102 protein-coding genes, 3 rRNA genes and 1 pseudogene (2 of these 106 only partly in view) are annotated in these 112,940 nt (G+C 65.7%); 51 read left to right on the top strand and 55 right to left on the bottom strand.

The window, feature by feature from the left end:
* The 4 genes from AC6JAC_RS16690 to AC6JAC_RS16675 all read left to right on the top strand — a co-directional run.
* On the top strand, positions 1 to 841 hold the 3' portion of the coding sequence (locus AC6JAC_RS16690) for an aldo/keto reductase (RefSeq protein ID WP_497965555.1). 149 nt of this gene lie to the left of the window's left edge; only the last 841 of its 990 coding nucleotides appear in the window; its start codon lies beyond the left edge, outside the window; its stop codon occupies positions 839 to 841.
* A gap of 78 nt (positions 842 to 919) precedes the next feature.
* Entirely contained in the window at positions 920 to 1,711 is a 792-nt protein-coding gene (locus tag AC6JAC_RS16685; RefSeq protein ID WP_497965553.1) for an HpcH/HpaI aldolase family protein, read from the top strand.
* Positions 1,712 to 1,715: 4 nt separating this feature from the next.
* Positions 1,716 to 2,960 (top strand): sialidase family protein, encoded by a 1,245-nt coding sequence (locus tag AC6JAC_RS16680; protein WP_497965551.1) that lies wholly within the window; start codon positions 1,716 to 1,718, stop codon positions 2,958 to 2,960.
* On the top strand, positions 2,957 to 3,631 hold the full coding sequence (locus AC6JAC_RS16675) for an SDR family NAD(P)-dependent oxidoreductase (RefSeq protein WP_497965549.1): 675 nt from the start codon (positions 2,957 to 2,959) through the stop codon (positions 3,629 to 3,631). Before AC6JAC_RS16680 ends, AC6JAC_RS16675 begins: the two co-directional genes overlap by 4 nt.
* Before the next feature lie 499 nt (positions 3,632 to 4,130).
* Here AC6JAC_RS16675 and AC6JAC_RS16670 read toward each other — a convergent pair whose 3' ends face one another.
* The gene (locus AC6JAC_RS16670; RefSeq protein WP_497965547.1) at positions 4,131 to 5,459 is read right to left on the bottom strand and encodes a DUF4241 domain-containing protein; all 1,329 of its coding nucleotides are present in this window, start codon (positions 5,457 to 5,459) and stop codon (positions 4,131 to 4,133) included.
* Between the two features lie 113 nt (positions 5,460 to 5,572).
* Positions 5,573 to 7,159 carry an alkaline phosphatase D family protein gene (locus AC6JAC_RS16665; protein ID WP_497965545.1) on the bottom strand — a complete coding sequence of 529 codons (1,587 nt, stop codon included), beginning with the start codon at positions 7,157 to 7,159 and terminating at the stop codon, positions 5,573 to 5,575.
* A gap of 289 nt (positions 7,160 to 7,448) precedes the next feature.
* Between AC6JAC_RS16665 and AC6JAC_RS16660 the strand changes: the two genes are divergently transcribed.
* The 4 genes from AC6JAC_RS16660 (at position 7,449) to AC6JAC_RS16645 (ending at position 11,824) form a co-directional block, all read left to right on the top strand.
* Positions 7,449 to 8,186, top strand: a complete 738-nt coding sequence (locus AC6JAC_RS16660) for a hypothetical protein (RefSeq protein ID WP_497965543.1) — start codon at positions 7,449 to 7,451, stop codon at positions 8,184 to 8,186.
* 121 nt (positions 8,187 to 8,307) lie between these two features.
* Positions 8,308 to 9,213, top strand: coding sequence for an alpha/beta fold hydrolase (locus tag AC6JAC_RS16655; RefSeq protein ID WP_497965541.1), 906 nt, complete (start codon positions 8,308 to 8,310; stop codon positions 9,211 to 9,213).
* Positions 9,214 to 9,512: 299 nt separating this feature from the next.
* Positions 9,513 to 10,361 (top strand): esterase/lipase family protein, encoded by an 849-nt coding sequence (locus AC6JAC_RS16650; protein ID WP_497965539.1) that lies wholly within the window; start codon positions 9,513 to 9,515, stop codon positions 10,359 to 10,361.
* Positions 10,362 to 10,552: 191 nt separating this feature from the next.
* Positions 10,553 to 11,824 carry a S8 family serine peptidase gene (locus AC6JAC_RS16645; RefSeq protein ID WP_497965537.1) on the top strand — a complete coding sequence of 424 codons (1,272 nt, stop codon included), beginning with the start codon at positions 10,553 to 10,555 and terminating at the stop codon, positions 11,822 to 11,824.
* Between the two features lie 24 nt (positions 11,825 to 11,848).
* On the opposite strand, the gene AC6JAC_RS16640 is transcribed toward AC6JAC_RS16645, so the two are convergent.
* The gene (locus tag AC6JAC_RS16640) at positions 11,849 to 12,577 is read right to left on the bottom strand and encodes a hypothetical protein (RefSeq protein WP_497965535.1); all 729 of its coding nucleotides are present in this window, start codon (positions 12,575 to 12,577) and stop codon (positions 11,849 to 11,851) included.
* A gap of 225 nt (positions 12,578 to 12,802) precedes the next feature.
* On the opposite strand from AC6JAC_RS16640, the gene AC6JAC_RS16635 reads away from it, so the two are divergent.
* Positions 12,803 to 14,044: an FHA domain-containing protein gene (locus tag AC6JAC_RS16635; protein ID WP_497965533.1), complete on the top strand. Its 1,242-nt coding sequence runs from the start codon at positions 12,803 to 12,805 to the stop codon at positions 14,042 to 14,044.
* Between the two features lie 163 nt (positions 14,045 to 14,207).
* Positions 14,208 to 14,411 carry a cold-shock protein gene (locus AC6JAC_RS16630; protein WP_003806113.1) on the top strand — a complete coding sequence of 68 codons (204 nt, stop codon included), beginning with the start codon at positions 14,208 to 14,210 and terminating at the stop codon, positions 14,409 to 14,411.
* A gap of 108 nt (positions 14,412 to 14,519) precedes the next feature.
* Here the strand turns inward: AC6JAC_RS16630 and AC6JAC_RS16625 are convergent, their stop codons facing one another.
* The 3 genes from AC6JAC_RS16625 to AC6JAC_RS16615 all read right to left on the bottom strand — a co-directional run bounded on the left by AC6JAC_RS16625 (position 14,520) and on the right by AC6JAC_RS16615 (position 17,405).
* Positions 14,520 to 15,452, bottom strand: coding sequence for a patatin-like phospholipase family protein (locus tag AC6JAC_RS16625; RefSeq protein WP_497965530.1), 933 nt, complete (start codon positions 15,450 to 15,452; stop codon positions 14,520 to 14,522).
* A 193-nt stretch (positions 15,453 to 15,645) separates the two neighbouring features.
* A complete protein-coding gene (locus AC6JAC_RS16620; RefSeq protein ID WP_497965529.1) occupies positions 15,646 to 16,302 on the bottom strand; it encodes a tetratricopeptide repeat protein in 657 nt (218 codons plus the stop codon).
* Positions 16,299 to 17,405: an AfsR/SARP family transcriptional regulator gene (locus AC6JAC_RS16615; RefSeq protein WP_497965527.1), complete on the bottom strand. Its 1,107-nt coding sequence runs from the start codon at positions 17,403 to 17,405 to the stop codon at positions 16,299 to 16,301. Before AC6JAC_RS16615 ends, AC6JAC_RS16620 begins: the two co-directional genes overlap by 4 nt.
* A gap of 118 nt (positions 17,406 to 17,523) precedes the next feature.
* Between AC6JAC_RS16615 and AC6JAC_RS16610 the strand changes: the two genes are divergently transcribed.
* Complete coding sequence (locus tag AC6JAC_RS16610; RefSeq protein ID WP_454697883.1) at positions 17,524 to 17,685, top strand: hypothetical protein; 162 nt, start codon at positions 17,524 to 17,526, stop codon at positions 17,683 to 17,685.
* 104 nt (positions 17,686 to 17,789) lie between these two features.
* Here AC6JAC_RS16610 and AC6JAC_RS16605 read toward each other — a convergent pair whose 3' ends face one another.
* Positions 17,790 to 18,137: a hypothetical protein gene (locus tag AC6JAC_RS16605; RefSeq protein WP_497965525.1), complete on the bottom strand. Its 348-nt coding sequence runs from the start codon at positions 18,135 to 18,137 to the stop codon at positions 17,790 to 17,792.
* A 196-nt stretch (positions 18,138 to 18,333) separates the two neighbouring features.
* Between AC6JAC_RS16605 and AC6JAC_RS16600 the strand changes: the two genes are divergently transcribed.
* Positions 18,334 to 18,972: a DUF6318 family protein gene (locus AC6JAC_RS16600; protein WP_497965523.1), complete on the top strand. Its 639-nt coding sequence runs from the start codon at positions 18,334 to 18,336 to the stop codon at positions 18,970 to 18,972.
* A 13-nt stretch (positions 18,973 to 18,985) separates the two neighbouring features.
* Here the strand turns inward: AC6JAC_RS16600 and AC6JAC_RS16595 are convergent, their stop codons facing one another.
* Positions 18,986 to 19,291: a DUF1905 domain-containing protein gene (locus tag AC6JAC_RS16595; RefSeq protein WP_497965521.1), complete on the bottom strand. Its 306-nt coding sequence runs from the start codon at positions 19,289 to 19,291 to the stop codon at positions 18,986 to 18,988.
* A 97-nt stretch (positions 19,292 to 19,388) separates the two neighbouring features.
* Between AC6JAC_RS16595 and AC6JAC_RS16590 the strand changes: the two genes are divergently transcribed.
* Positions 19,389 to 21,020 (top strand): alkaline phosphatase D family protein, encoded by a 1,632-nt coding sequence (locus AC6JAC_RS16590; RefSeq protein ID WP_497965519.1) that lies wholly within the window; start codon positions 19,389 to 19,391, stop codon positions 21,018 to 21,020.
* Positions 21,021 to 21,035: 15 nt separating this feature from the next.
* Here the strand turns inward: AC6JAC_RS16590 and AC6JAC_RS16585 are convergent, their stop codons facing one another.
* On the bottom strand, positions 21,036 to 22,064 hold the full coding sequence (locus AC6JAC_RS16585; RefSeq protein WP_497965517.1) for a Gfo/Idh/MocA family oxidoreductase: 1,029 nt from the start codon (positions 22,062 to 22,064) through the stop codon (positions 21,036 to 21,038).
* A gap of 291 nt (positions 22,065 to 22,355) precedes the next feature.
* On the opposite strand from AC6JAC_RS16585, the gene AC6JAC_RS16580 reads away from it, so the two are divergent.
* From AC6JAC_RS16580 to AC6JAC_RS16570, 3 genes are all read left to right on the top strand, one after another.
* Positions 22,356 to 22,850: a hypothetical protein gene (locus AC6JAC_RS16580; protein ID WP_028272189.1), complete on the top strand. Its 495-nt coding sequence runs from the start codon at positions 22,356 to 22,358 to the stop codon at positions 22,848 to 22,850.
* Between the two features lie 188 nt (positions 22,851 to 23,038).
* Positions 23,039 to 23,305 (top strand): hypothetical protein, encoded by a 267-nt coding sequence (locus AC6JAC_RS16575; protein ID WP_497965515.1) that lies wholly within the window; start codon positions 23,039 to 23,041, stop codon positions 23,303 to 23,305.
* 39 nt (positions 23,306 to 23,344) lie between these two features.
* Positions 23,345 to 24,133 (top strand): hypothetical protein, encoded by a 789-nt coding sequence (locus AC6JAC_RS16570; protein ID WP_497965513.1) that lies wholly within the window; start codon positions 23,345 to 23,347, stop codon positions 24,131 to 24,133.
* An 18-nt stretch (positions 24,134 to 24,151) separates the two neighbouring features.
* On the opposite strand, the gene AC6JAC_RS16565 is transcribed toward AC6JAC_RS16570, so the two are convergent.
* The gene (locus AC6JAC_RS16565; protein WP_497965511.1) at positions 24,152 to 25,396 is read right to left on the bottom strand and encodes a flavin-containing monooxygenase; all 1,245 of its coding nucleotides are present in this window, start codon (positions 25,394 to 25,396) and stop codon (positions 24,152 to 24,154) included.
* Positions 25,397 to 26,490: 1,094 nt separating this feature from the next.
* Here AC6JAC_RS16565 and AC6JAC_RS16560 point away from each other — a divergent pair.
* From AC6JAC_RS16560 to rrf, 3 genes are all read left to right on the top strand, one after another.
* Positions 26,491 to 28,016, top strand: a 16S ribosomal RNA gene (locus AC6JAC_RS16560).
* A 540-nt stretch (positions 28,017 to 28,556) separates the two neighbouring features.
* Positions 28,557 to 31,682, top strand: a 23S ribosomal RNA gene (locus tag AC6JAC_RS16555).
* A 230-nt stretch (positions 31,683 to 31,912) separates the two neighbouring features.
* Positions 31,913 to 32,029 (top strand): 5S ribosomal RNA (gene rrf, locus AC6JAC_RS16550).
* Together the 16S, 23S and 5S rRNA genes form the textbook arrangement of a ribosomal RNA operon.
* A gap of 86 nt (positions 32,030 to 32,115) precedes the next feature.
* On the opposite strand, the gene AC6JAC_RS16545 is transcribed toward rrf, so the two are convergent.
* Complete coding sequence (locus AC6JAC_RS16545) at positions 32,116 to 32,457, bottom strand: YciI family protein (RefSeq protein ID WP_497965509.1); 342 nt, start codon at positions 32,455 to 32,457, stop codon at positions 32,116 to 32,118.
* 241 nt (positions 32,458 to 32,698) lie between these two features.
* On the opposite strand from AC6JAC_RS16545, the gene AC6JAC_RS16540 reads away from it, so the two are divergent.
* A complete protein-coding gene (locus AC6JAC_RS16540; RefSeq protein ID WP_497965507.1) occupies positions 32,699 to 33,538 on the top strand; it encodes an SDR family NAD(P)-dependent oxidoreductase in 840 nt (279 codons plus the stop codon).
* 4 nt (positions 33,539 to 33,542) lie between these two features.
* Here the strand turns inward: AC6JAC_RS16540 and AC6JAC_RS16535 are convergent, their stop codons facing one another.
* The 6 genes and pseudogenes from AC6JAC_RS16535 to AC6JAC_RS16510 form a co-directional block, all read right to left on the bottom strand.
* Complete coding sequence (locus AC6JAC_RS16535) at positions 33,543 to 35,687, bottom strand: putative bifunctional diguanylate cyclase/phosphodiesterase (RefSeq protein ID WP_497965505.1); 2,145 nt, start codon at positions 35,685 to 35,687, stop codon at positions 33,543 to 33,545.
* Positions 35,688 to 35,796: 109 nt separating this feature from the next.
* Positions 35,797 to 36,114, bottom strand: a complete 318-nt coding sequence (locus tag AC6JAC_RS16530; RefSeq protein WP_497965503.1) for a hypothetical protein — start codon at positions 36,112 to 36,114, stop codon at positions 35,797 to 35,799.
* A gap of 190 nt (positions 36,115 to 36,304) precedes the next feature.
* A pseudogene (locus tag AC6JAC_RS16525) lies at positions 36,305 to 37,700 on the bottom strand (UDP-glucose dehydrogenase family protein).
* Complete coding sequence (locus AC6JAC_RS16520) at positions 37,697 to 38,914, bottom strand: glycosyltransferase family 4 protein (RefSeq protein WP_497965501.1); 1,218 nt, start codon at positions 38,912 to 38,914, stop codon at positions 37,697 to 37,699. The pseudogene AC6JAC_RS16525 and the gene AC6JAC_RS16520 overlap by 4 nt, the downstream one beginning before the upstream one ends.
* Before the next feature lie 160 nt (positions 38,915 to 39,074).
* Entirely contained in the window at positions 39,075 to 39,458 is a 384-nt protein-coding gene (locus tag AC6JAC_RS16515) for a hypothetical protein (RefSeq protein WP_497965499.1), read from the bottom strand.
* A gap of 90 nt (positions 39,459 to 39,548) precedes the next feature.
* Positions 39,549 to 40,562, bottom strand: a complete 1,014-nt coding sequence (locus AC6JAC_RS16510; protein ID WP_497965497.1) for a hypothetical protein — start codon at positions 40,560 to 40,562, stop codon at positions 39,549 to 39,551.
* Positions 40,563 to 40,721: 159 nt separating this feature from the next.
* On the opposite strand from AC6JAC_RS16510, the gene AC6JAC_RS16505 reads away from it, so the two are divergent.
* Positions 40,722 to 40,901, top strand: a complete 180-nt coding sequence (locus tag AC6JAC_RS16505) for a hypothetical protein (protein ID WP_347899698.1) — start codon at positions 40,722 to 40,724, stop codon at positions 40,899 to 40,901.
* A gap of 25 nt (positions 40,902 to 40,926) precedes the next feature.
* On the opposite strand, the gene AC6JAC_RS16500 is transcribed toward AC6JAC_RS16505, so the two are convergent.
* Together AC6JAC_RS16500 and AC6JAC_RS16495 are read right to left on the bottom strand one after the other, a co-directional pair.
* Positions 40,927 to 41,175, bottom strand: coding sequence for an NfeD C-terminal domain-containing protein (locus AC6JAC_RS16500; RefSeq protein WP_043438172.1), 249 nt, complete (start codon positions 41,173 to 41,175; stop codon positions 40,927 to 40,929).
* Positions 41,168 to 42,601, bottom strand: coding sequence for a flotillin family protein (locus AC6JAC_RS16495; protein ID WP_028270546.1), 1,434 nt, complete (start codon positions 42,599 to 42,601; stop codon positions 41,168 to 41,170). The genes AC6JAC_RS16500 and AC6JAC_RS16495 overlap by 8 nt, the downstream gene beginning before the upstream one ends.
* A gap of 251 nt (positions 42,602 to 42,852) precedes the next feature.
* Between AC6JAC_RS16495 and AC6JAC_RS16490 the strand changes: the two genes are divergently transcribed.
* Positions 42,853 to 44,238, top strand: a complete 1,386-nt coding sequence (locus AC6JAC_RS16490; RefSeq protein WP_497965494.1) for a phenylacetate--CoA ligase family protein — start codon at positions 42,853 to 42,855, stop codon at positions 44,236 to 44,238.
* An 81-nt stretch (positions 44,239 to 44,319) separates the two neighbouring features.
* On the opposite strand, the gene fdxA is transcribed toward AC6JAC_RS16490, so the two are convergent.
* The 10 genes from fdxA to AC6JAC_RS16440 form a co-directional block, all read right to left on the bottom strand.
* Positions 44,320 to 44,646, bottom strand: a complete 327-nt coding sequence (gene fdxA, locus AC6JAC_RS16485; RefSeq protein WP_497965492.1) for a ferredoxin — start codon at positions 44,644 to 44,646, stop codon at positions 44,320 to 44,322.
* A 6-nt stretch (positions 44,647 to 44,652) separates the two neighbouring features.
* Positions 44,653 to 46,167 (bottom strand): aldehyde dehydrogenase family protein, encoded by a 1,515-nt coding sequence (locus AC6JAC_RS16480; protein ID WP_497965490.1) that lies wholly within the window; start codon positions 46,165 to 46,167, stop codon positions 44,653 to 44,655.
* Between the two features lie 35 nt (positions 46,168 to 46,202).
* On the bottom strand, positions 46,203 to 46,991 hold the full coding sequence (locus AC6JAC_RS16475) for an SDR family oxidoreductase (RefSeq protein ID WP_497965488.1): 789 nt from the start codon (positions 46,989 to 46,991) through the stop codon (positions 46,203 to 46,205).
* Entirely contained in the window at positions 46,991 to 47,980 is a 990-nt protein-coding gene (locus AC6JAC_RS16470) for a dihydrodipicolinate synthase family protein (RefSeq protein ID WP_497965486.1), read from the bottom strand. Before AC6JAC_RS16470 ends, AC6JAC_RS16475 begins: the two co-directional genes overlap by 1 nt.
* 26 nt (positions 47,981 to 48,006) lie before the next feature.
* Positions 48,007 to 48,837 carry an enoyl-CoA hydratase-related protein gene (locus AC6JAC_RS16465; protein WP_497965484.1) on the bottom strand — a complete coding sequence of 277 codons (831 nt, stop codon included), beginning with the start codon at positions 48,835 to 48,837 and terminating at the stop codon, positions 48,007 to 48,009.
* Positions 48,834 to 50,093: a CaiB/BaiF CoA transferase family protein gene (locus AC6JAC_RS16460; RefSeq protein ID WP_497965482.1), complete on the bottom strand. Its 1,260-nt coding sequence runs from the start codon at positions 50,091 to 50,093 to the stop codon at positions 48,834 to 48,836. The genes AC6JAC_RS16465 and AC6JAC_RS16460 overlap by 4 nt, the downstream gene beginning before the upstream one ends.
* Entirely contained in the window at positions 50,090 to 51,472 is a 1,383-nt protein-coding gene (locus AC6JAC_RS16455; protein WP_497965480.1) for an FAD-dependent oxidoreductase, read from the bottom strand. The genes AC6JAC_RS16460 and AC6JAC_RS16455 overlap by 4 nt, the downstream gene beginning before the upstream one ends.
* Positions 51,473 to 51,482: 10 nt before the next feature.
* A complete protein-coding gene (locus AC6JAC_RS16450; protein ID WP_497965478.1) occupies positions 51,483 to 52,829 on the bottom strand; it encodes an MFS transporter in 1,347 nt (448 codons plus the stop codon).
* 163 nt (positions 52,830 to 52,992) lie between these two features.
* The gene (locus AC6JAC_RS16445; protein WP_028270536.1) at positions 52,993 to 53,592 is read right to left on the bottom strand and encodes a helix-turn-helix domain-containing protein; all 600 of its coding nucleotides are present in this window, start codon (positions 53,590 to 53,592) and stop codon (positions 52,993 to 52,995) included.
* A 298-nt stretch (positions 53,593 to 53,890) separates the two neighbouring features.
* Entirely contained in the window at positions 53,891 to 54,286 is a 396-nt protein-coding gene (locus tag AC6JAC_RS16440; RefSeq protein ID WP_454697908.1) for a DUF4383 domain-containing protein, read from the bottom strand.
* Positions 54,287 to 54,477: 191 nt separating this feature from the next.
* On the opposite strand from AC6JAC_RS16440, the gene AC6JAC_RS16435 reads away from it, so the two are divergent.
* Positions 54,478 to 55,083, top strand: coding sequence for a hypothetical protein (locus AC6JAC_RS16435; RefSeq protein WP_497965476.1), 606 nt, complete (start codon positions 54,478 to 54,480; stop codon positions 55,081 to 55,083).
* Between the two features lie 62 nt (positions 55,084 to 55,145).
* Positions 55,146 to 56,462, top strand: coding sequence for a cell division protein PerM (locus AC6JAC_RS16430; protein WP_028270533.1), 1,317 nt, complete (start codon positions 55,146 to 55,148; stop codon positions 56,460 to 56,462).
* A 64-nt stretch (positions 56,463 to 56,526) separates the two neighbouring features.
* On the opposite strand, the gene AC6JAC_RS16425 is transcribed toward AC6JAC_RS16430, so the two are convergent.
* Complete coding sequence (locus tag AC6JAC_RS16425) at positions 56,527 to 56,958, bottom strand: hypothetical protein (RefSeq protein ID WP_454697909.1); 432 nt, start codon at positions 56,956 to 56,958, stop codon at positions 56,527 to 56,529.
* Between the two features lie 39 nt (positions 56,959 to 56,997).
* Between AC6JAC_RS16425 and purN the strand changes: the two genes are divergently transcribed.
* Positions 56,998 to 57,561, top strand: coding sequence for a phosphoribosylglycinamide formyltransferase (gene purN, locus AC6JAC_RS16420; protein WP_497965473.1), 564 nt, complete (start codon positions 56,998 to 57,000; stop codon positions 57,559 to 57,561).
* 467 nt (positions 57,562 to 58,028) lie between these two features.
* Positions 58,029 to 58,640: a putative endonuclease domain-containing protein gene (locus tag AC6JAC_RS16415; protein WP_497965471.1), complete on the top strand. Its 612-nt coding sequence runs from the start codon at positions 58,029 to 58,031 to the stop codon at positions 58,638 to 58,640.
* A gap of 75 nt (positions 58,641 to 58,715) precedes the next feature.
* Here the strand turns inward: AC6JAC_RS16415 and AC6JAC_RS16410 are convergent, their stop codons facing one another.
* Entirely contained in the window at positions 58,716 to 60,068 is a 1,353-nt protein-coding gene (locus AC6JAC_RS16410; protein WP_028270530.1) for an MFS transporter, read from the bottom strand.
* A 153-nt stretch (positions 60,069 to 60,221) separates the two neighbouring features.
* On the opposite strand from AC6JAC_RS16410, the gene purH reads away from it, so the two are divergent.
* Positions 60,222 to 61,892 (top strand): bifunctional phosphoribosylaminoimidazolecarboxamide formyltransferase/IMP cyclohydrolase, encoded by a 1,671-nt coding sequence (purH, locus tag AC6JAC_RS16405; RefSeq protein ID WP_497965469.1) that lies wholly within the window; start codon positions 60,222 to 60,224, stop codon positions 61,890 to 61,892.
* A gap of 113 nt (positions 61,893 to 62,005) precedes the next feature.
* On the opposite strand, the gene AC6JAC_RS16400 is transcribed toward purH, so the two are convergent.
* Together AC6JAC_RS16400 and AC6JAC_RS16395 are read right to left on the bottom strand one after the other, a co-directional pair.
* Complete coding sequence (locus AC6JAC_RS16400; protein ID WP_497965467.1) at positions 62,006 to 62,152, bottom strand: hypothetical protein; 147 nt, start codon at positions 62,150 to 62,152, stop codon at positions 62,006 to 62,008.
* Positions 62,153 to 62,195: 43 nt separating this feature from the next.
* The gene (locus AC6JAC_RS16395) at positions 62,196 to 63,185 is read right to left on the bottom strand and encodes a trypsin-like serine peptidase (RefSeq protein WP_497965465.1); all 990 of its coding nucleotides are present in this window, start codon (positions 63,183 to 63,185) and stop codon (positions 62,196 to 62,198) included.
* 288 nt (positions 63,186 to 63,473) lie between these two features.
* Between AC6JAC_RS16395 and AC6JAC_RS16390 the strand changes: the two genes are divergently transcribed.
* Entirely contained in the window at positions 63,474 to 65,696 is a 2,223-nt protein-coding gene (locus tag AC6JAC_RS16390) for an NADP-dependent isocitrate dehydrogenase (RefSeq protein WP_454697915.1), read from the top strand.
* 75 nt (positions 65,697 to 65,771) lie between these two features.
* Here AC6JAC_RS16390 and AC6JAC_RS16385 read toward each other — a convergent pair whose 3' ends face one another.
* The 12 genes from AC6JAC_RS16385 to AC6JAC_RS16330 form a co-directional block, all read right to left on the bottom strand.
* Positions 65,772 to 66,419 (bottom strand): SRPBCC family protein, encoded by a 648-nt coding sequence (locus tag AC6JAC_RS16385; RefSeq protein WP_497965463.1) that lies wholly within the window; start codon positions 66,417 to 66,419, stop codon positions 65,772 to 65,774.
* Between the two features lie 230 nt (positions 66,420 to 66,649).
* Entirely contained in the window at positions 66,650 to 67,153 is a 504-nt protein-coding gene (locus tag AC6JAC_RS16380) for a hypothetical protein (RefSeq protein WP_051628805.1), read from the bottom strand.
* Complete coding sequence (locus AC6JAC_RS16375; RefSeq protein WP_497966850.1) at positions 67,150 to 68,364, bottom strand: serine/threonine-protein kinase; 1,215 nt, start codon at positions 68,362 to 68,364, stop codon at positions 67,150 to 67,152. Before AC6JAC_RS16375 ends, AC6JAC_RS16380 begins: the two co-directional genes overlap by 4 nt.
* A 230-nt stretch (positions 68,365 to 68,594) precedes the next feature.
* On the bottom strand, positions 68,595 to 70,298 hold the full coding sequence (locus AC6JAC_RS16370; RefSeq protein WP_497965461.1) for a beta strand repeat-containing protein: 1,704 nt from the start codon (positions 70,296 to 70,298) through the stop codon (positions 68,595 to 68,597).
* Positions 70,299 to 70,387: 89 nt separating this feature from the next.
* Positions 70,388 to 71,350: a hypothetical protein gene (locus AC6JAC_RS16365; protein ID WP_497965459.1), complete on the bottom strand. Its 963-nt coding sequence runs from the start codon at positions 71,348 to 71,350 to the stop codon at positions 70,388 to 70,390.
* A gap of 130 nt (positions 71,351 to 71,480) precedes the next feature.
* A complete protein-coding gene (locus tag AC6JAC_RS16360; protein ID WP_497965457.1) occupies positions 71,481 to 72,551 on the bottom strand; it encodes a Gfo/Idh/MocA family protein in 1,071 nt (356 codons plus the stop codon).
* Positions 72,552 to 72,757: 206 nt separating this feature from the next.
* A complete protein-coding gene (locus tag AC6JAC_RS16355; RefSeq protein ID WP_028270520.1) occupies positions 72,758 to 73,465 on the bottom strand; it encodes an ABC transporter ATP-binding protein in 708 nt (235 codons plus the stop codon).
* A 2-nt stretch (positions 73,466 to 73,467) separates the two neighbouring features.
* Complete coding sequence (locus tag AC6JAC_RS16350) at positions 73,468 to 74,949, bottom strand: ABC transporter permease (protein ID WP_497965455.1); 1,482 nt, start codon at positions 74,947 to 74,949, stop codon at positions 73,468 to 73,470.
* A gap of 220 nt (positions 74,950 to 75,169) precedes the next feature.
* On the bottom strand, positions 75,170 to 76,270 hold the full coding sequence (locus tag AC6JAC_RS16345) for a substrate-binding domain-containing protein (protein WP_028270518.1): 1,101 nt from the start codon (positions 76,268 to 76,270) through the stop codon (positions 75,170 to 75,172).
* Between the two features lie 50 nt (positions 76,271 to 76,320).
* Positions 76,321 to 77,592, bottom strand: coding sequence for a multiple monosaccharide ABC transporter permease (gene mmsB / locus AC6JAC_RS16340; RefSeq protein WP_497965453.1), 1,272 nt, complete (start codon positions 77,590 to 77,592; stop codon positions 76,321 to 76,323).
* Between the two features lie 45 nt (positions 77,593 to 77,637).
* Positions 77,638 to 79,197, bottom strand: coding sequence for a multiple monosaccharide ABC transporter ATP-binding protein (gene mmsA, locus AC6JAC_RS16335; protein WP_028270516.1), 1,560 nt, complete (start codon positions 79,195 to 79,197; stop codon positions 77,638 to 77,640).
* A 131-nt stretch (positions 79,198 to 79,328) separates the two neighbouring features.
* The gene (locus AC6JAC_RS16330) at positions 79,329 to 80,519 is read right to left on the bottom strand and encodes an ROK family transcriptional regulator (protein ID WP_028270515.1); all 1,191 of its coding nucleotides are present in this window, start codon (positions 80,517 to 80,519) and stop codon (positions 79,329 to 79,331) included.
* Positions 80,520 to 80,747: 228 nt separating this feature from the next.
* Here AC6JAC_RS16330 and AC6JAC_RS16325 point away from each other — a divergent pair, with 228 nt between their 5' ends.
* Complete coding sequence (locus AC6JAC_RS16325) at positions 80,748 to 81,578, top strand: nitrilase-related carbon-nitrogen hydrolase (protein ID WP_051628816.1); 831 nt, start codon at positions 80,748 to 80,750, stop codon at positions 81,576 to 81,578.
* On the opposite strand, the gene AC6JAC_RS16320 is transcribed toward AC6JAC_RS16325, so the two are convergent.
* Positions 81,521 to 83,209 (bottom strand): PucR family transcriptional regulator, encoded by a 1,689-nt coding sequence (locus AC6JAC_RS16320; protein ID WP_497966848.1) that lies wholly within the window; start codon positions 83,207 to 83,209, stop codon positions 81,521 to 81,523. The genes AC6JAC_RS16325 and AC6JAC_RS16320 overlap by 58 nt on opposite strands.
* Entirely contained in the window at positions 83,199 to 84,407 is a 1,209-nt protein-coding gene (alr, locus tag AC6JAC_RS16315) for an alanine racemase (protein ID WP_497965450.1), read from the bottom strand. The genes AC6JAC_RS16320 and alr overlap by 11 nt, the downstream gene beginning before the upstream one ends.
* A 102-nt stretch (positions 84,408 to 84,509) precedes the next feature.
* On the opposite strand from alr, the gene AC6JAC_RS16310 reads away from it, so the two are divergent.
* Entirely contained in the window at positions 84,510 to 86,045 is a 1,536-nt protein-coding gene (locus AC6JAC_RS16310) for an amino acid permease (RefSeq protein ID WP_497965448.1), read from the top strand.
* On the top strand, positions 86,042 to 87,772 hold the full coding sequence (locus tag AC6JAC_RS16305; RefSeq protein WP_497965446.1) for a flavin monoamine oxidase family protein: 1,731 nt from the start codon (positions 86,042 to 86,044) through the stop codon (positions 87,770 to 87,772). The genes AC6JAC_RS16310 and AC6JAC_RS16305 overlap by 4 nt, the downstream gene beginning before the upstream one ends.
* Before the next feature lie 40 nt (positions 87,773 to 87,812).
* On the opposite strand, the gene AC6JAC_RS16300 is transcribed toward AC6JAC_RS16305, so the two are convergent.
* A complete protein-coding gene (locus tag AC6JAC_RS16300; RefSeq protein ID WP_028270509.1) occupies positions 87,813 to 88,334 on the bottom strand; it encodes a gamma carbonic anhydrase family protein in 522 nt (173 codons plus the stop codon).
* Between the two features lie 104 nt (positions 88,335 to 88,438).
* On the opposite strand from AC6JAC_RS16300, the gene AC6JAC_RS16295 reads away from it, so the two are divergent.
* The gene (locus AC6JAC_RS16295; RefSeq protein WP_497965444.1) at positions 88,439 to 89,026 is read left to right on the top strand and encodes a DUF2231 domain-containing protein; all 588 of its coding nucleotides are present in this window, start codon (positions 88,439 to 88,441) and stop codon (positions 89,024 to 89,026) included.
* Positions 89,027 to 89,097: 71 nt separating this feature from the next.
* Here the strand turns inward: AC6JAC_RS16295 and AC6JAC_RS16290 are convergent, their stop codons facing one another.
* Both AC6JAC_RS16290 and purU read right to left on the bottom strand, forming a co-directional pair.
* Entirely contained in the window at positions 89,098 to 89,787 is a 690-nt protein-coding gene (locus AC6JAC_RS16290; RefSeq protein WP_497965442.1) for a class I SAM-dependent methyltransferase, read from the bottom strand.
* Between the two features lie 14 nt (positions 89,788 to 89,801).
* On the bottom strand, positions 89,802 to 90,662 hold the full coding sequence (gene purU, locus AC6JAC_RS16285) for a formyltetrahydrofolate deformylase (protein WP_497965440.1): 861 nt from the start codon (positions 90,660 to 90,662) through the stop codon (positions 89,802 to 89,804).
* A gap of 344 nt (positions 90,663 to 91,006) precedes the next feature.
* On the opposite strand from purU, the gene glyA reads away from it, so the two are divergent.
* From glyA to AC6JAC_RS16220, 13 genes are all read left to right on the top strand, one after another.
* Complete coding sequence (gene glyA / locus AC6JAC_RS16280; protein WP_028270505.1) at positions 91,007 to 92,314, top strand: serine hydroxymethyltransferase; 1,308 nt, start codon at positions 91,007 to 91,009, stop codon at positions 92,312 to 92,314.
* A gap of 8 nt (positions 92,315 to 92,322) precedes the next feature.
* Complete coding sequence (locus tag AC6JAC_RS16275) at positions 92,323 to 93,231, top strand: bifunctional methylenetetrahydrofolate dehydrogenase/methenyltetrahydrofolate cyclohydrolase (protein ID WP_497965437.1); 909 nt, start codon at positions 92,323 to 92,325, stop codon at positions 93,229 to 93,231.
* A 100-nt stretch (positions 93,232 to 93,331) separates the two neighbouring features.
* Entirely contained in the window at positions 93,332 to 94,498 is a 1,167-nt protein-coding gene (locus tag AC6JAC_RS16270) for a sensor histidine kinase (RefSeq protein ID WP_497965435.1), read from the top strand.
* Positions 94,495 to 95,166, top strand: a complete 672-nt coding sequence (locus AC6JAC_RS16265; RefSeq protein ID WP_497965433.1) for a response regulator — start codon at positions 94,495 to 94,497, stop codon at positions 95,164 to 95,166. Before AC6JAC_RS16270 ends, AC6JAC_RS16265 begins: the two co-directional genes overlap by 4 nt.
* Before the next feature lie 133 nt (positions 95,167 to 95,299).
* A complete protein-coding gene (locus AC6JAC_RS16260; RefSeq protein WP_051628801.1) occupies positions 95,300 to 95,575 on the top strand; it encodes an SHOCT domain-containing protein in 276 nt (91 codons plus the stop codon).
* A 188-nt stretch (positions 95,576 to 95,763) separates the two neighbouring features.
* Positions 95,764 to 96,687, top strand: coding sequence for an ABC transporter ATP-binding protein (locus AC6JAC_RS16255; protein ID WP_028270502.1), 924 nt, complete (start codon positions 95,764 to 95,766; stop codon positions 96,685 to 96,687).
* Positions 96,688 to 96,733: 46 nt separating this feature from the next.
* Positions 96,734 to 97,555 carry an ABC transporter permease gene (locus tag AC6JAC_RS16250; RefSeq protein WP_051628815.1) on the top strand — a complete coding sequence of 274 codons (822 nt, stop codon included), beginning with the start codon at positions 96,734 to 96,736 and terminating at the stop codon, positions 97,553 to 97,555.
* Entirely contained in the window at positions 97,552 to 98,400 is an 849-nt protein-coding gene (locus tag AC6JAC_RS16245; protein WP_454697930.1) for an ABC transporter permease, read from the top strand. Before AC6JAC_RS16250 ends, AC6JAC_RS16245 begins: the two co-directional genes overlap by 4 nt.
* A gap of 58 nt (positions 98,401 to 98,458) precedes the next feature.
* Entirely contained in the window at positions 98,459 to 99,022 is a 564-nt protein-coding gene (locus tag AC6JAC_RS16240) for a hypothetical protein (protein ID WP_454697931.1), read from the top strand.
* Between the two features lie 10 nt (positions 99,023 to 99,032).
* Positions 99,033 to 99,866 (top strand): exodeoxyribonuclease III, encoded by an 834-nt coding sequence (locus AC6JAC_RS16235; protein ID WP_497965430.1) that lies wholly within the window; start codon positions 99,033 to 99,035, stop codon positions 99,864 to 99,866.
* A 20-nt stretch (positions 99,867 to 99,886) separates the two neighbouring features.
* Positions 99,887 to 100,930 carry a tryptophan--tRNA ligase gene (gene trpS / locus AC6JAC_RS16230; protein WP_497965428.1) on the top strand — a complete coding sequence of 348 codons (1,044 nt, stop codon included), beginning with the start codon at positions 99,887 to 99,889 and terminating at the stop codon, positions 100,928 to 100,930.
* Positions 100,931 to 101,072: 142 nt separating this feature from the next.
* Positions 101,073 to 101,645 carry a 2'-5' RNA ligase family protein gene (locus AC6JAC_RS16225; protein WP_156037098.1) on the top strand — a complete coding sequence of 191 codons (573 nt, stop codon included), beginning with the start codon at positions 101,073 to 101,075 and terminating at the stop codon, positions 101,643 to 101,645.
* Positions 101,646 to 101,751: 106 nt separating this feature from the next.
* Entirely contained in the window at positions 101,752 to 102,747 is a 996-nt protein-coding gene (locus AC6JAC_RS16220; protein ID WP_347893836.1) for a YihY/virulence factor BrkB family protein, read from the top strand.
* Here AC6JAC_RS16220 and AC6JAC_RS16215 read toward each other — a convergent pair.
* The 5 genes from AC6JAC_RS16215 to sdhC all read right to left on the bottom strand — a co-directional run bounded on the left by AC6JAC_RS16215 (position 102,704) and on the right by sdhC (position 107,163).
* Positions 102,704 to 103,474: an alpha/beta hydrolase family protein gene (locus AC6JAC_RS16215; RefSeq protein WP_028270494.1), complete on the bottom strand. Its 771-nt coding sequence runs from the start codon at positions 103,472 to 103,474 to the stop codon at positions 102,704 to 102,706. The genes AC6JAC_RS16220 and AC6JAC_RS16215 overlap by 44 nt on opposite strands.
* 107 nt (positions 103,475 to 103,581) lie before the next feature.
* Positions 103,582 to 104,364: a succinate dehydrogenase iron-sulfur subunit gene (locus AC6JAC_RS16210; protein ID WP_028270493.1), complete on the bottom strand. Its 783-nt coding sequence runs from the start codon at positions 104,362 to 104,364 to the stop codon at positions 103,582 to 103,584.
* 1 nt (position 104,365) lies between these two features.
* Positions 104,366 to 106,165, bottom strand: a complete 1,800-nt coding sequence (gene sdhA / locus AC6JAC_RS16205) for a succinate dehydrogenase flavoprotein subunit (protein WP_028270492.1) — start codon at positions 106,163 to 106,165, stop codon at positions 104,366 to 104,368.
* Positions 106,166 to 106,284: 119 nt separating this feature from the next.
* Positions 106,285 to 106,779 (bottom strand): succinate dehydrogenase hydrophobic membrane anchor subunit, encoded by a 495-nt coding sequence (locus tag AC6JAC_RS16200; RefSeq protein WP_028270491.1) that lies wholly within the window; start codon positions 106,777 to 106,779, stop codon positions 106,285 to 106,287.
* A 3-nt stretch (positions 106,780 to 106,782) separates the two neighbouring features.
* A complete protein-coding gene (sdhC, locus tag AC6JAC_RS16195) occupies positions 106,783 to 107,163 on the bottom strand; it encodes a succinate dehydrogenase, cytochrome b556 subunit (RefSeq protein WP_081818859.1) in 381 nt (126 codons plus the stop codon).
* A 257-nt stretch (positions 107,164 to 107,420) separates the two neighbouring features.
* Here sdhC and AC6JAC_RS16190 point away from each other — a divergent pair, with 257 nt between their 5' ends.
* The 6 genes from AC6JAC_RS16190 to AC6JAC_RS16165 all read left to right on the top strand — a co-directional run.
* Positions 107,421 to 108,554 (top strand): mannose-1-phosphate guanylyltransferase, encoded by a 1,134-nt coding sequence (locus tag AC6JAC_RS16190; RefSeq protein WP_028270489.1) that lies wholly within the window; start codon positions 107,421 to 107,423, stop codon positions 108,552 to 108,554.
* Between the two features lie 148 nt (positions 108,555 to 108,702).
* On the top strand, positions 108,703 to 109,902 hold the full coding sequence (locus AC6JAC_RS16185; RefSeq protein WP_028270488.1) for an amidohydrolase: 1,200 nt from the start codon (positions 108,703 to 108,705) through the stop codon (positions 109,900 to 109,902).
* 186 nt (positions 109,903 to 110,088) lie between these two features.
* Positions 110,089 to 110,538: a MarR family winged helix-turn-helix transcriptional regulator gene (locus AC6JAC_RS16180; protein WP_028270487.1), complete on the top strand. Its 450-nt coding sequence runs from the start codon at positions 110,089 to 110,091 to the stop codon at positions 110,536 to 110,538.
* A 28-nt stretch (positions 110,539 to 110,566) separates the two neighbouring features.
* Entirely contained in the window at positions 110,567 to 110,998 is a 432-nt protein-coding gene (locus tag AC6JAC_RS16175) for an organic hydroperoxide resistance protein (protein ID WP_497965423.1), read from the top strand.
* Positions 110,995 to 112,020, top strand: a complete 1,026-nt coding sequence (locus AC6JAC_RS16170) for an NADP-dependent oxidoreductase (protein WP_497965421.1) — start codon at positions 110,995 to 110,997, stop codon at positions 112,018 to 112,020. Before AC6JAC_RS16175 ends, AC6JAC_RS16170 begins: the two co-directional genes overlap by 4 nt.
* A gap of 240 nt (positions 112,021 to 112,260) precedes the next feature.
* Positions 112,261 to 112,940 carry the 5' portion of a BMP family lipoprotein gene (locus AC6JAC_RS16165; protein WP_028270484.1) on the top strand. 430 nt of this gene lie beyond the right edge of the window, so only the first 680 of its 1,110 coding nucleotides appear in the window; the start codon lies at positions 112,261 to 112,263; its stop codon lies beyond the right edge, outside the window.

The raw sequence follows: 112,940 nt of genomic DNA, 5'->3' as shown, positions 1-112,940 counted from the left end.
GATCGACACCGCCAACGCCTACGTCGGGGGAACCACCGAGGAAATGCTCTCCCGGCTCCTCAAGGGACGCCGCGGCGAGATTGTCCTGGCGTCCAAGGCGGGTATGCCGCACCCTGACCACGGCGAGCACTCGCCGCTGTCCCCGGCCGGGTTGCGCAACAGTGTGGAAGGCAGCCTCCGCCGACTCGGCGTGGACAGCATCGACCTGTTCTACCTGCACCAGCCGGACCGCCTCACACCCCTGCAGGACACGCTGGCCACGGTGGCCGAGCTGTTTGCCGAAGGGAAGATCGGCGCCCTGGGCGTGTCCAACTTCGCCGCCTGGCAGATTGCGGACGTCATCCACACCGCCCGTGAAGTGGGGGCGCCGCGGCCGGTCGTCGCGCAGCAGCTGTACAACCTGGTGGCACGCCGGGTGGAGGAGGAATACCTCGAATTCGCCGCCACCCACAACGTCCACACCATGGTCTACAACCCGCTGGGCGGCGGACTGCTCACCGGCAAGCACAGCTTCGACGCCAAGCCCACCGAGGGCCGCTACGGCGACTCCAAGCTGGCCGCCATGTACACCCAGCGCTACTGGGACAAGCAGCTGTTCGACGCCATCGGGGAGCTCTCCCGCATAGCCTCCGATGCCGGGGTTTCCCTGGCCGAGCTGTCGCTGCGCTGGCTCGCCTACCGTGACGGCGTGGGCTCGATGCTGCTGGGCGGCTCCAAGGTGGAACAGCTGCAGTCCAACATCGCCGCCGTGGCCAACGGGCCGCTGCCCGCCGACGTCGTGGAAGCCTGCGACGCCGTGGGCACCTCGCTGCGGGGCCCCATGCCCGCCTACAACCGCTGATTTTCTCACTAACTTCCTGAACCGACTGCTTCCCTGTACCGACTGCCTCTCTGAACCGACAATGACTGAAGGACTCTGATGACCTCCCAACTGGCCCTCGAATTCGCCCGCAAAATCCGCGCCCGTGAGCAGGCGGTGGGCTACTGGGCCGTGCTGGACGCGCCCGTGGCCACCGAACGCATCGGCCGGCTCGGCTACGACTACGTGGCCCTGGACGCGCAGCACGGCCTGCTCGGCTACTCGGGCGTGCTCAACGGGCTGATGGCCATCGACGCCGGGCACACCGCCGTCGGCATGGTCCGTGTGGAAGCCAACGACTTCACCGCGATCGGCAAGGCGCTCGACGCCGGCGCCGTGGGCGTCATCGTCCCGCTGGTCAACAATGCCGAAGATGCCGCCGCCGCCGTGGCCGCCGCCAAGTACCCGCCGCTGGGCGGCCGCTCCTACGGCCCCATGCGCTCGGCCCTGCGGATCGGCCCCAAGCCCGCCGACGCCAACGCCACCACCCTGGTGTTCGCCATGATCGAGACCCCCGAAGGCCTGGCCAACGTCAAGGAAATCTGCGCCACCCCCGGCCTGGACGGCATCTACGTGGGACCGTCGGACCTGGCGATCGCCGTGGGCGGGGCCTTCCCCGGGGATCCCGCCGTCGACGCCGAATTCAACGCCGCGCTCGAGACCATCGGCGAGGCCGCCGCTTCGGCCGGCATCGCAGCCGGCATCCACACCCCGGCGGGGGACGTGGCGGCCCTCCGGCTGAGCCAGGGCTACACCTTCGCCACCATCGCCTCGGACCTGACGCACCTGGAACAGATCGCGAAATCCCATCTCGACGCCGCCCGCTCCGACGCCGGAACCAAGGAGAGCTGACCCCATGACAAACACCACCACCGACGCGTACAGCACCATCACCCCGGACGGGACCGTAAAGCGGGCGGACGGGGCGGACTTCGCCTACCTCCCGGCCCCCACCGTGCAGAGCCACGCCGCCAACCTCCTCACCCTGCCGGACGGCCGGCTGGGCTGCGTCTGGTTCGGCGGCACCCAGGAAGGCGTGCCGGACATCTCCATCTGGTTCTCCACGCTGGAGCCCGGCAGCAGCCAGTGGTCCGAACCGCAGCAGCTCTCCGACGACTCCACCCGGTCCGAACAGAACCCGATCCTGTTCACCGCGCCTGATACTTCCCTCTGGCTGCTGTACACCGCGCAGAAGGCGGGCAACCAGGACACCGCCGAGGTCCGCCGTCGTACGTCAACTGACGGCGGCCGCACCTGGGGCGAGGTGGAAACGCTGTTCCCCGCGAACGAAACGGGCGGCGTGTTCGTCCGGCAGCTCCCGGTGGTGCTGCCGTCCGGCCGCCTGATCGTACCGATCTTCCGCTGCATCACCACGCCGGGGGAGAAGTGGGTGGGCAACAGCGACGACAGCGCCGTGATGATCTCCGACGACGCCGGCGCCACCTGGACCGAGCACGTGCTGCCGGGGAGCCTGGGCTGCGTCCACATGAACATCCAGCCGGTGGCCGACGGCACCCTGCTGGCACTGTTCCGGAGCCGCTGGGCGGACTCGATCTACGAATCCCGCTCCACCGATAGCGGCTCCACCTGGAGCGAGCCGGTCCCCACCGAGCTGCCCAACAACAACTCCTCCATCCAGTTCACGGCGCTCGCCGACGGCCGCCTGGCCCTGGTCTACAACCACAGCCGGGCGGAGGCTTCCACTGAGCGCCGGCTGTCCCTTTACGACGAGATCGACGACGACGGGCTGGCCGAGGAGCAGGGACAGCTCGCCGAGCCGGATGCTGCAGCTTTCTCCGAGGACGACGGTTCGCGGAAGGCCTTCTGGGGCACGCCGCGCTCGCCGATGACTCTGGCGATTTCCGAGGACTCCGGCCGTTCCTGGCCGATCCGCCGCAACCTGGATGTGGGGGACGGGTACTGCCTGTCCAACAACTCCCGCGACGGGCTGAACCGTGAGTATTCCTACCCGTCCATCCACCAGGGCCCGGACGGTTTCCTGAACATCGCGTACACGTACTTCCGGCAGGCCATCAAGTTCGTCCGGGTGGACCCGCAGTGGGCGTACGAGGGCACCACCACGCCCGGCGGGGACGCATGACCAAGCATGCGGTGGTCACCGGGACCAGCTCAGGGATCGGCAAGGCCATTGCGGAACGCCTGCTCGCCGACGGGTGGCGGGTGACCGGGCTGAGCCGGACCGAGTCTTCGCTGGGGGAGGGCTTCCGGTGGCAGCAGGCGGATCTCTCGGAGCCCGAGTCCCTTGCCAGCATTGTGGACGCCATTGGGCCGGCGGATGCGTTGGTCCATGCCGCCGGGTTCCAGCGGACCGCTCCCTTGGGTTCTCTTGACCCCGAAGCGTTGGCGGGAATGTTCACCGTCCACGTGGCCGCCGCCAGTGCGCTGGCTAACGCCGTGGTGCCCTCCATGCCCGACGGCGGGAGGGTGCTGCTGCTGGGCAGCCGCACCTCCACGGGGTCGCCGGGCAAGAGCCAGTATGCGGCCACGAAGGCCGCGTTGATGGGCCTGGGCCGGACGTGGGCTCAGGAGCTCGCGCCGCGGGGGATCACGGTCAACGTGCTCTCGCCGGGCCCGACCGACACCCCGATGCTGAACGACCCCGGCCGGGCAGCCACCCCGGTGCGGATGCCGGCCCTGGGTGCGCTGGTAGACCCGGAGGATGTGGCCGCCCTGGCCGCTTTCCTGCTGGGGCCGCACGGAAAGTCCATCACGGGCCAGAACTACGTCATCTGCGGCGGCGCCTCCCTCTAACCCCCAAACCCCCAACGCCCTCTCACTTTTCGGGCCAAACCGGTGAACCCTCTCTCACTTGGGCTTTAAGCGGCTGTTCCTTGCGAAGAGCGTGGGAGGACAGTTCAAAAAGCAGGATCCGTCCCTCCTCCAACCCGCCCTGGAATCGCACTGGGTCGACGACGCAGAGGTCCTCTACATCGGGAAAGCAGGTGCCGGAACTGTCGGCACTAGGGGACTCCGAAAGCGCCTTCAAGAGTTCGCTGACTTTGGCCGAGGGAAACCCGTAGGGCATTGGGGTGGGCGGCTGCTGTGGCAGCTCGCCGACTCTCAGTCACTGGTTGTTGCCTGGAAAGTATTGGAGGCGGCCGAGGTCGATTCCGCCGAAGCCGAATACCAAGCAGAGTTCATCAGCATTTACGGTCGTCTGCCATTCGCCAACTTGGTCCAGGCTCGGTTCAACGGGGTCCAGTAACTGGGACGATTCTTCGCGGCGTTCGCTGCCACCGATGCGAAGTGCTTAGATGTGCCGGTACCCGAGGTACTCGGTGACCTCGAGGACTGCGCCGGACGGGGGAGGTGCGTCCGGGTTCCAGGTCTTGCTGGACCTGCCTCCCGTGACGAAGGTGCCGAGCTGGTCTCCGTCCATCAGGAGTTCGCCGTCAGGTGCCAGCACCCGGAGGCCCGTGACGCGCTCGGCCTTGCTGCTGATGACGAACGAGCCGTCATCCGTGGCGATCTGAAGTTCTAGGCCGGCGAGTTCCGGGGTGCGGACGGGGCCAGACTGGAAGGGCACGCGGCTGGTGCGAAGGATGTCCTCGGCAAGGACCCTGAAATCGACAATCAGTGAGGCGAGACTTCCGTCTGCGGCCACACCCCAGTAGCACGGGTACATCCCGTCGCCGTACCCGCTTGAGACCACGGCCGCATCCGTCACTTCTCCTGCGAGGCCGAACATTGTGCCCGGTGTTCCCACCAGCAGTGCCGCTTGCTCCTGGAACAGCTCCTCGATGTGCTGGGCCTGGCATCCCACCAGCGACCCGGCGTCGAGGATGGCGACGTTCCCGGCGTCGACCCCCACACCTTCCGTGCCGTCAGTGAACTCGGCGGGGTGCCTGCTGACCGCTGGCGCCTCGGAGAGCCGCAGCCGAACGGCAACGGTCATCTCCGCCACGGTGGCGACGTCGACGGCGTACGTCCCCGGCATGATCCGCCGCGCCAGAGGGGCGAATCGCGCGTCGACAAAACCCAGGTCCAGGACCGCGAGCACGCCGGAGGCGCAGGTGAGTTCGCCAAGATGGACGACTTCGAGCTGCGCCGGGTTGCCGAACGGTACCACCACCCGGCCGGCTGCAAACAACCCCGGAAAGTTGAGTTCCAGATGGGGCGGCAGGTCGGGGAGCGCGGCTTCAGGTGTTGCACCGAGCAGGAGTGCCTCGGCGGCCGCCGGATCGATCAATGGTTTGCCGGGCGGGTCGAGGAAGGCCGAGAGGTGGGAGATCCGCCAGCCGTCATCGCCGCGCAGCAGCCGGTACTTGTAGTAGGAGGTGTTGTTCCCTGCGGCGTGCATGACCGAGCGGGCCGTCGCAGTGTCGCCGTCAACCTCGATGCCGGTGATTTGTTCGGCGTCCGGTTGGTGCGCGGGAGTGGAACTCAGTGCACCTTCCTGGCCGGTGCGCATCCCCGGCGTGCCATGGGTGGCCACCAGGTCCGCCAACTCGTTTGCCCACGCTTCGAACACGCCGGGGTCGAAAGCGAACATCCCCGGCGACGTGCCTGACCGCTGCCAGCTGGCGTGGAAATCGGCCACGAAGGCCTCGATTCTGCCGCGGACCTCTTCCTGAGTCATGCGACACACCCTACCTGCACATTCAGCCACGACAGACGGAAAAACGACGGCGGGGCGCTCAGCAAAATTCCTGGCCACCCCGCCGTCGTCGTACCGGTTTTTCAGTGCAGATCTTACTTGGCGACCAGCCCCGGCACCCCGTCCTGGATCGCGAAGGAGGCCTTCGTGCTCACAGCCGCACCCGGCGTCGTGACGTAGTCCAGCACGCGGAAGTCAGCAGTCAGCGCATCCTTCGTAATGCGGGTGTTCACGTAGCCGCGGTTGTCGTTGTAGAACTTCAGGTGCGGGTTCCAGGCCATGGTCGGGTCCGTCGTGGAGCCCGTCCCGTTGCCGGTGGAGGTAATGGAGGTGCAGACCAGTTCGGAGCCGACCACGGGGGAGGCGGGGTCCTTGTAGTCGACCTTGACGTCGTTGGCCCAGTTGCGGTGCACGTCGCCGGTGAGGACCACCGCGTTGCGAACGTTCGCGTCCACCCAGCCCTGGGTGATGCGGCGGCGGGAGGCGGCGTAGCCGTCCCACCCGTCCATGGAGACGTCGTCGATCTGGGGTGCCTGGGCGCGGTCGCGTTCGGCGAAAAAGACCTGCTGGCCGAGGATGTCCCAGCGCTGCGTGGAGTTCTTGAAGCCGTCCAGAAGCCACTTTTCCTGCTCCGCGCCGGTGATGGTGCGGTCCTCGGCGAGGCGCTCGCTGACGTTCTTGCGCCAGCCGTCGCCGGCGAGCTGGTCGTCACGGTACTGCCGGGTGTCCATCATGTGGAAGTTGGCCAGCTGACCCCACTGCAGCGTCCGGTAGATCTTCATGTCGGCACCCGCCGGCACGGACGAGGCGCGCAGGGGCATGTTCTCGTAGTACGCCTGGAACGCAGCAGACCGGCGCTGCCGGAAACGCTCGGTGGTGTCGTTCAGCTGGTTGGCGTCCTTGTTTTCCGGGACGTCGTCCGCCCAGTTGTTGTCCACCTCGTGGTCGTCCCAGACCACCAGCCACGGTGCGACGGCGTGCGCGGCCTGCAGGTCGGCGTCGGACTTGTACTGGGCGTGCCGCTGCCGGTAGCCCTGCAGGGTGGTGGTTTCGGGCCCTTCGTGGTCGCGCGGGTTGCCGCCGCCGATCACGTAGCTGCCCTTCTTGTACTCGTACAGGTAGTCACCGAGGTGCAGGACGAGGTCCGGGTGGTCCTGCGCCAGCCGGGAGTAGGCGGTGAAGTAACCGTGCTCGAACTGCGCGCAGCTGGCGAACGACATGGCCAGCGCCGCCGGCGTCTCATGCAGTGCAGGGCTGGTGAGGGTGCGTCCCACCGGGCTGATGTGCTTGCCGGCGCGGAACCGGTAGAAGTATTCCCGTCCCGGCCGCAGGCCCTTGAGTTCGACGTGCACCGAGTGGGCGGTTTCGATCCGGGCGTTTTCGACGCCGCGGGCTACTACAGCGCGCATGCCCGCGTCTTCAGCCACTTCCCACGCCACCGCGACGTTGCGGGAGGGCATGCCGCCCAGACCGTCCTCCGCTACGGGGTCAACGGCCAGGCGGGTCCAGATCACGAAGCCATCCGGCCACGGCTCGCCGGAAGCGATGCCGAGCATGAACGGATCGGTGCGGAGACCGGCGTCGTCCGCGGTTGACGTAGCGAGCGCGGCACCCGGCAGGGCGGCCACGAGACCGGCCCCTAGGCTGGCGGAAAGAAGGGATCTGCGAGAAATGTTTTCCATGCAGTCGACCGTAGGGAGGCTGGTTGGACAGGTTCTGAGGGAGATATGAATGGGCGGTTAACTGCGTGACAAACGTTGTCGAGGCGGCTTAGGTCCGGGATTTAGCTGTTGTTATTACCCACTGCCGCGGCCGGGATGCGGTTCCGAAGGGGTATCTTTGGGCAGGGGGGCCGTACCGGTCAAGTCCTACACCGGTGCCTGAGTTTGCCCGCGCCACGGCCGAGCAGCACCACGTCTCCGGTGTCAGCGTCGACAGCGATGTCGTCATCATGACTGAGGAGAGTGACTGGTGAGTAACGCCAGCGAATGGGCTGCCACGCTCAAGGCATTCCACGAGAAACAACTGGACCGTCCCCGCCGGGTTTACCGGCTCGGCCGCACCAAGGTCATCTTTTCGGGTGGCCATGCCGCTTGCACTGTGGGTGCGGCAGTAGCGGCATCAGCGTGGGATTTTCCCAGCTGGGCGTTTTGGATTGCCATCGCCCTCGGCTTTGTCGTGGGAAAGTTCCTCTTCCCGGTCCCTCGCAGCAGCGTAGCGAGCCGATATGGTTCCAAGGAGCTGGCCAGGAAATCTCCCGGCGATCTTGATTACATGACGCCGGCGGAGATCCGGGCCTACCAGTACAACGTCCAGTTCATTCAAAAGGGCGTTACCCCGTTGGCGCTGGGGACCGAAGAGGCTCTTGGCCGCCAGTCTGAGGCGGTCAGGACGGTGTCCCCGGCGGCGGGCGCTGACACGGGGTTGTTGGCTCACCTTTCCCTCGCGGATGTCAAAGAGTACGGGCGTACTGCCGACCGTCACGATCTGCTTGAACGCCGATGGCGCCAATACGAGATGGACCCTCAACTGCAGTTCGATTTTCCGGCCATGACTGATGCTTCCCTCCCCGCAACCTCGGCAATGATCAGGGCTCGGCACGCCGCTGGTCAGGAGAGAAGCACAGGCAACCCGGCCGGCTACAAGCTGGCTGTGGACAGGTTTTCGCAGACCCTGGCAGCAGCAGAACAGGCGGCAGGCGTTCCGTAGCAGGAGCAAAAACCACTGAATTACGACGGCGGCCGGCAGCAAAGCCGCCCGCCCGCCGTGTGGCACGGTTTCCACTAGCAAAGTGGTGACAGGTTCGGCCCGTGAGTAATACCTTGGGTTCATGCAAGGCACGGCCGCCGCCATACCGCAGCTCGACGGTGTGACCCACCGGTGGGTCGACGTGCGTGGGATAACCATCCATATTGCGGAGGCCGGCAGCGGGGAGCCTGTATTCCTGCTCCACGGATTCCCGCAGCACTGGTGGGAGTGGCACGGCGTCATTCCCCACCTGGCCAAGCACTATCGGGTGATTGCCGTAGACCAGCGCGGCTTCGGCTGGACCGACGCGCCCGGGAGCGGCTACAACTCCCGGACCCTCATCGAGGACATCGTCCTGCTCATGGGCGAGCTGGATATCCCGCGGGCGCGGTTTCTCACCCATGACTGGGGTTCCGTCGTTGCCCAACTCCTGGCGATGGAACGGCCCGACGTGGTCCAGGCTCTCGTTGTCACGGGCGCCCCGGACGTGCACATCAGACCGAACGCCCGGCTACTGGCGCTTTTCCCCAAGCTCTGGCATGCCTTCGCGGTCGCGGCTCCGGGAATCGGCCCACGCCTGCAGCGGAACGAAAAATTCATGCGGCACCTTTTCACGGCGTTCGAGCCCGCTGGCGGAGTGCCGGAGGAGGACATCGAGCTGTACCGTGCGGGGCCGTCCCAGCCCGCGAGGGCGCGGGCAGGCTCGGCCCTCTACCGCGGCACGATCCTCCCGGCCTTCATGGCCATCATTTTCGGGGCGTACGCCAAACGCGACTTCACGGTGCCGACCCTAGCCCTCATCGGTGCCAGGGAGCCGTCCGCGGCTCTTCAGGAGATGGGCCACCGGGCCGGACGCGGGGGCAACGTGACCACGGAGATCCTTCCCGGCGAGGGCCACTTCCTCGCGGACCACTGCCCGGAACTGGTTGCCGACAGGGCTCTGCGGTTCTTCGCGCAGGAGCGGGGCCGGAAGGCAGCGGGCGGATAACGGACTGCCGTCTGTGAGCTGAACGCCCGATTTGCACGTTTGTGCAGAGGCGCATGAGAGCTCTCTCAAGCGCAAAGTGCGAGCCAAACAGCTACTGACCAGTAACAACAGTCGGAATCGGGCGTTTTATGGGCGGGGAGAGGGCTCGGACGTGCGAGGCTTTTTTGCCGCACATTCGTGCAGCCCGGCTCAGGAGGAACGGCCCTGCTGCCTAGCATGGAAAACCGGCCGAGGCGTGGTGGCCACTGAGGACCATCACCGCCGGCCGCCCCCGCTGACACGCAAACAAAGAGGTTTCTATGTCACTCCTAGCAAGAACTCTGTCCATCGCCGCAGCCGCCGTCCTTGCCGGATCCCTGGCCGTTGCCCCAGCCCAGGCGGACACCCTGGACGTGGCCCCGCCGGGAGCCAACGACTGGTCCTGCAAACCCAGCGCCGAGCATCCGTATCCGGTCATTCTTGTGCCTGGAACGTTTGAGAGCATGGCGAAGAACTGGTCCACCTTGTCGCCGTACCTCAAGAGCGCCGGATACTGCGTCTTCGCCCTCAACTACGGCGAGACGAACGGCGTGTATGCCACCGCCCCGGTGGCCAACTCCGCACAGGAACTCGCCCCGTTCGTGGATGCGGTACGTGCCTCCACCGGCGCCAAGAAGGTGGATCTCGTGGGCCACAGCCAGGGCGGAATGATGCCCCGCTACTACATGGGCTTCCTCGGCGGTGCCAACAATGTCAATAAGCTCATTGGGATCGCACCCTCCAACCACGGCACCGAAGGCGTCATCGTCCCGCCGCCTGGCTTTGTCGCGGATCCGAATTACACCGGCCTGGGCTGTGCGGCCTGCGCCGACCAGCAGGCGGGCTCGGCGTTCATGCAGAAGCTCAACTCCATCGGCGACACCGTGGCTGGACCGTCGTACACGGTCATCTCGACTGTTCACGACGAAGTGGTTATTCCCCACAATAGCCAGTTCCTTAGCGGCTCGGCACGGCAGGTCACGAACATCACCATCCAGGACAAGTGCCCGGCCGATCTCTTCGAGCATGACCAGACGCCGAACGACCCGGTGGTGCACCAGATCGTGGCCCATGCACTGGGCAAGCCTTCGGGTCCTGCAGACCCGGCCTATCAACCCGCCTGCATCTAGCAGTCGGCTGAACCACTGACGCACGACGGCGGCCGGTACCAAACGCCGGCCGCCGCCGTCGATTCGTGTCGGCCCGCACTGGAGGCGTCGGCGGGGCTTCCTCGCCGAGGGTTTTCAACGGCCGTAACCGGGAAAATGTGAATTGCCTAAAGGCACTATCCAGTGGGTGAATTCTGCCGCAAGATAACTGAATGAAACAGATCCTGGTAGCTAGTTTCGCAGCAGTAGTCATGGGCTTCAGCGGAATTGCCGCAGCGGTCCCAAGCAATGCGGTTCCGAGTAACGCAGCCTCAGAGTCCTCACATATCGCGGGACAAATCATGGTCAAATTCCGCGACAATCGCGCGGCGGCCGGCGTGCTTCGCCAGCATGGGCTCAAGGAGGGCGCCGGCATCGGCAGCACAGGCGCTCAACTCATTAAGGTGCCGGCAGGCAAAGAATTGAACCTCGTCGAAGCCCTAAGCCGGAACCCGGCGGTTGAGTACGCCGAGCCGGACGAGATCGCTACCGCCGATACCGACGACACATTCTTCCCCCGCCAATATGCGCTGCAGAACGACGGCCAATCATTCACTAACACCCTCAACACGCTGACTGTCACCGCGGGCGATAACGACGCTGACGTGGACGCCGTCGAAGCATGGAGCATCACTAAAGGAGAGGACACACGAGTCGCCATTATCGACTCAGGCGTTGCAAATGACCACGAGGATATTTCGCAGAAGGTTGTTGCCCGGATGAACTTCAGTGGCACGGCAACCGGCGAAGACAAATACGGCCACGGCACCCACGTGGCCGGGATCGTTGCCGCGGTCGCGGGCAACGGCAAGGGTGTCGCCGGCGTGTGCCCGGAGTGCAGCATCCTGGACGCCAAAGTCCTCAACGACAACGGATCCGGTTCCAGCTCAACGATCGCCCAGGGCATTGACTGGGCGGTGGCCAATGGTGCCCAGGTGATCAACATGAGCCTTGGAATGCGCGTCTCGTCACGCACGCTCGAGACGGCCGTCAACAACGCCTGGAATCGGGGTGTGGTGCTGGTGGCCGCGGCCGGCAACGCCGGTACTCCGGCCCAGATCTACCCGGGCGCCTACCCCAACGTTATTGCCGTCGCTGCAACAGATAACACCGACAACAAGGCATCGTTCTCCAGCTACGGTGCCAAGTGGGTGGATATCGCGGCGCCGGGTGTCAACGTCTACTCGACCTTCCCGAACCACCCCTTCGTCCTGGGTACGCAGAACGGCCGGTCCATGGGCTATGACATCGCCAGCGGCACCTCAATGGCCTCGCCGATCGTGGCCGCCACTGCAGCACTTGTATGGAGCTCGCAGATCTGCACCACTAACGCTGACGTCCGCGCCAAGGTCCAATCAACCGCCGACAGAAAGCCCGGTACTGAAACCTTCTGGGCGAACGGCCGCGTGAACGCCTTCAAGGCCGTCGCAGGGACCTGCCCTTAGTCGCTGGAACGGCCCTCAGCACCACTACGGCAAGGGACCTACGACGGCGGGCTGGCCGCCGTCGTCCGTCCCTTCCGCCCGTTCCTTGATGCCGCGCAGCATGCCGATTTCCATGTAATGGTGGAACGGGTCAGCGACGAAAAAGTCGATGCCGCGGGCCAGCAGCAGTGCGCCCGGCACACGCTGAAGGACGAACGCGACGGCCTTGGTCAACACCGGAGCGTCGGAAGCGGCCCCCTGAGCCGCGGCACTGATGTATCCCATTTCGCGGTAGCGAACGATCAAGCGGGTGCGGTTCCCCGGGAGAGGCCGCAGCACGAATGCCTCTCCCGCCACGAGGTGCCGGTTAGGCTCAATCTCTGCCACGGTCGCATAGACGCCCCCGCCATATGGCACCTGGTCGCCGACCTTGAGATCCTGCAGCTCAGGGTGAATACGCCTCGCCGAGTGCTTTCCTTCGACGTACCGGGCGCGGAACATCGCCCGTTCCACGCGGTCGTGCGTGTAGAACCCGGCGCGGTAGATCCCCATTTGCAGAATCCAGGGCCACACGCGCTCCGGCGGCACATCAATGGTGATGGCCCGCGTACTCTGAAACGCCGGGCGCGGGACCCGGTCATCACCGGGCAAAGGCTCAACGGCTTCCTCGCCCTGCGTCCCCCATCGCAGCATCGCCGGACGCCACAACAGATAAGCCGCAACCTTGACGGCCACTACTCCGCCCAGAACCAGCAACTTCGTGCGGTTTGCCATCCCTATCACCTGCCTTGTGGTAGCAGCCGCCATACCCACACCCTGCGCGGGATCCCGCGGCCGGGGAAGTGCCGAAAGTCCCCGGCAGCCCGCCGTCGCGAACGGCCTTCCCATTCTTGTCAGCCCCACCCGCCGCGAGGAGACTTACTGTATGCCGTTCGCTAGCGCCGGCGGCGGTTTTTCGCCTCTCGGGGGCCGGCGCCCTCCTGGCTGGTCGGGGAAGTCGTGGATGCATCGGGGTTGCGGGACGAGTTCGTGGTGGTCAACGGGGACGCGGCGGGACGCCGGATCCGCATTCCGCATGGCACCTCCACCATCGGCAGCGGCGAAGGCTCACGGCTGCGCCTGCCGGTGTCCGGAGTCAGCCGCCGCCACGCCGAGCTGACTTCCCTGGACGGCCGGACAATCCTTACCGACCAACAGTCGCGCAACGGCACCTGGGTCAACGGTCACGAGATCACCTCGCCCACAGAGCTCGCCGACGGCGATGAGGTCCAGATCGGACAGGTGCTGCTCCGGTTTGTCGAAGGGACGCACGACGGCGGCGGCTCACCTCCCGAGGCGGCCGGCCGGCCGGAGGGCCGCAGGCCCGCCCCTGCCGCCGCCCGCAAGAAAGGTCTGGGCGCGGCGCTGGTCTTCGCGGCCGCGATCAACGTGGTGGGACTGATCGGCAACAGCCTGACCGCATTCCTGACTGAGCTGACACCGACGTGGACATGGTTCGTGACCCCGGCCATGGGCCTTGTTGTTGCCCTGGGCGGTGAGGCGCTGGATTACCTCAAGGACAAGGCGCAGCCGCCCCCCAGGCGGCCCAAACCCCAGTACCGGCCGTCAATGCGAGTGCAGCCGGCGCGGCCCGCGCGGCCCCTGAGGCCCGGCTACCCGGATGCCCACGCCGGGCCCTATGACAGCGGGGCGGCGTATCCGTCTGCGCCGGCTGAGGCTGCCCCGCGTACGCGTTCCCGTCCACTGATCGCCACGGTGCTGGTGACCTTGCTCCTGCTCGGCGGCGGTGGATGGCTGCTGGCAGCCGGGGCGAGTTACGCCGTCGGATATTTCTCGGGAAACGAAGAGGGGACCCAGCGGCTGGCACGCCAGGTGGTGACGGAAGCGCAAGGCGTCACGGTGACGGTGCTCGGCGTGCAGAGCACCGCCCACTTCACCCGGGTGGAGATCCACGTGCGTAACGGGACCGGCAGCTCCATGTCACTGCCCCTCTTCCACAACGCCATCCTCACCGGCCCGGACGGCACGACGTTCGACGCCGATGCGTTCCGCAGCAGCTGGCAGCCCGAAATACCGCCCGGGGGACAGCGCAAGGGGACCATCAACTTCGAGAGCCAGCTGCCTGACGCGGGCGGCACGGTCTCCCTCAGCTTCGTCACGGTGTTTATGCAGGGCTTCGACGGACCGCAGTCGATCACGGTCCCGGACATCCCGCTGATGCCCGTGGTAAAGCCGCTCTGAAAACCCGTGTACAGTAGAGACCGTTGTTGTGTTTGTATTTGGTAGTTCAGGCAGTACGCGGGGTCGAAAGTCCTCGTTCTTCTGAAGTAGCGGTTTTGAACACCCCACACCGGAGGACCCGAAAGTCGGGACAGTTCCTCCACCTTCACGAAGGACATAAATAATGGCTACTGGTACCGTCAAATGGTTTAACGCTGAAAAGGGCTTCGGCTTCATTTCCCCCGATGACTCCTCACAGGACGTTTTCGCACACTACTCTGCGATCAACTCCTCCGGTTTCCGCTCACTCGAAGAGAACCAGAAGGTCTCCTTCGAAACCGAGCAGGGCCCCAAGGGTCCCCAGGCCGTAAACATCCAGGCTATCTAATTTCTTAGATACCCGGGACCGTTTAGGTTTCATAAAGCAGGACCTGCCGATTGGCAGGTCCTGCTTTTGTTTAACCAGTTCTTGCGGGGACTGATGATTGCGAGAGCATCAACGCCAGAATTCCGTGAGCTGCCCGGCAAGGGCCCTGCCTTGCTCGTAACCCGCCCGGGCGGCGGGCGGGCGCAGCGACAGATCCATCGCATTGGCGCCGAACAGATGCTCGGAGCTGCTATCGGGGAAGATTGTTTCGACGCGGCTTCCGCGTGCGCGTAGTTCGTCGACCTGTGTTGCAAGATGCATGCCCCAGTCCGCCGGTGTCCGTGACCTGCCGCCGAACGGTGACAGCACCAGCACCCGTGCGTAGCCGGCTGCCAGATCGGCATTGTCGGCGTTGGTTCGGTAGCCGCCGTCGATGTACCCGCTGCTGCCGATACTGTAGGCGAAGCCGCTGGCGCAGCTGGCCGCGACGGCGTCCACCAGGTCGACGCCGCTGTGGCGGTCGAACACGACCGGTTCGCCGGTGTGGGCGTCGACCGCGGTGATGAGCACCGTCCGTTCCGGCCAGTGCTGGCTGGGCAGCCGGGCGGCGACGGTATCGCGCCACCGCGTTTGCCCGGAGCCGTCCGACGCCGCAGCCATTTCGAGCGCCGCCGCACCCATTCTGCGGCGCATATCGGCTGCATCCCCGGCGGCGGCGATGATGCGGCTCGTCCTCTCCATATGGTTCACCACCTGCCCAGCACGGGCGCGTCCGCCGTCGGATCCCGCCGGGGCGATCCGTTGCGGGAGAGCAGCGGAAAGGATGTCGGCAAGCAGCTGGGTGGGGCTCGTGCCGGTGATTTGGGCCGCGGCCGTCGATCCGGCCGAGGTGCCGATGATCAGATCAGCCTCGGTCACATCCAGCCCGGCTTCGAAAAGGCCCGCGACGACGCCGATCAGCCAGGCATTGCCTGTGGATCCGCCGCCACCGAGGACCAACGCCCGCCCAACGGAGGCCGTCGTTGACGTGGAGTTCAGGGGTGAAGAAGGTGTGGTGTTCATGGGAGTCGCCCTTCGCGAATTGCCTGTTTGGCGCTCCCGGCGGCGACTACTTCAGCCGCGCGATCGTGGACTGCAGGGGAGCACCCACTGTGGATACTGCGTTCATGGGACTCACCTCCTGCCGAAAGATCACGATCCACGAAAGCTACCATGCCCGCGACGCAGTGCGCCACAGGGATCGTGCCCGTCAGTCTCAACCGCCGTGCCGTTGCTTGAGGAACGCCTCCAGGGCGGGATTCTCGATCTCCTTCGCGAGCCACGGCACGGCCTGCACGGCCACCTCATCACCCAGCACTGCACGGTGGGACTGCGCCCGTACAGTGAACTCCCGCATTCCGCTCCGGCTGGCCAGCTCGGCGAGCTTCTCCACGAACTTTGACGCCCGCGGCGAGCCCATTGCTATGGCCACTTCCGCCGCCGTATCAAGCAGCCGGGCCGAGTACCAGAGGTACCACGGCTTGGGCTCCAACCCCCGGTCTATCCAGTGCTCGGCGGCGGCCAGGTCGCCGTGAGCGAGGAACAGCCGCGCCTCGGCACCGGCCGCCAAGGCCATGTAGCAGTGGTCACCGGCCAGATCCGCCATCACCCAGGACCGGTCGATCATGGCCGCGGCTTCCTCCAGCTTTCCGGCAGCCAGATAGGTCTCGCCCCGGACCCCGTCCACGAACGGCTCGAACGCCGTCCAGTGCTCCTCCGCAATCCAGACGAGGGCCCGGTCCAGGCATGCCGCTGCCTGGTCCAGTTCTCCGCGGAGCAGGTGCACCCTGCCGAGCAGTGCCTCGCTGAACGCCTGCTGCCGGCGGTTCCCGATCGATTTGGCCAGCTCGCCGGATTCGGTCAATGCAGTCACCGCCTCCCCGTACCTCGCCGTATCGGAGGCCAGCATCCCCTGGATCGCCAGGACCCTCGCCTGCTCGTCGGGGAATCCTTCAGAACACCGCGCTGCACGGACAAGTAGCCCAGTTCGCGGTACGCCGCGGCGGCAGTCCGGGAGGCGCCGTCGGGCCCTTCAGCCTGCAGCGCGCGGTGCAGGAAGTCCGCCACCTCCGCGCCGCGCCCGCCCGCCTGGTGGATCAGGGCGCCGGACAGGGTCACCAGGGATTCGGCGATCAGATGGGCGTCGCCGGTGCGCTGGGCGAGGACCACCGCGAGCCGCAGCTGATCGAGCCCCCGGTCCACGGCGCCGGCCCAGAGTGACGCGCCGCCCGCGTCGAGATAGGACCTCACCGTCGCTGCGGTGGCCGGCATCCCCGGGTCCGCCTCCGGAGCCGCATCGGACAGCGCCCGCCGGATTTCCGCGGGCAGCGGCAGCCCCAGCTCCTCGCGGTAGAGGTTCCCGCACTTGGTGACGTGCTCGCGGGCATGGCGGTGCTCGCCGAGGGCCACGAGCGCTTTGACGAGGACGGCGTTGCAGTCCGCGTGGAAGGGATCGCGCTGCAGTGCCAGTGATGCGAGCTCCGCCGCCTGGCCGGGAGCGCCCGACGCGAGGGCCGCCAGCGCTGCCTCGTAAAGAAGGGACTGGACCACGTTGTCCAGACGGTAGCGCTGGTCCGCCAGCCACGAGTCAAAGACCGGGGAATCGGCGAAGGTCAGCCCTTCCAGCAGTTGGCCACCGAAGCGTCGCGGATCAACGCCCGGAACTCCGGCGGAATCGACCACTTCCAGCGCATCGCAGCGCCACGGCGGTTGAAGTGTCAGCCGCAGGGGATCGCCGGCCACCGTTACGCCGTCGAGCGTCCGGCGCAGCTCGGACAGGTTCCAGCGGAGGGCGCCCAGGGGGTCTTCGGCATCCGGGAAGAGCAGCGATGCCGTGCGGGAGCGGCCGGTGCCGTCCGCCTGCAGCGCGAGGTAGGCCAGCACCGCCCAGGCCTTGCGGCCCCTGGGCTGCAGGGGAGTTGCGCCGGGGGACTCGATCCGGGGCGGACCGAGGAGCCGAATCCAGTTCTCGGCCATACGGCTCATGGTACGCCGCAGGCTCTCCGGCGTCTGCGGGGCTCACACGTTTGCTCACACGCCGGCCGGACACACTGAAATCACCCAATCCGCACACACTCAACCGAGGTGCAACACAATGGAACTGATCGGCATCCTGCTTCTTGGACTCTGGGTTCTCAGCGTCACCGTCCGCGCCGTCCTGACCGACGGCCGTGGCCACCTGCCTGACATCCGCTCCACTGCGCCGTGGACGGCAGGCAACCTTCCCAGTGCGCCATACGCATCGCCGCGGATCTAGCCGGGTCCGACAGCTTCACCTCTTAGGAAAAGTACGACGGCGGGAGGCCGGCAACCGATGCCGGTATCCCGCCGTCGTGCGCTGCTTCCGACGTTCGCGGCGTATCAGCCGGCCTTGAAATCAAAAACAAGCGACGCAGGGAGGGGGGCCCGCAGCATCTCAGGGGTGATGCCGTGAATTGCCTGGATCTTCTCCCCGAACCATTGATCGTGCGGATCGCCCGAGTTCGCGGCGGTCTGGAAGGATTTGGCCAGATCCTCGGCTTCGTGGAACAGGCAGGCAAAGTCCCCCTGCGGGGTCTGCATGAGGCTGACGACTTCCCGGGTCAGGCCCATCCGCTCGCGGGAACGCCGGTGGTCCTCCTTGCGGGGGCCCTCAATCTCCTCGATGAGAGACTTCCACTCGTCCAGTTTCCCGGGCAGAATCGGCGCGAACCAGGTGATGCATTCCATGACAGGTCCTTCCACGCAGTTGCTTCAGCCCTGATGCGGCGGGGGAGTCCAACCGCGGCTGTGCACCTGCATGCTAGTCCTGCGGAAAGACGCGGTACAGAGGCTTTGGATGGCTGGCCGGCTGTGGATAACTTCTCCGGGAAATCGTGACTTCCGCTAGCGTGGTCGGAACAGCAGGGCGCGGCCGACCGAGGGGATGAAAATGGCCGAAAGACTTCGCAGAACCCAGGCCACGGCTTGGACGCTGTGTGCCGTGGCGTTGCTGACGTCATGCTCCAATGACGGCCCGCCCCCGCCGCAGCTTCCGACGTCCATATCTGCGACTGCGTCCCCGGCAGCCGATGCCACAGTGCCGCCAACCGCTTCCCCTATTCCCGCGGGGGCCCACGGGCGTGCCCGGAACGTCGCCCAGCCCGTCATGCGGCCCAATGGCGGTGACGAATCAAAGGAAGGCCTGGAAAACTTCACGCGGTACTTCTTCGATCTGCTGAGCTACGGCTTCGAGACTGGTGATGTCGAGGACTGGCTCAAACTGACCGATCCGTCATGCAAATTCTGCTCCAACCTGGCAGGCGGAATTCGCGCCGGCTACGAGGGCGGAAAATGGCTTGGAGGCGCCAGGGTGTTCACCGAAAGCGTTGATGCGATGACGAAAGACGGGGTCCTGACCCGGAACGTCACGCTGCTGGTACGCCAGGAGGAGATCCGGTTTTTCAGCCCAGACGGGACTGAGACCCGCGCCCCCAAGGCACAGATCGAGCAGCCAACTGTGGTCTTCTTGAGCTACAGGGAGGGTGCGTGGTTCGTTGATGACATGGGGCGCCTGGCGGGGTAGCTCGGCAGCACGATCAGCCCTCGAGCACCAGGACCAGCTCCACGTCCACGTCATCTCCGGCGCGGATGCCGGCCGCGGTCCGGATGGCCTTCTTGACCGGGAGGACGTACGACTGGCTCTTGCTCTCCGGGAAGATCGACGTGGCCCAGCTGTTGCCCGCGATCGACGCCGTAACCTTCACCGAGCCGAATCCCTTGCGGAAGGGAGCGGCCTCGTCCTTGATCTCGTCCGCCAGGTCGGGCGGCAGCGTGATGAAGTGCCACCCGGATGCATCGGGGTAGAGCCACAGCTCGCCACGGAACGAGTACGTCGCAGTCACGATTTGAGTATGGCACCAGCAGGGGTTCCGGCAAGCCCCACCGGCGGTTAACACCCCCGCCATGATCGGTTCACCCGCCGCCGCAACGATAAGCAGCATGACTGCTTTCACCCGCCGAAATGTCCTCAAAAGTGCCCTTGCTGCCGCCGGTGCTGCCGCCGTCGTGCCCGCCGCAGCCTCGGCCGCGCACGCCACCAGCCCGGCCGGCGTCGCGCTGGTCCGCAACCGACTCACCCTCCCGTCCGGTATCTCCACCGGCGATGTGACCGCCGATTCCGGCGTCCTGTGGTCCCGCGCGTCAGGCCCCGGACGGCTGGTGGCCAACCTGCTCGCCGTGGACGAAGATGGTGTGCCGCTCCGCGGCGGCAGCGCCTTCCAGCGTGTGCTGCGGGGGAGCGCCGGCAGCGAAGCCACCGACTTCACCTCCCGGATCAACGCCGAGCACCTCCCGGCCGGCACCCGCTTCGCGCTCACCCTGCACTTCGAGGACGCTGACGGCAACGCCGGCGAAACCGCGCAGGGCTCCTTCAGCACCGCGCCCAGTCAGGGATTGCTCAGCAGCGGCCGCGCGTCCCGCAAACAGAGCTTCGTCTGGACCGGCGACACCGCCGGCCAGGGCTGGGGCATCAACGAGGAGATCGGCGGCATGCGCGGCTACGCGGCCATGCACGCCACCAAGCCGGACTTCTTCATCCACTCCGGCGACACCATCTACGCCGACGGCCCCATCGCCGCGCAGGTCACCGAGCCCGACGGGCAGATCTGGCGCAACCTGGTCACCGAGGAAGTTTCCAAGGTGGCCGAAACCCTCAACGAGTTCCGCGGCCGGCACCGCTACAACCTGATGGACCGCAACGTCAGCGCCATGTACGCCGAGGTACCGGTGATCGCCCAGTGGGACGACCACGAAACCCATAACAACTGGTACCCAGGCGAAATCATCACCGACGCCCGCTACACCGAACGCCGCATTGATGTCCTCGCAGCGCGCGGGCGCCAGGCCTGGCAGGAATACCAGCCCGTCTCCGGCCTCAGCACCCGGATTGGCGACGGCAGCACCGGCTTCGAACCCGCCCGCATTTACCGCAAGATCTCCCGTGGTCCCCAGCTGGACGTTTTCTGCCTGGATATGCGCACCTTCAAGGACCCCAACACCGACGGCAAGGAAACGCACCTCACCCACATCCTGGGCCAAGAACAGGCCGACTGGCTCATCCGCGAGGTCAGCAAGTCCAAGGCCACTTGGAAGGTCATCTCCGCCGATCTCCCGCTGGGACTGATCATCCCCGACGGCCCGGTGAACCAGGAATCCCTGGCCAACCGCGACGCCGGCGCACCCTTGGGCAAGGAACTTGAGATCGCAGGGGTGCTCTCCGCATTAAAGCGCAACCGGGTTAAAAACGTGGTGTGGTTGACCGCGGACGTCCACTACTGCGCCGCCCACCACTACTCGCCCGAGCGCGCAGGCTTCGCCGACTTCGATCCGTTCTGGGAATTCGTGGCCGGCCCTATCAACGCGGGCAGCTTTGGCCCGGGCGAGCTCGACGGCACCTTCGGCCCCGAGAGAGTGTTCTACAAGACCGGCGCCTACGCCAACCAGTCACCTCGCACCGGCGAAAACCAGTTCTTCGGCCACGTGGACCTCAACGAGGACGACGTCTTCACCGTCAGCCTCCGCAACGCCAACGGCACGGTTCTCTGGCGCAAGGAGCTTCAGCCGGAGCGGTAGGGGCTTCACCCCCGGTCAGTCCGCGATGTCCACCGACCGCCCTTCCGCGTCGCTGAGCCGGGCGGCGTCGAGGACCTCAAGCGTGTGGACAGCCTCGGCGCCGGGGACAGGTTCGGGCCCCTTGCCGGCAACGGCCAGCGCGAACTGCTCGTAGTAGGCCTGATAGGCGCCCTGCTCAGACGGCACTCGAACCTGGCCGGCCGCCGTCGTCAGCGTTCCCCAGCGGCTCTCGTCTTCGTAACCCCACACGGCGGGATCGTCCGCCGGGCGTTTGCCGGCCATTGCCGCCAGGGCCTGGACGTCGGACTGCTGGGACACGTAGCTTCCCGCGGAACCGAGCAGCCGCAGTTCCCGCGCGACCAGCCGGTTGCTCTTGGTGGCGGATACGTGGGACTTCACTCCGTTCCGGTGCGCGACGGTCACAAAGAAACCCGAGTCGGTGCGCCCGGCGTCCAGGTCCACCCAATCGAGCGTGGCATAGACGCTGGCGGCCGGGCCGAAGAGCCACAGTGCCTGGTCCACCAGGTGGCTGCCCAGGTCGCGCAGCAGTCCGCCCGCGGGGCCGGCTTCGAGGGTGTCCGGCTGGTCGAGGTCGAAGCGGGACTCGAACCGTGCCACCTTGCCCACTGCGCCGGAGTCCACCACGGAGCGAAGAGTCCGGATGTCCGTGTCCCAGCGGCGGTTGTGGAACACGTTGAGGATCACGCCGGCGTCCGCGGCCGCCTTCACCAGTTCGCGTCCCACCTCGGCGTTCGGTGCGAACGGCTTGTCCGCCACCACGTGCACTCCGGCCGCAACCGCCTCGAGCACCAGCTCGCGGCGCGTCTCCGGGGGCGTGGTGATGACTACTGCATCCACGCCGGCGGACAGCAGGTCGGTGAGGGAATCGTAGAGCGGCACGCCCGGGTACTCCTCCGCGGCCTGCGCACGGCGGGCGGGGGAGCGGGTCACGATGCCCGCCAGTTCCACCCCTTCCGCGGCCGTGATGAAAGGAGCGTGGAAGATCCGCCCGCCGAAGCCGAATCCAACGAGTCCAAGTTTCACAAGATCTCCTTCGTCCCCGTGAGGGTGTTTGTTCGCGCGTGGCGCACTTTGTCCTTATGTTAGAACAAAGTGCCTCGAGTGGGGAAGGTCTGGGAGATGAGGGGTCCGGGAATTTCCGTACCGGCGAGTAGAAACCGTGCTAGCACGGAAGTGCGGGAGGGGTGCCCGGATTCACCATGGATACATCGGAACGCGCGGGAAATACCGGCGAAACCGAAGCCTCAATCCAAGCCCGGAATCAACGGGCGGCACGCCTCATCCACTCGCATCTTTCCCCTCAGGAGTACCTTCATGTCCGACGCACCCACCACCAAGAAGTCCCACACCGTCCGCCGCAAGGTGGCCCTGCTGACCGCCATCGGACTCGGGGCGGTGGCGGCACCGTTCGCCCTTGCAGCCCCGGCCCAGGCAGCCGGCACCAACTACGCCTGCACGGTCACCCCGCTCCGGCCCGTGTTCGCCGGCCACAACTCCGCGGGCGTGAAGCTGGTGGACTACCAGATCCAGGTCCGCTGCAGCACGGACCGCTACGTCAACATCACCCAGCAGCGCTGGGAGGAAGACGACTGGCCCAACGGCGACGACCACCTGGGCACCTCCACGTTCAGCCGCCACCTGAACCAGTACAGCGGAACCGTGACCATCCACAACGTCCGCACGCTGGTGGACGGCGAGATCGGCAACGAGGAGATCTACCAGAAGGTCAGCTTCCAGGAAGGCAGCAACGGCGTGTGGTCGCCGTACACCGGCTGGTACACCAGCGGCGTCACTTCAATGTCGAACTGACGCCCTTCCCGGGGGAGCTGCTGCGCCGGCTCCCCGCAACGCCCAAGGCCCGGTTCCCCCAGCCGGGTCTTGGGTTGTTAACCCGGCCGTCCGCGCCGTCGTCGGGCGCTATTTGCTCCGGTGACGCCCCGCCCCGTCCAAAAGTGCGGGACACTGGAAGTCACACCACCACGAAAGCGGACCACACTTTGATGAATCTCCAGCAGGATGCCGACGGCTTTATCAGGATGAGCCGGCACTTCCCGGAAAAAGTCCGGATCGCCGTCACCTTTGCCGACGGCACCACGGAGGAACTCTCCGGCGGCAGGCTCAACAAGGCCTATGACGACGCCTTGGCCGAGTTCCGCGCCCAGAACCACCTGGATGCGAAGGGCTTCTCGCGGTCGCCGAAGAAGAAAACCAGTTCGGGAAACAAGATCGAGTTTGTCCCCGTCCACCCCGGCATGGGCGACTGACCCCGGCCGCACGTTCCCGGATCACGAGGAAGGCAGCCCATGGGACTGAACGGAGAACCGAGTACCGGACTGACGGACGCCGATGGCTCCGGCAGGCTCGACCCGCTGCTCTATCCGTGGGATCCGCCCGAGGCCTCGGGCGTTATGGGCCGTGCCGGCTTCCTGCCCCTGGACCTGGCGGACCTGGATGAAGCACTTGCGGACGCCAACGCGGCACCGCTGGAGTCCCGCTCCCTGGTGGTCTCCATCGGCTCGAATGCCAGCGCCGACGTGATGCGGCGGAAGTTCGCCGCCTACCACCAGCCGGTCAGTCCGGTCCTGCCCCTGGTCCGCGGGCAGCTCGGCAATATCGCGGTGGGCCACTCCGCCCACGTGAGCCGGGCCGGCTACATCGCCGCCGCACCGTACCCCCGGCCGGGGGAGTCCACCACCGTGTGGGTTTCGTGGCTGGACGAACTCCAGCTGCTGGCGTTGGACGAAACGGAGCCCAACTACCGGCGGATACAGCTCGACGGCGACGCCTGCCCGCTCGCGCTTGACCTCGGCGACCGTCCCGAGGACTTTTCGCTGTTCACCTCGCGCTGGGGCGTCCTGACCGATGGCGACGGCGGGACACTTCCTTTCGTGGATCAGCCGGCCCTGTTCGGGCTGCTTGCCGGAAGCGGTACGGGGGAGCAACTGGAAGCGGGGCAGTCCGTGTTCGACGGGCCGCCGGAACTCGTGGCCGAGCAGCTTGCCCTGCCGTCGGTCCAGGCGTGGGCCAAGGAATGGTTCAGCTCGGCCGGGCTGGCCGCGGCGGTGGACTTCGACGGGCTCTGCTCCGGATAGCCCGCGTCTACGGCGGCTTCAGCTGGCCGCGATGTGCTCCGCAATGTACTTGGCGTCGCGACCCACGCCGGCCACGATCGACGAACCATGTCCGGTCAGCCACGGCAGCCCCACGGCGTACAGGCCGGGGTGCTCGGTGACGCCGCGGAGGTGCCGCGGGTAGTTCCATTCGTCCAGCACCGGGATGTCCAGGATGCCGAAGTCCAGCCGGTAGCCGGTGGCCCAGATGACTGACGTGATGTTGGCAGCTTCGACGTTCAGCCGCGCCGGTTCGGACGGCAGCCAGTCGTCCTTGCGGGGCGGGTCAGCTTCCGGCGCCGTCATCCCGGCAGCAGCTATGTAGGCATCGAACATCGGCCGCATGCGCTGGTAGAACGTGCGCTCAACAACGCCCAGGCGCTCCGGAAGGTCGTCGCTGAAGGTGAGTTCGCCGTCGTCGGCTGCTTCCAGATGGCCGTGCAGACGGACGCCCTGGCGGCCGAGGTCGCGCAGGTGGATATCGTGGCCGCCGTCAGCGCCGGAAACCAGCGGGTTGCACATGAAGCGCGCGGCGGGGGAGGGCAGCTGCCCCACGGTGAGGCCGTTAAGCCCGTACTTGGGCCCGTGCTCGGCGAGCTGCATCATCCAGAAGAGAAGGTCCTGGCCGCGGTACCGGCGGGGCGCTTCCGGGCAGGAGGACACCGCCAGATGGATTTCCCGGCCGACGGCGAGCAGTTCCTCCGCGATCTGACCGCCCGACTGTCCTGTCCCCACGATCAGGACAGCCCCGTCCGGCAATTGCTCCGGATTGCGGTAGCTGTCGGTATGCAGCTGCAGGATGCGGCCCGGGAACTGCGCGGACAACGCGGGGATTTTCGGTTTCTGGTAACCGCCGGTGGCCAGCACCACGTGGCGTGCCCGCCAGGCGCCCTGGGACGTCTCCACATTGAAGCCGCCATCCTCCGCCGCTGCGATGCGCGTGACGTCCGTGCCGGTCCGAACCGGCGCGCCGATGGTCTCCGCATAACGCCGGAAGTACTCGATGAGGTCGTTCCGGGGCATAAAGGCCTCCGGTGCGGGGCCTTCGTACGGCATGCCCGGCAGCGTCAGTGAGAAGTTCGGTGTGTTCAGGCAGAACGCGTCCCAGCGGTCCTGCCAGGCACCGCCGAGGGCGGCACGCCGGTCCAGTAACTGATGTTCGACGCCGGTCCGGTCCAGCCAGTAGCTAGTGGCCAGGCCCGCCTGCCCGGCTCCGATAACAAGGGTGTCCAGCATCGGTCCCATGCAAAAACCATACGCCCGGCGGGGCAGGTTTCAAGGGGGTGACGGGTGCGCTCCGGAACGGGCCGGGAAGTGGCTGCCGGGGGGCTTGGATGGCGCCTGGACAGCGGCCTTCATGCCGGCAGCGCGAGCCGGCGTCCCGGCGTCGTACGTAATTTTTCCGCCGGTACAGCGGCTGACATCTGGTTTGCCTCCGCAGTCTGCAACAATGCTGGAGGTGTCCGGACGGCTCAGCGTCCGGCACCATCTGTTTTTGCGGCCGGACCCGTGGGGAAACAACCACCGTCCCGCAGTTTTGCGAGGCTCCCATCTGGTTTGAGACCGGTGTACGGGCGAAGGCGCTCGACGCCGGCCGCTTCGAGCTCGACGCCGTCAATGGGAGGCTCGGACTGCCCAGCCTGACGCTGTGGCCGCGGCCCTGGAATTACATGGTGACGACGATCGGGACTCCCTACCCCTAAGGAGTGGGTGTAGGACATAGACCGTACCTGCAGGTGCAGGCGCTGCCAGGGGACAGATAGCCGGGTGTGACCCACTCCATAAAAGTCCGACGGCGGCCACTTGGCCTTTTGGGGCGGTGAGGAGGGTTGGGTTTCCGTGTGTTTGCGGGGTTTTTGGTGGTGTGGGTGTGGTGTTGGGGGTGGATTTGTGCGGGGTCCTCTGGGCGTGTAAAGTAATTCGAGTCGCCGCCGCTGATGCGGAAAGATAGCGACCGACCCCCTTCTGAATGGCCTGAAAAACGGCGTCTTTACTGGCGTGCGGAAACCGGGTGGGGATCCTTCCTGTGGCGCTTGTGGTTGGCGGAAACGCCGGTTTGCAAAGCTTCCCGGGATCGGGTAAGTTTGGAAAGTTGCTCCGGAGCGATCCGCGACTGAATGGCCTGTTGGTCTGGTTGTGGTGGTGCCGGGTGTGTCTGTTGTTTGAGAACTCAATAGTGTGCCAAGTTTGTTGATACCAATTTTTTGTATTGAATTGGTTGAATTGACTGGATTGTCCACCCCGTGGATGGTCTGGTTTTTACAGCTGGTTTCAAATTTTGTGCATTGTGTGTATCCCGTTTTCCCGGGGGCGCATGGTGTGTCTGTTTTTGTTTTACTTCAACGGAGAGTTTGATCCTGGCTCAGGATGAACGCTGGCGGCGTGCTTAACACATGCAAGTCGAACGATGACCTCCAGCTTGCTGGGGTGATTAGTGGCGAACGGGTGAGTAACACGTGAGTAACCTGCCCTTAACTCTGGGATAAGCCTGGGAAACTGGGTCTAATACCGGATATGACTCCTCATCGCATGGTGGGGGGTGGAAAGCTTTTTGTGGTTTTGGATGGACTCGCGGCCTATCAGCTTGTTGGTGAGGTAATGGCTCACCAAGGCGACGACGGGTAGCCGGCCTGAGAGGGTGACCGGCCACACTGGGACTGAGACACGGCCCAGACTCCTACGGGAGGCAGCAGTGGGGAATATTGCACAATGGGCGAAAGCCTGATGCAGCGACGCCGCGTGAGGGATGACGGCCTTCGGGTTGTAAACCTCTTTCAGTAGGGAAGAAGCGAAAGTGACGGTACCTGCAGAAGAAGCGCCGGCTAACTACGTGCCAGCAGCCGCGGTAATACGTAGGGCGCAAGCGTTATCCGGAATTATTGGGCGTAAAGAGCTCGTAGGCGGTTTGTCGCGTCTGCCGTGAAAGTCCGGGGCTCAACTCCGGATCTGCGGTGGGTACGGGCAGACTAGAGTGATGTAGGGGAGACTGGAATTCCTGGTGTAGCGGTGAAATGCGCAGATATCAGGAGGAACACCGATGGCGAAGGCAGGTCTCTGGGCATTAACTGACGCTGAGGAGCGAAAGCATGGGGAGCGAACAGGATTAGATACCCTGGTAGTCCATGCCGTAAACGTTGGGCACTAGGTGTGGGGGACATTCCACGTTTTCCGCGCCGTAGCTAACGCATTAAGTGCCCCGCCTGGGGAGTACGGCCGCAAGGCTAAAACTCAAAGGAATTGACGGGGGCCCGCACAAGCGGCGGAGCATGCGGATTAATTCGATGCAACGCGAAGAACCTTACCAAGGCTTGACATGGGCCGGACCGGGCTGGAAACAGTCCTTCCCCTTTGGGGCCGGTTCACAGGTGGTGCATGGTTGTCGTCAGCTCGTGTCGTGAGATGTTGGGTTAAGTCCCGCAACGAGCGCAACCCTCGTTCCATGTTGCCAGCGCGTAATGGCGGGGACTCATGGGAGACTGCCGGGGTCAACTCGGAGGAAGGTGGGGACGACGTCAAATCATCATGCCCCTTATGTCTTGGGCTTCACGCATGCTACAATGGCCGGTACAAAGGGTTGCGATACTGTGAGGTGGAGCTAATCCCAAAAAGCCGGTCTCAGTTCGGATTGGGGTCTGCAACTCGACCCCATGAAGTCGGAGTCGCTAGTAATCGCAGATCAGCAACGCTGCGGTGAATACGTTCCCGGGCCTTGTACACACCGCCCGTCAAGTCACGAAAGTTGGTAACACCCGAAGCCGGTGGCCTAACCCCTTGTGGGAGGGAGCTGTCGAAGGTGGGACTGGCGATTGGGACTAAGTCGTAACAAGGTAGCCGTACCGGAAGGTGCGGCTGGATCACCTCCTTTCTAAGGAGCACCTACAAGCACCGTGCCTCATGTATGTGAGTGTGGCGGGTTTGTCAGGAGTAACGCCCGTTGCGCAGACGATTGTTCTGCGGCGGGTGCTCACGGGTGGAATATCAACAAATAGCGGCCGCTGGTTTTTTGCCGGCACCCAGTACGGACCTGTTCTTCGGAGCGTGTCCTGGAACGGTGCGGGTGAGGGGGCGGCGGTTTAGTGTTTGGCACACTGTTGGGTCCTGAGACAACAGGACCGGTTTCCGCGGCTTTGTGCTGTGGTTCCGGTACTTGTTTGTTTCTGGTTTCCTGGCTGCATCGATCGCATGGTTGCCTGGTCCCTTTGGGGCGGGTGTGTGTGGGGTGTGTGGTACGGGGTTGTTGTTTGAGAACTACATAGTGGACGCGAGCATCTTTTATAAGAAGCAATTTCCAAGAATATGAACCTGGATCTGGCTGCGCGTGATGATGGCATTCCTTTGGGGGTGTGGTTGTTGGGTGTGGTTGGTTTTCGTGGTTCTCTCGAAAATTAGTTTTTTGATCTTTTGTGGTCAAGTTTTTAAGAGCACACGGTGGATGCCTTGGCATTAGGAGCCGAAGAAGGACGTAGGAATCTGCGATAAGCCTGGGGGAGTCGATAACCGGACTGTGATCCCAGGGTGTCCGAATGGGGAAACCCCGCCAGGGGCGCGAGCTGCCTGGTGACCCGCATCTGAACACATAGGGTGCGTGGAGGGAACGCGGGGAAGTGAAACATCTCAGTACCCGCAGGAAGAGAAAACAATAGTGATTCCGTTAGTAGTGGCGAGCGAACGCGGATCAGGCTAAACCGTTCCATGTGTGATAGCCGGCGGGCGTTGCATGGTCGGGGTTGCGGGACTTTCCGTGCTGTCTCTGCCGGGACAGCGAGGTGTGATGTGCAGGCATAGGTGAACGGTCTTGAAAGGCCGGCCAGAGAGGGTGTGAGCCCCGTAACCGTAATGTTGTGTACCGCCTGGGAAGTATCCCAAGTAGCACGGGGCCCGAGAAATCCCGTGCGAATCTGTCAGGACCACCTGATAAGCCTAAATACTCCCTAATGACCGATAGCGGACCAGTACCGTGAGGGAAAGGTGAAAAGTACCCCGGGAGGGGAGTGAAACAGTACCTGAAACCGTGTGCTTACAATCCGTCGGAGCCAGTCTGATTCTGGTGACGGCGTGCCTTTTGAAGAATGAGCCTGCGAGTTAGTGTTACGTCGCGAGGTTAACCCGTGTGGGGCAGCCGTAGCGAAAGCGAGTCTGAATAGGGCGTTGCAGTGGCGTGATCTAGACCCGAAGCGAAGTGATCTACCCATGGCCAGGTTGAAGCGACGGTAAGACGTCGTGGAGGACCGAACCCACTTCAGTTGAAAATGGAGGGGATGAGCTGTGGGTAGGGGTGAAAGGCCAATCAAACTTCGTGATAGCTGGTTCTCCCCGAAATGCATTTAGGTGCAGCGTTGCGTGTTTCTTACCGGAGGTAGAGCTACTGGATGGCTAATGGGCCCTACAAGGTTACTGACGTCAGCCAAACTCCGAATGCCGGTAAGTGAGAGCGCAGCAGTGAGACTGTGGGGGATAAGCTTCATAGTCGAGAGGGAAACAGCCCAGACCACCAACTAAGGCCCCTAAGCGTGTGCTAAGTGGGAAAGGATGTGGAGTTGCGAAGACAACCAGGAGGTTGGCTTAGAAGCAGCCATCCTTAAAAGAGTGCGTAATAGCTCACTGGTCAAGTGATTCCGCGCCGACAATGTAGCGGGGCTCAAGTACACCGCCGAAGTTGTGGCATTCACATTTTATCCAAGCCTTTGTGGTTCAGGAGTGTGGATGGGTAGGGGAGCGTCGTGTGGGCAGTGAAGTCGCGGTGTAAACCAGCGGTGGAGCCTACACGAGTGAGAATGCAGGCATGAGTAGCGAAAGACGGGTGAGAAACCCGTCCGCCGAATGATCAAGGGTTCCAGGGTCAAGCTAATCTGCCCTGGGTAAGTCGGGACCTAAGGCGAGGCCGACAGGCGTAGTCGATGGACAACGGGTTGATATTCCCGTACCGGCGAAAAACCGCCCATGCTGAACAGGGGATACTAACTGCCCGAAGCCTGACCAATCACCCTTGTGGTGTGCGGTTTTTGGTGGAGCGCGGGACCTGATCCTGGGAGGTAAGCGTATTAACAGGTGTGACGCAGGAAGGTAGCCGAGCCGGGCGATGGTTGTCCCGGTCCAAGGATGTAGGGCGAACGGTAGGCAAATCCGCCGTTCATGATGCCTGAGACCTGACGGGACCCCCGTATGGGGGGATTCGGTGATCCTATGCTGCCTAGAAAAGCATCGACGCGAGGTTTTAGCCGCCCGTACCCCAAACCGACACAGGTGATCAGGTAGAGAATACTAAGGCGATCGAGAGAATTATGGTTAAGGAACTCGGCAAAATGCCCCCGTAACTTCGGGAGAAGGGGGGCCCCAACCTTGAACACCACACGCTGGTGGGAGGGGATCGGGGCCGCAGAGACCAGGGGGAAGCGACTGTTTACTAAAAACACAGGTCCGTGCGAAGTCGCAAGACGATGTATACGGACTGACTCCTGCCCGGTGCTGGAAGGTTAAGAGGACCGGTTAGCCGCAAGGCGAAGCTGAGAATTTAAGCCCCAGTAAACGGCGGTGGTAACTATAACCATCCTAAGGTAGCGAAATTCCTTGTCGGGTAAGTTCCGACCTGCACGAATGGAGTAACGACTTCCCCGCTGTCTCAACCATAAACTCGGCGAAATTGCAGTACGAGTAAAGATGCTCGTTACGCGCAGCAGGACGGAAAGACCCCGAGACCTTTACTATAGTTTGGTATTGGTGTTCGGAGTGGCTTGTGTAGGATAGGTGGGAGACGTTGAAGCCCGGACGCCAGTTCGGGTGGAGTCATCGTTGAAATACCACTCTGGTCACTTTGGACATCTAACTTCGGCCCGTAATCCGGGTCAGGGACAGTGCCTGATGGGTAGTTTAACTGGGGCGGTTGCCTCCTAAAAAGTAACGGAGGCGCCCAAAGGTTCCCTCAGCCTGGTTGGCAATCAGGTGTCGAGTGTAAGTGCACAAGGGAGCTTGACTGTGAGAGAGACATCTCGAGCAGGGACGAAAGTCGGGACTAGTGATCCGGCGGTACATTGTGGAATGGCCGTCGCTCAACGGATAAAAGGTACCTCGGGGATAACAGGCTGATCTTGCCCAAGAGTCCATATCGACGGCATGGTTTGGCACCTCGATGTCGGCTCGTCGCATCCTGGGGCTGGAGTAGGTCCCAAGGGTTGGGCTGTTCGCCCATTAAAGCGGTACGCGAGCTGGGTTTAGAACGTCGTGAGACAGTTCGGTCCCTATCCGCTGCGCGCGCAGGAAATTTGAGAAGGGCTGTCCTTAGTACGAGAGGACCGGGACGGACGAACCTCTGGTGTGTCAGTTGTACTGCCAAGTGCACCGCTGATTAGCTACGTTCGGATGGGATAACCGCTGAAAGCATCTAAGCGGGAAGCTCGCTTCGAGATGAGATTTCCATACACCTTGTGTGTGAGAGGCCCCCAGCCAGACCACTGGGTTGATAGGCCGGATGTGGAAGCGAGGACTAACGACTCGTGAAGCTGACCGGTACTAATAGGCCGATAACTTACACCACACACCACCCCGCAAACCCGACTTCAAAAGGGGTTTGCACCCAGGGGGTGGTACAAAGAAACAAGACTGCTTGCGTCCACTATGTGGTTCCCAACCAACAAACCCGTTGCGTTGCAGGAACAAAACACAACAAAATAACAACACCACAACTGCCTTAACACCGCAGAAAAGTTGTAACCACCAGATTTCCCACCACCACCCCCACGGGGCCGGCCGGTGCGGAGCAAGGGTTACGGCGGTCATAGCGTGGGGGAAACGCCCGGTCCCATTCCGAACCCGGAAGCTAAGACCCACAGCGCCGATGGTACTGCACCCGGGAGGGTGTGGGAGAGTAGGTCACCGCCGGAACACCATTCAGGTCGAGAGCCCCAACCACACGGTTGGGGCTCTCCCACTTTAACCACCACACACCACGCCGTTGCCGTCAGTCGAGCTCAGCTGGCCGGGTCGTACTGGAACTCCCGGACCTCTTGCGAGCAGCGGCAGGCGACGGCGATTTTCGCGGCCCACTCAAGTGCCGACTCCCGCGAGGGCAGCTCGAGAATGGTGTAGCCGCCGTTGGGCACCTTGTGGCCTGGGTACGTACCTTCGGTGACGCTTCCGTCACCGGCCACGAGAACCGGGTCCACGCCCTCATTGATCCCGCCGCCGAAGACGTAGACACCCGCCGCCTTGGCCTCCTCGATGACTGCATGTGAGGCTTCGACCACCGACTCGAAGTCCCCCTCGGGGATCACCATTGCCTCACCGGGGAACGAGATCAGGTACTTCGTCATTCGAGAACTCCTCTGCTCCGGCGTCGCCAACCGTCGCCTCGTCTCTGCGGCTCCGCCCTGGTGTCCAGACGATTATGGCCCCAGCCCCCGATAGTTGGTCAAGAGAGAGCGTCCGGGAAAAACCCGCAGGAAGTGAGAGAGCGTGCGGGGGCGGAACACCTGGTGCTCCACCTTCGTTGTACCCACGGGGCTTCGGGACGCCGGCCATCGGCACGCTCCATCAACGATTGCGAGACACTTCATGACGGCACGAACCATCGTTATCACCGGAGCGAGCGACGGCATCGGCGCTTCCGCCGCGCGGACGCTGGCCAAGGCAGGGGAGCGGGTGGTCGTCGTCGGGCGTTCCGCGGCGAAGACCGAGGCGGTGGCACGGGAGATCGGCGCTGACTACTTCGTCAGCGATTTCGCTGACCTGTCCCAGGTGCGCACACTGGCGGCACAGCTGAAAGAGAAGTACCCGCGGATCGACGTGCTGGCGAACAACGCCGGCGGGATCATGGGCAAGCGTGAGCTGACCGTGGACGGCCACGAGAAGACGTTCCAAGTGAACCACCTGGCGCCGTTCCTGCTGACCAACGAGCTCATGGACGTGCTGACGGCAAGCACTGCGACAGTCATCAACACGTCGAGCGCCGCCAATGCGTTCGGTCACGTGGACCTTGAGGACCTGGACGCAGCCGGCAAGTACTCCACCAACAAGGCCTACGGCACCGCCAAGCTCGAAAACATCCTCTTCACCACCGAGCTGCATCACCGGTACAACGCCGCCGGAATCGCCACAGCCGCCTTCCACCCGGGCGGCGTCGCCACCAACTTCGCCGCAGAATCGACCAGCTGGTTCCGTTTCGCCTATAAGACATTCATCAAGCGGTTCATGCTCACCCCCGATCAGGGCGCCGACACCCTCGTATGGCTTGCCACCACCACGCCGGGACAGGACTGGGTCTCCGGCGCCTACTATGCCAAGCGGGCGCTGGCCAAAGCCAACAAGCAGGCCTACGACGCCGGGCTGGCCCGGCAACTGTGGGACCGCAGTGAGGCGCTGGTCAGCAGTGACAAGATCGACCAGCGTAGCTAGACACTCAGGCCTCGAGGTGAACGCCCTGCAGCTCGTCAATGGCATCCGCCGAGCGGAGCAGCGAGAGCTCCAACCCTGATTCCGGTTCCGGATGGGAAAACAGATACCCCTGCAAGGAGTCGCAGTTCAGGTTGATCAGGTAACCGGCCTGGGCCCCGGTCTCGATTCCTTCCGCTGTCACGGTCAGGCCCAGGCTGTGGGCCATGTTGATCATTGAGTTCAGGATGGGCAGTTTCTCCGCTCCGGTACGGACCATGGACACGAAGGAACGGTCTATCTTCACCGCGTCCACCGGAAGTTCCTGCAACCGCCCCAGTGAGGAGTAGCCGGTGCCGAAGTCGTCCAGCGCCACACGAACGCCGGCATCGCGGAGCGTGTTGAGTTGCCGGATCACGTGCGCGTCGGGATCAAAGAAGACGCTCTCCGTCACTTCCAGGACCAGCTGCCGCAGATCCGCCGCGCAGGAGGCTGCCAGCTGCAAGACATTCTCGGCGAACTGGCAGTCCTTGAGCTGAACTCCCGAAATGTTGACGGCAACAGAGCGTCCGGGATCTTCAGCCAGCCAGGGCTGCAGCTCAATGAAACTGTGCCGCATGACCTGCATGCCAATGGCCGAGATCAGGCCGCTGCGTTCTGCGGTCGGAATGAACTGTCCGGGCGGAATCATCTCACCGTCGCGTTTCCACCGGGCCAGGGCTTCAAACTGCACCACGGCGCCAATTTTCGGCGAAATCACCGGCTGGTAGTGGACCATGATCTGCCCGGCGTCGACGGCAAGACGGAGGCCGGCCTCCATGTCCGTCCGCTGGACCAGCGCCGTCATCATGGCCGGTTCGAACCTCATGTACCGGTTCTTTCCCGCCGCCTTGGCTGCGTACATGGCGACGTCGGCCTGTCGGAGCAGTTCGGAAGCAGCCACCCCGTCCTGGCCCGCGGAGGCCAGGCCCAGGCTGAGGCTGGGACGAAGCATGGTTCCGTCGATCCACATGGGGACATTCAAGGACGCCACGATGCGCTCCGCCACAGCATCCGGTTCAGGGGAGCCGGTCAGCAGGACCACGAACTCGTCTCCGCCGAGACGGGCCACGGTGTCGTCAGGACGGACGCAGGACCTCAGCCTGCGTGCCACTTCGGTCAGCATCTCGTCACCGGCATGGTGGCCAAGGATGTCGTTGACTTCCTTGAAATCGTCCAGATCCAGCAGCAGGACATCCACGGTCCCGGCCGGGCCTTCCCGGAGCGATTCAGCCAGCTGGTCATGGAACAGCTTGCGGTTGGCAAGCCCGGTCAGGGGGTCCTGGAACGCCAGGGCCTTGAGCTGGGCTGCCTGCTCGGCCAGATCGGCCATGGCCCGCTTCGCCTGGTCCTGGGCAGCAAGCCTGGGGGTCACGTCGCGGAAGCTCCAGACGCGGCCCACCACCTTGTCCGCCACCTTCTGCGGACGGGAGTACCGCTCGAAGGTCCGTCCATCGAGGAACTCCAGAACGTCGTTGCTCTCAGCCAGCGGGTCGGCATAGAGCTCCTGCACTTTATCCAGGAACCCTTGAGGATTCTTCAGGAGCCCGAGCACATAGCCGATCACCGCCTTATCATCGTGCGTGGTCAGAAGCCCGCGGGGAATGCCCCACATGGACACGAACTGCTCGTTGACTCCGGCGATTTGGCCGTCCGTTCCGACAACGAGAATGCCGTCGGCCGTCGACTCAAGGGTGGCACTCAGCAGGGAGACCGCCTCCCGGAGTCCGTCGTCGGCCTCGTCGCGCGGGCGCGCGGCGCGGACCGTCACCGTCATGGACATTCCGGTCTGTGAGCGGAGCAAGGCGCAGGCCACCTCGCCGTGGATCTCCGTGCCGTCGCGTCGAAGGCCGTAGGCCTCAAACGGCGGGTTGTCAGCTGTGCCGCCGACGCGGCGCATGCCGTTGAACAGGCGTTGGAACCCCTCGCGGAAGCCCTCTGCCAGGATTGTCCGGTGGTCGCGGCCCACGAGCTCAGCGCGGGGGTAGCCGAACATGCGCTCCGCAGCACTGTTCATGAAACAGATCGTGCCGGATTCCCCGATGACTAACACGGCATCGGGCAGTGAATCGACGATGGCCTGGTAATCCCAGCCGGACACCGCCTCCGGTTCCTGGCCCTGCTGCGGCGCCATCACAGCACCCTAAAAAGAAAATGAGACCGCATGTGCTTCATGGAATGTCCTCCCCTCCGCACATCATAAAGGGCGTTGGGAAGAAGCGCTTGTCACATGGCAAATGACGTCAGTGCAAATGGAGACGACGGGCGCCGTGGCTCCCGGGCGGTCCATCCCCGCGGGCCTTGATCGCCCGCGCCAGGGCGTGGAACAGCTCCGCCGTGAACCGATACAGGCCAAGGGCTAGTGCCCGCACCCCCAGCAGGAGGAGTTGTACCAACCCCGCCACGACCAGGAGCAGCGCGGCGGGAATCAGGACTGGCAGCAGGGTCAGGAAAGCCAGGATGATGGCCGCAAGGTAGCCGGCGGCGTAACTGACGATCGTCGCCTGGTCCACCGGAACTTCGCCCCCAAACCTGATTGCCCCGCGTTCGGGGCTCGGCATGCCTTGCTTCTATAATAAGTACACTTAGAAGTCTGGACCAGAGGTGGCGAAAGATGCTTCCCTGCCGCGTGTGGGCACCGGACCCGTCCGCCGATCGCGTCCTCGGCCACTCACGCCGGACGCCAATCACGCGGTCAGCCGGGGACACGGGGTAGGCGACCAAAAACCCGTTTGGCAGTCTTGACGCTGATCACCGCGATTGCGGCGGCGCCACATCCAGCGGGGTCACGGCACCCGCAGCGAGCCCCGTCCCCAAGCCGCGGACCGTCCAGCCTTCCGCCTGCCAGGCCGCAGCGTCCAGCACATTGCGTGCGTCCAGCACCGTCCGCCGTCGTACCAGCGCCCCTGCATCCGCCGGCGACAGCGTCCGGTATTCGTCCCATTCCGTCAGCAGCAGCACCAGCTCGGCGCCCTCAAGCGCCCGGTCCTTGGAGGCTTCGAACCGCAGCTGCGGGTAACGCATCCAGGCATTGTTGATCGCCTTCGGATCCGTCACGGTCACATGTGCGCCGGCTTCTGCCAACTGCAGGGCCACGTCCAAGGCAGGGGAGTCGCGGATATCGTCCGTGTCCGGCTTGAACGCCGCACCCAGCACCCAGCACCGTCACCGTCCGCCCGGCCAGGCTGCCGCCGCAGAGCTCGCGGGCGATGTCCGCCGTCCTCGACCGCTGGCTTAGGTTGGTGGCATCCACCGTGCCCATCCAGTCGTCCACCGATCCCACACCCAGCGCCGCGGCCTGGGCCCGGAAGCTGCGGATGTCCTTGGGCAGGCAGCCGCCGCCGAAGCCCAGCCCGGCATGCAGGTACCGGCTGCCGATCCGCGGATCCAGCCCCATCGCCTCACCCAGTTCGGTGACGTCCGCGCCGGAGGCATCGCACAGCTCGGCCATCGCATTGATGAAGCTAACCTTCGTGGCCAGGTAAGCGTTCGACGCCGACTTGATCAGTTCCGCGGTGGCAAAGTTGCTCACCAGCCGCGGAATTCCGGTGCGCAGCAGCGGCTCGTAGACGGCATCCAGGGCCGCCGTCACACCGCGGCCGGCGCCGCTTGTCCGGTGGAACGCGGCAGCGCTGCCGCCCGGCACACCGTAGACCAGGCGGTCCGGCACCAGCGAATCCTTCACGGCCGTGCCCTGCCGCAGGAACTCCGGGTTCCAGCCGAGCAGCACATCCGGGCGCCCGGACAGGATGCCGGCCAGCATCTCGACCGTCCCCACCGGCACCGTGGACTTACCCACGACGGCGGAGCCCCGGCCCAGGTGCGGACGGAGGCTTTCGGTGGCGGCGAGCAGGTAGCTGAGGTCGGCGCCGCCGGACGTCTTGGACTGCGGGGTGCCAACACAGAGGAAGTGCACCTCGGCGCCGGCGGCATCCGCGAAATCCGTGGAGAACGTAAGCAGGCCCGTGGCCCGGCCATCATGGAGCAGCTCGTCCAGGCCCGGCTCGAAAAACGGTGCGAAACCGCGGGCCAGCTGCTCCACCTTGGCGGCGTCGACGTCTATGCCCACCACGGTGTGGCCCATCGACGCCAGCGTTGCCGCGTGAACTGCGCCAAGGTAGCCGCAGCCGATGACGGAAATTTTCACAGTATTGCTCCTCGTTGGGTTTCGACAGGCTCAACCACCGGGACTCGGGTGGTGCTGACAGGCTCAACCGCTCGTCTGGTGCCGGCAGGCTCAACCACTGCGTCACCGGCGATCACCGCGCGGTAATGGCGGACCAGCTCCGCGCTCAACGCCGGCCACGTCCGTCCCTGGACCGACGCGTGGGCTGCCGCGGCAAACGCGCGGCGCTTGGCGTCGTCGCCCATCAGGTCCATGACATGGGCACGCAGCCCGGCAAGGTCGCCCGGTTTGTACAGCCAGCCGGTGCGGGAATTCTCCACCAGATCCAGCGGGCCGCCACGGCCCGTGGCCACCACCGGCACACCCGATGCCATGGCCTCCTGGATGGTCTGGCAGAAGGTCTCGAACTCGCCCGGATGCACGAACAGGTCGAAGGACGCCACCGCCCTGGCCAGCTGCTCGCCGCCCAGGAACCCCGCAAACACGGCGTTCGGCAGGGCTTCCTGCAGCGACTCGCGCTGCGGACCGTCGCCAACGATCACCAGCCGGGTGCCCGGCACGTCGGCCAGCACGGCCAGGTCCTCCACCTGCTTTTCAACGGCCAGCCGGCCCACATAGCCGATGATCCGCTCGCCGTCCGGGGCGACGGATGCCCGCCACCCGTCGTCGCGCTTTCCCGGCGCAAACCGCGCGGTATCCACACCGCGCCGCCACATGTCCACCCGCAATACCCCGCGGCCGCGCAGTTGGTTCAGCGCGAAAGTGGACGGCACCAGCGTCCGGGAAGCCAGCAAGTGGATGTTCTCCACCCGGTTCCAGGCCCAGTTCTCCATGAACGGCACTTCGTAGCGCGCCGCGTAGCTGGGCACCTCGGTCTGGTAGATCGCCACCGTGGGAATGCCCAGTTGGTGGGCCGCCTGCACCGCCCGCCAGCCAAGCACGAACGGGGATGCGAGGTGGACAACGTCCGGCGCGTAATCGGCAAGGATTCTCTTGACCCGGTTCACACCGCCCAACGCCACCCGCACGTTCGTGTACCCGGCCAGCGGCACGGACGGAAGCCGGTGCACGAACGCGCCGTGCACCACGTCCAGGACCTCTGTGTCCTGTGTCGACGGGGCGATCACCATCACGTCATCGCCCCTCTCCTGCAGATGCTCAAGCACCCGAAGGATGGAGTGTGTCACCCCGTTCATCAGTGGCAGGAATGATTCAGCAACAATTGCGATCCTCACCCCTCCACGGTGCGGGCGGTGCGTTGCGCCGAGGGGGAGCGGGCATGACGGGCAAGGGAAGGTTGGGTTAACAGCGGGGCCCGGCAACTTCACAGGGCCCGGACGCTGCCCCTTGACACCCCCAGGCAGACAAGGGACAGCATCCGGACCGGCCTGATGATCAGCGGCCTGCCGCCGAACCCGCCCGGCCCATGGGGTCCGGCCAGTTGCCGATGCGGTCCTGCATGGCGTCGGGCCACCAACCGATGCGGGCGTTCATGGGGTCGGGCCAGTTGCCGATGCGGTCCTGCGTGGCGTCGGGCCACCAACCGATGCGGGCGTTCATGGGGTCGGGCCAGTTGCCGATGCGGTCCTGCGTGGCGTCGGGCCACCAACCGATGCGGGCGTTCATGGGGTCGGGCCAGTTGCCGATGCGGTCCTGCGTGGCGTCGGGCCACCAACCGATGCGGGCGTTCATGGGGTCGGGCCAGTTGCCGATGCGTGACTGGGCGGGTGCTGAGCGGACAATATCGGTGGCGCTGAAGAGCTGGGTGCTGACGGACATGACTTTTCTCCTGACTGAGTTTTGATTTCCGTACGCCGATGGCGTCGGTGGTGGCCATGTTCTGCCTGGAAAAGCGCAGAGGTGACCTGCTCAGTCGGGGGAAGACCCCGGATCAAATGACGGGCCCGCGGCGAGGATCAGGGCGGCGTCCGGCACGAGGCAGCGGCTGGCATCGTGCAGCGGATTCCAGAACCCGTCGACGTCGCCCGACGCCTCGGCACCGGCGCTGCCCGTGCCAGAGGACGCGGAGCCGGACTGGTTCTGGACGCCGGCGAATCGGAGCCCCGCGTCGCGCGCCGGTTCCTCGGCCGGCGTCGGCCCGGCGGAAACCAAGTAACCGACGGTTGCTGCCAGCACTCGCGCTCCGTGTGTATTCGCCAGGAACTGCAACGGAGAAAGCGCGCTCCTGACCAGCTGCGGAACAGCGGGGAATCCTGCGGGCTGCCCCGCGCCTGAGCGGGAGGCTGCCTCCACGCCGCCGGCAGCGGCCGCCGGTTGTGAGCGAACGTCCGACGCCGGAAGCCGGGTACCGCGTGAGTGACCGGGCACGGCCTTGTCCGGCTTCTGCCCTGGAACCTGGGGCGGGACCTGTGGCCGTGGAAGAGTGGACACCGGGTCCGTCGGAAATGGCACCGCCGGCACATGAAGGTCCGGCAGCGTGGACGCCAGGGAATCCACCACGGAGACGGTCTTGTCCACAGTGCCGGTCACCGTATCTGTGACCGTTTTGACGAGCGGCGCGGCCGGAAGCAGCGGAGCGGCCGGAAGCAGCGGAGCGGCCGTGTCCATCAAGTCGCTGACCACTTGAGATGTCCCGCTGAGCACAGGATCCACAACGTCCACGACGGTCTCAGCGGTGCGGACGGCCGGCAACGGCACAGTGACGGCGGGAGCTGGAACGTCCCGGACAGCCTGAACGGGAGGTTCGGGGGATTCCTGACCGGTGTGCGGCACCGCGGCCGGAACGATGTCCCGGACGAGCGATGCAGCGGCCTGCCCGATCCCGCCCAGCGGGTCCGGAGCGTCAGAGGCGGCATTCGCCGGGCCGGCGGCCAACGCCAGCCAGGAACCTGTCAGAACGACGGCGAGCAGGAGCGGGCGCACGGAAGACCGGCAACGATCACGGAAAGTACGCACCATCCAGATCACCCCCCAGAGGCAATGGAAAATCAGGATACGCCCGGAGCTGTCTGACCGTCCAGACCTTCGCGCTCGGCAGCTGAAACGGGGCGCCGTAAAATTGGTGTTAGAGGTGTTCCAGAGATGTCCGGGCCAATCGTCGTCGTCCTGATTTTCCTTGCCGTCGTTGCCCTGCTGGGGGTGATCGGCACGGTGGTGGTGGTCCTGCGCGACGGCCGCGGGATCCTGCCGCGGGAAGAGTCCGAGCGGCCCTGGATGGCGGGCAACCTGCCCAGTGTTCCGTACTCCATCTGGCGGTTCTGACCCAGGCTGGCGCCTGAAGCGGGACTCAGCGCCCGCCGTCGTGCCTTAACACCTCCGGCAGTTCGTCCACATAGACGGTCTGCGGCGGATCAAAATAGATCACCAGCACCTCGTCGCCCACTGCATACACGCTGGTCTTGTCGAACGGGTGGGCATGGAAGGCCATGGTGCCGCCGAGGTAGGGCAGCATGACTTCGCCGATGGTGCCCGGGCCGATGCGTCCGGTCACCCGGCCGATCTTGCCGGTAAGGCTACGGTCGACGTCCTTACGCATCAGGGGCTTTCGCCGGACGTTTGCCTTCCCGGGTGTTTCTCAGCGCCGAAGAGAGGGCCGGGAGGTAGTCGCCCACCTGGGCGAGGATGCCGCCGAGCATCTTGTTGACGCCTTCCCCGCCGTTGAGCACCGTCATCTGTCCCACGTGCGAGAACGGTTCCGCCGCAGCAGCGATGATGGCCGGCATGTTCTCGGCGAGCTGCTGCGAAATGACGGCGTCCTGGTTGGTTCCCAGGGCCTCGGCCCGTGCCTTGATGCCCTCCGCCTCCGCCAGCGCCTTCGCCTTGATGGCCGACGCGGCAGCATCACCGCGCGCCCGGGTGGCCGCGGCTTCCGCCTCGCCGGTGACCTTGGTCGCCCCTGCCGCGGCCGCAGCTGCGGTGGCATTTGCCTGCGCCTGGAGTTCCGTCCGGCGGGCGTTCACCTGGGCTTCGAGTTCGGTGCGGCGGGCCAGCGCCTCGGCGGCACTGATGTCCGCCGCCTTCTGGCCCTCGGCGTCCGTCCGCTTGGCGTAGGCCTTGGCGTCGGCGGGCTTGCGGATGGTGGTCTGGAGCTTCTGCTCTTCCCGGTCGGCCTCAAGCTTGGCCACCTCGGTTTCCTGGACCACCACCTGCTGCCGCGCGGTTGCATCCGCCAGCGGCCCCGCCTGGGCGGCGTTGGCCTTGGCCCGTTCGGCATTGGCCTGCGCCACGGACTGCCGGATGGCCGAAACACTCTGGGCATCAGCAATGAGCGCCGCTGCCTCCGCTTCCTTCTCCGCAGCCTCACGGTTCCTGGTGGCCTCGGCGATGCGGGCTTCCATCTTCACCTGGGCGATGTGCGGCTTGGCGATGTTCTGGATGTAGCCCGTGGGGTCTTGCAGGTCCTTGATCTGGAGCGAATCCACAACCAGGCCCAGCTTCTCCATCTCCACGCCGCTGGCGCTGCGGACCTGCGAACCGAGCTTGTCCCGCTCGCGGATGATTTCCTCCACGGTCATGCTGCCGATGATCGACCTCAGGTGCCCTTCAAAGACGTTATAGACCTGGCTTTCCATTTTGGGCTGCTGGCCCAGAAAGCGCCTGGCTGCATTTGCAATGAAGGGCGGGGCATCGCCGATTTTGTAAATAACAACACCCTCCACAATTACCTGTATGCCCTGCGAGGTAACACAGGAAACTTTGAGCTCAGTTTCGTTCAGCGTGAGTGACAGGGTCCGTACTGTCTGAAGCCCGGGAAAGACCAGCGCACCCTTGCCGGTGACAATCTTGAAGTCCATTCCGGCCCGTGTTTCCAAGGTTCCACGGGTCAATCCGGAGATGATCAGGGCCTCGTTGGGTTCAGCCACCTTCCACATCAGCTTTATTGCCACCCAGATAAAGCCGACGATGAGAACCGCGCCGATGATGGCGGCAATTAGCGGGAAGAATGCTGATAGATCCGGCATGGCCAGGTCCTTTCGAGGATGTGGATCAGGCATTTCGGTAAAGCCCCAATATTCCAGCTGGTCGTTCCTGGAAGGCCGGAATGCGCGTAATTCCGGACGGCTGGGCCAGCTGTTGTAGACAGTCTGATCGGCGCCTGCCGTGAAGTCCAGCAATTCGGCGGGACAGGGGGAGAAAGGCCCCTGTTGTGGTGCCCGCAGCTGTGGAAGGGTGGGACATGGGTCCGAGGTCTGATCCGGAGAGGACATTTGCCATGCGTGGAATTTCCGGATGGGCCCTCCGGGTCGCGTGGGAGACCTGGCGGGCTGAGCGCGGCGGGCCGGAGGCGTTCAACCGCCTGCAGCAGGCCCGGCTTTCGGCACTCGTGGAGTTCGCCCGGTCCGCCTCGCCGTACTACCGCCGCCTCTACCGGGATCTCGCGGACACGGTCAACGAGCCGGCCCAGCTGCCGCCGGTGGGCAAACGGGACCTGATGGCGAACTTCGACGACTGGGTGACGGACCCGCACATCACGTTGGCGAAGCTGAAGTCGGAACTGCTCTCCGACCTGTCACGGCTGGGCAGCCTCTACCGCGGGCAGTACCTGGTGGTGACCACGTCCGGCACATCAGGTGAGCCGGCCGTCCTGATCCATGACCGGTTCTCCTGGGTGATGGTGAACGTGGTGGTCCGGATCCGGGAACGCCGCAATCTGGTGAGGGCTTCGGAAGTGCGGGACTTCCTGTTCCGGGGGCTGCGGGCGGCGGCCCTCGTGGCGTCTGGCGGCCACTTCGCCGGCGTCGTTTTGACCGAAAACGCCCGACGGCGGGCCCCCGCCATTGCGCGGCGTCTCAGGGTCTTCTCGGTGCTGAGGCCGTTGTCCGAGCTGGTGGCGGAACTGAACACTTTCAAGCCGACCCTGCTCTTCGGCTATCCGAGCGCGGTGATCCAGCTGGCCGCGGAGCAAAAGGCCGGGCGGCTCAGGATCCGGCCCGTGCTGGTCATTTGTTCCGGCGAGAACCTGTCCGCCAGCGGACAGGCAGCCATCGAAGCGGCGTTCGGCTGCCGGGTCACCCAGCGCTATCTTTCCTCGGAGGTCCCGGCGCTGACCAGCCAGTGCCGGCACGGCGCCTTCCACGTCAATACGGACTGGTACATCCTCGAGCCCGTGGACGCGGACTACGCGCCGGTCCCGGCCGGCACCACCTCCCACACGGTGCTCGTCACCAACCTGGCCAACCGGGTGCAGCCGCTGATCCGCTACGACCTCGGGGACCGGGTCACGCTCGCCACGGAACCGTGCCCGTGCGGCAGCCCGTTTCCGGCCGTGAGCATCGACGGCCGGACGGGGGACCTTGTCTCCTTTGCGGCAGCGGACGGGAGCGCCGTGACAGTCCTGCCGCTCGCACTCGGCACGGTGATCGAGGAGACACCCGGAGTGCGCAGGTTCCAGGCCATCCGCACTGGACCGGGGAACCTGACGGTCCGGCTCGAGATCCTGCCGGGTGCAGCCTTGGCCGGGGTACGCACGGCGGTGACGGAGCGGTTGGACGAGTACTTCGCCGCCGTTGGCGCCGGACCGGTGGCGGTTGAGCATGCGGACGAGCTGCCCCGGCCGGACCGCAGCGGCAAGTTCCGGCAGGTCTGGTCCGTGCGGTGAGCTGACGGGAGGGGCGGGTGGAGCGCGAACGGACAGTTGCGGCCCCAAAAAGCGGGGCCGCAACTGTCCGTTCGCGCTGGATTAGTGGGCGTGCTCTGGCTCCGGGACCTGGGCCACCACAGGGTGGTCGCGGCCCAGGTTGCCCAAGGGTGAGGCGCCCTGCGGCGACCCCAGTTCCTCGAAGAACTCCACGTTGGCCCGGATGTAGTCGGCCCACTCGTCGGGAATGTCGTCCGAATAGTAGATCGCCTCCACCGGACACACCGGATCGCACGCTCCGCAGTCCACGCATTCGGACGGGTGGATGTACAGCGAGCGTTCACCCTCGTAGATGCAGTCCACCGGGCATTCCTCGATGCAGGCTTTATCCTTCACATCCACGCAAGGCTGGGCGATCACATACGTCATGGTGCGCTACACGCCCGTGTAAACGGTTTTGACCCAGGTGAAGAAGTCCAGCGCGGACTTTCCCTGCTCGCGGAACGTGTTGGTGGAGGAGTCCTTTACACCGCCGAACGGCACATTCAGGTCCAGGCCCGCCGTCGGCCGGTTGACCTTGACCACGCCGGCCTGGGCCCGCGCGGCGAAGTCGGTGGCGAGCTTCAGCGAATCGGTGCAGATGCCTGCAGTGAGGCCGTAGCGGGAGTCGTTGATCGCGGCCAGTCCGGCTTCATAGTCGGCCACTTCGAGGACCGCCACCACGGGCCCGAAGATTTCCTCGGTCACGGCGTCGTCGTCGAACGGCAGGTCCGTCAGCACGGCAGCCGGGAAGTGCAGCGGACGGTCCGCGTCGCCGTCGTGCGTTTCGTCCAGGATCCCGGAGCCGGCCAGCAGGGTGGCTCCGCGTTCGACGGCGGAACGCACCGCCGCGGTGTTCTGCGCGAACTGCTGGCTGCTCACCACGGCCCCCATCCGGACAGCGTCCGGACCATCAGCGTCCATGCCGTCACCGGGAGTGTACGCGGCGGCTTCCTCGGTGAGCGCGTCAAGGAACGCGGCGCGGATGCCCGGGGTGACGTAGACGCGGGAGGTTGCGGTGCAGGCCTGGCCGGTGAGACCGAACGCGCCGGCGGCCACCACTGTGGCGGCCTTGCGGGCGTCGGCATCGTCGAGCACCAGGACGCCGTTCTTGCCGCCCATCTCCAGCTGCACCCGGGCGCGGCGGGCGTTCAGGATCTCCTGCAGGCCCAGCCCCACGTTGGTGGACCCGGTGAAGGAGAGCCCGGCGATGCGCGGGTCGCGGGCCAGGGCGTCGCCCACCACGCGGCCCTTGCCGTGCACCACGTTGAACACGCCGGCGGGGAGTCCGGCGTCCTGCAGCGCCCGGGCCAGGTGCGTGGCGGAGAGCGGGGTGAGCTCGGCAGGCTTGATGACCACGGCGTTGCCGCTGATCAGGGCCGGGGCCGATTTCCAGGCCGGGATGGCGATGGGGAAGTTCCACGGCGTGATCAGCCCCACGACGCCCAGGGCCTCGCGGCGGGTGGTGATGGTGGTGTCCGGCAGGCCGCTGGGCAGCACTTCGCCGGTGGCGGCCCAGCCGAGCGAGCCGAAGAAGCGCAGCACGTCCGAGGCGCGCTTGACCTCGCCCTTGGCCTCGGCGAGGGTCTTGCCTTCCTCACGGACCAGGTCTTCGGCGATGGCGCTCTGGCGGTCGATCAGCAGGTTGCCGGCGGTGATGAGGATGGCGCCGCGGGAGGGGGCGGGCAGTGCTGCCCATCCCGGCTGCGCTGCCGCGGCGGCCGTGATGGCGGCGTCCACGTCCGCGGCGGTGCCGCTGGGGGAGAGTGCTGCGAGTTCGCCCGGGCGGGCCGGGTTCATCCGCTCGGTGTCCGCCTCGCCCAGCCATTCGCCGTTGATGAGGTGCCGGGCGGTGATGAGTTCGCGGCCGGTGGAAGTGGGGGTGGTGGCGTCGGTGGCAGTGGAAGTCATGGGGTTCCTTTGGGAATCGTGGGGAAGTAGGGGAGCTACAGGCTGCGGATAAGGCCGCCGTCGCAGCGGAGCGCGACGCCGGTGATGTACGACGCCGGGGCGCTGCAGAGGAACGCGGCGGCGGCGCCGAACTCCTCCGGCTCGCCATAGCGGCGGGCGGGGATGGTTTTGCGTGACTCGAGCTGGATGTCCTCAACGGTGGTGCCGCGGCGCTTGGCGGCGGCCTGGTCCAGTTCGGCCACCCGGTCCGTGGCGATCCGGCCGGGGAGGAGCATGTTGACCGTGACGGAGTCCAGGGCAACCTCTGCGGCGAGGGTCTTGAGGTAGCCGGCCAGCGCGGCCCGGCCGGTGTTGGACACGGCCAGGTTGGGCAGCGGGGCCACCACTCCGCTGGAGCCGACGGCGAGGATGCGGCCCCAGCGCCGCTCCCGCATGCCGGGAAGCACCTGGGAGATGAGCGCGTGGTGCGGTTTGACCAGGAGCTCGAATGCGGCGGCGATGTCCTCGGAGCTGAGCGTCGCCGCGGCGCCGGGCTTGGGGCCGGGACCGTTGAGCACCAGGATGTCGATGGGACCGAGGTCCGCCACGGTCTGTTCGACGGCGGACTCGATGCCTTCCGGCGTGGTCAGGTCCGCTTCGATGGCGATGGCTCCTGTGCCATACGCCGTGTGCAGTTCCGCGGCGATTTCCTTGGCGCGGTCGCGGCGGCGGCCGATGACTGCCACGCGGACGCCTTCGGCGGACAATGCGCGGGCAACGGCGAGGCCCAGGCCGCCGGTTGAGGCGGCCACGAGGGCGGTTTTTCCGGCGATTCCGAGGTTCATCAGTAACTCCCTACAGAGGTGTGTTCGTGGGTGGCAGCTGACTCAAGCGCAGCAGCAGCTTCCCGCAGGTGCGTAAGCATGCTGTAGCGCAGCTTCTCCGGGAACTCCGCGGCCGGAGCCCGGACGCCCGAATCCTTGATGAGTCCGCGCTTCCGCAGGCATTCCTTGCGGACGGCCAGTGCGATTTTGGCCTGCTGCTCGAAGTTGATCAGCGGCAGGTAGGGCAGCAGCTGGTCCCGCGCGGCTTCGTATCCGTCGCGCTGCCACGCCCGGACACAGGCAATCAATGCTTCGGGATAGGAGAAACCGGTCATGGCGCCCGCTGCGCCGGCCATCAGCTCGTCCAGCAGGCCCTGCCCGCCCAGCCCGCCGAAAACGGAGACCCTGCCCACCAGCGCGGCCGTCAGTTCTGCGATGGACACACTGGTGGGCGGCGCTTCGGCCTTCACCGCGACCACGAAACTGCACCACTTCACGACGGAAATGAGGGCCTGGGTGCTGATGCTGACGCCGCTGGCCAGCGGATAGTCCTGCAGGACCACCTTCGCGCCGGTGGCCCGGTGGATGGCGTCCAGGTGTGCGATCACTACTTCGGGCCTGGCGGAGTTGGCCTGTACCATCACAGCAGCGAGGCGCTCGCCGGCCACGGCCTGGGCCGCTGTAATCTCGTCGATGGCGGGCCGGGTGGCCAGGGCGGTGATGCCCACCACCAGTGGCAGGTCCGTGCATTCGACGGCGATTTCGAGCACCTGGCGCCGCTCCTCCGCGGTGAGGGCCGCGGCTTCGCCGAACACGCCGAGGACCGTCAGCCCCGTGGCGCCGATGGCTTCGTAGTGCTCCACCAATTCGGACAGGCTGTCCAGGTCCACGTCCAGGGTGCTGCCCTGGAAGGGTGTTGCCACCACGCCCCAGACGCCGGGCGCCAGGGAATCGCGTTCCTGTGGTTCGCGGGAATCCGTCCCGGTTGCGTCGTTCAGTGATCCAGTCATGGAATCCTCCTCGAAATTGTTGCGGGTCAGCGGCCGGGCCAGACCGGCGGCCGCTTTTCCTGGAAGGCGCGGACGCCTTCGGCTGAGTCCTCGCTGTCCAGCGCGGCCATCAGGGCCGGCAGCCGGAGCCCGCGGGCCTCCTTGGCGGTGAGGTGCCCGGTCTGCGTGACCATCTGCTTCACGGCCCGCACCGAGGTGGGGGCGCACGCAAGGATCTGGTCCACCCAGCGCTGCACCGCGGCGTCGAGCTCTTCTGCCGGGACCACCTCGTTGACCAGTCCCATGGACTGCATTTCCGCGGCGCCAGCCTTCCGGCCGGTCAGCAGCATGCCCATCGCCTGGGTGTACGGGATCCGGCGCACCAGCTGGTGGATGCCGCCGTCGAGCGCCAAGCGCCCCACCCGCGGTTCCGTGAGCCCGAACCTGGCATTGTCCGACGCCACCACGATGTCCGCGCCGAGCACGATCTCCATGCCGCCGCCGAGCGCGTAGCCGTTCACCCGGGCAATCACCGGCACATCGAGCGACGTGCGCAGGCTCAGCCCGCCGAAGCCGTTCGGGTCCAGGCCGGCCCAGTACTCCAGGCCGGTCTTGTCCACGGCGGAGGCGGACATGTCCGCCCCGACGCAGAACGCGCGGGTCCCGGCGCCGGTGATGACCACGGCGCGGACGTCGGAGTCCTGTTCCAGCTGGTCCCAGATCTCGTTGAGCCGGGCCTGGGCGGTTCCGTCGACGGCGTTGAGCACGTGCTGCCGGTCGATCACCACCGTGGCCACATGGTTCTCGATGGTCAGGGTGATCTGGTCCACTGCGTTCGAGACGGCCGTCTCCGCGGGAGCCTCCGAAATCGCGGTCACCGCAGGACCCCCAGCTGCTGCAGGCGCTCGATGGTCTCCTCATCGAAGCCGTTCTCCAGCAGGACCTCCACATTGTGCTCACCGAGGCGCGGCGCCACGCGCCGGACGGTGGGCGGCGTGGCGGAGAGCCGGATGGGCGCGTTGAGCATGCGCACGGTCCCGACGCCGGGGTGTTCGGCCTCCACGATCATGCCGTTGGCCTCGGTCTGGGCATCGGCCAGAGCCTGCTCCAGGGTGTGGACCGGGGCGTTGAGCAGCCCCTGGTCCTCCAGCTTGCCGGTCCAGTACTCGGTGGTGTTGGTGGCGATGCGCTCGCGGAAGATGGCCTGCAGTGCCGGCTTGTGCGCGAACTGCTGCTTCAGGTCCGCAAACTCGGGCCGCTGCGTAAGGTCCTCGTCCAGCCCGAGGGCTTCGGAGATGCGGGCCAGCGGGTCCGGGGTGAAACCGCCGACCATGCACACGGCGCCGTCGGTGGTTTCGAACACGCCGCTCAGGGGCATGGCGCCCCAGTTGACCTCGTAGCCGCGGTTGAGCTGCATGCAGGCCTCCTGCATCTGCAGGTGCAGCATCGAGTCGTACATGGTCACCTCCACCTTCTGGCCGACGCCGGAGGTTTCCCGGGTGCGCAGTGCCAGCAGGATGCCCTGCATGAGGTGCATGCCGGTGATGTAGTCGCACAGCGTGGTGGGGTAGATGGACGGCTTCTGGTCGTCCGATTCCCGCCGCCACATGACACCGGAGTAGGCCTGCGCGATCGCGTCCTGGCCGCCCTTGTGCGAGTACGGGCCGACGGGGCCGAAGCCGGTGCCGGAGGCCCAGATGATGCCGGGGTTCCCGGCCTTGAGTTCCTCGTAGCCGAAGCCCATCCGCTCCATCACGCCGGAGCGGAAGTTGCTGACCACCACGTCCGCGTCCGCCATGATGGCGTGCAGGACGTTTCGGCCTTCCTCGGTGCGCGTGTCGATGGAGACGCTGCGCTTGTTGCGGTTGATGGACAGGAAGATCGGGTTGTCCTGGCCGTCCTTGTCCGGGAACGAGTTCCGCGAGATGTCCCCGGCGCCCGGGCGTTCCACCTTGATGATGTCCGCGCCGTAGTCGCCCAGCATCTGCGTGCAGGACGGGCCCATGAACACCTGGGTGAAGTCCACGATCTTGATGCCGTCTAGCGGCAGCGGGATGGCGGTGGGTTCCGCCGCGGCGGCAGGCGCCGCCGTCGTGCGTTCCAGCTCTGTCGTTTCCAGGGTCACGGTGCTCATGCCGGAACCGCCGCATCGGCGTCGACAGTGGCGTTCGACGACGGGACGTCGCCCGGGTCGGCGCCGTGACGGCGCATGCCCTGCTGGATGTCCAGGGCGGACACGTCGCGGACCAGGACGTTGTTTTCGACGGCGAGTGCTGCGGCGACGCCGACGGCCTGGCCCATGGCCATGCAGGGCGGGATCTCGCGGGACATCTTCTGCGCCTCGGGGGTGGCGGAGTAGTGGCGGCCGGCGACGAGCAGCTGGTCCACTTCCTTGGGCAGCAGCGAGCGGTACGGGTAGTAGTAGTCGCGGCCGCGGGCCACAGTGTCGGCGAAGTGGCGGCGCTGCGTGACGTCGTCCTTGGTCATGACGTACTCGCCCTGCAGCAGGCGGGTCTGGCGGACGCCCATCTGCGAGGCGACGTCCAGCATGTAGCAGTTTTCGAAGCCGGGCAGGTTGGCGCGGACGTAGTCCACGGCCTCGGAGATCCGGTCGCGGGCGGCGAACTCGGCGGCGGTCATGTCCGCCGGGTCCGTGCCGTCGAAGCCGGTCATGTGCGGGGCGTTGCACCAGACCACGCCGTCGATGGGGGTCTTGAGCCACCACAGTTCCCATGCGCCGCCGAGGAGGCGCTTGATCTTGCGGTTGATGGCGCGGGCTTCCTTCGGGTTGGCCTGCTCGAAGGCTTCGGCGGCGTCCGTGTTCACGTTGCCGAGGCGGAAGACGAGCGTGGTGAGGTAGTTGTCCTTGGCGTAGCTGGCGCCGGCCCGGGAGGCGACGTCGATGTCGCCGGTGGTGTCGATGACGATGTCCGCCATGAACGCCTGCGGGCCCAGCTTGGTCTCGCAGATGACGCCCTTGATCACGCCGTTGTCCACGATGGGGCGGGAGAACCAGGAGTGCAGACGGAGGTCCACGCCGGCCTCGCGGACCAGGTCGTTGGAGACGCGCTTCCAGCCGTCCGGGTCGAAGGCCGCGGCGTAGCAGATGGGCTTGGGGTTGGTGTGGGAGTGGAAGTCGAAGGTGCCGTAGCGGCCCCACTTGTTCCAGAGTTCCGCGGAGGTCTTGCGGTCATCGGCCGGCGGTACGACGGCGAGTCCCAGCTTCTGCAGGCGCTCCACGTATTCGGACACGATGCCGGTGACGGTGATTTCCTGGCCGTTGATCATGTCGTCCAGCACCAGCACCATGCCGCCGGAAGCGAGGCCGCCGAGGGATGAGTAGCGTTCCAGCAGGGTGACCTTGGCGCCGGAGCGGGCTGCGGTGACGGCCGCGGCCACACCTGCGGGGCCACCGCCGACCACCAGGACGTTGGAACGGGAGATGACCGGGGCGGTGAGGTCCGCCGTCGTGGTGCTGAGTTCCAGGGAGTTGAACGTTGCGGGGGAGGTCATGGGGGAGTCCTTACTTTCCGACGAAGATGCCGTTGGAGCGGCGTGCGGCGAGGTAGAAAACGATGCTGAGGATGGAGAGAACGGCCACGTAGACCGGGAAGATCCAGCTGAGGTTCAGGGACTGGAACCAGACCAGCAGGTAGGAGGCGGTGCCGCCGAAGAGTGCGACGCCGATTCCATAGCCCAGGGCTACGCCCGTGCCGCGGATGTTCTTGGGCATCAGCGAGGAGCTGACCACGTTGTAAAGGGTCATGTTCAGCACCAGGACGATGGAGCCGCCGAGGAGGACGGCTGCGAAGCCGCCGATGCCCGGCTGGACGTAGAAGAGCATGAGGAACACGGACGGGATCGCCAGGATGCGGGTGATCAGGAACCAGCGGGACATCGACTTGCCGTCGGTCAGCTTGCCGATGATCCAGCTGCCTGCCACCAGGATGACGCCCAGGACGGTGGTGAGAGCGAAGACGGCGGTGGGGTCTTCCTTGAACCCGCTGCGGGCAGCGCTGGGAAGGCCGACGTTCCAGGCGTAGTTGTAGGCCTGTGCTGCGCCCACCACGAAGACGATGGCCAGGACGGAGAGCCAGTGCTTGCGGACTCCGGACCAGACGGCGCGGGGAGTGTTGCCGGCCATTTCCTCGGCCTTGAGGGTTTCCGGGAGCGAACGGCGGAGGTAGAGGACCACGAAACCGAAGAGTGCGCCGATGATGAACGGCACGCGCCAGCCCCACTCGGCCATGACGGCACCGCCCAGGACGAGGCTGCACAGGAAGCTGATCAGGGAAGCCAGCAGGATGCCGATGTTCACGTAGAAGCTCATCAGGCCGGCGACGTAGCCTTCACGGCCTTCGGGCGCCAGTTCCAGGGCATGGGACGTTGAAAGCGGGGCTTCGATGCCCGTGGAAATGCCCTGCAGCACCCGGCAGACCAGCAGGATGATGCCGGCCCAGGCGCCGATCTGCTGGTAGCTCGGCGTGACGGCGATGATCAGCGTGGTGCCTGCCATGAGCATGATGGACAGCAGCATGACGCGGCGGCGGCCCACGCGGTCGGCCAGGGTGCCGAGCAGGATCCCGCCGAGCGGACGGAAGGCGAACCCGACGGCGAACACGGCCAGCGCGTTCAAGGTGGCGGAGAGCGGATCGGTGTTGGGGAAGAAGTTGGGCCCGATGAAGGCCGAGAGGAGGCCGAAGACCATCCAGTCGTACCACTCGAGGGCGTTGCCGAGGCCGAGGCCCAGCAGGCCCTTGCGGACCTCAGGGGTGAATTTTTCGTGCTTGGTGCGGGAGGAGCGGGCGGGGGAGGGGGACGTGACGGCGTTGTCCGTCCCTTGGGGGTCTGTCGTTTGTGTGTCGAGCATGGAAGTGTCCTTACGCTGACGCCGTGATGGGCGTGGGAGGGTATGACGCAGGAACGCCTGTTGGACGAGGCGTTTCATGCGAACGATGCAAGGAGTGTCTGCGGCCACGGTTCGTGTCCGGACAGTTAGGGGAAAACGCTGGTGCCGGTTGGGGGCGGCAGGGTTACCACGCGTGTGGTGCGTTGACCCAGATGGCTACGCATACCTCTTCGTAGCTGTTTTTGTACCAGTGCGGGATCTCTGAGGAGTACGTGATGGAGTCGCCCTCCTCAAGGCTGTAGCAGACGCCGTCCAGGAAGACGTCCTTGCGGCCCGAGATGATGTAGCAGAACTCCTCACCGCTGTGGGTGAAAGGTGTGCCGCTGGTGTCATGCCCCGGGGGCGTGCTGATCCACTGCGCTTCGATGTTTCCGTCGCGGTTGGGGGTCAGCAGTTCGTGAACTGCCTCGCCCACCGACTCGCGGGTCACGTTTTTCAGGTTGCGTCGGTCCGACTTTCGAACGACGGGGGACTTGGATTCATCCTGGCCAATGAAGAACCTCCCTACCGGGACGTCCAATCCGTGGGCCAGCTGTGCCAGAGTGGTGAAGGAAGGGTTGGCCAAGCCGCGTTCGATCTGGCTGACGATTGCTTGGCTGAGGCCGGTGATGTCCGAGAGCTGGGCGAGGGTCATGCCCTTGGCCTTACGCATGGTGCGCACCTTGTTTCCGACGGTCGCCAGAAGTTCGCTGGTGGCCGGTGGGGCGGGTGTCTCGGTGGTCATTGCCGCATCCTTCGTTGGTGAGCTAACTCACACAACTATAGTGAAGATTTTTAGCGAGTCAATGATTTTTCTTGATTAAAGTGAAAATCTTTACAGGAGTGCGGTTTTTGGTGGTGGGCATCCGCCGCCGCCCGGGCAGCCGCCCCGGCCAGCCGGCGTCGTGCCCTTAACGCAAAAAGCTGGTGCAGCCGCCTGCGCCTACGCAGGGCAACTGCACCAACCGGTGGTTAAAACATTCAGATTGCTATGAAGCGTTCCTCATTAGCGGCTCCTTATGTCCCGGCTTACGCGATCCGGGTTACCTGCGGTCCTCGGCCAGATGCCTTGAGAGGATCCAGCCGGAGCCAATCATCAGCACGCCCAGCGCCATGAGGGTCCAGCTGTCCAGCGTGTTCAGCGACAGGAAATTGGCCGCCGATCCCACTCCGACACTGAGCCCGAAGATGCTGAGGACGATGTACAGCGCGCCAAAGCCCATAAGGAAGTTCCGGGCGCCCATTCCATTGCGGGACATTGCCCAGCCTGTTGCACCGATGACCAGCTGAACAATGTTCAGCAGCATCGACACCTGGAACAGGTTGAGGAACATGGCGTGCGAATCAGGCCCCAAGAACCTTAGTTCGCCGTACTGCTGGGTGATGCCCGGGATGAATGCCAGGACACCCGCCAACATCAGGACAATACCTACACCCATGCCAACGTTCTGGACGTCGGTACGCCCGAAGTGAACGCCATGTGCATGTGGCGATGCGGTAGTCATTTTTCTGCCTCCAACCACTGATTGCGGACAATCCAATTTTACGGCTGAGTAACGAAAAAAGCGCTGGGGGATGGGGAGTTCTGACCAGCGACAGGACGGTCCCGTTCTGCTGAACTGGCAGGACCATGAGCCTTGTGACACCCGTCCTCCGAACCCTGCTGGCCGTCGTCGTGCTTGCCTCAGCCGCGGGCTGCAGCGTAGCCGTGCCGGCCGGGACGGCGCCCGCCATCGGTGCGCTGAGGGTGGCCGACCCCGGAACCCTCAAACCCGGAACCCTCAATCCCGGCCCCCTCAACAGGGCCGAGCAGCTCCTGCCCAAGGTGAACGCGCAGCCGTGGGCTGCACCGTTGCCAGTGGTGGTGCAGTCTGCCGGCAAGGACATGCAGTGTTCCATCAGCGCCGACGCTGCTGCCTGCCACCTGCTCACGGATGTCGCGCCCCGGCCCGGTGACATCAAGGGCCAGTGCGCGGGGATCAGCGAGTATCACGGCGGGTATGCGGTGGTGACGCTCGACGGCGGCGCCCAGTACGGACTGTGCGGCAACGGAACCTCCCCGATGGAGGCGGAGGACGTGGCCGGACCAGCGTTCCCGGGCCCGTGGATCCAGGACGGCCAGACGGTGCGGCTGGGCAACATGGTGTGCGAGCGGGCACCCGGCGCCATGACCTGCGCGCATCTGCGGACGGGCCACGGCTTTATGATCGGCACGGACAACTACGAGCTCTGGTAACTCAGGGCTTTGAGCCTGTCGCACACGGGCCCGGGGCGCCGCGCGTGACACCATGGAACACGATGAAACTGCGCGCTGATCAGACCGGAGACCGTGGCATTCCCATGCCCTTGTGGCTGCAGGGGGCGCTCGAGTCGGCGCAGGCGGCGGTCATTTCCGCGCTGGTGGTGCTGGCGCCCATTGTCGCCGTATGGGCAACCGCCGGATTCCAGAACAACAACTTCGACGCCCTCGCCCGGCTTGGCGGCCAGGCCTGGCTGCTGATCCACGGCGTGCCGCTCCATCTGACCACTGTGGCGGGGGAAGCCGCGGCGCAGCCGGAATCGGGCACGCTGTCGCTGATCCCGCTGGGCCTCACGCTCATCCCGTTCCTGCTGGCGTGGCGGGCAGGCCGGCGCCTGGCCCGGGCTTCCTATACCGATCAGCTATGGCAGGCGCTGCTGGGGTCCTGGCTGGTGTATGCCGGCTTCGGGATGGCCACTGGCTTCGTGTGCCGCACCGACGACGTCGCCATCTTCCTGTGGTTCGCCGGGCTGATGCCGCTGGTCCCGTTCGGCCTGGGCATGGTGGTGGGTGCCCGGCGCGAAGCGGGGTCCTGGAGCCGGCTCATCGGCGTCGACGCGGTGGACTGGATCGCCCGCACCAGCCAGCATTCCCGCTGGGCCGGTTCCTACCTCGGCTCCGCGGTCAAAGCCGGCTTCGTGGCCCTGATGGCCGCGTTCACCCTGTCCGCCGCGCTGCTCGCGGTGGACATCTTTATCCACTGGGACCTGGTGATCGCCGTGTATGAAGGGCTCGACGCCGGCGCCATGGGCGGTGCCGTGCTCACCATCGCGCAGCTCGGCTTCCTCCCCAACCTTGCCATCTTTGCGCTCGCCTGGACGTCCGGCTCCGGCTTCGCCCTGGGCGTCGGCTCGCACGCCGGACCGCTGGGAACCGCCGTCGGTCCGCTGCCGTCCATTCCGGTGTTCGCCGCCCTGCCCTCCGGACCACTGGATTACGGCTTCGTGGCGCTGGTGGTGCCGGTCCTTGCCGGTGCACTGGCCGGCTGGTGGTTCCTGCGCGAAGGCGAAAACCACTTCGACGAATGGCTGTCCATCAAGGTCCGTTCCCGCTGGTTCACGGCATCGGCATCCACTGTCGTCCTTGGAGCGATCATCGGTGTGGCGGCGGGCCTGATGGCGGGAGGCCTGGCCTGGATGGCCCGCGGGTCAGCCGGGATCGGCCGCCTCACGGACATCGGCCCGGACCCGCTGGGCACCTCGCTGTGGGTGGCCGCCGAGGTGGCCATCGGCGTCGTGATCGGTTACGCGGCGGGCCCGTGGCTGGAACGCCAGCAGAAACTGCGTGAAGCGGACCTGGAAGTGTCCAAGCCGTAGGAGGTGCCGCCGTCGGGCGTTCCTGTCGGTTGGCTCAGCGGAACCGGGCTTAGCGGAGCTGGGCCTAGCGGAGCTGGGCGGGGAGGGACTTCTGCAGCTGCGTCTGGCACTGGGTCAGGGCCTGCTGGGTGAGCGCGCTGCGGGAGCACTGCTGGAAGTCGCGGACCTGGTTGAAGAACACCGCGGAAACCAGGATCAACAGCACCATCACCGCCGACACCACCAGCCCCGAGATGGTGCCGAAAAGGACCAGCTTGGATTCCTTGAGCCTGATGGCCCGGACCAGCACCATAACGCCGAGCACGATGCTCGCGGCCGTCAGGATGGCGGTCAGCCACACGTAGGTGACGTCCAGCTGGTAAACGAAGAAGGCGCCCAGGACGGCCACGATGAATGCACGGAACAGGTTGTGGGTCTTCGCCAGGGACGCCTTCGCGGCCTCGCTGAGGGGTTGCCGGGCCTGCTGGGGACCTGCGGAGTCGTTCGGGGGGTTCATGTTTTCCAGCCTACGCGAGCGGCCCCATAAGCTAGAGCCATGCGCATCGTTGTCCTCGTGTCCGGTACCGGCTCCAACCTCCAGGCCGTCATTGACGCCGTCAAGGCGGGCGAGCTGAACGTGGAGATCGCCGCCGTCGGCGCTGACCGGCCCGGGACCTACGGCGTGGAGCGTTCGGCGGCCGCCGGAATCCCGACCTTCGTGGTGGACTTCAAGGCCTACGACGACCGTGCGGACTGGAACGCGGCGCTGACCGAAGCCGTGGCCGCGTATGAGCCGGACGTGGTGGTGTCTTCAGGCTTCATGCGGATCGTCAGCCCCGGGTTCATCGACGCGTTCGGCGGCAAGTACCTCAACACCCACCCGGCCCTGCTGCCGGCCTTCCCTGGTGCCCATGGCGTGCGGGACGCCATGGCCTACGGCGTTAAGGTCACCGGCTGCACGGTGCACTGGGCCGACGCCGGTGTGGACACGGGCCCCATCATTGCCCAGGAAGCCGTGGCCATCCGCGAGGACGACACCGAGGAAACCCTGCACGAACGCATCAAGGTGGTGGAGCGCAGGCTCCTGGTCTCGACCCTGGCTCAGCTCGCCGCGGCCTAAGTCCCGTCCCTGCCCCAACTAGGTAGCAGCAGGTGTCGTTTTGACCGCTCAAAACGACACCTGCTGCTACCTAGTTGGGTCGTGGGTGTGCGGGCCTGTGGATAACTTCCTCGCCGTCGCACCATATTTGCCACCATGGGGCCATGAAGACTCCGCAGCCGCTGCCGCGGCCCCTTAGTTCCGCAGCGTTCACGTACCAGGAAGCGCTCGACGCCGGCGTGACCCGCCGTCGTTTACGGCACCGCTCGCTGGCCATGCCAAGCCGGGGGATCCGGCAGCCCCGTCAAAGCGGCGGTATCGGGCTCCAGGGGCAGGTCCGGCCGGTTACCTTGGTCACGGCATTCTCAGCAGCGTCCCACGCAACGGCGTTTACACTTTGGTCTTTCCCGGGGTTCCTGCCTGGCGCTGACGAGCCGATTATTCACATTTCCCGGCCGGACACGATGGCCATCCCCAGACGGGCCCGCGTGCGTGGCCATCGTGGCCAGTTCTTCGGGGACGAAATTGTCGCTCTCGACGGGCTGCTGGTGACCTCGCGGCCGCGGACCTGGCTGGATTGCTCGCGGAAGATGAGCATCAATGAACTGACCGTTGTGGCAGACCATTTGCTGCGGATTCCGCGGCCCGAATTCGAGGGCCGAACGGACCCGCACGCCACCATGGAGGAACTCGCGGACATGCTGGACCGGCACAAGGGAACTCCCGGCATCCGGAAGGCCCGCCTGGCGCTTGAACAGGCGCGCGTCGGAGCCGATTCGGCACCGGAAACCCGCCTCCGGCTGGCACTGGAGAACGCGGGATTGCCCGAACCACAATTGAACGTTCCGATGGAGCTGCGTCCCGGCGTGGTCCGTCAACCGGACCTGGGTTATCCGGAGCAGCGCGTGGCGGTGGAGTACGAGGGCGAGGGCCATTCGGAGGTTGCGCAGATCGTCCGGGACATCGCGCGCGAGGAGGATTTCGGCCGGGACGGGTGGGTGCTGGTCCGGATCTCCAAACGGCACATGGTCAATGATGCCCGGCCTGCGGTAGCGAAGGTCCGCTCGGCACTCCTCGGCCGCGGCTGGTTGCCCAAGTAGGTAGCAGCAGGTGTCGTTTTGAGACCTGAAAACGACACCTGCTGCTACCTAGTTGGGGGGAGAAGAAGGACCTGCTTACGTCAGGGTGCGCTGCTTGGTCTCGGGGGCGAAGAAGGCCATCCACAGCACCGACAGCAGGACCAGCCCGCCGGCCAGCGCGAAGGACGTCGCCAGGCCCAGCTGCGGCCACAGGACGGAGGCGAAAATCAGCGGACCGAAGCCAGCCCCCAGCCGGGAGAACGTCGATGCCCAGCCGAAACCCGTGCCGCGCAGGTCCGTCGGGTACAGCTCGGAGACGTATGTATAGAGCACCGGGATGGCCACCTGCACAATGAAGCCGAAGACCAGCAGCCAGAACACGGCGGCGGACGGGATATCCACCACGAACGCCACGATGACCAGCGTTAGCGCGGACAGCGGCCCGGTAATCGCCAGGATCCACTTGCGGCCCACCCGCTCAACCAGTACGGCGGCCACCACGACGCCCAGGAGCCCGACGGCGGCCATGGATGCCGTGGTGAGGAACGCCTTGTAATCCTGGAAGCCGGCGCCGATGAGGATCCGCGGCATCCACGTCAGGGACAGGTAGTAGACCAGCAGGATGCTGAAGAACAGCGACCAGGCAGCGGCGGTGACCTTCCAGTTGAAGCGCCAGACGCGGACCAGTTGGAGCCACGCACTCCCGGCGGAGAGCCGCGGCGCATCCTGAGCTTCCGGCAGGCTGTAGGCACGGGGCTCGGCGCCGGTGGCCTTGACCAGGTCGTCGATGACCTTGGCGGCCTCGTCGCGGCGGCCCTTGCGGATGAGGAACAGCGGAGACTCGGGCACGCTCCGCCGCACCCAGAACACCAGCAGGGCAGGCAGCACCATAACCAGCATGGTCAGCCTCCAGTCCGCGAACGCGGCAACCAGCCAGGCCGAGACGAAGCCGCACAACGCGGCGCCCACCGGCCACCAGCCGTCCATCGCCGTGAGGACCCTGCCGCGTTGCTTCCGCGGTGTGAACTCACCCACCAGGGCATAGTCCACTGGAATGCACCCGCCCAGGCCGAAACCTGCCATGAAACGGAACACGCAGAACCAGATGAAGTCGGGGGAGAAGGCACCCAGCACCGTGAAGAGGGAGAAAATCAGCAAGGTGGCCGTGAAGGCCTTCTTGCGGCCGATGGTGTCCGCGATGGTGCCCCAGGCGAACGCGCCCAGCGCCATGCCGACCAGGTTCGACGTTCCGATCCACGCGGCGTCGCCGGGGGACAGCGCCCAGTGGGTGGACAGCAGCGGAATGAGGATCCCGTTGAGCGTCACGTCCCAGGCGTCGAACATAAAACCAAGCCCGCCGATCAGGAAGATCCTGCCCTGGACCTTCCACCGCCACGGCAGTTCCTGGACCACCTGTTCGCCGTTGGGCACAGTGGTGTAAGTATTCATCTCGGCCTCCTGGGAAAACTCTACGTCGCAGCGGCGGGTCTGCGCGCGGCCTTCACACACCGGCGCGCAGGGAGGGCATCCGGCGGGACGCGATAAACTGGCCTCATCCCCACCAACCGCGGCACCCCACCGTGTCAAAAGACGGAGACCTTTGTGAGCTTTACGCAGCTAGACCGTGTTCCCATCCGCCGAGCCCTGATCTCGGTCTACGACAAGACCGGTCTGGAGGAGCTCGCGAAGGGCCTGCACGAAGCAGGCGTCAAGATCGTCTCCACCGGCTCCACCGCGAAGAAGATCGCCGCGGCCGGCATTCCCGTCCAGGAAGTCGAGGAAGTCACCGGCTCCCCGGAAATGCTGGACGGCCGCGTCAAGACGCTGCACCCCCGCGTCCACGGCGGCATCCTGGCCGACCGCCGCGTCCCCGCCCACATGGAAACGCTGGCCAGCATGGAGATCGAGGCCTTCGACCTCGTCGTCGTGAACCTGTACCCGTTCGTGGAGACCGTGAAGTCCGGTGCCGCGCAGGACGACGTCGTGGAGCAGATCGACATCGGAGGCCCCGCCATGGTGCGCTCGGCGGCGAAGAACCACGCCGCCGTCGCCATCGTGGTGGATCCCACGTTCTACGGCAACGTTGTCCGCGCCGCCGCTGAAGGCGGCTTCGACCTGAAGACCCGCCAGCGCCTGGCTGCCAAGGCCTTTGCACACACCGCCACCTACGACAACGCCGTGGCCACCTGGACCGCCAGCCAGTTCCTCGATGAGGACGGCGACGGCGTCATCGACTGGCCCGCGTACGCCGGCCTCGCGCTGGAGCGCTCCGAGGTCCTCCGCTACGGGGAAAACCCGCACCAGCAGGCCGCACTGTACGTGGACAAGGCCGCTCCCGCCGGCATCGCCCAGGCCGACCAGATCCACGGCAAGGCCATGAGCTACAACAACTTCGTGGACGCGGACGCCGCACTCCGCGCCGCATTCGACTTCGCCGAGCCCGCCGTGGCCATCATCAAGCACGCCAACCCGTGCGGCGTGGCCGTTGGTTCCGGCGACGCCGCGGACCCCATCGCGGATGCCCACGCCAAGGCCCACGCCTGCGACCCCGTCTCTGCGTTCGGCGGCGTCATCGCTGCCAACCGCACGGTCACCGCCGGAATGGCGCAGACCGTGGCCGGCATCTTCACCGAAGTGGTCATCGCCCCCGGGTTCGAACCGGAAGCCGTGGAGATCCTTGCCAAGAAGAAGAACATCCGGCTCCTGGCCCTGCCCGAGGGCTACGGGCGCTACCCGGCCGAAATCCGCCAGGTCTCCGGCGGCGTGCTCGTGCAGATTGCAGACAAGGTGGACGCCGAAGGCGACAACCCCGCCAACTGGACCCTCGCAGCCGGCGAAGCCGCCGACGACGCAACGCTGGCTGACCTTGCGTTCGCCTGGACCGCCTGCCGCGCCGCCAAGTCCAACGCCATCCTGCTCGCCGATCACGGTGCCGCCGTCGGCATCGGCATGGGCCAGGTCAACCGGCTCGACTCGTGCAAGCTGGCCGTGGAACGCGCCAACACGCTGGGTGTGACTGTGGAGTCCGACGTGGACGGCGCCGGCGGTGCCTCTAACGCCGACGCGAGTGGCGCCCCGCAGCGGGCCCGCGGTGCGGTGGCCGCGTCCGACGCGTTCTTCCCGTTCGCCGACGGCCTGCAGATCCTGATCGACGCCGGCGTCCGCGCCGTGGTCCAGCCCGGCGGTTCCGTCCGGGACGACGAGGTCATCGCCGCGGCCAACGCCGCCGGCATCACGATGTACTTCACAGGTGCGCGGCACTTCTTCCACTAGGAAGACGGACGGACCCAGCCACCGGCTCCGGTGGTTGAGCCTGTCGAAACCCTGACCGCGTACGACGGCGACCGCCCCCCGAAAGGGGACGGTCGCCGTCGTCGTTTATTCAGTTAGTCCGCTTCAGCTGCAGCGGATGGTCCGTCGTCAGCCTCAGGCGGGGGGAACCGGACCCCGCGCGGTTTCGCGCCTTCCATGCGCTCCGGCGTCCAGTAGGCGAGGATGTCCGCCGGCACCTGGCTGATCTCGCTGACGCTCACGGTTTCGTCTGCCGAAGTGCCGTCAGCCGAAGGGACGGGGGCGTCAGTTGGCGGACGATGCACTCGAGTAGGCCTGCTGGATGACGGAGCCCCAGTACGGCCCGTACATGACCGTGGACCGGCTGCCGTAACCGTAGCTGTTGATGGAGTTCTGGTATCCGCCGGAGCTGGTGCCGATGAACCACGGGCCGCCAGATGATCCGCCGGTCATGTCGCAGGGGATGCCCTGGGACTGGAACTGCGGGTTGTTGGGATCGTTGCTGGCCGGCCCGGTGCAGCTGACGAGTGAGGAACCGTCGAACGGCGCCGCTGCGGGATAGCCATAGGACTTGTACGTCAGGCCGCGGGCGGCATTGAACTGGACACCGGAGGCACCTACAACGTCTGCAAGGCTCTGGCCGTTGAGCGGAGAGACGACGGCGAAGCCCGTGTCGTACTGCATGTCGCCGGCCGAGCTCCACTGCGTGGGAGCGTACAGGGCCTTGGCTGCCCACTTGCCGTAGGGCGCGGCACCGTCCAGGTAGGCCGGGACGAAGATGAAGTTGGTGGCGAAGGCGCCCGGTCCCTCGTTGATGCAGTGGCCTGCGGTGGACACGGTGCTCTTGTTGGTGGACACCACGGAGTTACCGGAGCAGACGTAGTTGCTGCCGCCCAGGGTGAAGAAGACCTTGCCGATGTGGGACACCGGACTCTCATCGGTGTGCAGGGGTGCGGGTTTGCCGTTGCCTGCCTTGCCGGCAATCTTGGTGCTCGAGCCCTTTTCCACGGTTGCAGCAGACGAAGTGTTGCCGCGCTGCAGTGCTTTGCTGGCCAGTACGTCGCCCGGGACCGCTGTGCGCATGCGGTCAGGCGTCCAATAGTTGGCTGCACTTGAGCTGTCCACTGACTGGCTGGCAACCTGCCCGCCGTCCTGGGGAGACGGGGCCTGCGGGGATGCGGGAGCGGCAGTTGCCCCTGCAGCTGCACTGACGGCAAGCAGGGCGGCGGCGGACAGGCTCAGGAGGCTGGTGGCCAGAGTCTTCGATTTCGTCATGGGTGTCCTCAACAGAAGTTTGCGCCGGCCTCAGGTGGTGGCCGCCGCTGGTGGAGATCAACCTACCCACTGTGACAATTGTTGTAAAGAGATAGACGAGTTTCGTATTGGGGCTGGTGGGATGTGGTCCCCGTCTCTCCGAGGCCCTGTCAGTGCGACGGCCGGGGGTATGCTACGCGTCGCTGGACGCCACGATGGGCGCCGACGCGCCCTGCTCGGGTAAGTTAAGAATGTTGAAATAACGCCAGAGTTCCAGATGTATGTATACCTTCAGGAGACGCCCCACCAATGGCCAAGATTATTTATACCCACACTGACGAAGCGCCCATGCTGGCCACCTACTCGTTCTTGCCGATCATCGAGGCCTACGCGTCGACTGCCGGTGTGGAAGTGGAGACCCGCGACATCTCCCTCTCTGGCCGCATCATCTCCGTCTTCGGTGACTACCTCACCGAAGAGCAGCGGATCAGCGATGCCCTGGCCGAACTGGGTGACCTGGCAAAGAAGCCGGAAGCCAACATCATCAAGCTGCCCAACATCAGCGCATCGATTCCGCAGCTGAAGGCCGCCATCGCCGAGCTCCAGTCCCAGGGCTACGACCTTCCGGACTACCCGGACAACCCGTCCTCCGACACCGAGACGGACATCCGCTCACGCTATGACAAGATCAAGGGCTCGGCCGTCAACCCGGTCCTGCGCGAAGGCAACTCCGACCGCCGTGCGCCCCTTTCCGTGAAGAACTACGCCCGCCAGAACCCGCACTCCATGGGTGCCTGGACGCCGGAGTCCAAGACCAACGTGGCCACCATGGGCGCCGAGGACTTCCGCGCCAACGAAAAGTCGGTGGTCATCGAAGCTGATGACACCGTCAAGATCCAGCTGGTCAAGGAAGACGGCACCGTCAAGGTCCTGAAGCGCGGGTTCCCCGTGCTGGCCGGCGAAGTTGTTGACGGCACCGTGATGCGCGCCGCCGCTTTGGACGAATTCCTGGCAGCACAGGTTGTCCGCGCCAAGGAAGAGGGCGTGCTGTTCTCGGCACACCTGAAGGCCACCATGATGAAGGTCTCGGACCCCATCATCTTCGGCCACGTGGTGAAGGCCTACTTCGCCGAACTGTTCGACACGTACGGCGAGCAGCTTGCCGCCGCAGGCCTGAGCGCCAACAACGGTCTGGCCTCCATCCTGGGCGGACTCGAAGAACTTCCCGAAGACGTCCGCGAAGGCGTCCAGGCTGCCATCAAGAAGGGCCTCGCCGAAGGTCCCGCACTGGCGATGGTGGACTCGGACAAGGGCATCACCAACCTGCACGTTCCGTCCGACGTCATCGTGGACGCATCCATGCCCGCGATGATCCGCTCCTCCGGCCACATGTGGGGCCCGGACGGCAAGGAAGCCGACACGCTGGCCGTCCTTCCGGACAGCAGCTACGCCGGCATTTACCAGGTTGTCATCGACGACTGCCGCGCGAACGGCGCCTTTGACCCGACCACCATGGGCACCGTGCCGAACGTGGGCCTCATGGCACAGGCCGCCGAGGAATACGGCAGCCACGACAAGACCTTTGAGATCCAGTCGGCCGGCACCGTCCAGCTCGTGGACAGCAAGGGCACCGTCCTGATCGAACACCAGGTGGCCCCGGGCGACATCTGGCGCGCCTGCCAGGCCAAGGACGTGCCGATCCGCGACTGGGTCAAGCTGGCCGTCACCCGCGCCCGCGCCTCCGAAACCCCGGCAGTGTTCTGGCTGGACGAAGAGCGCGCACACGACGCCAACCTGATCGCCAAGGTCAAGGAATACCTCAAGGAGCACGACACCGAGGGCCTCCAGATCGAGATCATGTCCCCGGTGAAGGCCACGGCCTTCACCCTAGAGCGCATCCGCAAGGGCGAGGACACCATTTCGGTGACCGGCAACGTGCTCCGCGACTACCTCACCGACCTTTTCCCGATCCTCGAACTGGGCACCAGTGCCAAGATGCTGTCCGTGGTTCCGCTGATCAACGGCGGCGGACTCTTCGAGACCGGCGCAGGCGGATCCGCTCCGAAGCACGTCCAGCAGCTGCTGAAGGAAAACCACCTGCGCTGGGACAGCCTGGGTGAATTCCTGGCTCTCGCCGTCAGCTTCGAGCACCTCGCCACCACCACGGGCAACAAGCGTGCCCAGGTTCTCGCCGACACCCTGGACCGCGCCACCGGCACGTTCCTGCTCGAAAACAAGTCCCCCCGCCGCAGCGTTGGGGAACTGGACAACCGCGGCAGCCACTTCTACCTGGCCAAATTCTGGGCGCAGGAACTGGCGAAGCAGGCCGACGACGTCGAGCTTGCCGCCGATTTCGCCGCCGTGTCCGAGGCGCTGACCTCCAACGAGGACACCATCGTTGCCGAGCTGCTCGCAGTGCAGGGCTCCCCGGTGGACATCGGCGGTTACTACCACCCGGACGTTGCCAAGGTTGCCTCGGTGATGCGTCCGTCCGCGAAGTTCACCGAAGTGCTCTCCGGACTGGCCAAGTAGCCGGACCGGCCAAACAGAACGCCCCGCTTCCCATCACGGGAGGCGGGGCGTTCTGTTTGGCCGGCGGCCGCAGCGCTAGCGCTGGACGTGCTTGCCGAACGGAGGCTCGGTGGCCATATCCGGATCCGCGTTCACGGGCTGCTCCGTGGGCACGGCGTCGTAGCCCACTTCTTCTTCGAGGGGAACGGCGGTCGTGGCGTCGAGCGGAATTTCCGCCGTCGTGGCAGCTGTTGTTGCCGCGCCGGCTCCGGCTGCAGCTCCGCTGACTGCGCCATCGCTGACGCGGTCCCGCCACGCGCCGGTCTCCACTTCGCGTTCCTCGATGAACTTCTTGAAGCGTTTGAGGTCCGAGGCCACCTGGCGGGAATCAAGGCCCACCGCCGCCCCCACCTTTTCGACCGCGGAATCGGGCTCCCAGGCGAGTTCCACACTGACCTTCGTTTCGGTCGGGTTGAGCGCTTCGAACCATACTGTTCCGGCGTTGCGGGGCTCGTCGAGGCTCTCCCACGTCACGCGCTGGTCCGGCTGCTGGACGGTGATCCGGGCGTCGTATTCCCTCTTGACGCCGCCGATGCTGGTCTGGAAGTGCACTGTGGTGTCGTCGAGCTGCCGCACGTCGTCCACGCCGCTCATGAAGTGCGGGAAGTCCTCGAACTGGGTCCACTGGTTGTAGGCCTGGCTCAGCGGGACGCTTACGTTGATGGATTCCTGGACAGTTGCCATGCTTACATCACTCCTTCAGCTGGCGGGCCGGTGGCCCGCGGTTCTGATCTCGTTGCGGGCTTCATGGGCACGCTTAAACCAACCTAGCGACAATCGCGGCAAATAGTAAGTTTGCTGATGAAAAATTGCCGTAGGGCTGTTCGGGCGCGGAGGCCGACGACGGCGGGATTCCTGGTCGGGCCGTCCACCTCACCAAGCCGTCCACTCAGTTCCAGCCGCCGTTGCCGGCGTCAGCGGCCGGAGGCGCCCTTGCCTTTCTCGCCCTTTCCCGGGACTACTTGAGAAGGGGCGGGGACTTCGACGGCGGGAGCAGGGGCTGCCTTCGCAGCTTCTGCCGCCGCCGCATCGGCTGCTGCCTTGGCAGCGGCTGCCGCTTCCGCGTCGGCCTGGGCTTTCGCTGCCGCCTGCGCAGCGGTGAGGTCTGCCCGCACGGCTTGGACCGCCGTCATGATGCTCTGATGGCGTTTGAACGACACGCTGCCCTCGGCCGCTGAAGCGTCGAGCTGTGCCACGAGCTCGTCGAGCGACTTGAGTGCGCCGGATGTGTCGTTGCCGGCCGCAGACTGTGAAACAGTCAGGACCTTGGCCTGTAGTTTCTCCGCGGCATCCGCTTCAAGGTCAGGGGCCGTGGAACTGCAGCCGGCGAGGGCGGCCGAAAGCAGGCCGGCCGCGATGAGCGTCCGCCAACGGCGGGACGGCACCAGGCGAAGGTGGTTTTCTGCGATTGACGTCACGGTTCCACGCTCTTCTGTAGTTGCTCAAGGTGTTCGCCCAGCGTTCCGGTAACGGCAGGGTATTGAACAGGTTCCGGCGTGCTGGGCGTGTTGACGGTCAGAAGAATCAGGGCTCCCACTACCAGGAGGGCGAGCCCGGCTAGCGCAGCAGCTAGCTTGCGGCGGCCCGCGGCGCCGATGCGTCGGGTGATTCCGGCGCGGGGCGGGCCGTCTCCGCTGGCCGCCAGCTGAGCCGTTGTGCGGGCGGGGGCGGCCGGCACCGAATCCAATTCCTGCGTCGTGTCCGGGGCTACAAGCGGCGGCCGCGACGGCGGTGCGGGAAGGATGCGGGTGGGCTCCTGGGCCACCGCGCCGGGTATCGACTCAGGGGACACCAAGGCATGCCGGAGGGCGATCTCGACATCAGCCGCCGTCGGGCGGTCCATGGGTTCCAGCGCCGTCATAGAGCCGATCAGGCTTGCCCATTCTGCGGGAACATCGTCCGGGATTCCCGGGGCGCGGTGCAGGCGGGCAACTGCAGATTCAATGGCGCTGCCCGGATATTCCACGGCTCCCTTGATGCACTCAAGAAGCACGAGGCCCAGGGAGTAGATGTCGCTGGCCGGACCCAGGTCGGCGCCCCGCGCCTGTTCCGGGCTCAGGTAGGCGGCCGTTCCCACCATGGTTCCGGTGGCTGTTAGCCGCGTGCCGTCAACGATCCGGGCAATGCCGAAATCCGCCAGCTTGGGGCGCAGGGGTTCGCCGGGGCGGACCTGTACCAGCATGATGTTGGCTGGCTTGATGTCACGGTGGATGATGCCCAGATTATGGACGTATGCCAGGGCATCGGCCACCCCTGCTCCGATCACTGCCAGTTCATCCAGGGGCACTGGGCTATGCCGGATCCTGCTCCGGAGGTCCTGTCCCTCAATCAATTCCATGGTGAGGAAAGGGCGCGGTTCTTCAGGGACGCGGGAGTCGATTCCGGCGTCGAACAGCGTCACGAGGCTCGGGTGGTTCAGGGTGGCGAGCAGTTCTATCTCGGCTTCCTGACGCTTTAGCTCGTCCGCGTCGGCGGCCTGCGGAGCAAAGAGCTTCAAAGCGACGTCGCGGCCGAGGTTTTCATCCCTGGCCGTGTACACCGATGCCATGCCGCCGCGTCCGATGACGTCGCCAAGACGGTAGCGGCCGCCTAGGACCCCCGCCGTATCACTGGGCGAACTCTCCACGATGTCCCCATCCTTTTTTGCGTTCCCCTCGGAACGCGCTCTAAAGAATAATACGGGGACGGGTATGCATTTTCATAAGGGTGCTTGGTAGTTGACCTCCGCAATCGAAAGTGGAGCTGCCGGAGGTCCGGCGCGGAAGGCCCTGAGCGGCCTCCCGCGCCAGGCCAGTCCAGGGGCCCAGCTGACGTGGCGGGCAGGGCGGGGGTAATGGCCACACCCTGCCCGCCGGCAGCTTAGGCCGTCCTCCGCCGGGTCAGCGCCAGCATGATGGTCATGCCGCCGGTGAGCAGCAGAAGGGCCACGGTTACCAGGTCAAGGTTGGCTCCCGTGTTGGCGAGAAGGCTGGCCCCTTTGTTGGCGGGACCCGAGGCTGCCAACGCAGTGACTGAGGCGGCCGCCGGTGCCATATTCGTGCCGGGCAGTTCCAGCGGTGACGGACCTTCAGCAGCGGCCGCCGGAGGGGCGATTGCCGGACCGAACACCAACGGGGGCGTGGCCACCGGAGGCGTGACAACAGGCGGATTGACCACCGGGGGAGCCACTACCGGAGGAACGACCGTGGACGACGAGTCCCCGCCGATTCCAACCGACGCGCCGCCAACCGTGATCGGTGCGGTGACCGGTGCGACGACCTGGGTTCCGGAGGCGAGCCCGTCGGAACCGCTGGTGGTTGAACCGCTCGTGTTGGTGCCAGCCGGTGCGGTTCCCCCGGTGTTTTCGGTGGTGGCCGTTGAGTCACCCAGCAGGCCCAACGACGTCGTTCCTACCGTGGCGGGTGCGGCCACCGGTGCGATGACCTGGGTTCCGGAGGCGAGCCCGTCGGAACCGCTGGTGGTTGAACCGCTCGTGTTGGTGCCAGCCGGTGCGGTTCCCCCGGTGTTTTCGGTGGTGGCCGTTGAGTCACCCAGCAGGCCCAACGACGTCGTTCCTACCGTGGCGGGTGCGGTCACCGGTGCGATGACCTGGGTTCCGGAGGCGAGACCGTCGGAACCGCTGGTGGTTGAACCGCTGGTGCCGGTTCCTGCCGGCGAGGTGCTCCCGTTGGTGGTGGAGGTGGTGTCGGTTGCCGTTGAGTCACCCAGCAGGCCCAACGACGTCGTTCCTACCGTGAGGGGTGCGGTCACCGGTGCGACGACCTGGGTTCCGGAGGCGAGACCGTCGGAGCCGTTGGTGGTTGAACCGGTGGTGCCGGTTCCTGCCGGTGCGGTGCCCCCGGTGTTTTCGGTGGTTGCCGTTGAGTCACCCAGCAGGCCCAACGACGTCGTTCCTACCGTGAGGGGTGCGGTCACCGGTGCGACGACCTGGGTTCCGGAGGCGAGACCGTCTGAACCGTTGGTGGTGGCGGGGGTGGTGCTTGTTCCAGCCGGTGCGGTGCTCCCGGTGTTTTCGGTGGTTGCCGTTGAGTCACCCAGCAGGCCCAACGACGTCGTTCCTACCGTGGCGGGTGCGGTCACCGGTGCGACGACCTGGGTTCCGGAGGCGAGACCGTCTGAACCGTTGGTGGTTGAACCGCTTGTGTTGTTGCCAGCCGGTGCGGTGCCCCCGGTGTTGTTGGTGGTGGTGTCGGTTGCCGTTGAGTCACCCAGCAGGCCCAACGACGTCGTTCCTACCGTGACGGGTGCGGTCACCGGTGCGACTACCTGGGTTCCGGAGACGAGACCGTCGGAACCGCTGGTGGTTGAACCGCTCGTGTTGGTGCCCGCCGGTGCGGCGGTAGCGCCGGTGTTATCGGTGGTTGCCGTTGAGTCACCCAGCAGGCCCAACGACGTCGTTCCTACCGTGACGGGTGCGGTCACTGGTGCGACGACCTGGGTTCCGGAGGCGAGACCGTCGGAACCGCTCGTTGTATCCGCTGCACTTGCAGCGGTGGAGCCGAGGGCTAAGAGCCCGCCGGCAAAGAGGGTGCTGAGCAGCCCTCTGCGGATATTTGCGTGCATGGTGAAATCTCCTGAAAGTTGTTTGTCAGGCGCCGATGGCAGCCCGAATGGCCGTTTTCTGCGCAGGGTGCGCGCAGGGAAGGGCCTAACTAGTCAGGAGATGAACCGGGGTCGAAAGATACCGGCGCGGGCGAAGTCTGCAGGGGGCCGCTGACCGGGACTGCTTGGTTCAGCGGAACATCCATGTGAAAGTCGGAAAGCCAGGCGGCGCCGCCGGCTCCGCTGCCCGAAGACTGGCTGCTCCCCGACCCGGACCCCGGAAGAGCCGGCAACGCAGCGGCGTACGGTGTTTCGTCGGCGGGGAGGGGTGCTTCGAGGCTCGCGGCATGAGGAGTTGGCAGCGTCCGGGAATCTTTAGAGGCGGACACTACCGCTGATTTTGCTGGGTCGGCGGAGAGTTCGCGGGAACTTTCAGGCCCTGCACTAACGGGCACCACCAAAGATGGTGTGACATCGCCGGCGGTCCCACCCTCCCACTCAGACGGAGCAGGAACACCCGGCAGCAGCGCGGCACCGTTATCCGGAAGCAACTCAACACCAGTCAGCAGCTCACCAACCGGGTCCACTGCCGCGTCAAGGGCGGGAAGGGCATCGCTGGCTGCAGGCAATACCTGCTGGACTATTTCGACGACGATTCCGTCGGCCGCCTCGACAACCGGTGCCGTGATGGTGCCGACGCTCCCGGACGGGACGACCGTGTTCACCAGCGGGACAGCTTCAATCAGTTGGTCCACGGTGCCGGTTGCAGGGCCGGTGATCGGACTGAGAAGGCCGGCATGTTCAGTCGTACTTGGCTGGCCGGAAAGTGCTGCATCGACCGCCTCAGCCGCGCTCGGAGCAACGGAGGGAGCCGCGGCGGCAAGGGCGCCGGCGACGGGACGGACAGCGGCTTCGGTGACTGAGGACCCAGACGAGCTGACGTTCCCAAGCAATGAACCGGGATCTGATGCCGCGTCAGCGCTGGCGCCGGGGGCCGACAGGGTCAGCCAGGCTGTGGCTGCTGCGCCGGCAAAGAGCAAAGGTCGGAGCGCGCGCCATGACAAACGTTTCATGTGCAACACCCCCCGGCTCCTCGAAAAATCGACGATTGCCTACAGCCTAGGCACGACCAAGAGCGGGAGTCCAGAGGTTTAGGACAAATAATCCGGCGAATTGATTATTTCCCGTCCCTGCTAATCCGAGTTAATGGGCATCATTCGGGTAGCTCACGCCCAGCTGTGCACGGACACCGTCAAACAACCGCATGACATTCAACGAATCCTCAAGAGGCACGACGGGGCTCTCCGTGAGTCCTTGCTGGATGCATCTGGTGACCTCACGGAGCTCGTAAGAATAACCGCGGCCCACAACGTCGAAGTGTTCGGTGCGCGGTTCCGCCATGCCGACCCTGATCAGGATTTCCTTGGGATTGTTGATTGAGCCCATGGTGTGCAAATAACCCAGGCTTCCCGCGACGGTTGCTGCCCGCGGACCGTAGGCCATCAGCGACGATGTCAGCTGCGCCTGCGCGCCGTGGTGGTACCCCAGGGTCAACGCATTCTGGGTGTCCACGCCGTCGTCGTTCACTGATCCCGTGGCGCTGACTGTCTGCGGAAAACCCAAGGTGCCCAGGGCCCAAAGCAGGGGATACACCGTCAGGTCAAGGAGGGCGCCCCCGCCGTCCTTGAGTGCCCACAGCCGAGCGCTGGGGGAGTAGACAGCCGGGAAGCCGAGATCCGCGGTGACCCACTGAATTGTCCCGAGTTCCCCGGACGCCGCGAATTCGAAAGCCCGCTGCATGCTCGGCAGGAAACGGCTCCACATCGCTTCCATCATGAAAAGCTTCTTCGCACGCGCGAGGTTCACAAGTTCCGCGGCTTCCCGCGCGTTGATGGTCAGCGCCTTTTCGCACAGCACATGCTTGCCCGCCTGGAGGGCGGCCAACGCAACTTCGTAGTGCTGGGCGTGCGGAGTGGCCACATACACGACGTCCACGGAATCGTCGGCGAGGAGCCGCTGGTAGCCCGGCCCGCCGTCGTGGTCCCCGTACGCCCTGGCGAAGCCGTACTCGGCCGCGAAAGCATCAGCCGACTTCTGGCTTCTCGAGCTGACCGCATACAGCTCCGCATCAGCGAGAAGGGCCAGATCCTGAACCATCGACCGGGCGATACTGCCTGTCGCCACTACTCCCCACCGCAGGGTGCGTCCGGTGGAAGAACGGGGATCCTGGTCGGACTGGCTGAATAGCCACGGTTTCGCGATGGGGGCGCTCATTGTGCCATCCTCTCACCCGGCTGCGAGAGCGTTGGGGAAAACCCCGCAGGAAGTGAGAGAGGGTCCGAATATTTCGTGCGGAAAGTGCGAGAGCGTCCGGTTAAAAGCGGCAGGAGCTGAGAGAGGGTCCGGTTAAAAGCGGCAGGAGCTGAGAGAGCGTTGGGAAACGCCCTGCTCAGCTCCCGCCTGTGAGGGGAGCGTCCCGGCTACGCCGTGGCGGCCGCTGCCACCCTGGCGCGGGCGGGCTCCTCGGTCAGGCGGCCCTGTTGGAGCCGGAAGCGGCGGTCCGTCTTGTTGGCGAGCTGGCGGTCGTGGGTCACCACCAGGATGGTGGTGTTGTGGTCGCGGCTCAGCGAGCTGAGTAGCTCGATGATGTGTTCGCCGGTCTGCTCATCCAGGTTTCCGGTCGGTTCGTCGGCGAGGATCAGCTTGGGTTCGTTGGCCAGTGCCCGGGCAATCGCCACGCGCTGCTGCTCGCCGCCGGACAGGCGGTTGATGCGGCGCACGTGCTTCTCCGGATCCAGCTGCACCTGCTCCAGCAGCTCCTTGGCCCTGGCCAGCCGCACGGACTTGCGGACCCCGGCAAACTCCATCGGCAGCATCACATTGTCCACGGCGGACAGGTTGGGGATCAGGTTGAACTGCTGGAACACGAAGCCGATGTCGCGGCGCCGGTACTCGGTCAGCTTGCCGTCGGGCATGCTGGCCAGGCTGACGCCGTTGACCACAACGTCTCCGCTGGTGGGCTTGTCAAGTGCTCCCAGCAGGGACAGCAGGGTGCTCTTGCCGCTGCCGCTCTTGCCCACGATGGAGGCGAGCGTGCCCTGTTCGAGTTCGAAGCTGACGTCGTTGACGGGTTTGATGGTGCGGTCGCCGGACTTGAAGGTGCGGACGAGATTCTTGACTTGGATCATGGTTACTCTCCTCGGAGGACTTCGATGGGGCGGATGCGGGCGGTCAGGAGTGCAGGAACCAGGGCTCCGATGATGGCCACGCCGAATACTGCGGCGATGCCGGCGGCGATCACGCCGGGGGAGGCGCTCGCGGTGACGGTGGTCAGGAGCTGGGATGCCCCGCCGAACGGCCCGTTCTGGCCGCCCGGGAAGCCGGCTCCACCGCCCGGGAAGCCGGCCGCCCCGCCGGGCATGCCGCGCCCGGTGGTTGCCGCCGTCGTCGTACTGGTGTTGGAGCTGATCAGTGCGGAGGCGATGCCGCCGCTGGCGAAGGAGGCGACGGCGGCACCCACCACACTGCCGAGCGCCACGAGGACCAGCGCCTCCAGGACAAACTGGAGTCCGATGGTGCGGTTCGGAGCGCCGATCGCCTTGAGCACACCGATTTCACGACGGCGCTCGCGGACCAGCATCACCATGATCAGCAGGATGATCAGGCCGGCCGTGCCCAGCGCCGCGACGAACGCGATGAACGAGATGTTCTTGACGCTGTCCAGCGAGCTGACGGCGGTTTCGAGGTTCTGGCCCTGGGTGACGTCGGCCTTGTCGGTGCCGAGCGCGGCCTGCACGGCGGTCTTGGTGGAATCGACGTTTTCCAGGGTGTCTACCGTGACGATCATGGTGGACAGCTCGCCCGGCAGTGCGGCCAGGGTCTGGGCGGAGGGGAGGGTGACGTAGAGGGCGTTGTTGCCGAACGTGGTGCCGGCGTCGAACAGGCCGGCCACGGTGTAGGTCTTGTCGTTGATGGTGAACGTGGAGCCGACCTTCAGCCCGTTTTTCTCGGCGAGGGTGGTGCCCAGGAGCGCGTTGGTTGATTCGGCGGAGTAGTCGCCCAGGCCGCTGCCTTCGGTGATGGACAGGGCCTTGCCGGTGCTGTCCACCTCGGCGCCGATGCCCGTGGCGGTGATCGGGAGGCTGCGGACGGGCTGGGTGGCGCCGGTGCTGCCGGTGGTTCCCTCTGCTGCCTGGTTGCGGCTGCCGAGCGTTCCGGCATCGACGGCGGCGGTGAGGCTGGTGGTCAGTGTGGTGGTGTTCTGGCCGCCCGGTCCGCCCTGGCCCCCGCCGGGGCCGGCGCCCTGGGCCCCGCTTGCTTGGGTTCCGGCGGCGGACTGTGCGGCGGCTTGGGCTGCCGCTTCCGTGGCGTTGCGCAGCCGCAGCGCCTTGGTGCCGACGACGCTGGTGACGTTGGGTACGGCGGCTGCGGTGGCGGCCTGCTCTGCCGTGAGCGGTTCGCCGCCGCCTTCGAAGCCCTGGCCGCCGGCCGGATTGACGGTCAAAACGGTGCCCACGGATGCGTTCAGTTCAGCGACTTTGGCGGCAACCGCCTGGTTGGCCACCAGCATGGACAGGGCCAGGCCGATCGCGACGGCCAGCACTGCCACCACGGCCCCGGTCCGGACCTTGTTTCTGAAGGCATTGCCTATACTTCGGGCGAGGACGCTCACGGTACTCCTAGAATCTCTGGCCGGACGGAATGACCGGCTGCTGATCCAACAGTGGTGCGCGTGGCTGTGCGGAGAACGGGCCGAAGCTATGTTTGCGCTGTGAAGGGCGGCGGCAGTGGGCGGCGGCAGGGGGCGGGGCCCGGGGAACGCAAGAGCCCCGGCCCACCCTGTCGGGTGAGCCGGGGCTCTTCACTGTCCTGAGGAGCGCCTCAGCGCGGGACTACTTGGTGATCGGGCCGAGTACCGGATCGTCCACGTAGGCCGTCTTGACGTTCTCCTTGGTCACGATGACCGGATCCAGCAGGTAGGCCGGAACAGTCTTGACCGTGTTGTTGTAGGACTTGTCATCGTTGATCTCAGGCGTCTTGCCGGCCTGGATGTCCTTGACCATGGTGATTGCGTGCTCAACGAGCTTGCGGGTGTCCTTGTTGATGGTGGAGTACTGCTCGCCGGCCATGATGGACTTCACGGACTCAACTTCGGAGTCCTGGCCGGTGATGACCGGAAGCGGCTTGCCGGCGGCCTTGACGGACGTCAGGACCGCACGCGCCAGGGTGTCGTTCGGGGACAGGACGCCGTCCAGGGAAGCGGTGTTGTAGCTGCCGGTCAGCAGGGTGTCAGCCCTGCGCTGGGCGTTCTCTGCCTTCCAGCCCTGGGTGACAGCCTGCTCGAACGAGGTCTGGCCGGAGACAACCTTGAGCGTGCCGTCGTCGATCTTCGGCTTGAGGACACTCATGGCGCCGTCGAAGAAGACCTTGGCGTTGGCGTCATCCGGGGAACCGGCGAACAGTTCGATGTTGTACGGACCGGAAGGCTTCTTGGCCTTCATGCCGTCCAGCAGCGCCTGGCCCTGGAGTTCGCCCACCTTGAAGTTGTCGTAGGCCACGTAGTAGTCCACGTTCTCGGTGTTCAGCAGCAGGCGGTCGTAGGCGATGATGGTGGCGCCGGAGTCCTTGGCCTGCTTGAGCTGGGTACCCAGCTGGGCGCCGTCGATGGCACCTACGATGATGACCTTTGCACCCTTGGTGACCATGGCGCTGATCTGGTTCTGCTGCTCGGAGACGCCGCCGTTGGCGAACTGCACGTCAGCCTTGAAACCGGCTCCGTTCAGGCCGTCGTTGAACAGCTTCTCTGCCAGCACCCAGTTTTCACTGGTCTTCTGGGGGAGCGCGACGCCGATCGAGGAGTTCTTGGGGAATGCCTCGCCGCCGCCCGTGCCACCGCCTGTGGTGCCGGTTTCGGAGCGGCCGCAGGCTGTCAGCGCCAGTGCCGCAATAGCAGCGATTGCTGCTGCCTTTCCTGCTTTACCAATCATTTGCATTGCTTGGTTCACTTTCTATAGATGGTGTGCGGAGAATCGTGGGGGAGCGCTCAGGCTTCCTTGCGGATGATGTCCTTGGTTGCTGTCGTCTCGTCCGGCTGGAGCTCGGTGCTCTTGCCACCAAAGTTCTTCATCATCATGCCGATGATGGATTTCTTGCCCTGGGTCTTGTTGTAGACGTCGAAGGCGACGGCGATGAGAAGGACGAGGCCCTTGATGATCTGGGTGAGGTCCGCGCCGACGCCCAGGAGCTGCAGGCCGTTGTTCAGGACAGCCATCACCAGGCCACCAACGATCGAGCCGATCACGGTGCCTACGCCGCCGGTGACGGCAGCGCCGCCGATGAAGACTGCAGCGATGGCGTCCAGTTCCCAGCCGACGCCGTCAAACGGGCCGGAGGCGGTGGAGCGGCCCACGAAGATCATGCCTGCCAGCCCGGCAAGGACGGACATGTTCATCATGACCAGGAAGTTGACCTTCTTGGACTGCACACCGGAGAGTTCGGCTGCGTGCCGGTTGCCGCCCACGGCGTAGATGTGGCGGCCGACGATGGTCTTGGAGGAAATGAATCCGTAGATGAGGACCAGGACGGCCAGGATCAGGCCCGGGATCGGGAAGGAGGTTCCCGGGCGGCCCGTGGCGAACAGGTACGTGGCGTACAGGATGGCGCCGCAGATCAGGACGAGCTTGAGGATCATCACCCAGGCTTCGGGGACTTCAGCGCCGAGGGCATTGGCCCGGCGGCGTGAGCGGACTTCGCTGAAGATGACGTAGGCAACGGCCAGCAGGCCCAGCAGCAGGGTGAGGTTGTTGTATCCCGTGGACGGCCCCACCTCGGGGAGGTAGCCGGAGCCGAGGTACTGGAAGTCGTTGGGGACCGGGATGGTGTTGGACTTGCCGACGAACTGGTTGAAGCCGCGGAAAAGCAGCATGCCGGCGAGGGTCACGATGAAGGCGGGGATGCCCACATAGGCGGTCCAGAACCCTTGCCAGGCCCCGATCAGCGCCCCGAGGGCCAGGCCGAGCAGTACGCCGGCGTACCAGGGGATGCCCCAGTCACGGATGGCCAGGGCCACGGTGACGCCGACAAACGCTGCCACCGAGCCCACGGAGAGGTCGATGTGGCCGGCGATGATGACCAGCACCATGCCGATGGCCAGGATCAGAATGTAGGAGTTGCCGTTGAAGAGGTTGATGACGTTACCCGGGGTGAGCGTGCGGCCCTCGGTGAAAATCTGGAAAAAGACGATCAGTGCAACCAGGGCGAAGATCATGCCGAATTGGCGGGTGTTGCCGCCAAATAGCTTCTTGAGCGCGTTCATTGTTTCGGTCCTTGTGTCTGGAAGGTTCTGGAGGTATCCAGAAGGTCAGGCGGCGGTCTTGCGGGCGGATGTCATGAGCTTCATCAGGCTTTCCTGGCTGGCTTCATCCTTGTTCAGGACGCCGGTGATGGCGCCTTCGAAGATCGTGTAGATGCGGTCCGAGAGTCCCAGCAGTTCAGGCAGTTCGGAGGAAATCACGATCACTCCCTTGCCCTGGTTGGCCAGCTGCTGGATGATGCCGTAGATCTCGTACTTGGCGCCCACGTCAATGCCGCGGGTGGGCTCGTCGAGGATCAAAAGGTCCGGATCGGTGAACATCCACTTGGCGAGCACCACCTTCTGCTGGTTGCCGCCCGAGAGTTTGGCGACGCCTTCTTCCACTGAGGGCGTCTTGGTGCGCAGGGACTTGCGGTACTGCTCCGCAACGGTGAATTCCTTATTGGGGTCCACGATGTTGTGCTTGCTGATTTTCTTCAGGTTCGCCGCGACCGTGGTGGTCTTGATGTCATCGAGGAGGTTCAATCCCAGGGACTTGCGGTCCTCGGTGACGTAGCCCAGCCCGGCGTCGATCGCGTGGCGCACCGAGCGGAGGGTGATCTCCTTGCCGTCCTTGTAGATGTGGCCGGAGATGAACCTTCCGTAGGAACGGCCGAACACGGAACGGGCAAGCTCGGTGCGGCCGGCGCCCATAAGCCCGGCAAAACCGACAATCTCGCCGCGGCGGACGAAGAAGTTGGAGTTCTTGCAGACCAGGCGGTCCTGGATCTGGGGATGCCCCACGTTCCAGTCCTTGACCTCGAAGAACACCTCGCCGATTTTCGGTTCATGGTCCGGGAAGCGTGACTCCAGCGTGCGGCCCACCATGCCCTTGATGATGCGGTCCTCGTCCACGCCGTCGGCCTTCACGTCGAGGGTCTCGATGGACTTGCCGTCACGGATGATGGTGATCGAGTCCGCGATCTGCTCGATCTCGTTCAGCTTGTGCGAAATGATGATGGACGTGATGCCGCGGCCCTTGAGGCCCAGCATGAGGTCCAGCAGGTGCTGGGAGTCGGATTCGTTCAGGGCCGCCGTGGGCTCGTCGAGGATCAGGAGCTTCACCGACTTGCTCAGCGCCTTGGCGATTTCGACGAGCTGCTGCTTGCCGACGCCGATTTCCTTGATGGCGGTATCGGGATCCTCGCGCAGGCCCACCCGGGCGAGCAGTTCGGTGGACCGCGTCCGGGCCTCGGCCCAGTCGATGATGCCGCGTTTGGTGGGCTCGTTGCCCAGGAAGATGTTCTCCATGATGGAGAGTTCCGGGATGAGCGCGAGTTCCTGGTGGATGATCACGATGCCGGCCTGCTCGCTGGCACGGATGTCCTTGAACTGCTGGACTTCGTTCTGGTAGACGATGTCGCCGTCGTAGGTCCCGAACGGATACACACCGGACAGGACCTTCATGAGGGTGGACTTGCCGGCGCCGTTCTCACCACAGATGGCGTGGATCTCGCCGGCCTTCACCCGCAGGCTCACCTCGGACAAAGCTTTAACGCCGGGGAATTCCTTGGTGATGGAGCGCATCTCGAGAAGGATCGGATCGCTTTGCGTGGTCTGGGACGTCATTTGCCCTTACGCCTCCAATGCATGACTTCGTTGTCCGCCCTGCAAACCGCAGGGCCGTCTGATGAAAAAGTAAACTTGATCACAGCCGTTGTCGTCAAGTCTTTAACGCAACGGCCAGATAACGAATAGGTTCAGGAGCGGCGGATTCCCGCATGCTGGAAGACCAGTGCGGCGGCCCCGAGGGCCTCCGCGCGGTCCCCGAGCGAGGACATTGTCAGTGTTGTGGTCTCGCCGATGACGGGCACCGCGTGGCGCACCAGGCCCCGCCGGATGGGATCCAGGAGCAGGTCTCCCAGACCCGCCAGGGGGCCGCCCATCACAATGACTTCGGGGTTGATGAGGTTGGCCACGTTGCCCAGGGCCCGGCCCACCGCCAGGCCGGCGTCGTCGATGACACGAAGTGTCGCTGAGTCCCGCTCCAGTGCCTTGCGGACGATGTCCTCCGCGCTGAGCGGTTTTTCCTCACCGCGGCTGAGGAGCTCGATCATGGTGGTTGTGGAGGCAATGGTTTCCAGGCACCCCCGGTTCCCGCAGCGGCAGATGAGGCCGTGCTCGTGGATGGTGGCGTGGCCGATTTCGCCGGTGATGCCCACGTTGCCGTAGTACGGGGCACCGTTGAGGATCAGCCCGGCGCCAATGCCCGAACCGATCTTCATGAACATCAGGTTGCTGATGCCGCTGTGGGGTCCCCACGTGACCTCTGCCAGGGCGCCAAGGTTGGCGTCGTTGTCAATGAACACGGGGAAATTCAGGGTCTCTTCAAGGTAGTGCAGGATGTTGATGCCCACCCATTCGGGAAGGATGGCACCCTGCGCCACAGTGCCCGTCCGGCGGTCGATGGGGCCCGGGATTCCGACGCCGGCCCCTACTATGGCGCTGCGTTCCACGCCGCTTTCCGCCAGAAGTTTGGCAAGGAGTTCGACGGCGGCCCGGATGCCTTCGTCGGCGTGGTGGCCCAGCGGCAGCAATACGGATTCCTCGGCGATGATGTGGTAACTCAGGGTTGCCAGGACCACCCGGAGGTGCCGCCGCCCGAAGTCGATTCCCACGGCGACCGCCCCGTTGCTGTTGAGCCGGACGTTCAGTGCGCGCCGGCCGGAACTGGTGATCGGCTCCGTGGACGCCAGCCCGGCGTCCTGCATGATCTTGACGATGTTGGAGACAGTGGCGGTGGACAATCCGGTCTGCCGGGCGAGTTCAGCCTGGGTTGACGGACCGTTCAGCAGGCACTCGATGATCCGTTGCTGGTTCAAGTGCCTCAGGGCGGACTGTGAACCAGGGTTCTTGGTTCGGCTCCTCGTTGAGCGCGGTGATGAGGGCATGCAAAGAAGCGTGCACCATCTGCACCGTTGTAGTCAAGAAGTTAACGCAAGGCACCATTGCAGCACCCCCGCCGCACGCACGGACGTTCCGCACTGCGAGCCCCTGTTTCCGGGTGGAAATGCACCTACGGCACAGTCTGCACCCTCGCTACGCTGGTAGGAAGAGGCTGCAAGAAGAGGCGGCCCGCGTTCCCCGCGGGCATCCCGGAGACTATAGAGGTGGTAACGGTGCTGCTGGCACTCCTGCAGGCGAACGCCGCCGTACTTGATGTGGACGCCAACTGCGCGGCAGTTGAGGATGCGGCCCGGACGGCCGCCGCTGCCGGGGCGGAGGTGCTTCTCACTCCGGAGCTGTTTCCGGTGGGGTATGCGCCCCTGCGGGTCCGGGCGGGATTGGATCCCGCCAGGCTTCCGGCCATCCGCCGGACACTGGCCGGCATCGCGCGGAAGAGCGGGATCGCACTGGTGTACAGCCTGCCCGCCGTCACCGCGGACGGCCGGTGGCAGATCACCTCCACGCTGGTGGACCGCGAAGGGGCCGAGTTGCTGAACTACGCCAAGGTCCACTTGTTTGGCGCGGACGAGCGCCAGGCGTTCAGCCCGGCGGCTGAACCTCCCGCCGTCGTGGACTTCCACGGCATCAAAACGTCCATGGTGATCTGCTACGACGTCGAGTTTCCCGAAGCGGTGCGTGCCGCCGCGGTCCGCGGCGCAGAACTGCTCCTGGTCCCCACCGCCCTGTCCCAGGGATTCGACTCCGTTCCGCAGGTCCTGCTGCGCGCCAGGGCGCTGGAGAGCCAGCTGACGGTGGCCTACGCCAACCACGCAGGGGAGGAGGACGGCTGTGCGTTCCTGGGCGGCAGCGTCATCGCCGGCCCCGACGGCAGCCTCCTGGCCGCTGCAGGTCCGGCGCCCGGACTGCTGTACGCCGAGGTGTCCGCCGCCAGCGCCCGCGACGCCCGGGAAGCCGTGCCGTACCTCAGGGAGCGGAGGCCGGAGCTCTACTCGGACTGGGAGGGCGCAGCCTCGGTCGCGGGGGGAGATTCGTCCACGTACTGAAGGGCGAACCAGAGTTCCGCGCGGACCTGGGCCTGGTTGAGGTCGGTGTCCAGGAGTTCGGCCAGGGCGTTGATCTGGCGGCGGACACTGTTCCGGTGCAGGCCCAGCGCCTTCGCCGTGGCGTCCCAGCTCCCGTTCTCTCCCAGCCACGTCCGCAGCACCGCCAGCCGGGCGGCCCGCCGCTCGGGATCCTCCTGGCCAAGGACCGGTTCCAGCAGGCGTGCCGCCAGCATGGTTCCGGCTTCGCGGCCAAGCAGGCCGGCCACGGACCAGGTCACCTCGTCCACCCGGGCGCTCCGGCCCGTTGCCTGAACCCGGGCGCGTAGCGACGTCACCCGCCGGTACGCGGACGCGAGCGCCTGGAACTCGGTGGCATCCCCGATCACCAGGCGCCAGCCGAGTTCCTCCGCCTCGGCCAGCAGGGATTCGTCGACCTTGAGGCGGGTGATGGCGGCAAAACCGTAGTCGGTGATCTCCACGAGCTTGGTGTCGAACATCCGGCGCCACTGCAGGAGTTCCCGGACGGGACTGTCGCCCGCAGGGCCGCCGGGTTCGGCCTTCACGCCCTGGACCACCCGCAGGGGTGCCGAGCGCGTGGAGGAGATGCTCTGCGCCAGGAGGTCCTTGAGGCCGTTGATGTGCTTCGTGCCGCCGGAGGCCACGCTGTCCGGATGCAGCAGCAGCGCGGTCGCCAGCTGGCTGGGTGCCAGCGAGCCGCTGGTCCGCTGACGGACCAGCAGTTCCAGGAGCCCCACCACCGAGGACACCACGCTGTTCTGTGCCGGGGTGAGCGGTCCGGCCGAGCCCAGGATCAGGGCGCCGAGGTTGGCGTCGCGGGTGCTGCGGAGCGGGTGGCCGAACACCGTGGACGGCCGCGGGTCCTCGAGGGACTCCATCTCAACGCGGGGGCCGCTTCCGCCCAGCAGCCGTTTCAGCAGCGGCTGCAAAGCGGAAAATTCGACGGCGGCGGGCGGGTTTGCCCCTGCCCCGGCGGTTCCCGCCGGGGCAGGGCTGCCGCTGCTGTTGCCGCTTCCGCCGCCATCGGCCGCGGCCCGCGCGCGGATCCTGCCGTCGGCCCCGACGAACAGCGCCCAGACCGGAACCCGCTGCACCAGGGCCGCCAGGAGTTCGTGCTCCGGCCTGGCCGACAGGACCGCCCGCATCAGCTGCCTGTTGGTGTCCGCCAGCTGCCGGAACACCCTGGCGTTGTCCGACTCCAGCAGTTGCGAGAAAGCCAGTCCGATCGCCGCGAACGGAACAGTCCTGGGAAACTCCACCAGGGTCAGGTTGTGGCGCCGGCACGCCGCCACCACGGTGTCCGGCACGGCGTCGAAGTACGGTTCCAGCCCGAACCCCAGGGCCCCCACGCCGGCGCCCACCAGCCGCTGCACATACGCGTCCACCTTTCCCCCGCTGCCGCCCTCGCCGAGGAACGGCAGGCCGGCAGTGAGGATGAACTCGCCGTCGAGCAGGTAGGGCGTCGGATCCTCCAGCTCGCTCGGCTCCACCCAGCGGAGCATCCCGGCGCCGTTGCCGCCGTCGTGGAGTACTTTCAGCTCCGGCGGCAGCTTCTGCAGGAACTGCTCCAGCGAGACGAAGCCGAGCCGCTCGACCGCTGCCTCAGGCGCCAACGGGAGCACCGGCTTCCTGGTAGTCCGGGCACTCGTAGGCGCGCGGCAGGCGCGGGGCGATCCGGTTGATGATCTCGTCGCCGTGGCTGCCGATCGCCGCGCCCCAGTCATCGGCGCTCGCGGCCCCCGTGCGCGGATCGCCGAATAGCACAGCTGTGTCACCAACGGCCACGCCCTGTGCGTCCGGGCCCAGGTCCACCATGAACTGGTCCATGCAGACCTTACCGATTACCGGGACACGGCGGCCCCCGAGGAGGATCAGGCTGCGGCCCGTGATGCCCTTGGGGATGCCGTCCGCGTAGCCCAGCGGGATCAGCCCCAGGTACCGCGGCTCGTGCGTGATGGCCTGGTGCTCGTAGCTCACCCCGGTTCCGGCGGGCACTTTCTTCACCAGCACCACCGGCGCCGTGACCGTCAGGGCGGGACGCAGGCCGAAGTCGGCCGGAGCCAGGTGGTCGGCCGGAGCCAGCCCGTAGAACGCCAGGCCGGCACGCACCATATCGAAGGCGAATTCCGGCCGGTCAAGGATGTTGGCCGAACTCGAGACGTGCCGGAGAGCAGGTTCCAGGCCCGCCGCCCTGGCCGCGCGGACGGCCTCTTCGAAAGCCTGCACCGCCGCCAGGTTGGCCGGGTGCGCCGGAACGTCGGCCCAGGCAAGATGCGTCCAGACACCGCGCACGCGGAGCATGCCGTCACGTTCTGCAGCCCGGGCAGCGGCGACGAGTTCCGCCCAGTCCTCCGCCCGTGCCCCGCCGCGGCTCAGCCCCGTGTCCAGTTCAAGATGGACGACGGCGGGACGGCCCAGCTGGCGTGCGATGCCGGCCACGACGTCGAGCTGGGCGACGCTGCCCAGTGACACATCGACGTCGTACTCCAGCGCTTCCCGGATCGTCTCGCTGGAGGCTGCCGCGAGGTACAGCCAGGACAATACCGGTGCGGTGATGCCCGCCCGGCGCAGGGCAATCGCCTCATGAAGCTGCGCCGTTCCCAGCCAGTCCGCACCGGCCGACAATGCCGTCCGGGCGACGTCAACAAGTCCGTGGCCGTAGGCGTTGCCCTTCACCACGGCCATGAAGTGGGGTGCCGCCGAGCGCTGGCGGAGGGTCCGGATGTTGTCCGCGATGGCCGAAAGGTCAACGCTGACCTGTCCGGTCAGCGCCGTGTTCCGCATGCTATCGGTGTGTGCATTAAGTCTCATGCCAGAAGACTATAGGTCATTTTGCACAACGATGAGAGGTGGCTCACAAACCTAAGCTGGACCAGGGGAAAGCCGCTAACTACTCACGAACGGACGTCAATGATGACTGTGCCTACACTCACCGGCCGGCCGCCGGCAGCTGCCCGCCGTCCGGGCTTGGCTGCACAACTGCTGCGCCGCAAGCCGATCGGCCAGATGGTCAGCGAGGCCGACAGCGGTCATGGCGGCACCAAGCTGGTCCGCAGCTTCGGGGTCCTGCAGCTGACCATGATCAGCGTCGGCGCCACGCTGGGAACCGGCATCCTGGTCATCCTTGGCGAGTCAGTGCCGCTGGCCGGCCCCGCCATCTGGATTTCGTTCGCCATCGCCGGACTCGCTGCCCTGCTCTCCGCCGTGTCCTACGCCGAAATGGCCGGCCTGGTCCCGGTGGCGGGCTCCAGCTACTCCTACACCTACGCCACGATGGGCGAAGGCATGGCCTGGATCTGCGGCTGGTGCCTCGTGCTGGAGTACGCGGTGTCGGTGGCCGCAGTAGCCGTCGGCGCAGGCCAGTACGTCAACGAGTCCCTCGCGGTGTTCGGGCAGGTCCTGCCGGACGCCATCTCGCAGCCGCCCGGGGACGGCGGCATCATGAACATCCCGGCTATGGTCATCGTGGTCCTCGCGACGATCCTGCTGGTCCGCGGGGCCAGGGAGAGCGCCTGGATCAACACCGCGATCGTGGTGATCAAGGTGGGCATCCTCCTCTTCTTCTGCGCCGTCGCATTCACGGCGTTCAACGCAGGCAACTTCGAGCCGCTGCTGCCGATGGGCGCGGCAGGCGTCTCGGCCGCGGCGTCGACGGTCTTCTTCTCCTACATCGGCTTCGACGCCGCCTCCACGGCCGGCGAGGAAGCGCGCAATCCCAAGCGGGACCTGCCGCGCGCCATCATGCTCTCCATGGCCATCGTCACCACCATCTACGTCCTCGTGGCTGTCGCTGCCATCGGCGCCCGCCCCTGGGGCTGGTTCGACGGCACCGAGGCCGCCCTGGTGAAAATCCTCGAGGAAACCACAGGCCAGCCGTGGATCGCCCTGGTCTTCGCCGTCGGCGCCGTGCTGGCCATCGCCAGCATCGTCCTGACCGTCCTCTACGGCCAGACCCGCATCCTGCTCTCCATGTCCCGCGACGGACTCATCCCCAGGATCTTCGGCCGCGTCTCTTCCCGCACCGGCACGCCGGTTTCCGGGACCGTGATCGTGGGCGTCCTCGTGGCGCTTACCGCAGGGCTGGTTCCGCTCGGTGACCTGGCGGACGCCACCAGCATCGGCACCCTGTTCGCCTTTGCCCTGGTGAACGTGGCCGTCATCTACCTGCGCCGCAACCGGCCCGAACTCAAGCGCACCTTCCGTGTGCCGCTGTTCCCGCTCACCCCCATCCTCGGCGCGCTTATGTGCGCCTACCTCATGGCCAACCTCGGCGCCGACACCTGGGCGGTCTTCGGCATCTGGATGCTGGTGGGCCTCGCAGCCTACTTCGGCTACGGCCGGAAGCACTCCAGGGTGGCGGCCCTGGGCCACGAGGAATACCGTGAACTGAGCGGGCGCGAAACTTCACCACTGTCCACCCCCGAACCGATGAAGGCAGACCTTTCATGACCATCGCCACCGAACTGCCGGCCAACAACCCCGCCACGGCACCCGGCGCTCAGGCCGCGGCCACCGCGGACCGGGCAGCCGACGCCCCGATCACCATGCTGAACCCGGACTTCCCGTTCAGCTACGACCAGTATCTCGCGCACCCGGACGGCCTCGGCTCGGTCCCGCCCGAGATGTACGGTACCCAAGTGGCGGTGGTCGGCGCCGGCCTGTCAGGCCTGGTCACGGCCTACGAACTGATGAAACTGGGCCTCCGGCCGGTCCTGTACGAGGCCGACCAGATCGGTGGCCGCCTCCGGACTGCCAGCTTCCCGTCAGCTCCCGGCGTGGTGGCGGACCTCGGCGGCATGCGGTTCCCGGTGTCCGGCAAGGCGTTTTACCACTACGTGGACCTGCTGGGCCTGCAGACCCAGGACTTCCCCAACCCGTTGGCCCCGGTCACCTCCAGCACAGTGATTGAACTGGCGGGCCAGAAGCACTACGCGAGCACGCCGGCGGACCTGCCGCCGTTCTTCCGTGAAGTGGCGGACGCATGGAAGGCGGCAGTGAACGACGGCGCCCGGTTCAGCGAGATGCAGGACGCCATCCGGGCGCGGGACACGGACCGGATCAAGGAGATCTGGAACGAGCTCCTGCCGTTGATGGACGAACAGACGTTCTACGGCTTCATCGCGGCCAGCGAGTCCTTCAAGGAGGCGGGCTTCGCGCACCGCGAGGCGTTCGGGCAGGTGGGCTTCGGCACCGGCGGCTGGGACACAGACTTCCCCAACTCCATCCTCGAGATCCTCCGTGTCGTCTATACCGACGCCGATGACCAGCACCGGCTCATTGCCGGGGGAGCGCAGCGGCTCCCCGAGGCACTGTGGCAGCACGCGCCGTCGGGCATGGCCCACTGGCCGGAAGGGACGTCACTGGCGTCGCTGCATTCAGGTTCCCCGCGGGGCGCCGTGGACCGCATCAGCCGGGACGCCAACGGCGACCTGCGCCTGCGCGAACGCTGGGGCCGGGAGGCGAGCTATCCCGCCGTCGTCACCACGTGCCAGTCATGGCTGCTGTCCACCCGGATCCACACCGAGGAGGCACTGTTCCCCGCGGAGCTGTGGACGGCGATCGAGCGCTCGCACTACATGCAGTCCTCCAAGACTTTCGTAATGGTGGACCGCCCGTTCTGGAAGGACACGGATCCGGAGACGGGCAGGGATGTGCTGTCCATGACCCTGACAGACCGGTTGAACCGCGCCACCTACCTGCTGGACGACGGTCCGGACAAGCCCGCCGTCATCCTGCTGTCCTACACCTGGAACGACGACGCGCTGAAATGGCTGGCGCTCGACGCGGACCAGCGGGTGGAGCTCATGCTGCATTCCCTGGAGCAGATCTACCCGGGGGTGGACATTGCCAGCCACATCATCGGCCAGCCCATCACCGTCTCCTGGGAAGCGGACCCCAACTTCATGGGCGCCTTCAAGGCGAACCTGCCCGGGCACTACCGCTACCAGCAGCGGCTGTTCACGCACTTCAAACAGGACAAGCTGCCGGAAGCCCAGCGCGGGATCTTCCTGGCCGGCGACGACGTATCCTTCACGGCCGGCTGGGCCGAGGGCGCCGTCACCACCGGCCTCAACGCGGTGTGGGGCGTGGTGAACCACCTGGGCGGCCGGTCAGCCGCCGGGAACCCGGGACCGGGCGAGCTGCTGGACGCACTGGGGCCGATCAGCCTGGACTAGCCGCCCCTGTGGTCGAGCTTGGCGAAACCCGGAAGCGGGCCTAGCCTGCGTGGAGTTCCCGGTGCGCCTGCGCCAGTTCGCGGTAGTGGGCGGCGTTGCGCTTCACGCCGTCGAACTCCTCGTCGGTGAGTTCACGGCGGACCTTCGCCGGGACGCCGGCCACCAGCGACCGGGGCGGGATGACGGTTCCTTCGAGGACCACGGCGCCGGCGGCCACCAGCGAGCCGGCGCCGATCACCGCACCGTTCAGGATGGTGGCGCTCATGCCGATGAGGCAGTCGTCCTCGACAGTGCAGCCGTGCACGACGGCGCTGTGGCCCACGCTGACGCGGGCCCCGACGCTGCACGGGAAGCCCGGGTCGGCGTGCAGCACAACATTGTCCTGCAGGTTGCTGCCCTCACCCACGGTGATGGCGGCGGTGTCGGCCCGCACGGAGACGCCGTAGAACGCGCTGGCGTCCGCGGCCAGGGTGGCGTTGCCGATCACGGAGGCGCTGGGGGCGACGAAGACTGAAGGGTGGACGTCCGGGCTGGTGCCGGCGAAAGGATAAAGAGGAGCCATGTGCCCAGCCTAGGACACTGCTCCGGCCGGCATTCGGAAGCAGGCCCCCCGGGCTGACTTTGTGGCCTAGTGACGCCGCCGACGGGTCTCACTACCATGGGGCCATGGAACTACGGGGTTTTGGCCCGTCAGGGCTTCAGCTGCAAGGACTTCACCTGCGGACGGAGGGTGGCGGAGGGCCCGGCCGGTTCCGCCGGCTGATGGGGCGGATTGAGCAGCTGGAGGCCCTTGACCCGGCCGTCAGTGCGGCCGAGCCGCCGGCCGGCCGCCTGGTCCAGAACAGGCGTCTTCGCAGCTTCCTGCACGGCGATGCAACCGGAATACCGCTGCACGGCATCCTGACCGACGCACCGTTTGGCGCGTGGTTCATGGCCATGTACCTGGACCTGTACTCCGACCCGGGGGCGCAGCGGGCGGCCACGCGGCTAGTCGGCCTTGGCGTCATCACCGCCGTTCCCACCGCATTATCGGGATGGGCCGAATGGTCCTTGGCCGGCCGCGGAACGAAGCGGGTCGGCATCGTCCATGCCGGGCTGAATGGCGCAGCAGTGCTGATCTTCGCAGGGTCCTGGGCCGCACGGCTCCGTGGCCGGCGCAAGCTCGGTGTCGGCCTGGCGCGGGTCGGGGCTCTCGTCTTGATGGCAAGCGCGATGCTCGGCGGCTACATGGGCAGCGCGCGGCGGGGTGCTTAGGACAGCGCACGGCCCCCAACTAGGTAGCAGCAGGTGTCGTTTTGAGGGCTCATAACGGCACCTGCTGCTACCTAGTTGGGCTGGGCACGGGGAGTGCGGAGGACCAGGAACTGGTAATGCTGCGTCCAATGGCCCGCACCCGGCCCGGACTCCGCGCCCGTGCCTTCCGGCCACGTCGTGAACTCCTCAATCCGGCCGTGCCGGCCGAAGATCCGTTGGAGAGTCCCGTCGCTCCGGCGGCTGAAAAAGCGCGGCGGCTGGATCTCGTCTTCGGGGTTGAGGACCTCCTCATCGTCACCGGACCAGAGCCCGACGGCGATCAGCGCTCCCGGCGCGGCCACCCGCACGAGTTCCCGGACGACGTCGTCGATGTCCTTGTTGGGGATATGCAACAGGGTGCTCATGGTCCACAGTGCCGGGAAGGCGCCGTCGGCGAAGGGCAGGCTCCTCACACTGGCGACCGAGACATTCAGTCCCTTGGACGTCGCCAGCCGCACCTGCTCTTCGGAGATGTCCACGCCCGTGTAGTGGACGCCGGCCTGGACGAACTTCAGCCCGTCAATGCCCGCGCCGGAGCCGATTTCCAGCACGGCGTGCCTGCCTTCAGCCTTCAGCCGCGCAATAAACCGCTCCCGCTGCTGCCCCCGCTGCGGAGTCAGGGGATGCTCAGGATAAAGTACAGCGCGCTGGTTGTAGAACGCGGCCAGCCGGTCCTCGCCGCTGAGCTCCGGGGCTCCGGGGTCCTCCCCAGCCGGGGCCACGTCCTGCCCGGACCCTAGTTGAAGACGACGGTGCGGTTGCCGTCCAGCAGCACGCGGTGCTCTGCGTGCCACTGGACGGCCTGGGCCAGGGTGCGGCCTTCCACATCGCGGCCCATCTGTACGAACTGTTCGGCCGTGCGCCGGTGGTCCACGCGGATGACTTCCTGTTCGATGATGGGCCCCTCGTCGAGGGCGGCAGTGACGTAGTGCGCCGTGGCGCCGATCAGCTTGACGCCGCGGGCATGGGCCTGGTGATACGGCCTGGCGCCTTTAAAGGACGGCAGGAAGGAGTGATGGATGTTGATGGCCTTGCCGGTGAGCTCGGTGCAGAGCTCGTTGGACAGGATCTGCATGTAGCGGGCCAGGACGGTCAGCTCGATGTCCTGCTCCGCGATGATCTGGCGCAGCTGGTCCTCGGCCTGGACCTTGGTGTCCGCAGTGACCGGGATGTAGTGGAAGGGAATGCCGTAGAACTCCGCCAGCCCGGCCAGGTCCTGGTGGTTGGACACGATGGCGGGGATCTCGATGGGCAGCGTGCCGGAGCGCTGCAGGAACAGGAGGTCGTTGAGGCAGTGCGCCGACTTGCTCGCCATCAGCAGCGTGCGGACCTTCCGGCCGGCGGGGTTGAGGCTCCACTCCATGCCGAAGGCCTCCGCCACGGGCTGCAGCGCGGCGTGGACTTCAGCCTGGGACGCGTCGGTGGTGGCTTCGACGCGCATGAAGAACGTGCCGGTGGCGTGGCTTCCGTACTGCTGCGAGTCCGTAATATTGCAGCCGGCCACGAGCAATGCTCCAGCCACGGCATGCACGATGCCGGGCCGGTCCGGGCAGGAAAGGGTCAGAACATAGGCGGAGTTCAGCTGGTCTTCAGTCACGAAGAACAGCCTACCCGCGCCGGAGGCCCCGTTCTCGACGGTATTCAGGCGGGATGCACACGGTATTCAGACGGTACCCGGGAAGGTTTTGATAGGCTTATCCGGTCGCAACTGGCGTTGGATGGCTAACCATCAGGGAGCGGCACTGACGAAGACCACGGATCGTACGCCTGGGCCGAGGGTCATGTTTTGCCGGCCGGCAGTTAACCGCTGCCGATCCTCTTCGAAGTCCTGCCCGCAACCGGGTTTCCCCTCACCGGGTTTCCCCGTAATCAAGGGGGCAGGGCAACGTCACAGCCGGTAGCCTGACCTTAGCAGCGCCCATCCCTAGCCAGGAGTTCCACGTGACCACTTCTCCGACTTCCGTTAGCACGTCCGCCACCGTCAGCAACCTGCCGCTGGCGGAGCTCGACCCCGAGATCGCCGCAGTACTGGACCAGGAGCTTGGCCGCCAGCGCGGCACCCTGGAAATGATCGCCTCGGAAAACTTCGCCCCGCGAGCCGTGATGGAAGCCCAGGGCTCCGTCCTGACCAACAAGTACGCCGAGGGCTACCCGGGCCGCCGCTACTACGGCGGCTGCGAATACGTGGACATCGCTGAGCAGCTGGCGATCGACCGGGTCAAGGACCTGTTCGGCGCAGAATACGCCAACGTCCAGCCGCACTCCGGCGCCCAGGCCAACGCCGCCGCACTGTCCGCCATGATCACCCCGGGTGACAAGATCCTGGGCCTGTCCCTGGCTCACGGCGGCCACCTGACGCACGGCATGAAGCTCAACTTCTCCGGCAAGCTCTACAACGTGGCTGCCTACCAGGTGGAGCAGGACAACTTCCGCATCGACATGGACAAGCTCCGCGAGCAGGCCATCGCCGAGAAGCCGCAGGTCATCATCGCCGGCTGGTCCGCCTACCCGCGTCACCTGGACTTCGCAGCCTTCCGCTCGATCGCCGATGAAGTCGGCGCGCTGCTCTGGACCGACATGGCCCACTTCGCCGGCCTGGTGGCCGCGGGCCTGCACCCGAGCCCGGTGCCGCACTCCGACGTCGTCACCTCCACGGTGCACAAGACCCTCGCGGGACCCCGCTCCGGCGTGATCCTGGCCAAGCAGGAATGGGCCAAGAAGCTCAACTCCAACGTCTTCCCGGGCCAGCAGGGCGGACCGCTCATGCACGTCATCGCTGCCAAGGCCGTTGCCTTCAAGATCGCCGGCACCGCTGAGTTCAAGGAACGGCAGGAGCGCGTCCTCGAGGGCGCCAAGATCATCGCCGACCGCCTGAACCAGGCTGACGTCGCAGAAGCCGGTGTCTCCGTGCTCACGGGCGGCACCGATGTGCACCTGGTCCTGGTGGACCTGCGCAACTCGCAGCTGGACGGCCAGCAGGCCGAGGACCTCCTGCACTCCGTGGGAATCACCGTGAACCGCAACGCCGTTCCGTTCGACCCCCGCCCGCCGATGGTCACCTCCGGCCTGCGTATCGGTACTCCCGCCCTGGCCACCCGCGGCTTCGGTGCCAACGAATTCACCGAGGTTGCCGAGATCATCGCCACCGCCCTGAAGGCCGGCTCCGCCACCGACATCGAAGCCCTGCAGGCCCGCGTGGACAAGCTTGCCGCCGACTTCCCGCTGTACCCGCAGCACGAACAGTGGTGAACCCGTCCATGGCGCAGACCGCGAAGATCCTTGACGGCAAGGCTGCTGCAGCCGCCATCAAATCCGAGCTGGCCGAGCGTGTCGCGGCCCTGAAGGCCCGCGGCGTCACCCCGGGCATTGCCACAGTGCTCGTGGGCGCGGACCCTGCCTCCCAGCTGTACGTGTCCATGAAGCACAAACAGTCGGTGGAGATCGGGATGAACTCGATCCAGCGTGAGCTTCCGGCCGATGCCACCCAGGCCCAGGTCGAGGCCCTCATTGACGAACTCAATGCGGACCCCGCCTGCCACGGGTACATCGTGCAGCTGCCGCTGCCCAAGCACCTGGACACCGACGCCATCCTCGAGCGGATCGACCCCGACAAGGATGCCGACGGCCTGCACCCGACCAACCTTGGCCGGCTGGTGCTCAATGTCAACGGCGAGATCACTTCGCCGCTGCCGTGCACGCCCCGCGGCGTCATCGAGCTCCTGGAGCGCAACGGCTACAACCTCTCCGGCAAGCACGTCGTGGTGGTTGGCCGCGGCGTCACGATCGGCCGCACGATCGGCCTGCTGCTCACCCGGCGGGCCGTGAACGCCACCGTCACGCTGACGCACACCGGCACCGAGAACCTTTCGGAGCTGCTGCGGCTGGCGGATGTCATCGTGGGCGCGGCGGGTGCCAAGCACATCGTCAAGGCTGCGGACGTGAAGCCGGGCGCGGCGCTGCTGGACGTCGGCGTCACCCGTGAAACCGATCCCGAGACGGGCAAGAGCAAGGTCCACGGCGACATCGATCCCGCCGCTGCCGAGGTGGCCGGCTGGATTTCGCCGAACCCCGGCGGCGTCGGTCCCATGACCGTGGCGCTGCTGATGACCAACGTGGTCGAAGCCGCGGAACGCAAACTGGCGGAACGCCACGCCGGCGTCGCCTGAGTTGCACGGAATGCAGACAGGGCGCCTACTCCCGCGGGAGTAGGCGCCCTGCGCCGTTAAGCGGACGACGCAGGTAGGCCGCCGCCGCTAGGCTCGGAGTATGCCGCGCCGATTCCAGGGTCCGCCCACTGCCTTCCTGGTGATCGCCGTGGCCGTTGTCCAGGTCGTGGGCACGATCTTCGCCGCTGCCCGGCAGCCCGACCACCGGCCCCTGGACGTCCTGGCTTTCGTGCTGCTGCTTGCCGGCCCGGCCGCGTTGTCCCTGCGCCGGCGCCGGCCCGCCGTGATGTTGCCTGCGGCTGCCGCGGCGACCATCCTCTACCTTGCCGCAGGCTACCCTTGGGGTCCTGTCCTGCTGTCCCTGGCACTGGCCATCGTCTTCTCGGCGGCCGCCGGACGACGCTGGCAGACCTGGACCGTGGCCGGGACCTGCGCGGCGGCGCTGGCTGCCTTTTTTATGGCCAGCGGGGACGAAGGCGCCCTGATCCGCGCCGTCGCCGGGACGTCCTGGCTGGTGATCCTGGTGCTGCTGGGGGAGGGCGCCCGGCTCCGCCACGAGCGCGTGGCCGAAAGGCGGCGGCAGCGCGAGTCCCGGGAGCAGGCAGCCCGGGACGAATACCGGCTCGCCCTGGCCAGGGATATCCATGACGTTGTGGCGCATTCCTTGTCCCTCATTAACGTCCGCGCATCGGTGGCCCTGCACCTGGGGGACCGCGACCCGGAACAGTTCCGTCCCGCCCTGGAGGCCATCAAAACGGCCAGCAAGGAGTCCCTGGACGAAGTCCGCCAGCTGCTGGGCGTGCTCCGGGACGACGCACCGCTGCGCCCGGCCGCGGGTCCCGGGTTGCGGAAACTGCCCGAGCTCGCCGAGAACGCGCGGCGCACGGGACTGGACGTGAAGCTGGACATCCGGACGGATCCGGACACCGGCGGGCCGCCCGCCGCAGCCGAAGAGGCCGCCTACCGCATCGTGCAGGAGGCCCTCACCAATGTGGTGAGGCACGCCGGGGCCGGCCGCGCCGCCGTCGTGGTTGACGTTCCCGCCGACGGGCCCGACGCCGGACGCCTCACCGTCACGGTCGACGACGACGGCCGCGGAGCCGCCGGGGCACCGGAAGGCAACGGCCTGCGGGGGATGCGGGAACGCGCCGCCGCGCTGGGCGGCACAGTACGGTTCCTGCCGCTCAACCCGGGTTGGCGGGTCCAGGCAGTGCTGCCGCTGGGCAGCCACCCCAACGACGGCGACCAGAACGGGGACCGGGCATGATCCGCATCCTGATCGCCGATGACCAGACCCTCATCCGGGCCGGATTCCGCGCACTCCTGGATGCCGAACCGGACATGGAGGTCGTGGCCGAATGCGGCACCGGCGACGACGCCGTGCGGCTCGCTGCACGCGAGAGGCCCGACGTGGTGCTGATGGACATCCGCATGCCGCAGGGCGACGGGCTCGGGGCGACGCGCAGGATCCTGGCCGATCCGACGCTTCCCTGGACACGGGTCATCATCCTCACCACCTTCGAGCTTGACGAGTACATCGCCGAGGCTGTGCGCGCCGGCGCCGCCGGCTTCCTGGTCAAGGACACCGAACCGGAGGAGCTGCTCCGCGCCGTGCGCGTAGTGCACGACGGCGACGCGCTCCTTTCGCCGTCAGTGACGCGCCGGATCATGGCCCAGCTGGCCCTGCAGCCCCGCGCGCCCGGCAAGCCGTCCGATGCCGTGCTGGACCGGATCACCGAACGCGAACGGGAAGTGCTCCGGCTGGTGGGGGAGGGACTGAACAACGCCGAGATTGCCGGGCGGCTTTTCATCACGCCGCTGACCGCCAAAACCCACGTCTCCCGGATCATGACCAAGCTGCAGGTACGTGACCGCGCGCAGCTGGTGGTGCTGGCTTATGAGTCGGGCCTGATCCGCCCGGGCTGGAGCAGCTGAGGACTCCCTGCTGCCTCCCCGGGTAGTAGGGCGCGTGCCCCAAGTGCCTCCCGCCGCCGGACGACGGCGCCGGGCGCCGAAACCAGACTTGAAGCGGAGCCGAAATCCGGCCCGTTGAAAGTCTGGAGCTGACATGTTGACTGCAATAAGCACTGCTTTTGGGACCGTCCCCGCCCATGCGCCGTGGTACGACGGCGGCTTCTCGCCCTGGTTCCTGCTGTTCCCGCTGTTCTGGATCCTGGTGATAGGCCTGTTGATTTTCGTTGCCCGGCGCACGTGGCGGACCAACCATCGCTGGGCCGCCCGCCAAGGCGGCGAAGGGGTGCTCCGGGAACGCTACGCCCGCGGGGAAATCGATGAAACGGAGTACCGACAGCGCCTGCAGGTCCTGCGCGGCGAGGAAAAGTAGGCGGGTTCCGGCGGCCCTGATGCCGGGTCGCCGGGTCCGCAGCCGGGGTGACAAAATCGAATGGATTTTTTGAGATCGAACTCTTTCTTTGTTCGAACGTGCGTACTAACGTTGGGTGAGTGCCTGAACTTGTGTCCAACGAAGAACTCTCACGCAACCAATCCAGCAGCCAGACCCAGGGCGACCAGATGCAGTACGTCATCACCGCCGAAAACCTCACCAAGACGTACGGCGACGTCACCGCCGTCGACGGCATTTCGTTCAGCGTTCCGGCCGGTGAGGCCTTCGGCCTGCTTGGCCCCAACGGTGCAGGCAAGTCCACCACCATGAAGATGATCGGCGGCGTCTCCCAGCGCACATCCGGAAGCCTGTCCATCATGGGGCTGGATCCGGAAAGCCATGGTCCCGAAGTCCGCGCCCACCTCGGTGTTGTGCCGCAGCAGGACAACCTCGACGAGGAACTCAGGGTCCGCGACAACCTCCTGGTCTACGGCCGCTACTTTGGCCTGCCCATGAGCTACCTCCGGCCCAAGGCCGATGAGCTGCTGGAGTTCGCCCAGCTGACGGACAAGGCGAAGTCCAAGGTGGATGCCCTCTCCGGCGGCATGAAGCGGCGGCTGACTATCGCGCGGTCGCTGATCAACGAACCCCGGATCCTCCTGCTGGACGAGCCCACCACGGGCCTCGATCCCCAGGCCCGGCACATCCTCTGGGACAGGCTGTTCCGGCTCAAGGAGCAGGGCGTCACACTCATCCTCACCACGCACTACATGGACGAGGCGGAACAGCTGTGCGACCGCCTCATCGTGGTGGACAAGGGGCGCATCATGGCCGAGGGCTCGCCGGCCAGCCTCATCCGCGAGTACTCCACCCGGGAAGTCCTGGAGCTCCGGTTTGGATCGGAACGCAACGCCACCATCGGCGCTGAGCTCGAAGGCATTGGCGAACGGCTGGAGACGCTTCCGGACCGGGTGCTGATTTATGCGCACGACGGCGAGGCGGCCCTCGAGCAGGTGTCCGCCCGCGGCCTCCGTCCGGTCACGTCGCTGGTGCGGCGGTCGTCCCTGGAGGATGTCTTCCTCCGCCTCACCGGCAGGAGCCTCGTTGACTGAGCAGCCTTTGCCGTCGGTCGCGGACGCCGGCAGCCGCGGACCTGGCATGCTGCGCGCCCATTCGCCTGCCGTGTCAGCGGCCCGCGCCCGCCGCTGGGGAGCCTTCTACTATGCGGAGCAGGTCCTCCGCGTCATGAAGAGCTACGGCTGGACCATCGTGATGTACGGCGTGGGCCAGCCCGTGGCCTACCTGTTCGCCATGGGGGTGGGACTGGCCACCCTGGTGGACACCAACAGCGGCACTGCCTTCGGCGGGGTCAGCTACCTCGCCTTCATCGCCCCGGCGCTGCTGATCTCTGCCGCGGTCATGACCGCCGCCAACGAATTCACGTTCCCGGTGATGGACGGTTTCAAGTGGCGGCGGGTGTACTACGGGCCGCACGCGTCCCCGCTCACGCCTGAGCAAATCGCCGCGGGCCACATCATGGCCGTGACCCTCAGGTTCCTGCTGCAGTCCGCCATTTACTTCGCGGTGGTGGCGCTTTTCGGTGCGTCACCCAGCGGCTGGGGCTGGGTGTCCGTACTCGTGGCCACCCTCGCCGGGCTCTCCTTCGGCCTGCCGCTGATGGCATACGCCGCCTCCATCAAGGAGGACAAGGGCCAGTTCGCCATGGTGATGAGGTTCATTGTGACCCCCTTGTTCCTGTTCTCCGGAACGTTCTTCCCGCTTGATTCCCTGCCGCTCGTGGTGCGCTGGATCGGCTGGATCTCTCCGATCTGGCACGGCACCGAGCTGGGCCGTGTCTTCAGCTACGGCTATGACGAGTCGCCGCTGCTGACCATCCTGCACATCGTGTTCCTGGTCGGCCTCGCCGTCGCGGGATGGATGCTGACAAAACGCCAGTTCGTCAGGAGGCTGGGGCAATGAGCGTCCTGTCTCAAAGTCACAACCCGGGCGGCCACAGCGTGACCGAGGCGGCGCGGAACCGCCGTTTCGGGCCGATGTACTCCCGGAACGTCAGGGCGGTCATTGCCCGCGGGCTGATGGCAACGAAGAGCAGCAACTGGATGGTGATGCTCTCGGGCTTCTTCGAGCCGGTGCTGTACCTGATCTCGATGGGGGTGGGACTGGGCGCCATCGTGGGCGCCGTCCAAGGACCCGGCGGCCAGGAAATCAGCTACGCCGCCTACATTGCTCCGGCGCTCCTGGCCGTGTCCGCGATGAACGGCGCCGTGTACGACTCCACCTGGAACGTCTTCTTCAAGATGAACTTCGCCAAGCTGTACCAGGGAATGCTCTATACGTCGCTGGGCCCCCTGGACGTGGCCATGGGGGAGATCTTCCTGGCGTTGCTGCGGGGCCTGCTGTACGCGACCGGATTCACCGCAGTCATGGGCGTTATGGGACTGATCACCACGCCATGGGCCATCCTCATGATTCCGGCCTCGGTGCTGATCGCCTTCGGTTTCGCGAGTTTCGGCATGGGGATCACGAGCTTCATGAAGACCTTCCAGCAGATGGACTGGATCAACTTCGTGATGCTGCCGATGTTCCTCTTCAGTGCCACGTTCTACCCGCTCAGCGTCTACCCGCAGTCCATCCAGTGGCTGATCCAGGCGATGCCGCTGTGGCACGGTGTGGAGCTGCTCCGGCAGATCAGCGTGGGCATCTTCACCCCTGCCACGGCGATCCACGTAGGGTACTACCTGGTGATGATCGTGCTGGGGGTCATGCTCACGGCCGGCCGCCTGCGCAAGCTGTTCCTGAAATAACGTTCGCCCGGGGTGGAAGCGTCCATTTTCCGGCTCCGGCGTTTGAGACAATGGACCCATGCGAACTTTGGGTAACCCTCACTCTGCGTCCAACCCGGCCAAGGGCGGGTTCTCCATGCTGCGGATCAGCGGTCCGGGAATGATGGTGTTTGTCGTCGCCTTCGTTGTCGCCGTCATCTTCGCCGCCAACCAGAACGACGTCGTGGGCTGGGTGGTGGCGATCATCGCCGGCTTCTGGCTCGCGCTGGCAGCGTTCGTCGTTTTCAGCATCCAGAAGGCCGCCAAGAAGGCGACCGCCAAACTCAACGAAGCGCAGAACGCCTTCAACGCAGCCACCGGCCGGGCGCCGTCGTCCGGCAGCGCCGATCACGGCGGCACCCGTCTGGTGCGGTCGCGCAGCGAGGCCGACGAAGTCCGGGACATGAAGCTGGACCATTCCTTCAAGATCGTCCAGGTCCAGGTGCGCGTCGTCGAGCAGGAACGGGCCAAGGGCGAAGCCTCGGACCATGACACCATCCGCCGCGCACTGGAGACCATCGAAATCACGGCCACCAACGCCAGGGACATGATCAAGTCCTCCGGTGGCGCTGACGAACCCGTCAGCGGAACCATCATCGACTAGAGTGGAGCGGGTGATCTCGGCATTGAAGAAGGACCACCTTCGTATCGCATCAGTCAACGTCAACGGCCTCCGCGCCGCCTACCGGAACGGCATGGCGGAGTGGCTTGAGCCGCGCGATGTGGACATCCTCTGCTTGCAGGAGGTCAGGGCACCGGACAAGATCGTCCGCGAACTCCTGGGCGACGGCTGGTTCATCCTGCACGAGGAAGCCGAGGCCAAGGGCCGCGCGGGCGTGGCCATTGCGTCCCGTGAGGAACCGCTGGCTACCCGTTCCCACATCGGCGACGATTACTTTGCCACCGCCGGACGCTGGGTCGAAGCGGATTTCCGCGTCAGGGATGCCGCCGGAGCTGCCACCCAGTTGACGGTCGTGAGCGCCTATGTTCACTCCGGTGAGGCCGGGACCCCGAAGCAGGACGACAAATTCCGGTTCCTGGACGTCATGACCAGCCGCCTTCCGGAGCTGGCAAAGCACAGCGACCACGCCCTCGTGGTGGGTGACCTGAACGTCGGCCACACGGAGCTGGATATCAAGAACTGGAAGGGCAATGTGAAGCGCGCCGGCTTCCTCCCGGAGGAACGCGCCTACTTTGACCGCTTCTTTGGCGATGAGATCGGATGGAGGGATGTCCACAGGGGCCTGGCGGGAAACGTAGAAGGCCCCTACACCTGGTGGTCCCAGCGCGGCAAGGCCTTTGACACCGACACAGGCTGGCGCATCGACTACCACATGGCCACCCCCGCCCTCGCTGCTGCTGCATTTTCGGCAGTGGTGGACCGGGCGCCGTCATGGGACACCCGCTTCTCCGACCACGCCCCGCTGGTAGTGGACTACCAGCTCTAAGCCCGAAGGTTTTTCTCACAATGACTAGCTCGACTACCCCGGTGACCAAGAAGCGCATCCTTTCAGGTGCCAAGCCCACGGCGGACTCCCTGCATCTGGGCAACTACATTGGCGCCGTCCGCAACTGGGTTGACATGCAGGCCGAATACGACGCTGTCTTCTTCATTCCCGACCTCCACGCCATCACCGTGGATTTCGAACCGGTAGAGCTGGCCAAACGCACCCGCGTAGTGGCGGCCCAGTACATTGCGGCCGGGATCGACCCGGACAAAAGCATCTTCTTCGTCCAGTCGCATGTCCCCGAGCACGCCCAGCTCGCCTGGGCACTGAACTGCATCACCGGCTTTGGCGAGGCCTCCCGGATGACGCAGTTCAAGGACAAGACCCAGAAGTCGGGAACGGAGTCCGCAACACTGGGCCTGTTCGCCTACCCGACCCTGATGGCCGCGGACATCCTGCTGTACCAGACCGACCTCGTCCCGGTCGGCGAGGACCAGCGTCAGCACCTGGAGCTGACCCGAAACCTGGCCCAGCGCTTCAACACCCGCTTTGGCCAGACCTTCACGGTGCCTGAGGCCACCATCCTCAAGGCCACTGCCAAGATCTACGACCTCCAGAGCCCGACTGCCAAGATGTCGAAAACAGGCGGCTCGCCGCACGGATCCATCCAGCTCCTGGAGGATCCCAAGATCGCCGCGAAACGCATCAAGTCCGCCGTGACGGACACCGGAACGGACATCCGCTTCGACGCCGAAGCCAAGCCCGGCGTCTCCAACCTGCTCACCATCTATTCGACGCTGACGGGGAAGTCCGTGGCCGAGCTTGAGGCGGAATACCAGGGCAAGATGTACGGCCACCTCAAGAAGGACCTGGCCGACGTCATGGTGGACTTCATCACGCCCCTCCGGGACCGCACCAATGAACTTATGGCGGACCCGGCCGAGCTGGACAGGCTCCTGGCCCAGGGTGCCGAACGTGCCCGCGAAATCGCCTCCGTGACCCTCGGCCAGGTCTACGAGCGCATGGGCTTCCTGCCGTCCCTGAGCCTTGCAGGAGTCCGCTAGCCCCATGTCGTCCGCCAGCAAAGTCACTGCAAACGAAAACTCCCCTGCCTACCGCGGCGAGGGAAGATTCGTTGACGCCGATGATAACGCTGCCAAGGTCCGGGGCACTGAACCGGGTAGCCGCGAGGCCAGGACCGACGGGATGAGCGTCGGCGTCATCCTGGGGTTCCCGCCGGACATTGCCGAGGAACTGCGGCGCTGGCGGGCCTCTTTCGGGGACCCCATGGCCGGCGTCATCCCCGCGCACATCACGCTGGTCACCACCACCCCCACCAGGGACTGGGAAGCCACCCGATGCCACGTCCGCGAAATCGCGCGCAGGCAGGAGCCGTTTACCGTCACCATTGCGGGGACCGGCTCCTTCCGGCCGGTGTCCCCGGTGGTCTTCCTGAAGGTTGAAGACGGTTTTGGTGACTGCGTGAAGCTGCACGAACAGCTGCAGACCGGGCCGCTGGAACGGGAACTGCCTTTTGCCTACCACCCGCATGTGACCATTGCCCACGATGTTGCGCCGGAGAGCCTGGATGAGGCCGAAACGGTGCTGAAGGATTACCGGGCCACCTTCCCTGTGGTTAGCATGGGGCTGTACGAGCATGACATCAATGGCATTTGGCAGCTACGGGAAGAACTCGACTTTGGTATCGAAACTGACCACCCCCGAGGCGCGACCGGCCCCGACGGTGCAGGCAGCACAGGCGGCGCAGGCCGGGAATAATCCTCCGCTGCCCACGGAGCGCGCCCGGCTGAAGCTGGAAGTGAGCCGGAAGAAGGTCGAGTGGAGCAAGGCGCGCCGGTCAGGCGCCGGCCCTGTGGCCGGCCTGATGGCAATGTTCCAATGGCTGCTGGCACGGCTGAATGCCTTCCGTCCCATGCGCGCGTTCCAGCACTACAACCTGCAGCACGGGCCCCTCATGGCGGCCGGCATCGGTTTCAACATGTTCTTCTCCATCACCGGCCTGCTGGCCACCGGCTTTTCCGTGGCGGGGCTACTGTTGAGCGGCCAACCGGCGCTGCTTGACCGGATCGTCAGCAGCGTGGCGGCAAGCGCACCGGGTCTGGTAAAGGTTGACGGCGGCGACGGGCTGGTGGACCCGCAGGACCTGCTGAACCCTGCCGGCCTTGGCTGGACCGCGGTCATCGCTGCCGTCGTCACCATCGTGACCTCCCTTGGCTGGATAGCCGGAGTCCGGGAGGGCCTGCGGGGCGTGATGCAACTCGGTCCGCTGAAGATGAATCCGGTAGTCCAGAAGCTGCGGGACACCGGCACGTTGCTGCTGCTTGGCGTTGCGCTGGTGCTCAGCGCCGGCGCCTCCCTGATTTTCGGTACCGCAGCGGGATGGGTCACCGAGCAGCTGCAGTTGGATCCGGTGATGGCCTGGCCGCTGACCACGGCCATCAAGGTGGGCGTACCGCTCGCGTTGGGCTGGGTCACCGCACTGATCATGTTCCGGCTCGCGGCGGGGCTGAAACTTAGCCGGCAGGCGCTGTTGGAAGGAACCGTCCTGTCGGCTGTGGGTACCACCGTGCTGCAGATCTTCAGCACGGAGTTGCTTGCAAACGCCGGCCGCAACCCGATTCTGGCGCCGTTTGCGATCATCATTGGGCTGCTCATCTGGTTCAACCTGGTCAGCCAGGTCTACCTGGTCTCCGCGGCATGGTCCGCCATCCGCGACGAAGACCTGAAGAACGCCCCCGCAGCGAAGGCAACTGCCGGCTGGGGTTCGCGCCAGGTCCAGCCGGGTAAGACGCCGGTGGAGCGGGACCGGAAGGCTGCTAGCGTCCGGCGTCGAGGTACTGATCGGCCCACGCGGAAATAATCTTCGCGGCACGGGCGGCCTGGCCCTTGCCGGTCAGCAGGTGATCGCTGCCTTCCAGCGAGACGAAGCTGCGCGGGTGCCGGGCCGTCTGGAAGATGGTGCTGGCGTTCTCGATCCCCACGGTGTTGTCCGTGGGGGAGTGCAGCACCATCAGGGGTTTGTGCAACCGCTTGATGCAGTCGGTCAGGTCCGCGTTCTCCAGGTCCTCGACGAAGTGCCGGCGGATCTCCACGCGTTTGCCGCCGAGGTCCACTTCCGCGCTGCCTTCACTCAGGATCCGGTCCAGGGCCGCGTCAAAGACGTGGGCCACGTGCTTGGGCGAGAACGGCGCCCCCACGGTGGCCACAGCGTCGAGCTCCGGGATCTCCTTGGCTGCCGCCAGGACGGCGGCGCCGCCGAAGGAATGGCCCACCAGCAGGGAGACCGGCTTGCCTTCGGCCCGCATGAACTCAGCCGCCTTGACCGTGTCGGCCACCTTGTGGCTGAACGAGCCCTCGGACCAGTACCCGGCGGAATCGCCCAGGCCCAGGTTGTCGAAGCGCAGCATCCCCACACCGTTGTCAGCCAGCGCCTTGCACATCCGGGACGCCGACGGGCTGTCCTTGCCCAGCGTAAACCCGTGCGAGAACACACCCCAGCCCTTCACCGGTCCTTCCGGGACATCGATGATGCCGGAGAGCAATTCGCCGGTGGATCCTTCGAAGCTGACTTTTTCGGAGCGGGACATGGGGGACCTTTTCGTTTGGTGCCAGTAGATGGCCGTGAAACCACGACGGCGCCCCCACCTTAAAGGTGAGAGGCGCCGTCGTCGTACTTCTTTTGGTTCCGGTGGTGCTAGATCTTGCGGGACAGGATTGCCTGCTTGACTTCGGCAATGGCCTGCGTGACCTGGATGCCGCGGGGGCATGCCTCGGTGCAGTTGAAGGTGGTGCGGCAGCGCCACACGCCTTCCTTGTCGTTGAGGATCTCCAGGCGCATGTCGCCGGCGTCATCGCGGGAATCGAAGATGAAGCGGTGGGCGTTGACGATCGCTGCCGGGCCGAAGTACTGGCCGTCGGTCCAGAACACCGGGCAGGAGGACGTGCACGCGGCGCAGAGGATGCACTTGGTGGTGTCGTCGAAGCGCTCACGGTCCTCGGCGGACTGCAGGCGTTCCTTGGTGGGCTCGTGGCCCTTGTTGATCAGGAACGGCATGACTTCACGGAAGGACTGGAAGAACGGCTCCATGTCCACGATCAGGTCCTTCTCCACCGGCAGGCCCTTGATGGGCTCGACGGTGATGGGCTTGGTCGTGTCCAGGTCCTTCAGCAGGGTCTTGCACGCGAGGCGGTTGCGGCCGTTGATGCGCATGGCATCGGAACCGCAGACGCCGTGGGCGCAGGACCGGCGGAAGGAGACGCTGCCGTCAATTTCCCACTTGACCTTGTGCAGGGCATCCAGCACGCGGTCGGTGCCGTACATGGTCACCTTGAAGTCGTCCCAGGTGGCGTCCTCGGAAACTTCGGGGTTGTAGCGGCGCACGCGGAGGGTGACGTCGAACGTCGGAATCTCTCCGCCGCCTCCAATGTGTGCGGGCAGTTCGATCTTTGAGGCTGGCTCAGCAAGTTCGGCGGACATCTTAGTACTTCCTCACCATCGGCTCGTAGCGGGTAAAGACAACCGGTTTGGTGGCCAGGCGGATACCGGCAATTGCTTCTGCAGAGCCGTCAGCCGGGGCGTGGTCGTCCTTGTACGCCATGGAGTGCTTCATGAATTTTTCGTCGTCGCGGTCCGGGAAGTCCTCGCGGAAGTGTCCGCCACGGGACTCTTCACGGTGCAGGGCGGCAACCGTCATGACCTTGGCCAGTTCCAGCAGGAAGCCCAGCTCAACGGCCTCGAGGAGGTCCAGGTTGAAGCGCTTGCCCTTGTCCTGGACGCTGATGTTCTTGTACCGCGCCTCGAAGGACTCGATGTCCCTGAGGACCTGGTTCAGCGTGTCTGCGGTGCGGAACACCTGCATGTTGGCGTCCATGGTGTCCTGGAGTTCCTTGCGGATCACAGCCACCTTTTCGTCGCCGGTGCCGTTGCGGGCGATGTCCAGCAGTTCGATGGTGTACGCCTCCGGGTCGGCCGGGAGCTCCACGAAGTCAGCGGTCTTGGCGTACTCCGCAGCGGCGATGCCGGCGCGCTTGCCGAACACGTTGATGTCCAGCAGCGAGTTGGTGCCCAGGCGGTTGGAGCCGTGGACCGAAACACAGGCCACTTCACCGGCCGCGTAGAGGCCCGGCACCACGGTGTCGTTGTCCTGCAGGACTTCGGTGGTGATGTTCGTGGGGATGCCGCCCATGGCGTAGTGCGCCGTCGGGAACACCGGGACCGGCTCCGTGTACGGCTCCACACCGAGGTAGGTGCGGGCGAACTCGGTGATGTCCGGCAGCTTGGCATCGATGTGCGCAGGCTCGAGGTGGGTCAGGTCAAGGAGCACATAGTCCTTGTTCGGTCCACAGCCGCGGCCCTCGCGGACTTCGTTGGCCATGGAGCGGGCCACGATGTCACGGGGTGCAAGGTCCTTGATGGTGGGGGCGTAGCGCTCCATGAAGCGTTCACCCTCGGAGTTGCGCAGGATGGCGCCTTCGCCGCGGGCGGCTTCAGAAAGCAGGATGCCCAGCCCGGCAAGGCCGGTCGGGTGGAACTGGAAGAACTCCATGTCCTCCAGGGGGATGCCGCGGCGGAACGCGATGCCCATGCCGTCGCCGGTCAGGGTGTGCGCGTTGGAGGTGGTCTTGAAGACCTTTCCTGCGCCGCCTGAGGCGAACACCACGGACTTGGCCTGGAACACATGCAGTTCGCCCGAAGCAAGGTCGTAGGACACGACGCCGGCAACACGCTTCTGCTTGTAGGGCGTGCCGTCTTCGCGGACCGCGTCCTCTTCAACCGTCAGGAGGTCCAGGACGTAATACTCGTTGTAGAACTCCACGTTGTGCTTGACGCAGTTTTGGTACAGCGTCTGCAGGATCATGTGGCCTGTGCGGTCAGCCGCATAGCATGCCCGGCGGACCGGGGCCTTGCCGTGGTCGCGGGTGTGGCCGCCGAAGCGGCGCTGGTCAATCCGTCCTTCCGGCGTGCGGTTGAACGGAAGACCCATCTTTTCCAGGTCCAGCACGGCGTCGATGGCTTCCTTCGCCATGACCTCGGCGGCGTCCTGGTCCACCAGGTAGTCGCCGCCCTTAATGGTGTCGAACGTGTGCCACTCCCAGTTGTCTTCCTCGACATTGGCCAGTGCTGCACACATGCCACCCTGCGCCGCACCGGTGTGCGAGCGGGTGGGGTAGAGCTTGGTCAGTACTGCTGTGCGCGCGCGCTGACCGGATTCGATCGCGGCGCGCATGCCAGCGCCACCGGCACCGACGATGACGACGTCGTACTTATGGACCTGCATACCAGATGCTCTTTCTCTCAAAATTCGCTATAGAACCACGGGCGGGCGGAGCCCGCACCGTAAAACCGTTGACCCGCGCTTGCGGGCACAGCTGATCCCCGGGGAAAGGGAAGGTGCCGTTAGGCTGCGGGGCAGAAGCCGCCGGGCAGCGGGATCCCGTTGACGTCCACCGGGCACGGGTTGAAGGTGAAGATCACCAGGGTGCCCAGGATGATGATGACGGTTGTTGCGGCGTAGAGGACGATCTTCAGCCAGAAGCGGGTGGAATCCTTCTCGGCGTAGTCGTTGATGATGGTGCGGACGCCGTTGGTGCCGTGCAGCATGGCCAGCCAGAGCATGGCCAGGTCCCAGAACTGCCAGAACGGATCGGCCCACTTGCCGGCCACGAAACCGAAGTCAATGGCGTGGATGCCTTCGCCCACCAGGAGGTTAACGAACAGGTGCCCGAAGATCAGGACCACCAGGACAACGCCTGAAAGCCGCATGAACAGCCAGGCCGCCATTTCGAAGTTGCCCTTGGAGGCACCGCTGCGGCGGTACTTGGGGGCAATCAGGCCTGCGCCCGGCTTCGCGCCGTCTTTTCCGCTGCGGGGACTCTGAATGGTTGCAGTCATGGCTTAGTGACCTCCAAAGGCGAGGGAAAGGTGGCGGATGGAGAAGCCCACCATGACGATGACCCAGAGGATCAGGACCGTCCACAGCATCTGGCGCTGGTACTTCGCGCCCTTCTTCCAGAAGTCGACGGCGATGATCCGCAGGCCGTTGAAGGCATGGAAAACGATCGCTGCGACGAGGCCCGTTTCACCCAGGGCCATCAGGGGGTTCTTGTAGGCGCCGATCACGGCGGTGTATGCCTCTGGGGACACGCGCACCAATGAGGTGTCCAGCACATGGACCAACAAGAAGAAAAAAATCACTACACCTGTAATGCGGTGTCCAACCCAGGACCACATGCCTTCACGGCCGCGGTACAAGGTGCCAGCTGGTTTTGTCGGCACTGAATAAACCTCCCTGCAACACAGCGGCGCTGGCATGGGATCCACGCGGGGGGAACGCCTGCTGCGAGAGCACTCGTAAGCTCAAGCCTAAATCTAGGCTTCGCTCACAGCTTATTCAATTCAGGAACTTGTAGGTGACGCCTCCCCGCGCGGTTTTTGCGCATTTTTGAGACGAACGCCACATTGTGGCCTCCGCGGGGGCGCGGAGGGGCAGCGTCTGCCGGTATCCGCGCGGTGGTCGGCTAAAGTAGGCCGTGATGACTACAGACATAGTGACAAGCCGGAATTCACCGCTGGACCGTTTTATTGCGGTAATTCCTGCAGGCGGAGTGGGGACCCGCCTCTGGCCCCTGTCACGTGCAGCAGCCCCGAAATTTCTACACGACCTCACCGGTTCAGGCAGCACGCTGTTGCGGGCCACTTACGACCGCCTGGAGCCGCTTGCCGGTAAGGGCGTGCTGGTTGTAACCGGCGTGGCCCACCGGAGCGCGGTGTGCGGCCAGCTTCCCGAGGTCGAGGAATCCAACCTCGTGCTGGAAAGCGAGCCCAAGGACTCCGGCGCGGCCATCGGCCTTGCGGCGGCCATCCTGTACCAGCGGGATCCGGAAACCATCATGGGTTCCTTCGCGGCGGACCAGGTGATCAGCCCGGACGACCTCTTCCAGGATGCCGTGCGTGAGGCCATCTACACGGCTGCGTCCGGCAAGATCGTCACCATCGGCATCAAGCCCACGCACCCGTCCACCGGGTTCGGCTACATCCGTGCGGGCCAGAAGCTGGCCGTCGAGAACGCCCCGAGTGCGCAGGCCGTGGTGGAGTTTGTCGAAAAGCCCAGCGAGGACGTCGCCCAGCAGTATGTCGACAGCGGAGAGTACGTCTGGAACGCGGGGATGTTCGTCGCGCCGGTTTCGCTCATGCTGAAGCACCTCGAGCAGAACCAGCCGGAACTCTTCAAGGGGCTCACGGAGATCGCGCAGGCCTGGGACACGGATGAACGTGACGAGGTCACGGCCCGCGTCTGGCCCACCCTTCCGAAGATCGCCATCGACTACGCGGTGGCGGAGCCCGCCGCGGCGGCCGGGGACGTCGCCGTCGTGCCTGGCGCTTTCCGTTGGGACGACGTCGGGGACTTCGCCTCCGTGGGCCGGCTCAACAGTGCCAGGGAGGTGGACGATGTCACCGTTCTTGGCGAAGGTGCCCGCGTGTTCACCGAAAACGCCAGCGGCGTGGTGGTGACGGACACCAAACGCGTCATTGCACTGATCGGCATCAAGGACGTGGTCATCGTTGACACGCCGGATGCCCTGCTGGTGACCACCATGGCGAACTCCCAGCGGGTCAAAGCCGCCGTGGACGCGCTCAAGGCCAGCGGCGACACCGACGTCCTCTAAACCGGCCGCCAGCTTCGGCTCAGCCCAGGTCTTCCCGGCAGTGCGGGAACACCTGGGCTGAGCCTTTTCAGGCACGGGAGCCGGCTCCCGGATCCGTAACCTCCGACACTGATGCTGGTATTCGGAGCAGCCTCGCTAGAGTTGTTTCGTGCGCAATTACACTACTGAAGCCGAGCCCACCGCCCTCGTGGGGCCGTGGCTGGAGCCGCTGCTGCCGGAACTGATCGATTTCCGCCGTGACCTCCATGCGCATCCGGAGCTGTCCTTCAAGGAGTTCCGGACCACGAACAAGCTGGCAGACCGGCTCGAAGCGGCAGGGCTCAAGCCCCGCCGGCTCGAAGGCACGGGCCTCACGGTCGACGTCGGCGAAGGTCCCATTGCCACGGCACTGCGCGGCGATATCGACGCCCTTCCCATCATTGAGGAAACAGGTCTGCCGTTCGCCTCCAAGAACCACGGCGTCACCCATGCCTGCGGCCACGATGTCCACACCACCACCATGCTCGGTATCGCGCTGGTGCTGCACCGCATGCACCAGGAATCCCCGCTGGGCGGCACGGTCCGGATCATTTTCCAGCCGGCCGAGGAAACCATGCCCGGCGGAGCGCATTCCTGCATCGAGCAGGGCGTGCTCGAGGGCGTGCCGCGCATCTTGGCACTGCACTGCGATCCGCGCATCGACGTGGGCAAGATCGGGACCCGGATCGGTGCCATCACGTCGGCCTCGGACACCATCAGGATCGAGCTTTCCGGGCGCGGCGGCCACACCTCCCGGCCGCATCTGACCGAGGACCTCGTCTTCGCGCTGGCGCAGATCGCCGTCAACGTCCCGGCCGTCCTCTCGCGCCGGGTGGATGTCCGTAGCGGCGTCTCCGTCGTCTGGGGGCACATTTCGGCCGGCTCGGCACCCAATGCCATTCCCGGCACGGGCTACATGGCAGGGACCATGCGGTGCCTGGACCGCGACGCCTGGCACAGCGCAGGCGAACTCCTGGATGAAGTGGTTCACCAGGTGGCGGCGCCCTACAACGTGGACGTCCGGCTGGAGCACACCCGCGGCGTTCCGCCCGTGGTTAATTCCGAGCATGAAACCGCGCTCATCGAAGCAGCAGCCCGCGCCGAGATCGCCGAAAGTGCCGTAGTGCTTACGCCCCAGTCCATGGGCGGGGAGGATTTCGCCTGGTTCCTGGCCGAGCTGCCCGGTGCCATGATGCGGCTGGGCACCAAAACGCCCGGCGGCGAGGAATACGACCTTCACCGCGGCGACTACATCCTGGACGAGCGTGCACTGGGCTACGGCATCCAGGTCCTGACCGCGGCAGCACTCCGCACCATCCGCGACCTCTAAGCCCACCCTCAAAGCGCGAACGGACACTTACGCCCCACCCTTCAAGCGCGAACGTACAGTTGAGGCCCCGACCCCGGGGCCTCAACTGTACGTTCGCGCTTCTGCTGGGGCCGGAAGTGTCCGTTCGCACTCTCACCAAGTGCAGATAAGTTGTGCACAATCTAATTGTGCGATATCGTTTTATTCATGACCGACGCTCCCAGACTCAACGCCCCCCGCCTGAACCGGCAGGTGTGCTTCGCCCTCTACTCCGCGTCGAAGGCAGCCACTGCCGTGTACCGGCCCATGCTGGACCAGCTGGGCCTGACCTATCCGCAGTACCTGGCCATGCTGGTGCTCTGGGAGGAACAGCCCCGCAGTGTCCGCGAGCTGGGGGAGGAGCTGGGCCTGGACTCAGGCACCCTGTCCCCGCTGCTGAAGAGGCTCGAGTCGCTGGGGCTGGTGGAGCGCAGGCGTTCCACCGAGGACGAGCGCCGGGTGGAGGTCTTCCTGACGGACTCCGGTACTGCGCTCAGCGCGCGGGCCAACGCCATTCCGCAGCAGCTCGCAGACGCCGCCGGTTTGTCCGCGGCCGAGCTGGACCAGCTCCGGGAGACCCTGTCGAGGCTCACCGCGGCCCTCCACTCCTATCGCTAACAGATTTCCCCCAACAGAACGGAACCACGTGAAGACTCTTTACACAGCTGAAGCCCTCGCCTCAGGCGAAGGACGGGACGGAAACGCCCGCACCCAAGACGGCAAGCTGGACGTCACCCTCGCCAGCCCGGTGGAACTGGGCGGCAACGGCCAGGGCACCAACCCGGAACAGCTCTTTGCAGCCGGCTACGCCGCGTGCTTCCACTCCGCCCTGCGCCTGGCGGGCCGGAAGGAAAAGGCCGACCTCACCGATTCCGCAGTGGCAGCCAAGATCCACTTCGGCGCACTCGAGGGCGGCGTGGGCTATGGCCTGGCCGCTGAACTCGAAATCGCCCTCCCCGCCCTGGACCTGGCGACGGCGGAGGCCCTCGTGGCCAAAGCGCACCAGATCTGCCCGTACTCAAATGCCACCCGCGGCAACATCAACGTAGACATCAAGATCCTGGAGGTGGCCGCATGAGCGCCAACGCCGCAACCCTTCCCCTCACCACCCGCGAAATCCAGCTGGCGTCCCGCCCGCACGGCCGGCCCGTCCCGGAAAACTTCCGTCTGGCCGAATCCGACCTCCCGGAACTGCAGGACGGCCAGGTGCTGGTCCGCAACCAGTTCATCTCCGTCGATCCCTACATGCGCGGCCGCATGAACGACGTCAAGTCGTATTCGGCGCCGTTTGCGCTGGATGCAGCGCTCGACGGCGGTGCCGTCGGTGAGGTGATCGCGTCCCGTTCCGATGAGCGCAAGGTGGGGGACGTCGTCGTGCATTCCCTCGGCTGGCGTGAATACGCCGTTGTGGACGCTGCGGCCACGTCCCTGGCGCGCACCGACCTGGCCCCGGCGTCAGCGTTCCTCGGCGCCCTGGGCATGACGGGCCTGACGGCGTATGCCGGCCTCCTGAAAGTCGCCGAATTCAAGCCCGGAGAAGTGGTCTTCGTTTCCGGGGCAGCTGGAGCCGTCGGGTCGCTCGTGGGACAGATCGCCAAGGCGATGGGCGCTTCCAAGGTGATCGGCAGTGCAGGATCCCCGGAAAAGGTGGCCCGCCTGCTGGAGCTCGGCTTCGACGCCGCGTTCAACTACAACGACGGCCCGGTGGCCGCGCAGCTCGCGGCGGCTGCCGGGGAACGCGGGATTGACGTGTACTTCGACAACGTCGGCGGTGAACACCTGGAGGCGGCACTGTCCGCGCTCACGGTCGGCGGCCGCGTTGCCATGTGCGGCGCCATTGCGCAGTACAACTCGACGGAACCGACTCCCGCCCCGCGGAACCTCGTGCTGGCCATCGGCAAGCAGCTCACGCTCAAAGGCTTCCTGATCGGCGGCTACTGGCAGCACATGGCCGAGTTCGTGGGCACCGTGTCCGCCTGGGTGGCTGACGGCACCGTCCGCTATGACGAAACGGTGGTGGACGGCCTCGAAAACGCCCCGCAGGCGTTCATGGACCTCCTCGACGGCGCCAACACCGGGAAGATGCTGGTCCGGCTCTAGGAAATGGACATGACTTGCGGTACCGGCTACCGGTAGGTAACAAGTTCTCAACGATCTCCGCGTCCGGGTGCCCCTGTGGTACCCGGACGTGTTCCAGGCCACTACAGTAACTGTCATCAGTGCGCCTCGGCGCAGTGCTGCGAACCCATCAGTGAAAACAGAATTTCAGTGTGGAGCATTCGAAACGGACACTCATTGAACACCCGTCGTAGCGCCTATCTCTTTGTTCCTGGAGGAAAATTGAAGAACTCACTGCGTGCAACCCTCAAGCGCGGTTCAATGACCGGCGTCGCCACCGCCGGGGCGGCAGCTCTCCTGCTGACCGGCTGCGGGGCTGCCCCGGAAGCCGGCAGCAGCGCAAGCGCCACCGCAAGCGACTACACGGGCTGCATCGTGTCCGACTCGGGCGGATTCGACGACCAGTCGTTCAACCAGTCCTCCTACGAAGGCCTGAAGAAGGCTGAGAAGGACCTCGGAATCAAGGTCAACCAGGTCGAATCAAAGACCAACAACGACTTCGAGCCGAACCTCCGCGCCATGGTCACCGCAGGCTGCGACCTGACCGTCACCGTCGGCTTCCTCCTCGGCGACGCCACCAAGGCGCAGGCAACGGCCAACCCGGACAGCCACTTCGCCATCATCGACTTCGGCTACGAGACCCCCATCAGCAACGTCAAGCCGATCATCTACGACACCGCTCAGGCTGCCTTCCTCGCCGGGTACCTGGCTGCAGGCTCCACCAAGACCGGAACAGTGGCCACCTTCGGCGGCATCAAGATCCCCACCGTCACCATCTTCATGGACGGCTACGCCGATGGCGTCAAGTACTACAACGAGAAGAAGGGCAAGGACATCAAGGTCCTTGGCTGGGACAAGGCCAAGCAGGACGGCAGCTTCACCGGTGACTTCGAAAAGCAGGA

Source organism: Arthrobacter sp. KUASC02, assembly GCF_059739395.1.
Note: the sequence above shows the minus strand (reverse complement) of the source record. Positions and strands in the feature narration are given on the sequence as shown.

Bases quoted from the DNA above. Each gene is read 5' to 3' on its own strand.
- AC6JAC_RS16685 (WP_497965553.1), top strand. From the start codon at position 920: ATGACCTCCCAACTGGCCCTCGAATTCGCCCGCAAAATCCGCGCCCGT.
- AC6JAC_RS16680 (WP_497965551.1), top strand. From the start codon at position 1,716: ATGACAAACACCACCACCGACGCGTACAGCACCATCACCCCGGACGGG.
- AC6JAC_RS16675 (WP_497965549.1), top strand. From the start codon at position 2,957: ATGACCAAGCATGCGGTGGTCACCGGGACCAGCTCAGGGATCGGCAAG.
- AC6JAC_RS16670 (WP_497965547.1), bottom strand. From the start codon at position 5,459: ATGACTCAGGAAGAGGTCCGCGGCAGAATCGAGGCCTTCGTGGCCGAT.
- AC6JAC_RS16665 (WP_497965545.1), bottom strand. From the start codon at position 7,159: ATGGAAAACATTTCTCGCAGATCCCTTCTTTCCGCCAGCCTAGGGGCC.
- AC6JAC_RS16655 (WP_497965541.1), top strand. From the start codon at position 8,308: ATGCAAGGCACGGCCGCCGCCATACCGCAGCTCGACGGTGTGACCCAC.
- AC6JAC_RS16650 (WP_497965539.1), top strand. From the start codon at position 9,513: ATGTCACTCCTAGCAAGAACTCTGTCCATCGCCGCAGCCGCCGTCCTT.
- AC6JAC_RS16645 (WP_497965537.1), top strand. From the start codon at position 10,553: ATGAAACAGATCCTGGTAGCTAGTTTCGCAGCAGTAGTCATGGGCTTC.
- AC6JAC_RS16640 (WP_497965535.1), bottom strand. From the start codon at position 12,577: ATGGCAAACCGCACGAAGTTGCTGGTTCTGGGCGGAGTAGTGGCCGTC.
- AC6JAC_RS16630 (WP_003806113.1), top strand. From the start codon at position 14,208: ATGGCTACTGGTACCGTCAAATGGTTTAACGCTGAAAAGGGCTTCGGC.
- AC6JAC_RS16625 (WP_497965530.1), bottom strand. From the start codon at position 15,452: ATGAACACCACACCTTCTTCACCCCTGAACTCCACGTCAACGACGGCC.
- AC6JAC_RS16615 (WP_497965527.1), bottom strand. From the start codon at position 17,405: ATGGCCGAGAACTGGATTCGGCTCCTCGGTCCGCCCCGGATCGAGTCC.
- AC6JAC_RS16610 (WP_454697883.1), top strand. From the start codon at position 17,524: ATGGAACTGATCGGCATCCTGCTTCTTGGACTCTGGGTTCTCAGCGTC.
- AC6JAC_RS16605 (WP_497965525.1), bottom strand. From the start codon at position 18,137: ATGGAATGCATCACCTGGTTCGCGCCGATTCTGCCCGGGAAACTGGAC.
- AC6JAC_RS16600 (WP_497965523.1), top strand. From the start codon at position 18,334: ATGAAAATGGCCGAAAGACTTCGCAGAACCCAGGCCACGGCTTGGACG.
- AC6JAC_RS16590 (WP_497965519.1), top strand. From the start codon at position 19,389: ATGACTGCTTTCACCCGCCGAAATGTCCTCAAAAGTGCCCTTGCTGCC.
- AC6JAC_RS16580 (WP_028272189.1), top strand. From the start codon at position 22,356: ATGTCCGACGCACCCACCACCAAGAAGTCCCACACCGTCCGCCGCAAG.
- AC6JAC_RS16570 (WP_497965513.1), top strand. From the start codon at position 23,345: ATGGGACTGAACGGAGAACCGAGTACCGGACTGACGGACGCCGATGGC.
- AC6JAC_RS16565 (WP_497965511.1), bottom strand. From the start codon at position 25,396: ATGGGACCGATGCTGGACACCCTTGTTATCGGAGCCGGGCAGGCGGGC.
- AC6JAC_RS16545 (WP_497965509.1), bottom strand. From the start codon at position 32,457: ATGACGAAGTACCTGATCTCGTTCCCCGGTGAGGCAATGGTGATCCCC.
- AC6JAC_RS16540 (WP_497965507.1), top strand. From the start codon at position 32,699: ATGACGGCACGAACCATCGTTATCACCGGAGCGAGCGACGGCATCGGC.
- AC6JAC_RS16535 (WP_497965505.1), bottom strand. From the start codon at position 35,687: ATGGCGCCGCAGCAGGGCCAGGAACCGGAGGCGGTGTCCGGCTGGGAT.
- AC6JAC_RS16530 (WP_497965503.1), bottom strand. From the start codon at position 36,114: ATGCCGAGCCCCGAACGCGGGGCAATCAGGTTTGGGGGCGAAGTTCCG.
- AC6JAC_RS16515 (WP_497965499.1), bottom strand. From the start codon at position 39,458: ATGTCCGTCAGCACCCAGCTCTTCAGCGCCACCGATATTGTCCGCTCA.
- AC6JAC_RS16505 (WP_347899698.1), top strand. From the start codon at position 40,722: ATGTCCGGGCCAATCGTCGTCGTCCTGATTTTCCTTGCCGTCGTTGCC.
- AC6JAC_RS16500 (WP_043438172.1), bottom strand. From the start codon at position 41,175: ATGCGTAAGGACGTCGACCGTAGCCTTACCGGCAAGATCGGCCGGGTG.
- AC6JAC_RS16495 (WP_028270546.1), bottom strand. From the start codon at position 42,601: ATGCCGGATCTATCAGCATTCTTCCCGCTAATTGCCGCCATCATCGGC.
- AC6JAC_RS16490 (WP_497965494.1), top strand. From the start codon at position 42,853: ATGCGTGGAATTTCCGGATGGGCCCTCCGGGTCGCGTGGGAGACCTGG.
- fdxA (WP_497965492.1), bottom strand. From the start codon at position 44,646: ATGACGTATGTGATCGCCCAGCCTTGCGTGGATGTGAAGGATAAAGCC.
- AC6JAC_RS16480 (WP_497965490.1), bottom strand. From the start codon at position 46,167: ATGACTTCCACTGCCACCGACGCCACCACCCCCACTTCCACCGGCCGC.
- AC6JAC_RS16475 (WP_497965488.1), bottom strand. From the start codon at position 46,991: ATGAACCTCGGAATCGCCGGAAAAACCGCCCTCGTGGCCGCCTCAACC.
- AC6JAC_RS16470 (WP_497965486.1), bottom strand. From the start codon at position 47,980: ATGACTGGATCACTGAACGACGCAACCGGGACGGATTCCCGCGAACCA.
- AC6JAC_RS16460 (WP_497965482.1), bottom strand. From the start codon at position 50,093: ATGAGCACCGTGACCCTGGAAACGACAGAGCTGGAACGCACGACGGCG.
- AC6JAC_RS16455 (WP_497965480.1), bottom strand. From the start codon at position 51,472: ATGACCTCCCCCGCAACGTTCAACTCCCTGGAACTCAGCACCACGACG.
- AC6JAC_RS16450 (WP_497965478.1), bottom strand. From the start codon at position 52,829: ATGCTCGACACACAAACGACAGACCCCCAAGGGACGGACAACGCCGTC.
- AC6JAC_RS16445 (WP_028270536.1), bottom strand. From the start codon at position 53,592: ATGACCACCGAGACACCCGCCCCACCGGCCACCAGCGAACTTCTGGCG.
- AC6JAC_RS16440 (WP_454697908.1), bottom strand. From the start codon at position 54,286: ATGGGTGTAGGTATTGTCCTGATGTTGGCGGGTGTCCTGGCATTCATC.
- AC6JAC_RS16435 (WP_497965476.1), top strand. From the start codon at position 54,478: ATGAGCCTTGTGACACCCGTCCTCCGAACCCTGCTGGCCGTCGTCGTG.
- AC6JAC_RS16430 (WP_028270533.1), top strand. From the start codon at position 55,146: ATGAAACTGCGCGCTGATCAGACCGGAGACCGTGGCATTCCCATGCCC.
- AC6JAC_RS16425 (WP_454697909.1), bottom strand. From the start codon at position 56,958: ATGAACCCCCCGAACGACTCCGCAGGTCCCCAGCAGGCCCGGCAACCC.
- purN (WP_497965473.1), top strand. From the start codon at position 56,998: ATGCGCATCGTTGTCCTCGTGTCCGGTACCGGCTCCAACCTCCAGGCC.
- AC6JAC_RS16410 (WP_028270530.1), bottom strand. From the start codon at position 60,068: ATGAATACTTACACCACTGTGCCCAACGGCGAACAGGTGGTCCAGGAA.
- AC6JAC_RS16395 (WP_497965465.1), bottom strand. From the start codon at position 63,185: ATGACGAAATCGAAGACTCTGGCCACCAGCCTCCTGAGCCTGTCCGCC.
- AC6JAC_RS16390 (WP_454697915.1), top strand. From the start codon at position 63,474: ATGGCCAAGATTATTTATACCCACACTGACGAAGCGCCCATGCTGGCC.
- AC6JAC_RS16385 (WP_497965463.1), bottom strand. From the start codon at position 66,419: ATGGCAACTGTCCAGGAATCCATCAACGTAAGCGTCCCGCTGAGCCAG.
- AC6JAC_RS16370 (WP_497965461.1), bottom strand. From the start codon at position 70,298: ATGCACGCAAATATCCGCAGAGGGCTGCTCAGCACCCTCTTTGCCGGC.
- AC6JAC_RS16365 (WP_497965459.1), bottom strand. From the start codon at position 71,350: ATGAAACGTTTGTCATGGCGCGCGCTCCGACCTTTGCTCTTTGCCGGC.
- AC6JAC_RS16360 (WP_497965457.1), bottom strand. From the start codon at position 72,551: ATGAGCGCCCCCATCGCGAAACCGTGGCTATTCAGCCAGTCCGACCAG.
- AC6JAC_RS16355 (WP_028270520.1), bottom strand. From the start codon at position 73,465: ATGATCCAAGTCAAGAATCTCGTCCGCACCTTCAAGTCCGGCGACCGC.
- AC6JAC_RS16345 (WP_028270518.1), bottom strand. From the start codon at position 76,270: ATGCAAATGATTGGTAAAGCAGGAAAGGCAGCAGCAATCGCTGCTATT.
- mmsB (WP_497965453.1), bottom strand. From the start codon at position 77,592: ATGAACGCGCTCAAGAAGCTATTTGGCGGCAACACCCGCCAATTCGGC.
- mmsA (WP_028270516.1), bottom strand. From the start codon at position 79,197: ATGACGTCCCAGACCACGCAAAGCGATCCGATCCTTCTCGAGATGCGC.
- AC6JAC_RS16330 (WP_028270515.1), bottom strand. From the start codon at position 80,519: ATGCCCTCATCACCGCGCTCAACGAGGAGCCGAACCAAGAACCCTGGT.
- alr (WP_497965450.1), bottom strand. From the start codon at position 84,407: ATGAGACTTAATGCACACACCGATAGCATGCGGAACACGGCGCTGACC.
- AC6JAC_RS16310 (WP_497965448.1), top strand. From the start codon at position 84,510: ATGACTGTGCCTACACTCACCGGCCGGCCGCCGGCAGCTGCCCGCCGT.
- AC6JAC_RS16305 (WP_497965446.1), top strand. From the start codon at position 86,042: ATGACCATCGCCACCGAACTGCCGGCCAACAACCCCGCCACGGCACCC.
- AC6JAC_RS16300 (WP_028270509.1), bottom strand. From the start codon at position 88,334: ATGGCTCCTCTTTATCCTTTCGCCGGCACCAGCCCGGACGTCCACCCT.
- AC6JAC_RS16295 (WP_497965444.1), top strand. From the start codon at position 88,439: ATGGAACTACGGGGTTTTGGCCCGTCAGGGCTTCAGCTGCAAGGACTT.
- AC6JAC_RS16275 (WP_497965437.1), top strand. From the start codon at position 92,323: ATGGCGCAGACCGCGAAGATCCTTGACGGCAAGGCTGCTGCAGCCGCC.
- AC6JAC_RS16270 (WP_497965435.1), top strand. From the start codon at position 93,332: ATGCCGCGCCGATTCCAGGGTCCGCCCACTGCCTTCCTGGTGATCGCC.
- AC6JAC_RS16265 (WP_497965433.1), top strand. From the start codon at position 94,495: ATGATCCGCATCCTGATCGCCGATGACCAGACCCTCATCCGGGCCGGA.
- AC6JAC_RS16260 (WP_051628801.1), top strand. From the start codon at position 95,300: ATGTTGACTGCAATAAGCACTGCTTTTGGGACCGTCCCCGCCCATGCG.
- AC6JAC_RS16255 (WP_028270502.1), top strand. From the start codon at position 95,764: ATGCAGTACGTCATCACCGCCGAAAACCTCACCAAGACGTACGGCGAC.
- AC6JAC_RS16250 (WP_051628815.1), top strand. From the start codon at position 96,734: ATGCTGCGCGCCCATTCGCCTGCCGTGTCAGCGGCCCGCGCCCGCCGC.
- AC6JAC_RS16245 (WP_454697930.1), top strand. From the start codon at position 97,552: ATGAGCGTCCTGTCTCAAAGTCACAACCCGGGCGGCCACAGCGTGACC.
- AC6JAC_RS16240 (WP_454697931.1), top strand. From the start codon at position 98,459: ATGCGAACTTTGGGTAACCCTCACTCTGCGTCCAACCCGGCCAAGGGC.
- trpS (WP_497965428.1), top strand. From the start codon at position 99,887: ATGACTAGCTCGACTACCCCGGTGACCAAGAAGCGCATCCTTTCAGGT.
- AC6JAC_RS16225 (WP_156037098.1), top strand. From the start codon at position 101,073: ATGAGCGTCGGCGTCATCCTGGGGTTCCCGCCGGACATTGCCGAGGAA.
- AC6JAC_RS16220 (WP_347893836.1), top strand. From the start codon at position 101,752: ATGGCAATGTTCCAATGGCTGCTGGCACGGCTGAATGCCTTCCGTCCC.
- AC6JAC_RS16215 (WP_028270494.1), bottom strand. From the start codon at position 103,474: ATGTCCCGCTCCGAAAAAGTCAGCTTCGAAGGATCCACCGGCGAATTG.
- AC6JAC_RS16210 (WP_028270493.1), bottom strand. From the start codon at position 104,364: ATGTCCGCCGAACTTGCTGAGCCAGCCTCAAAGATCGAACTGCCCGCA.
- sdhA (WP_028270492.1), bottom strand. From the start codon at position 106,165: ATGCAGGTCCATAAGTACGACGTCGTCATCGTCGGTGCCGGTGGCGCT.
- AC6JAC_RS16200 (WP_028270491.1), bottom strand. From the start codon at position 106,779: ATGACTGCAACCATTCAGAGTCCCCGCAGCGGAAAAGACGGCGCGAAG.
- AC6JAC_RS16190 (WP_028270489.1), top strand. From the start codon at position 107,421: ATGACTACAGACATAGTGACAAGCCGGAATTCACCGCTGGACCGTTTT.
- AC6JAC_RS16180 (WP_028270487.1), top strand. From the start codon at position 110,089: ATGACCGACGCTCCCAGACTCAACGCCCCCCGCCTGAACCGGCAGGTG.
- AC6JAC_RS16170 (WP_497965421.1), top strand. From the start codon at position 110,995: ATGAGCGCCAACGCCGCAACCCTTCCCCTCACCACCCGCGAAATCCAG.